We start from the raw sequence: 111,196 nt of genomic DNA, 5'->3' as shown, positions 1-111,196 counted from the left end.
CTCGCCCGGTTGCTCCGCCCAACGCCTCCGGAGCCCCGTCCGGCGACAGCGCTCCGCGCCGCCCGGCGCCCCCGCAGACCGCTCCGGCCCAGCCGCCCGCGGCCGCACCCTCGTCGCCGGCAGTGCCACCTCGCCCCGCGCCTGGTCAGGCCGCCCCTGGCGGCAGCGCGCAACCTCAACCCGGCCAGCCCGGTGCAGGCCGGCCGCCGGGAGCGTCGCCGCAGCCCGGAACGGCTCCGTCGCAAACTGCGCCGGGGGCGCCCCGTCCGCCCGGCCAGGCAGCCCCGGGTCAGCCCGCACCCGGACAGACGGCTCCCGCCCCGGGCACCGCGCCGCGGGCCGGCCAGCCTCAGCCGGGACAACCTTCAACCGTGCCGCCGGCCGGGCGCGCGCCCACAGCCCCGGCACAGCCCGGTGCCACGCCGGCGCAACCCGGCACTGCTGCGCCCGCGCCGACAGCTCCATCCCAGCCGTCAGCCGGGCCCGGCCGCCAGCCCGGCCAGCCGGCGCCGATTCAGCCCGCTCCCGGACAGGCCGCTCCTGGCCAGCCGCCGGCAGCCCCGAATGCCGGCCGTCCGCCTGGCGCTCCGGCCCAGCCGGGAGCGGCGCCGTCGCAAGCGGCACCCGGCGTCGGCCAGCAACCCGGCGCCCCGCTTCGGCCGGGCGTTGCGCCCGGACAGGCGCAGCCGCCGCAAACCTTGCCGCCGGCCGGCCAGCCCGCGCCTGACCGGCAGGGCCGGCGCGGCGGCATCGGCCTTGGCGGCGCGGCTGCGATCGGCCTCGGCGCCGCTGCGATCGGCGGCATCATGGCGACGCAGGGCGCGAGCCGCCTCGATGACATCCGCAGCCGGCGCGAGGAGCGCCGCGAGGGCGACGTCACCGTCATCCGAGAGCCCGGCCGCACCATCATCCGCGGCGACGACGACCGCGTCATCATCCGCCGCGACGAGACGCAGCGCTTCCGCGATCTCGGCCTCGACACCCGCAGCGAACGCCGCGGCGAGGAGACGGTGACGGTCTATGACCGTCCGGACGGCACGCAGATCGTCACGGTGACCGACGCCGACGGCCGCTTGATCCGCCGCTCGCGGCGCGAGCGCGACGGCGGCGAATTCGTCATCATCGACAATGTCCGCCGCGACGGGCCGCAGGCCCGCTTCGCTGAGGAGGTCGTCGAACTGCCGCCGCCGCCGCTGCGCATCCCGCGCGAACGCTATGTCGTCGATGCCGAACGCGCCGACGAGCGGCTGATCTACGAGACGATCACCGCCCCGCCGGTCGCGCCGGTGCCGCGTCGCTACACGCTCGACGAGGTCCGCTACTCGCCCGATCTGCGCGCCCATATGCGCAGCGTCGACATCGACACGATCAACTTCGACTCCGGCTCCTGGACGGTCACGCCCGACCAGGCCGGGCGCCTGAGGGTGATCGCGCAGGCGGTGCGCCAGGCGGTCGAGCGCGCTCCGAACGAGGTCTTCATGGTCGAGGGCCACACCGACGCGGTCGGCTCGGATGTCGACAATATCTCGTTGTCGGACCGGCGGGCGCAGTCGGTCGCCGAGATCCTGACCCGCGACTTCGGCATACCGGCTGAGAATCTGACCACGCAGGGCTATGGCGAGCAGTATCCGAAGGTCCAGACGCAGGGCGACTCGCGCGAGAACCGGCGCGTGACGCTGCGCCGGATCACCCCGCTGCTCACCGGCCAGAACCAGCAGTGACGTCGGTGCGGAGCGGCTTGCGGCCGCTCCGTGCAATTCTTGATAGGCGGTCCGGAACAATCGCCGGCCGCCCTTTGTTCCTCTAGCGGGCAGGCTCGTCTTGCGCCTGCCTGACTGGAGGAGTGCCATGCGCAAGAACTCGTGGGTCCTGCTCGGACTGCTCGCCGCAGGGTTGCTGGCGGCGGAAGCCGCTGCTGCACAGTCCCCTTCCCCGCAGACGCAGCGCCAGCGCGCGCCGGGCGTGCCGATGACCCCGAATGCCGGCGAGGTGCAAAAGCTGGAGCCGCGCTCCGATCGCATCGAGGCGACGCGGGAACGTGAGCAACTGGCGCGCGACCGCTCTGGCCCGCCGGAACCCAACCGTCCGATCCCGATGCCGAAGCCGGTGCCATCGATCATCGCGCCATAGTCGTTACGTTTCGCGACTGCGCATTCAGAGTCAGGTAACGCTCGCCGCCTATGGTCGCCGCGAGGAGCCATGTCATGAGTGAGATGTCGGTCGCGATCGCGCAGAGCCTGATCAGCATGAAGTCGGCTGCGACGCAGCAGGCCCTGCAGATCGAGATGGTCAAGCAGAATGCCGATTCCGACCAGGCTCTGGTCGCCATGCTCCAGCAGGCGGCCGAGCAGCAGCAGGCGTTGCTCCCCGAAGGCCAGGGCGTCAATCTCGACATCACCGCCTGACCTCCCGCCCACATCCGATGTAATGCCTCCCGTGCATGGCCGCGCCGCGTATAGTCGCGGCTCTTTGCCCGTTGCGTGGAGATCACGACAGTTCTAACCTCCGCCTCGTTCCGAGGGGTGCTCGACAAGAGCTGAGATGGCCTGACGGCCGAACCCATCGAACCTGATCCGGGTCATACCGGCGGAGGGACTGGAACGCGGCTGCGCCACATATGCATCCGCAGACAGCGACTGGACCGTCAGACGCCCCGGATCTCCTGAACCTGAGAGGGAGGAGATCCTGACATGAACGCCCATACCAAGCCCCAGAAGAACAGCGTCAAGGCCGCCCCGCAAAGCGTGACGACCGGCCCGATCATCGGTTCGCGCAAGATCTACGTCGCCGCGCCCGAGCATCCCGACATGCGCGTGCCGTTCCGCGAGGTCGTGCTGACGACCGATGCCGAGCCGCCGGTGCGCATCTACGATCCGTCCGGCCCCTATACCGAGACCGATGCCAAGATCGACCTCAATGCCGGGCTGCTGCAGCCGCGGCGCCGCTGGCTCGACGCCCGCGGCTTCGAGGTGGTCGGGGGCCGCGCCGTCACCGCTGCCGACAACGGCAACATCTCCGTCGAGCAGCTCGTGCCGGCCTGTCCCGCGCAGCGCCCGATCCTGCAGGCGAAGCCCGGCCAGATGACGACGCAATACGAGTTCGCCCGGGCCGGCATCGTCACCCCCGAGATGATCTACGTCGCCCATCGCGAGAACCTCGGCCGCGCAGCGATGCTGGAGGGCGCGAGGGAGCGCCATGCCGATGGCGAGAGCTTCGGCGCCTCGGTTCCTGAGTTCGTCACGCCGGAATTCGTCCGCGACGAGATCGCCCGCGGCCGCGCCATCATCCCCGCCAATATCAACCACCCCGAACTGGAGCCGATGGCGATCGGCCGCAATTTCCTGGTCAAGATCAACGCCAATATCGGCAATTCGGCCGTGACCTCCGGCGCGGCCGAGGAGGTCGAGAAGCTGGTCTGGGCGATCCGTTGGGGCGCCGACACGGTCATGGACCTCTCGACCGGCCGCAACATCCACAACATCCGCTCCTGGATTCTGCGCAATTCGCCGGTGCCGATCGGTACCGTGCCGATCTACCAGGCGCTGGAGAAGGTCGGCGGCGACCCGATCAAGCTCGACTGGGAGGTCTTCAAGGACACCCTCATCGAGCAGGCCGAGCAGGGCGTCGACTATTTCACCATCCATGCCGGCGTCAGGCTTCCCTATGTCCCGCTCACTGCATCGCGGGTCACCGGCATCGTCTCGCGCGGCGGCTCGATCATGGCGCGCTGGTGCCTGGCGCATCACAAGGAGAGCTTCCTCTACGAGCGCTTCGACGAGATCTGCGAGATCATGCGGCGCTATGACGTCTCGTTCTCGCTCGGCGACGGCCTGCGCCCGGGCTCGATCGCCGATGCCAATGACCGCGCCCAGTTCGCCGAGCTGGAGACGCTGGGCGAGCTCACCAAGATCGCCTGGAACAAGGGTTGCCAGGTGATGATCGAGGGCCCCGGCCATGTGCCGATGCACAAGATCAAGGAGAACATGGACAAGCAGCTGCGCGAATGCGGCGAAGCCCCGTTCTACACATTGGGACCGCTGACCACCGACATCGCGCCGGGCTACGACCACATCACCTCCGGCATCGGCGCGGCAATGATCGGCTGGTTCGGCTGCGCCATGCTCTGCTATGTCACGCCGAAGGAGCATCTCGGCCTGCCCGATCGCGACGACGTCAAGACCGGCGTCATCACCTACCGCATCGCCGCCCATGCCGCCGACCTCGCCAAGGGCCACCCGGCGGCAAAGCTCAGGGACGATGCGCTCTCCCGCGCCCGCTTCGACTTCCGCTGGGAGGACCAGTTCAACCTGGCGCTCGATCCGGACACGGCCCGTGCCTTCCATGACGAGACGCTGCCGAAGGACGCCCACAAGGTCGCGCATTTCTGCTCGATGTGCGGGCCCAAATTCTGCTCGATGAAGATCACCCAGGACCTGCGCGCCGAAGTGCAGGCGATGGGCGACAATGAGCGGGCGGCGCTCGAAGCAATGGCCCTCGATCAAGCGGCAGCGAAGATCGAGCAACAAAGAATCCAGGGCATGGCGGAGAAGTCGCAGGAGTTCCTCAAGAAGGGCGGCAATCTCTATCTGCCGGCAGCCGAATGAGCGAAATTTTGACCATGGACCAGCTCGATGCGACGCGCGTCGCCGCCGTTCTTGCGCGCGTGGCGGAGGTTCGCCCGCGGGTGCAATGCCTGACCAACACGGTGGCGCAGAACATCACCGCCAACATGCTGCTCGCCTTCGGCGCGGTCCCCTCCATGGCGATCCATGTCGACGAGGTCGCGGCGATGGCGGAGGGCGCCGGCGCGATCCTGATCAATATCGGCACGATCAACGCCGAGAGCGAGCTCGCCATCCCCAAGCTGCTGGAGGTGGCGCGCGATCGCGGCAAGCCGGTCGTCTTCGATCCGGTCTTCGTCGAGCTTTCGCCCTTGCGCCGGCATATCGCCGGGCAGGTGCTGCGCCTGCCCGATATCCTGGTGCGCGGCAACGCCACCGAGATGGCGGCGCTCTCCTTCGATCTTGCCGCGGCTGAGGGTGTCACCCGCGTCACCACCGGCAAGGTCGACCGGATTGCGAGCGGGTCGGCGAGCTTCGCTGTCGCGCACGGCCATCCGCTGATGACGAGGGTCACCGGCATCGGCTGCGCCGCCGGCGCGCTGATCGCGGCCTGCTGCGCCGTCGAGGCCGACAAGGCGGTCGCGGCGGCGGCGGCCTTGACCGCCTATGGCATTGCCGGCGAAATCGCGGCCGAGCGGTGCCGCGGCCCGGGCAGTTTCGAAGTCGAGCTGATCGACGCGGTCGCGGCGATGGATGCGGCGACGCTCGCCGCCAGAATGGAAGCGCGCAAGTGACCGTCGACATCACCCTTTACGGCATCGTCGATCCGCAGATCGCCAATGGCCGCTCCATGGCCGACATGGCGCGCGCCGCGGTCGAGGGCGGCGCGACGCTGATCCAACTCAGGGCCAAGACCGAGACGACGCGCGAGATGGTGCGCGAAGCCCGCGCCATCCGCTCGGCTCTGCACGGCACCAATGTGCCGCTCTTGATCAACGATCGCGTCGACGTCGCGCTCGCTTCCGGCGCCGACGGCGTCCATCTCGGCGCCGACGACATGAAGCTCGTCGATGCACGCCGCCTGCTCGGCCCGCGCGCCATCATCGGCGCGACGCTGAAGCATGAGAGCGAATTGCCAGAGCTGGCCTCCACGAAGATCGACTATGCCTGCATCGGTGGCGTCTTCCCGACCGCGCACAAGGACAATGCCGGCGCGGCGCTCGGCGTCGACGGGTTCGCCGCCTTGCGCCAGGCGGCGGCACGCGCACTCGGCGCTCTGCCGGTCGGCGCCATCGCCGGCATCACCGCTGCCAATGCCGGCCAGGTCATCGCGGCCGGCGCCGACGGCATCGCGGTGATCGGTGCGCTCTTCGGCAGCGACGATATCCGCGAAGCGGCGCGTGACCTTCGGCTCGCGCTTGAGACCGCGCTGTCGCGGCGCGGTGCCGAGAGCGCCTGATCAGGGCTTAAGATACATGTCCCAGCAGGGCGCCAGCACGACCTTGCTGCGGTTCTCCAATGCCTTGGCGAAGTGCTGGAAAATCGCCGCGCGGATCGAGGTCAGCGGACATTTCGGTGCCAGGATCGCATCGGTCTGGCGCAGGCTCTCGAGCATCTGGGTCTCCAGCCTCGGGTTGCTGCGCGTCGGGTCGATGCCGATCGGAACGTGACGAGGCGGCCGGCGGTCGAGCAGGCGGTTCATGATGTCGACGAAGTCGAGCGTGAAGACGCCGTTGAGCTCACGCCTGTTGGCCTGCTCCCAGGCCCTGATCGCCAGGATGCCCTGCTCGACCTCGAGCAGCCAGATCGCGTGGTGGTCGATCTCCGAATAGAGCATCAGCGAGGGCTGCTGCCCCGTAGCGGCGAGATCGGCATAGGCCGGCTGATGCCGGGCGTAATGCTGCAGCATGATCGGGGCGCGCTCGGCGATCTCGTCCTTGACGCTCACCCGTCCGAGCTTGCCGACATCGTCGACGTCGAGCTGAAAATAGGTCGGCGCTCCGAATGCGGCGCGGGCGCTGCGCTCGATAAAGTTCACGGCCGAGGGGGCCGCGACGATACAGATCAGCAGCAATACGGCTGGCCGCAGGCTGTCGTCGCGCCGGCGCCAGGCGAGCAGCAGCGCGAGCAGGATCGGCCAGAGCCCGATGAATTCGAGACTGCCGGTGTTCTGGGTCTCGAAGAAGGTCAGCGCCACCAAGGCAACGGTGAGCCAGCCGCCCGGCGAGACGGCGAATGCCGCCAGACTGGACAGCGTGCCGGCCGGCCTTGTCTGCCAGGCCACATAGGCGAGCAGTCCTACGAGGGCGAGCGTCGGCGCGATCACCTCGAACTTGAACGAGGCAACCGTGAGGAAGCGTGGCAGCAGCGCACCCGTGTTGAGCTTGAGCAGGATCAGGATGTCGTCGAGATAGGCCCGCGCCAGCCCGCCGGTCGCAAGATCGATGACGGCGAGCGTGCCGACCGCAGCGGCGGCGGCGAGGCAGGCGTCGCGCAGACGCATCCGGCCGGTGAGCACGGCATAGCCGACCAGCATCGCACCGGCGACAGCCCCGGTGACCTTGACCAGGAACAGCGTCAGCATCAGCGCCGCGACGAGCCAGGTCATCAGCGCCCGTTCCCGCGCGAACATGAGCGTGGCGATCAGCACATAGAGCAGCAGTGCGACATGCCGGTTGTAGTGGCCATAGCCGTCGAAGCCCGGCAGCGGATAGACCTCGTGCAGGTTGATCGGCAGCGAGGCGAAGAGCAGGAAGGGCAGCAGCAGCGCCAGCGCGAGCCCGCGCGAATGCCGTCCGACATGAAAGACGAGGATCGCCAGCAGCGGCAGCGCGATCGGCAGCAGGCCCCAGTTCGCGGTCAGCAGCGGATGAGCGGTCGGGAACAGCCGGTCGAGGCCGGCGACGAGATAATAGCCGAGCGGGCCAACCGGCGCGAAGAAGTCGATGTTCGGGACCTGGCCCTCGCGGATGCGCTGGGCGGCGTCCAGATAGACCGCCGTGTCCCAGTAGTACGAGCCGAGCGGCAGGCGCAACGGCAGCAGCAGGCCGGCGAGGACGAAGGCGAGGAAGGCTGCGAGCCAGATCACCGGGCTGGCCCAGGGCCGCGCGATGGCGAGCATCTTCGCGGATCCCGCAGCGGCCGGCTGGTCCGTGCTCACGCTCATGGTCCGTTCCGTCCTCACGTGCGGCGAGATAGCAGAAGAATCTTACCGCGCCCCTTCCCGACAAGATGAAAAGCGGGTTTACCCCGATTGGACCGCCCAGTTTCCGGTGCCTTGTGAGATCATTCCAATGGCGAGTTGGCCCACTCAACCTCTGACCGCCTTGCTGCTAGGAGCGGCCCTTGCTGCGACCGCGGGCGCTTCTGCGCAGGCACGGGAGCGCGGCCTGGCCGATGCCGTTGGCTATGTGCACGGCAAGATCGTCACGTGCTGGACCGTGCCGCCCGCTGCGGCCAAGCTCGACGCTGTCGTGCGCGTGCAAGTCCGGCTGAAGCGCGATGGCAGGCTGGCTGACGATCCGGTCGTGCTGAATCCCCGCCCTGGGGAACCGGCGTTTGCGCTACTGGCCGAAAGTGCTCGCCGGGCGGTCATCCGCTGTGCCCCCTATGACGGGCTGAAGCGCCATGACGCGCTCTATCGGCGCTGGCGCGAGATCACCGTGAATTTTCGGCTACCCTTCACGCGATGAAGGCGTTCACCCTTCGATCTCGGCGAAGCGCCTCGGCAGGGCGAAGCCGTGACCGAGCGGGTCATCCGCCTCGATGACGAAGCTGCCTTCGCCGGCGAGATAGCCGCGTCCGCCGACCTCGACCGTGACCGCGTCCGCAGCCGGAAAGTCGACCGGTGCGATCACCTTGCCGGTGAAGGTGCCGCCGGTGATGCTGCGGATCCTGCGGCTCTGGCCGACGGGGATCAGCCCCTTCGCATGGTCGAGCGCCATCCGGGCGGTGACGCCCGAGCCGGTCGGCGAGCGGTCGATCTGGCGCTCGGCGAAGACGCAGAGATTGAAGCTGTCCTCGCCCGGACCCGCCTCGTCGGTGACGATCGTGCCATAGAGGAAGCCGAGATCGGGCTCGGTGGGATGCTTGATCGTGACGCCCGCCCGGACCTTGTCGGTCAGCGCGCCCGCCGCCGCGACGATCTCCTCGACCGGCGTCTGCATCAGGTCGAGACCGAAGCGGGATGCCGGCAGGATGCAGTAATAGGCGCCGCCATAGGCGATGTCGGTGATCACCTGGCCATGACCAGGCACCTCCACGGAAAGGTCGCGTGCCTCGACGAAGGCCGGCACGCTCTCGAAGCTGACATTGCCGACCTTGTTGCCCTCGACTTCGCAGGCGAGGCGCACCAGCCCGCAGGGCGCCTCGATGGCGAAAAGGGTGACCGGTGCGGTCGCCTCGACCAGCCCCTGCTCGATCGCATAGCGACCGAGCGCGATGGTCGCGTGGCCGCACATGGTCGAGTAGCCCTCATTGTGCGTGAACAGCACGCCGAAGGCCGCCTCGGGATGGCTCGCCGCCACCGGGATGACGCCATACATGCCGTCATGCCCGCGCGGCTCCAGCATCATCGCGCGACGTAGGTGATCGTGCTGTTCCCGAGCCTGCCGGCGCTTGCCGAGGATGCCGGCGCCAGTCAACTCCGGGTACCCCCCGGTGACGATGCGCACCGGTTCGCCGCAGGTGTGGTAGTCGATATAGCTCAGGCGCATGGGTCGTCGTCCGTCAGTCATGGGCTGAAGGCGGCTCGAGCCGGGGTGGATTGCAGCCCCTTTGGGCGCAGTTTTCAGCCGCCACCACGACGGCAAAGCTGAGAGCAGCAGCGCAGAGTTCGTTCGGCAGGTTCCTCAGCACTTCGCCGAGACCGCCATTTCGCCAGAGCGACGCGAGGAAGGCCCCCATGAAGCTGTCGCCTGCACCGATCGTATCGACGACGTCCTGCGCGAGGGCAGGGAATACCATGGGTTCACGGCGGAACGGCAGGAGATAGCCGCCTTTTTCGCCGTCGGTGACCAGCAGCAACCGGTCCCCATGGGCAAGCCAGCGCGCAAAGGCGTAGCCGAACTCTGCGCCGTGAAGAACTTGCGCATCATCCGCGCTGCATTTCAGCAGATCGCACAGGGCGGCCCGCTCCTCGACGGCGCGGCGCGCCTCCGGAAGCGCCGGCAGCACGGCCGGCCTGATATTGAAATCATAGCTGACGCTGAGCCCGGCCTCGCGTGCACGCCGCATCAGCACCAGCGCCGCCTCGCCGGACGCGCCGAGCGTCGCGCCGAAGGAGGTGACGTGCAGATGCGCGAAATCGTCGAGATCCGCCGGCGCGGGGGGCGCCGTATCGAACGCCGTGCCGTTCAATGAGAAACGGTAGGTCGCGACACCGTCTGCGTCGAGAGAGGCCGTGGCGGAGGGTGTCGGTGCATAGCAGACTCCGACGAAGCGTTGGTCGATGCCCTCCTCTGCCAAGCGCTGCAGGAAAGATTGGCCGAGCGTGTCTCGCGAGAGGCTGACATTATAGGCCACCGGCGCGCCGCAGCGAGCCAGCGCCAGTGCAGTGTTGAAGCCGGAGCCGCCGAGCACTGCCTCGCGCTCGTGCCCGGCAGCGCCGGGCACGATATCGACGAGCGCCTCGCCATAGACGAGGACGCCCTTGCCTGTCACAGCAGCCCGCGCTTGGCGAGGTTGCGCATCAGATGCGAGGCGCCGAAGCGCCAGGGCTCGCATTCGTCGGTGCGGCGCATACGGTTGACCAGCGCTCCGAGTTCGGGCGCCGAGATGGTGACGATGTCGCCGTATTTGTGGGTGAAGCCGCCGCCTGGCGCGTCGCGATCCTTGATCGGCGCGAACATGGTGCCGAGATAGAGCACCGCCCCGTCGGGATACTGGTGGTGCGGACCGATCATCTGCGCGGCGAGATCGGCCGGGTCGCGGCTGATCCTGGCGATCGAGGACGAGCCTTCGAGCGTGAAGCCGTCCTCACCTGCGACGGTCAGGCTCACCGTCGTCTTGCGAACATGGTCGAGCGAGAAATCGCCGTCGAAGAAGCGGATGAACGGGCCGATCGCGGCGGCGGCATTGTTGTCCTTGGCCTTGCCGAGCAGCAGCGCCGAGCGCCCCTCGACATCGCGCAGATTGACGTCGTTGCCGAGGCTGGCGCCGACGATGCGTCCGTCCGAGGCGACGACCAGCACGATCTCCGGCTCGGGATTGTTCCAGCTCGAGGCCGGGTGCAGGCCGGCATCGGCGCCGGTGCCGACCGCCGACATCGGCGGCGCCTTGGTGAAAATCTCGGCGTCCGGCCCGATGCCGACCTCGAGATACTGGCTCCAGCTGTTCTGGGCGATCAGCACCTCCTTCAGCTTCATCGCTTCGGGCGAGCCCGGCTTCAGCTTGGAAAGGTCGTCGCCGATGAGCTTGCCGATCTCGGTACGGATCGCGGCAGCCGCCGCCGGGTTGCCGCGCGCCTTCTCCTCGATGACGCGCTCCAGCATCGAGACGGCAAAGGTGACTCCGGCTGCCTTGACCGCCTGCAGGTCGACCGGGGCGAGCAGCCAGGGCTTGCCGTCATTGCGGCTGGCGGCCGAGCTGTTGGCGAGGAGGTCGGCAAGCGAACCCAGATTCTCGCCATTCGCGGCGCGCAACGCTGCCGCCGGATCGGCGGTCTCGCAGAGGTCGCGCATCGTCGGGAAGGTCGCGGTGACGTCGATCACCGTATCGCCCTGCAGCTTGACCACTGACGGCCCGGCAAGGTCCGGCCGCCAGACGCGCCCGGCCAGCGCGGCGCGGTCGGCATCGGCCGGCAGGGTGTTGGCGGGCGTGAGCGAGAGCGAGGGCATGGCTGATCCGGGCTGTGTGCAGTGTACAAGATGGTCGCGAAGAACAGCCGCTTCTGCGGGAAATCGCAAGTGCGCCGATGCGCGTCCACAGCGGGACGGAAATGTCATCGTTTTGTCATTGAACTGTCGCCCCGGCTTCATGCTAGCTTGCGCACCAACGACAAGAACGCCCGCGCATACCGGGGGCTTAGAGGGAGCTGATCATGACCTTCAAATTGAAGACCCTGACCGCCGTCGGCGCGTTTGCGCTGGCCGCCGCTTCGCCGGCTCTGGCGCAGACTGAAATCCAGTGGTGGCACGCCATGACCGGCGCCAACAACGACGTCGTCGTCAAACTGGCCGAGGAGTTCAACGCCTCGCAGAAGGACTACAAGGTCGTCGTCGCCTATAAGGGGTCCTATCCCGACACGCTGAACGCCGGTATCGCCGCCTTCCGCGCCGGCAATGCCCCGCACATCATGCAGGTCTTCGAGGTCGGCACCGCGACCATGATGTCGGCCAAGGGTGCGATCAAGCCGGTCGCCGACGTGATGAAGGATGCCGGCGAGAAGTTCGACCCGAAGAGCTATCTGCCGGCGATCACCGGCTACTATTCGACGACGAAGGGCGAGATGCTGTCCTTCCCGTTCAACTCGTCCTCGATGGTGATGTGGTACAACAAGGACGCGCTGAAGAAGGCCGGCCTGCCGGAAGCGCCGCCGAAGACCTGGCCGGACGTGTTCGAAGCCGCCAAGAAGCTGAAGGCAGCCGGCTGGGACAAGTGCGGCTTCTCGACCGCCTGGACCACCTGGGCGAACATCGAGCAGCTTGGCGCCTGGCATAACGTGCCCGTCGGCACCAAGGCCAACGGCTTCGACGGCTTCGATACCGAGTTCCGCATCAACAGCGATCTCTTCGTCAAGCACCTGACCAACCTCGCCAACCTGCAGAAGGAGGGCGTGTTCTCCTATTCCGGCCGCACCAACACCGGCGAGGGCCGCTTCACCTCGGGCGAATGCCCGCTGTTCCTGACCTCCTCGGCCTTCTTCGGCAACGTCAAGGCCAACGCCAAGTTCGACTGGTCGAACGCGCCGATGCCGTATTATCCGGATGTCGCCGGCGCACCGCAGAACTCGATCATCGGTGGCGCCTCGCTCTGGGTCATGGGCGGCAAGAAGGCCGACGAGTACAAGGGCGTCGCCAAGTTCTTCACCTTCCTCTCCGACGTCGACCGGCAGGTGAAGCTGCACACCGAGTCCGGCTATCTGCCGATCACCAAGGCGGCCTATGAGAAGGTCAAGGCCTCGGGCTTCTACAAGCAGAACCCCTATCTCGAGACGCCGCTGCTCGAGCTCAACAACAAGGAGCCGACCGACAACTCCCGCGGCGTCCGCTTCGGCGGCCTGGTCCAGATCCGCGACATCTGGTCGGAGGAGATCGAGGCGGCCCTGAACGGCCAGAAGACGCCGAAGGCGGCGCTCGACGCGGCCAATGACCGTGGCAACCAGGCGCTGCGCCAGTTCGAGCGCACCGCGGCCCGCTGATCGACCACCATGTGCATGTCATCCCGGACGTAGCGAAGCGGAGATCCGGGATCCATTCCTGAACCGTTCCGGAATGGATCCCGGGTCTCCCTTCGGTCGCCCGGGACGACCAGCGCGAACCAGGTTGCCGGATGCAGAAATACGCTCACTTCAAGGGGCTGACGATCCCGCTGCTGCTGCTCCTGCCGCAGCTCACGATCACGGTCGTCTTCTTCTACTGGCCAGCGAGCCAGGCGGTCTGGCAGAGCTTCCTGCTGCAGGACGCTTTCGGCATCTCGACCGAGTTCGTCTGGTTCGAGAACTATCGCGACCTGTTCGCCAAGCCCGAATATTACAAGGCGCTGATCAACACCGGCATCTTCTCGGTCTTCGTCGCGCTGCTATCGCTCTCGCTGGCGCTGCTCTTCGCGGTCATGGCGGATCGGGCCATCCGCGGCGCCGAGATCTACAAGACCCTGCTGATCTGGCCCTATGCCGTCGCGCCCGCCATTGCCGGCGTGCTCTGGATCTTCATGTTCGATCCTTCCCTCGGCATGCTCGCCCGCGGTTTGCAGTCGCTGGGCGTCGCTTGGAATCCGCGCCTCAACGGCAATGACGCGATGACGCTGGTCATCCTCGCCGCGACCTGGAAGCAGATCTCCTACAACTTCCTGTTCTTCCTCGCCGGCCTGCAGTCGATCCCCAAGAGCGTGATCGAGGCGGCGGTGATCGACGGCGCCCGGCCGATGCGGCGCTTCTGGACCATCGTCTTTCCGCTGCTCTCGCCGACCACCTTCTTCCTGCTCGTCGTCAACCTCGTCTACGTCTTCTTCGACACTTTCGGCATCATCGATACCGTCAGCGGCGGCGGCCCCTCGGGCGCGACCGAGACGCTGGTCTACAAGGTCTATTCGGACGGCAAGGGCGGCACCAATCTCGGCGGCTCGGCGGCCCAGTCGGTGATCCTGCTCGCCATGGTCATCGCCATGACCGCCTTCCAGTTCCGCTTCATCGAGCGGAAGGTGAACTACTGATGCGGTGGAGCCGTCGCCTTGGCGTCGCGGCGCTCGCGGGCTTCTGCCTCGTGCCAACCCTGGCGTCGGCGCAGGGCCGGATGATCGATGCCTGGAAGGGCGTGGTGCTGAATTGCGGCCCGGGTACGGAGCTGGCCTGGGCCGATCGCATCTGCAAGCTGCTGATCGGCGAGATGCGCAAGCAGGCCGAGGCCGCGAAGATCGCCTTCGTCGCGGTGCCGACCCCCTCCGACGATGTGACGCTCGACCGTCGCGCCTCCGAGGAGGGGCTCGACATCTTCAGCATCATCCATGTCCGCTTCGGCATCTCGCAGCCGACGGGCAGCCTGAAGAACCGCGATCTCACTCTCGTCCTGCGGTCCTTGAGCGCCGGCTCGCTGTTCGAGATGCGCAAGGACGGGCCCTACAAGGTACTGAGCTATACGCCGATGATCTCGATCAACGAGGGCGAAGCCGCCGCGCGGGCGCCCTGGGTGGCGCAGACGCTTGCCGAGCTCTTCTTTCTCCCGATGCTGAAGGCGCGGCAATGACCTCGGTGCTCTGGCAGGATCTCACCGCCGAGGAATTGCGCGAGAAGGCGGCCCGCGATGCCGTCGTCGTGCTGCCGGTTGCCTCGATGGAGCAGCACGGCCCGCATCTGCCCGTCGGCGTGGATACCATCTTGTGCGGCGGCGTCTGCAGGCTCGCCGCAGAGCGCACTGAGGGCGTCGAGGTCGTCGTCGCGCCGACGCTGTGGTGCGGCATGGCCGAGCATCACATGGCCTTCGGCGGCACCTTCACCTTCGACATCCCGACCTATCGCGCCGTGCTGCTGGCGCTGCTGAAAAGCCTGGAGCGCCACGGCTTCCACCGTGTCCTCATCGTCAACGGCCATGGCGGCAACATCGCCGCGCTCGCCGCCTTGCTGCCGGACTTCGCCCGCGAGACTTCGCTCCAGATCCGCGCCACCACCTATTTCCTGCTGGCGCAGGAGGCGATGGCGCCCTTCATGGACGACCAGGTCAGCGTGCTGCACGCCTGCGAGGTCGAGACCTCTATGATGATGGTGCTGGCGCCGGAGACAGTCAGGCAGGATCGCTTGCCGGAAGCGTTCGGCATGCTGGGAGCCGATCTCACCGCCCTGACCCGCCCGACCGTCGGCCAGTACAAGCCCTTCCGCGAGATGACGCAGACCGGCGTGATCGGCGACGCCCGCAATGCGACGGCGGAGAAGGGCCAGGCCTTCCTCGATGCGGCGGCGGATGCGCTGGCGAAGCTTCTGAGCGACCGCGGAGGACAGGGCTGATGGCGAGCGTGCTCTGGCAGGAACTGACGGCGGAAGAGCTGCGCGCCCGCGCCGCGGCCGACGCCATCGTCATCCTGCCTGTCGGCTCGATGGAGCAGCACGGCCCGCATCTCCCAACCGGGGTCGACACGATCCTGTGCGGCGCAGTCTGCAAGGCGGCGGCTGAGCGGGTGGGCGGGGAAGCGGTCGTGGTCGCGCCCACCGTCTGGTGCGGCATGGCCGAGCATCACATGGCCTTCGGCGGCACCTTCACCCTCGATATTCCGACCTATCGGGCGGTGCTGCTCGCTTTGCTGAAGAGCTTTGAGCGTCAAGGCTTCCATCGTGTCGTCATCGTCAACGGTCATGGCGGCAATATCGCAGCGCTCAATGCCTTCTTGCCGGATTTCGCCCGCGAAACCAGTTTGCGGGTTCTTGCCGTCAGTTATCCCGACTTCGCCAAGAGGACGGTCGCGGCGCTGCTCCAGGACCAGCCGGGGATGTTGCATGCCTGTGAGGTTGAGACCTCGATGATGATGGCGGTGGCGCCGGACCTCGTCCGCACCGACCGGCTGAGCGAGGCGCATGACGGCGAAACGGCCGAGACGCGCCGGCAGGGCCGCAGGACGATCGCGCGCTACCGGTCGTTCAAGGAAAAGTGCCCGGGCGGTGTCTGGGGTGATGCTCGGCGAGCGACCGGTGAAAAGGGCGAGGCGATCGTCGAAGCCATCGTCGTGGCCATGGCGTTGCGGCTGGCGGATCGAGATGCGGAGATCTGGCACTGATGGTCGAGGACCGCCGCCTGGGCGATGCGATCGCCTATATCATCCTGACGATCGGGGTGCTCATCTGCGCCTTTCCCGTCTGGCTGACCTTCGTCGCCTCGACCTGGGACAATGCCACCATCATCAACGGGCAGTTGCCGCTCTATCCCGGGCCGCACTTCCTGGACAATTACTACCGCATCCTCTTCGTCGGCACCTCCGGCTCGACCCGCGAGCCGGTGGCGAGCATGATGCTGAACTCCTTCGTGATGGCGATGACGATTGCTATCGGAAAGATCTTCATCTCGGTGCTCTCGGCCTACGCCATCGTCTACTATCGCTTCCCGTTCCGGATGGCGGCGTTCTGGATCATCTTCGTCACGCTGATGCTGCCGGTCGAGGTCCGCATCTTCCCGACCTTCAAGATCGTCTCCGACCTCGGCATGCTCGACAGCTATCAGGGCCTGGCCGTGCCGCTGATCGCCTCGGCCACCGGCACGCTGCTGTTCCGGCAGTTCTTCATGACCATTCCGGACGAACTGCTGGAGGCGTCGAAGATCGACGGCGCCGGCCCGTTCAAGTTCTTCAAGGACACGGTGCTGCCGCTCTCGCTGACGACGATCGCGGCGCTGTTCGTCATCCAGTTCATCTATGGCTGGAACCAGTATCTCTGGCCGCTGCTGATCACGACCAAGGACTCGATGCAGACCATCGTGATCGGCATCCGCAAGATGATCACCACCTCCGACGCCTTGACCGAATGGCAGCTCGCCATGGCCACCGCCATGCTCGCCATGCTGCCCCCGGTCTTCGTCGTCATCGCCATGCAGAGGCTCTTCGTGAAGGGCCTCGTCGAGACAGAGAAGTAGCCCGCCAATGGCTCAGGTCACGCTCAACAACGTCAAGAAGATCTATGCCGGCGGCGTCGAGGCGGTGAAGGGCGTCTCCTTCGACATCCCCGATGGCGGCTTCTGCGTCCTCGTCGGCCCCTCCGGCTGCGGCAAGTCGACCCTGCTGCGCATGGTCGCCGGGCTCGAGACGATCTCGGGCGGCGAGGTCGCGATCGGCAGCCGCGTCGTCAACCAGGTCGAGCCGGCCGACCGCGACATCGCCATGGTCTTCCAGAACTACGCGCTCTATCCGCATATGAGCGTCTACGACAACATGGCCTATGGCCTGCGCAATCGCGGCACGCCCAAGGACGAGATCGAGAAGCGCGTCGCCGAGGCCGCGCGCATCCTCGCCATCGAGCCCTTCCTGCAGCGCCGCCCACGCCAGCTCTCCGGCGGCCAGCGCCAGCGCGTCGCCATGGGCCGCGCCATCGTGCGCAAGCCCCAGGTCTTCCTGTTCGACGAGCCCCTCTCCAATCTCGACGCCAAACTGCGCGTGCAGATGCGCGTCGAGATCAAGAAGCTGCAGCGAGCCCTCGGCGTCACCGCGATCTACGTCACCCACGACCAGGTCGAGGCGATGACGCTCTCCGACAAGCTGGTGGTGATGAATGGCGGTCAGGTCGAGCAGATCGGCGTGCCGGCCGAGGTCTATCGCAAGCCGGCGAGCCGCTTCGTCGCGACCTTCATCGGCTCGCCGCCGATGAACCTGCTGCCGGCCAAGGTCGACGGACACGGCATCATCGCGCTCGGCGAGGCCCTGCTGCAGGCGCGCGATCTGCGCGAGGATCTGCCCGCTGGCACGGCGGTCGAGGTCGGCCTTAGGCCCGAGGATATCGAGGTCGCCTCGGAAGGCGCGGCCGGCTCGCTGCCCTTCGACGTCGAGTTCATCGAGGAACTCGGCGCGACCCAGCTCTTCCACGGCCAGCTCGCGGCTAAGCCCTTCGTCATGCAGGCGGCGACGGGAGAAGTCGCGGCGCAGCCCGGCCGGCTCTGGATCTCGGTCGATCCCGACAAGGTCCACGTCTTCGACGCGGAGAGCGGGGTTCGGCTGGGGAAGGTTTGAGCGCGGGAGCCGCAACGTAGAACCCCTCTCCTGGAAGGAGAGGGGCAGGGGTGAGGTGTTCGGACTGGAAACGTTGGCCTGAACCCAACCGCGCGGTCGGGCCTCGCGGAACTGGTCACAGGGCCTACACCTCACCCTACCCTCTCCTTACCGGAGAGGGTTCCCCGCGTTCATCTCGTCAATGACGGCAGCCTGACTCAGCTCACCGGCGCGTATTTCACCACGCAGCCATAGGCCTTGGTCGCCGGCTCCGAGACCGCCTTGCCGGCCTTGAGCTCGGCCACCGCCTGGCGGACATAGCTCTTGGCGCCGGTCAGGCTCGAGGCGCTCGACGAGGGCTTGTCGTCGATCGCCCCGGCATAGGCGAGCGTGCCCTTGGGATCGATGATGTACATATGCGGCGTCGTCTGGGCACCATAGGCGCGGGCGAGCTGGCTCTTCGGGTCGAGCAGGATCGAGGCCGGCGCGGCGTCGCGCGTCTTGCTCAGCTCCTTGGCCTTGGCCGCGTCGACATGGCCCTGCTCGCCGACGGGCGAGGAGATCACCGAGAGCCAGACGATGCCGTCCCTGGCCATGTCCTTCTGCAGGGTCTGCATCGTCGCGCTGTTGTAGTGCTTCCGGACATAGGGGCAGTCATGGTTGGTCCATTCGAGGACCACCGTCTTGCCGGCATAATCCGAGAGCTTCTGCAGCTTGCCGTCGACATCGACGACGGAAAAATCGGGGGCTTTCGCGCCGGGCTTCGCCGCGCTCTGGGCGAAGGCGGCACCGGAGGCGAGCGCCAGTGCGGTGGCGGCGAGGCCGGCGATGAAAAGCTGTCTGGTCACGTCTGTCATATCTGTCTCCATTGGTCGGTGGCAGAGGGGTGGCGTGGGCAGTGCTCAGTTATCGTGCGGTAGCGGTCTTCACCTCTTTGCCGGCGGCGCGCTGTGCGGCGCTGACCACCGTCTCGGGCGTCAGCAATTGCGGCAGCACCTCGGCCTGCGCGCCCTTCGTACCCGGATAGAACAAATAGAGCGGCACGCCGGCGCGGCCGTATTCGGCCAGCGTCGCGGCGATCACCGCATCGCGATTGGTCCAGTCGGCCTTGAGATAGGCGACGCCGAGCTTGGCGAAGGCGTCCTTCACCTCCTGCCGCGACAGCGCGACCCGGTCATTGGCGAGGCAGGTGATGCACCAGGCGGCAGTGAAGTTGACGAAGACCGGCTTGCCCTGCGCCTGCAGTTCCGCGACCCGCGCCGGCGACCACACGCCCGGCGCATCCGTGCCGGCCTGCGCGGTCGGCTGCGGCGACGGCGTCGCGCTCTCGATCACGAAGGCCGACGCAGCGCCGACGAGCAGGACGGCGGCCGCAGCCGCGACGGCACGCAGGCCCCGGCCGCTGCCGCGCGTGACACCGATCAGCCAGAGCGCGAAGCCGGCGATCAGGATAGCGACCAGCGCGGCGAGCGCACCGTCGGCCCCGGCCTGCATGGTCGCGACCCAGATCAGCCAGATCGCGGTGGCGAACATCGGGAAGGCGAAGGCCTGCTTCAGCACGAGCATCCAGCGGCCGGGCTTGGGCAGCAGCCGCAGCAGCCCCGGCGCGAAGGAGAGCGCGACCACGGGCGCGGCGAAGCCGAGCGCCAGCGCCATGAAGATCGATAGCGCCGCGGCCGGCGGCTGCGTCAGCGCGTAGCCCATCGCCGCGCCCATGAACGGAGCGGTGCAGGGTGTCGCGACGACGACGGCGAGCGCGCCGGTCATGAAGGCGCCGACCGGGCCGCTGCGGCTGGCGAGCCCGTCGCCGACCCCCTGCAGCTTGCCGCCAATCTCGAAGGCGCCGATCAGGTTGAAGCCGATCAGCGTCATCAGCACGGCGAGCAGGATGACCAGCGGCGGCGATTGCAATTGGAAGCCCCAACCGGCGCCGAGTGCGATCACAGCTGCGGCCAGCACGAAGAAGGTCGCGAGCACGCCGGCGAGGAAGAGCAGGCCCTGCTGGCGGACCTCGCTCCGGCTCGCCTGCGCCACCTGGGCGAAACCGAGCGCCTTGATGAACAGCACCGGCAGCACGCAGGGCATCAGATTGAGGATCAAACCGCCGGCAAAGGCGAAGGCCAGCGCCAGAAGGAGCGTCAGATCCTCGGCCGGGGGCGGCGGCAAAGTCACCTTCGCAGGCGCCTGCGCCGGGGCAGCCGCAGCCTGCAGCAGGGCGGGCTCGACCTCGGCGCTGAGCGCGAGCGCGCGCTTGTTGCCGCCTTCCTCGAAGGTGATGACTCCGTCGGTCGTCGGCGTGCCCACCTTGAAGGCGGTCGAGCGGGTGAGGGTGAGCTCGCCGTTCGCGACCGGCTGCTCGGCCGCGTGCTCGATCAGCGTGTCCAGCACAGGGAAGAAGTGAATATTGCTGGCGCCGGCCGGCAGGCCGGGCAAGGTGAGCGCGAGCTTGTCGTCGCCCTTCGCCGTCAGCTTGGCGGTGAAGCCCGCGGGCTTCGGCAGGGCGGCGCGGGCCTCATCGATGCGCGCCTCCGCAGCAGTGTCGACAGTGCCGGCCGCCGCGACCGGCAGATCGAGCGTGAAGGCGCCCTCTTCGGGGATGCAGATCTTTTCGCAGACGAGCCAGGTCGCCTTGGCCGAGAGCGTCAGCGTCTCGCCCGGCTTGGCATTGGCCGGGACCGAGATCTCGACCGGCAGAACGACATTGTCCTCGAAGCCGAAATTGACGAGCGGTTCGACCCGGATCGCCTTCGGCGCGGGCCACTGGATCGCGCCGGCACTGACGCCCTCCGGCAGCGTCCAGTCGATCTTCGTCGCCTCGCCGGAATCGCCGGGGTTCTGCCAGTAGCTGTGCCAGCCCGGCGCGAGCTTCTGGGTCAGGGCGACATGGAAGCGCTCGCCTGGCGCGACGGCATCGCGGCTCGACAGCAAGGTGGCGGTGACGCGCGGCGAGGTCACGGCGACGGATTCCGCCGCGAGCAGCGGCGCGGGCGCCAGCAGGGCCAGCGCCAATGAGGCACGCTGCAACAGCCGGTGTGTGGTCCGGCGCGAAAGGCTTGTCGCGGTCATGTCGATCAGATGCCTGCTTCCGCCGCGAAAAGCCAATGACAAGCGGGTGAGGGCGGCGCGAGGTCGCAGGTCAGGTGGTGCGGCCGACCTCGCGCGCGACGTCCGAGAACGGCCGCATCCCGCTGTCAGCGCGGGTGGCGATCGACAGGAAGCGGGCCGAGAAGGCGAGAGAGTCACGCTGGCTCGGGCTGAGCTGCTCGCAGCGCTGCCTGTCGGAGAGCCCGGTCCGCTCAGCCTCTGCCAGCGCAGCCTTTAGCTGCGCCTCGCTGAGGGCGCCCGATTCCACCAGTGAGCGCAGTACTGCGGTGAAGGCCAGCAGCATGCCTTCGAGTTGGAGATTGGCGACATTCATCTCGTCCTCCCGACGCTGATCGATCGGGCAGTCGGACGGCCACCGGACAAGCCGCGCCGGGGGCCGCATTTCGGCGCCCGGCACATCTTGGCATGGTCTGCCGGCCGCGGCGACCGGCTTGTCGGATCAGGCCGCCTGCGGCTGCTCGGCCGGCGGCAGATAGGCGCCCTGGAAGGTCGTCATCACATGCGCGACCATCTCGCGGGCAATGTGGAGCTGGTCGTCCTCGAAGGCGATCGCCCGCGGCGAGTTGAGCACGATCTCGTAGCTCGGGAAGTAGTCGACATAGTCGAAGCGGCGGAACAATTCCTCGGCCACGGCGCGCAACAGCGATTTCGAAGCGCTATTGGCGACGATCACGTCGGCATCCTTGAAGGTCGCGCCGAACGGCACCGGCGAGACCGTGACGACGAAGCGCATCTCTGGATTGCAGTGCTCGCGGATCAACCCGATGATGTCGAGCATGTCGGCCAGCGTCGCGTCATAGCCGTAGTCGACGAAGCGGAAGCGCTCCGGCATGCGCTGCAGCCAGCTCGGCCCGGGATGGGCGTTCATGGCGATGCCGGTTTCCGCATCGAGCCAGGTCTCCGTCAGGCCGAGCGTGAAAAAGCAGATCTTCGCCTGCTTGATCGTCGCCGTCGCCTCGGTGAGCCGCTTGCGATTGGCGAAGGCGGTGTCGCGGTCCAGCAGCTTGAGGCCGCTGGCATGCGGGTCGAACCATTGCCCGGGCGCGAGCTCGATCAGCCCGTCATTGGGGTAGCTCTCGCCGCGCAGCACGCGTTTCAGCTCATGCGTCATCGAGCGGACCGAGTACTTGTTCAGCGCGCCGCGGGAGAGCTGGCCGCGATCGGCGCCGCCGCCACGGCCGGTCTCCTCGTCCCAGCTCTCGAAATGCTCGGCCGGCACGCCATGGCCGCGCAGCAGCAGCGGCAGGCCGCGCATCATCAGGAGGTTCTCGACCTCGCGCGCGAAGCAGGAGCCCATGGTGAAGATCGGCCAGGTCGGGTCGATCTTGAATTTCGGCTTGTGCTGGACGGCGAGATAGTCGCCGGTCGTCAGCCGCTCCTTGGCCATCTTCTCGGGCTTGCCCGAGATCCAGCCACGCACGGGATTGCCGCGCATGATGGAAAGGGCCGTGCCTGCATCGTATTCGATCTTCATCGATCGTCTCCTGGTTCGTGCAAACCTCTCGGGCTCGACGCTGCGGACTTTAAAAAGCCGTATGGGTTCGCCGGGCGCTTACAGATGGCCCGGGGACCTCCGAGCGTTTCCTCCAACCGGCGCGATCTTTGCCGCGCCGGGTCTGTTCACATGCGGTGGGGAATGCCGTTGCGGTCGAGGAAGCCGCGCATCCGGTCGTAGGAGGCGGCATAGCTCTTCGCGAGGTTGTTCAGCGCCGCCTCCTGATAGACGGCGCGCCAGCCGCCTTCGGCCAGCGCCGCCTCCGGCACGACCGGGATCTTCAGCGTCTCCGCCAATTCCTGGCTACGGGTGTCATAGGCGACGAGTACGCCGGGCACGCCATGCGCGACAGCCGGCAGAACGCCGTGGACGCGGTAGCCGACGGCAAGATCGATCGACCTCGCGAACTCGTCATAGCGCTCGACGTCGAAGAAGGAGAACAGCTGCTTCTCGTAGATGCGCCGCATCGGCGCATCGTCCGGGCCGTCCCACCACTTGGTCCTGACGAACTCGGCGACCGCCTTCTCCTTGGCGGCGCCGTCGCGCAGGAAGAACGCCTTCTCCTCCTGCTCGCCATGCGAGGACATCACCATTTCGCTCTGGGCGTCGACCTTGAGCAGCGCGGCCTTCTGGTTGCGCAGATAGGCTTCGGGGTCGGCGGTGTAGCTCTTGTCGGCCTCGCGGCGCAGGCTGAAGGCGACCTTGCGGATCTCGCGCTGATCGGGAATGCGGATTTTGAGGTCGCGGTTGCGGGTCCGGAAGATCGAGGGGCAGCCGACCACCTCGACATTGCGGATGCCGTTCTGGCGCAGGGTCTCGGCGCTGAAGGCGCCGCGCACGCCGATCGAGGCGCAGCGCTCGGCGACGATCGACCAGAAGCGCCTGGACGGCTCGGGCAGCTCGATCTTGCGGTTCTGGCTCGCCTGGGCGCCGACGCCGATGGCGTAGACCGGCAGCTTGACCCGCTCCAGCACCTCGACGGCGCGGAACCACTCCATGTTCTCATGGATGAAGTTCGAGCCGCGCACGAAGACGAAGTCGAACTCGCTGGCATAGCGCTCGATGTCGGCCTCGGTCGGCGACATGATCTTCATCGGCTCCAGATGCGCATAGCGCAGGAGCTTCAGCGTCGAATCGTAGACGATCATGTCGCCGATGTTGAAGTAGTCGGAGAGCAGCTTCTCCATCGGTGCGCGGTACCAGCGCACCTTGTCGTGCTCATGCACCTCGCCGGCCGGATAGATCACCAGCGCCCGTAATTTGGTCTCGGTCGCGACCGGACGCAGATTCGAGCCCGGGGCGAGCGTGCCCGTGGCTGCGTCGGCGATCGCGACCGAGTGGGGGCGCCCATTGGGCAGACCGGGCAGCGGGATCGTCAGCTCGGCGACATCGGCCTCGCCAGTGACGATCGCGCCGGGATGGATGGTGGCGTAGTCCTGCCCGTCGAGCATCAGCTTGAGCGCCGGCCAGCTGCGGTCGGGCCGGCGGCCGATGGCGACGACGACCTCGCCGGTGGTGGCGCGCAGGATCTTGATGGCGTTCTCGGCCGAGACGACGGAGCCGAGATTGAGCACGGGCGCGTTCATGGCCCCTCCTTGACGAACTGAACCTTGAGACGGACCAGATCGCGATCGGGTCCGAGCTTGCAGTCGGCGACCTTCATCCTGGTCATGAAGAGATAGGCCTCGTCGCCGGTGGTCTCGAAATTGCGCGAACGCGAGGCGGGGTCGGCGAGGGCGCCATAGCCGTAGCGCAGCCGGTCGCTGCAGTTCTTGCTCCACATCGTCGGCTGCACCATCAGGGTCTGCAGCGGCGACCAGCGGATCAGGTCGTCGGACCAGCTATAGGCGACGCGGCCACCGGCGATGTTCTGGCTGGGGTCGGGCCCGAGATGCAGGAGCGCCAGCCATTTCCCGCTCGGCTCGTGGCGGGTCAGCGATCCCACATTGGTCGGCAGAGGCTTGAGCGTCTGGCAGGGCCGCGCCTGGCTGAGATCGTCGCGATAGGGATCGACCGCGCGGATGGTGAAGTCCTGCCCGTCATAGGCGCGCCAGGAGGTCGGGTCCTTGATGTCGGTCGAGCGGAACAGGCAGACGCCGTTCTTCTGGCCCTCGCCGCCGGTGGTCATGATCAGCGCGTACCAGGCGCCGTCCTTCTGGACGATGTTGGACGGGTTGAAGAAGCCGCGATGCCGGCCCTGGCCGACATCCTGAGGGAAGCCGGGGGCGGCCACCAGCGGGCGCGGCTCGTCGGTCTTGAAGCTCAGGCCGCCATCAACGGAATGGGCAGCGGTGACGACATTGTACCAGCAGCTCATCGCATCCTTGAAGCGGCAGGCGCCGGGATGCTTGTCGGCGTGATATTCGGCATGGACCAGCGCCTCGACATTGCGGCCATCGCCCGTCCAGGTCGCGGCGATCCAGCTCTTGTCGCTGAACTGGCTGGGATCGGCGCTGCTCTTCGCCTCGAACGAGACCGCGCAGCTCTTGCGGATCGCGCCGAGATTGCCGCCGATCAGCGGCCGGCTGCGGTAATGGCTGGCGAAGGCGACGACCTCGCCCTTGTTGTCGCGAAAGGCGCGCAGGGGCGCGTCGGGCAGGTCCCATTCCTCGCAGCGCTCGCGCGCCCAGGAGACGACCGTCTCCTCCTTCGCGTCGGGCGCGATGACCAGCCGGTAGTCCGGCGCCTGCCGGCCCGGCGCTTGCGCGAAGCCGGCGACCGGAATTCCGATCGCCAGCAAGGCTGCCGGCAGACAGGCGAGGGCCGTGCGGGCGCTCCTCATGCCACCTTCCTTTCCGGCTCGGGCGCCGGTTGGGTGGACGGGGCAACCGCAGCCGGCCTTGCCATCTTGTGGTCGACCTTGTTCTCGCTGAGGAAGGCGCTCATCGCGCCATAGGTCCGGGCATAGGCCGCGTTGAAGCGGTCGAAGCGCGCCTGGTCCCAGTACTCTTCCAGCCTGAACGGCTTGTCGCCGAAGACGTCGACGCTCGGGATCTGGAAGGTCTCGGCGAATTCGACAGTGCGGCTGTCATAGGTGAAGTAGATCGAGGGCGTGCCATTGGCGAGCGCCATCAGATTGCCGTGCAGCCGGTAGCCGAGGACGAGATCGAGCTTGCGGACGAGTTGCTCGTATTCGGCGACGACGTCCGAATAGAACATCCGGTCGCGGTAGAGCCCTTCCATCTGCTCGTCGAGATACCAGGACATCGCCCAGCCATTCTCGCGCAGGGCGGCCATGCCTTCCTGCTTCTGCTCGGGCGTGCCCAAAGCGAGCTTCTTCTCCTCGACCTCGCCCTGGGACATGAGGGTGACCTCGAAGCGGTCCGCCATCGCCTTCACCAGGTCGCGGTGGAAGGTGAGGTAGCGCTTGATGTCCTTGGCGTAGTGCTTGGAGACCTCTCGGCGCAGGGTGACGCCGACCTGCTTGATGGCGTCGAGCGCCGGCAGGCGGATGGCGAGGTCGGGCCGGTTGTTGCGGAAGGCGGTCGGGCAACCGATGATCCGCGCGTTCTTGATGCCGAGCTCGTTCATCACCTCGGCCGAATAGGTGCCGCGCACCCCGACGGAGGCGGTGGAATCGGCGATCAGCTTGAGAACGGTCTTGCTGTCCTCGCTGAGCTCCAGCTTGCCGCTGACCGGGGCCTGCGCGCCGATGCCGAAGGCGAGCACCGGCAGCTTCAGCCGGCGCAGCACCTCGGCGGTGCGGCTCCAGTTCATCCCAGCATGGACATAGTTCGAGCCGCGCAGGAAGACATAGTCGAACTCGGCGTTGAACCTGTCGATCTGGGCTGGATCGATGCTGGTGATCGGTAATTCCTCGAGCTTCTCGAAGTTGAGCAGCTTCAGCGAGGAATCGAAGACGAAGGCGTCGCCGATATTGTGGTAGTGATTGATGTGGCTTTGCAGGTCGGCGTGGCGGTACCAGCGGACATTGTCGTGGTCGTAGACCTCACCGGACGGGCTGATCACGAGGATGCGGGCCATGGTTGCGTTCTCCCTTCTTGTGTCCGCGCAGCTCACGCGATCATCGGCGCGGCGGCGCGGTTGGCCGGAGCCGGCATGCCTCGCTCGGCGATCAGGCGCTGGTAGAGCGCAAGATGCTGGTCGGCGCAGTCGACATGGCTGAGCGGCTTCTTGATGCCTGCGCGCAGGCGCTCCCATAGCCCGGGCTCGCTCAGCGCCCGGGTCATGCAGTCGGCGAGATCCTCCGGGCTGCCGGAGCGGAAATGCAGCCCGTCGACCTCGTCGGTGATCTTCTCGGCCATGCCGCCGAGATTGCTGGCGAGGATCGGGCGGCCATGGAAGAAGGCCTCCTGGATCACGACCGGCGAGTTCTCCCACCAGACCGAAGGCATCACCATCCAGTCGACCGAACGCATCAGGTTCGGCATCTCGTGGTTCTGGAAGGCGCCGCAGAAGCGCACGCGCCGCCCAGCCGCCTCGACCAGGTCGGCGAACTTCTTCTTGTAGGCCTCCGGCTGCCGGTCGAGATTGCCGCCATAGACGAGGAGCAGGCTGTCCTCGCCCCAGACCTCCTCCGGGATGCGGGTGACGGCGTCGATCAGCACATCGGCGCCCTTGTAGGGCGTGAGCTGGCCGAAATAGGCAAAGCGCGAGCGCCGGCCGTTCGCTTCGGGCCCTGGCCGCGGCGGCGCGACTTCGGCGACGTCGATGCCGTTCTCGATCACCGAGAAGCGCTCGGCCGACAAGCCCCATTGCTGGTAGCGCTCGGCCAGGAACCGGCTCGGCGAGATGAAGTGGTCGGCGAGGTTGAGGATGCCCTTGATGAAGGTCTCGCGCGCCAGGAAGCGCGATGGCGAGATATCCGGGAAGCAGGCGTTGCAGTCGCTCGGCGAGGCCCGGTAGCAGAGCTTGAAGGCGCCGGTCTTCACCATCTGGCCGTGGTGGTGGCAGATCGAGAGATACTCGTGGAAGGTCACCACGATCAGCGCATCCGGCAACGTGTCACGCACCGCGAAGATGCATTCGAGGCCGAGGCCGATGAAGTGGTGGAAATGCACCACGTCCGGCTTCAGGTCGCGCAGCACGCGGACGAAATCGCGCTCGATCTCGTCGGTGGCGCGGTTCGACAGCAGGAAGTGGTCGTATTCCTCAGCGTAGTAAAGCAATTCGCCGCCACGCTGGCGCAGGCTCATCAGCGCCGTGCCAGCATGGCGCGGCGTCGGCGCGCCGACGCGAGCGAGGTAATGCGTGTCCACCTCGCTATTGGCCTGGAAGCCCTTGTGCAGGTTGTAGGAGGCGACTTCGGCGCCACCGAGCGAGAAGGAAGGGTGGCCGTGCGAGACGACGAGGATACGCATGCTCATCCTCTCATGTTGGAAATGGCCAGCGCCCAGCGCCGGTCGAAACTGGTGCGGTCGGCGAGGTTGATCAGCGCCCCGACATGCGGGCGGGTCTCGCCGTCCTCGACGACATAGACCTCGACCTCGGGGACCCAGAGCGACGGGACCCCGTTCATCCGGAGCTTCAGGCAGAGATCGAGACCCTTCTCGCCGGTGGTGAAATAGCTGCGCGAGAAGCCGTCCGCCTCGAGGAAGGCGTTGCGCGACATCACGCAGCATTCGGTCGCGCCGGCGGCGACCTCCATCGGGCCGAGGCTGCCGATCGCATCGAGGGGATAACCGACGAAGCGGTTGTAGACGCGCCGGTTCGGGCCTTCGCCTTCGAGCCAGGCACCGGCCCAGCGGATCGAATTGTCCTCGAACAGCAGGGTCGGGCTCGCCACGCATTGGCCGCCGCGGCCACGATAGGCCCGCTCCAGCCGCCCGAGCCAGCCGGGCATCCGGATCTGGGCCGCGCCGGAAAGCAGAGCCACGGTCTGGAAGCGGCAGGCGCGGACGCCCGCTTCGAGCGCATCGCAACTGTCCTCGACGCCATCGACCAGGACGAGCCTGATCTGGAGCCCGTAGAACTTTGCCAGCCGGCGCGCCTCGGCGCCGAGCCGGTCGAAGCTCTCGCCGGGAGCGGCGACGACGATCGGCAGTGGCCTGATCTCGGGATCGATCGCCAGCAAGGCGAAAAGGCTGGAAAGCTCGCGCTGGCGCTGGTCGAGTCCGATCACCAGGCCGAGCGCCGCATCGGCGTTGAAGCGGCCGATGTCATGCGTCTCGATCGCCTTGGGCGGCGGGATCTCGGCGGCCTGCAGGGCTGGCGCGATCTGTTTCTCGACCACGGAGGTCGCGGTCGAGGAGCGCGGATCGAGCAGGCCGAAGACCCGCTCCAGCGCGCGCCGCGCCGGATTGCGGCCGGGTGCGAGCGGCAGGAATGCCGGGCCGTGCCCTTCGATCTCGAATTCGAGATAGAGTGGCTGGCCGGGCTCCGGCAGCAGCTTCGGCGCGAAGACGATGAAGCCGTGGCTGTTGCGCCGGCTCGCCATGGCCGGGCCGAAGCGTGGGTCCTCCGCGAAGGCGGCGGTGACGTCCGGCCTGACGGCACGCGTCCAGATCGCGTCGATGGCGCAGGACTGCGTGCCGCTACGCAGCATGACGTTGCCGACTTGCCGTTCGGGATCGAACAGCCAGCCGATGATCAGGACGCCACTGCCCTCGACAATGGTGGCGTCGTCGATGCCGGCACGTACCGGCTGCTCGAGGAAGGAAATGGTGTCGCGCCCGTCGAAGCGCTGCGATGCATGCTTCAGCTTCTCGGCCGTCGCTGGCGGCGCGCTGCCGCGCTGCAGCCCGTCGCGCAGATGGCCGGGCACGGTGATCTGCTCGAGCAGGACGTGGCGGTCGTAGACCTCGAGCGCGCGCCAGCCGTCATTGGCGCGGAAGAACAGGCGCTCGATCTCGCTGGGATGGCGGATCGCGCACTCCTCCAGCAGGCCGAAGAAGCCGCAGGCGCCCTCGCCGAGATCGTCACGCTCGAAGGTGCCGGCCTCCAGTACGGCTGGCGTGAGCCCGCCATGCGCGATCAGCAGCTTGGTCCGCCCCGCAGCGAAATTCGAGGTCCAGCCCTGCAGGAAGATGCCCTCGTCGAGCGGGCCCATCACCTCGACGAAACCGCCGGGCTTGGCGACCGATTGCAGCAGCATGCCGACGGCGCGCAGGCGTCGCGGGTTCGACTTGCCGGAGAGCAGCACCTCCAGCAATCCGTCGACCACGGTCGGGAAAGCCTGGCCGGCTTCGTCGGCGAGCGCCGCGAGGAAAGCCTGCAATGGCATCGGCTTCGGCGCCAGGATCAGCCGCAAGGGCCGGCCGGGCCGGCCGAGCAGGATCGCGCCGGAGCCGGCACGATCCGGCGATGGCGCGGGGGCGAGACAGAGGAAACCGGTGGCGTGCGCGGCGTCGGCCTGTGGCCGGCGCCAGGTCAGCGCCATCGTCTCGACCCGGTTGCGCGGATTGCCGTCGACCGCGACCGGTACCTTGCCGGGCAGCGCGTCGCAGGCGCTCATCACCAGGATCGCGTTCTCGCCGAGCGGGGTCCAGGCGACGGTCGGCGCCGGGCTGATCATGGTCCGCTCGGGAATGATGACCTCGTTCATGCTCACCTGCCCATCAGCATGACGGTGAGGGTGACGAAGGAGAGCACGGCCGACAGGCCCGACAGGAAGCCAAGCACGACGGTGACCTGCCGGAGCGGCGCCTTGGCTTCCTTGCGGATCGAGACGAGCCGGTCGTCGAAGGCGCGCAGCGTCTGGTCGAAGCGCATCTGGAAGACGTCGATCTCGGCAAGGCGCGAGGCGATCGAGCCATTGCCTTCGGCCTCCTCGGACTGCTTCGTTTCGGCCTCGCGCTGGCGGTGCTGCGCCAACTGCACGCCGAGCTCGCCGACCTTGTCGAGCAACTCCTTCTGGGTGAGCTGCGAGCGCCGCTGCAGCGCGATCAGCGCCTCGACCCGGTCGAAGAAGCGGGCGAGCGGCACGGCGATCGCCGCTTCCGCCGCGAGCTCCGCCGGCGGCGGCAGACGCAGTTCGAGCTCGGCTCCTGTGCTCGGCGAGATGCCGACGATGGTCAGCGCTTCGCGCGCCGCTGCGGTCCGCTCGTCGAGCTCCATGGCGAAGGCGTGCCGGCCATCGCCGATGCCGTTGCGGCGCAGGTCGATGCGGCCCTGGTCGGCCACGGCCTCCTGAACCTTGAGACCATGGCGCATCAGGCGCACGGTCAGCCGCTCCTCGGGACGGGCCTCGTCCCAGATCCAGCCATGCAGCCGGTTGCCGTCGAGCGCGTCGACGCGCCCGTTGAGCTTTGCCGGGGTCTCGCTCGCTTCGCTCACGGTACCGCCCGGACTGTGCATCGTCGTCATGCTGGTCATGCCGCCTCCGCCAGTTTGAGTTGATCGAACAGGGCAAGGTGCGCCTGCGCGCAATCGTCCATGCCGGGTGGAGGCTCGATGCCGTCGACGAGGCGGCGCCAGAGCCCGTCCTCGCTCGCGGCGCGGGCCATCACCTGCGCAAGCTGGCGCGGGTCGCCGGGGCGGGCGTGCAACCCGTCGACGCCGTCGCGCACCATCTCGGCCATGCCGCCGATATTGCTGGCGATCACCGGCCGCAGATGCTGAAAGGCTTCCTGAATGACGAGAGGCGCGTTCTCGTACCAGATGGACGGCATCACCACCCAGTCGATCTCGGCCATCAGCGCTGGCATTTCGTCTCGGCGATAGGACCCGCAATGCACGACTTCGGCGCCGGCTTCCGCCAGAGCCTTGTCGAGCGCTGTGGTGAAAGCCTCGCTCTGGAACGGCGCGCCGCCATGGATACGCAGTTCGAAGCCTTCAGCGCCCTGCTCCCGCATGAGCTTCGCCGCCTGCAGCAGCGGCAGCACGCCCTTCCAGGGATTGAGGTTGCCGAAATAGCCGAAGCGGTTGCGGGCGCCATGGGTGTGCCGGTGTGGCACCGGCATCTGTGCCGGACGCGCATTGGCGACGACCTCGATCTTCTCGCCCGGCAGGCCCCAGTCGACATAGCGCTGGCGCAGGAAATGGCTCGGCGACACGAAGCGGTCGACGGCGGCAAGATGCGTCTTCAGGAACCGTTCACGCAGCAGGAAGCGGTCGGGACCGATCTCAGGGAAGCAGCCATGGCATTTGCCGGGCGAAGCACCGGTGCAGCGCTGCTTGTCGCTGGCGCGCACCATCAGCCCGTCATGGTGGCAGATCGAATAGTAGTCGTGCAGCGTCATCACGATCGACGCCTGCGGCAGCAGCCGCCGCGCCAGCGCCAGGAACTCGGCGCCGATCAGCACGAGATGATGGATATGGATCACGTCCGGCCGGAACTCGGTCAATAGCGAGCCGAGATCCTGCAGGGTGCCGTAATGGTCGATCTGGCTGAGGTGGAAGCGGTCGAAATGGCCGCTCCACAGCAAGAGGTCGCCATCCGGCCCCGTCGACTGGAAGGCGGTGCCGGGATGTGGCTGGCGGTGGATCGCATTGGTCGCGCCGAGGAAGAGCACCTCGCAGCCCTCGCCGCGATAAGCGCTCGCCAGGTCATGCGCGAAGATCTCGGTGCCACCCGGATGCAGGTCCGGGTGGTTATGGGCGACGACGAGGATTCGCCGGCTCATCGCTGGGCCCCCGGTTTCACCGCGAGCAGCAGGTCCTGGTAGTGGGCCGAGCTCTGGCCGCGCCAATGGCCGGGGTCGAGCCGCTCGACCGCAAGTCCGGCCTGGGTCGCGTGCTCCAGCAGGAAGCCGGCATCGACCCCGGCGGCCGCCAGCGGCGCTTCCTCGATCGCATACCAGCCCGGGCCTTCGCCCCAGCGCCGGAACTTCAGCCGCTCCTGGCCAGTGCTCTGGCCATCGAGCGCGAAGGCGGTGAGGAAGAGCCGCCCGCCGGGGGCGAGCAGGCGCGCCGCCTCGTTGAGGTAGACCACCAGTTCGTCCGGTGGCAGATGGGTCGCCACCGAGGTCATGGTGATGAAATCGAAGCTCTGGTTGGCGAAGCCGAAACGCACCTCATTGCCGGGCAGAGAGCCCTGCGGGTTGTAGAGCGGGTGGGCGATGTCGAGGCGCTGGAAGCGGAAGCGCGGATACGCCGGCGTGATCGTCTGGGCGCACCAGAGGATGCCTTCCATGACAGGATCGACGCCGTCATAGCTGCCTCGTTCGGGGTCGAGATACTGGGTCAGCGGCACCGCCATGCGGCCGATGCCGCAGCCGATGTCGAAGACGCGCTCATGCGGCTGCAACCGGCCGATCCGGACGAAATGGCCCAAAAACTCGGCGCCGATTGCGCGATAGTCACCGTCGCCGACGAAGATCGAATCCGGCGGCGGATGCGGCAGGAAGCGGTTGGTCTGGACATGGGCCATCAGCCAGGCGAGATCGGGCGTCATCGGTCCGATCGCGGGCGCTGCTTCCGAAGTGGTCTGTCGCAGGGCGAGGGTCGCCGTCATGCCGCTGTCGCCCTTCTGAGATTGGCGCGGGAGAGGAGGAATTCGGGATCGAGGCGTGAGGCCGGCGGGGGCGCAGGCTGCTGCGCCGCGGGCTTGTCGACCGCCGCCATCAGCGCCTCGATCTGGCTGTCCCAACGCCTGGTCTGGAGCCAGGAATTGTGCTGCGAGGCGACGCCGCGCGTGTAGTCGAGGCTCTTCGAGATCGACTGACGCTCGAGATGATAGAGCGACACGCTCGGGACATAGACGATGCCAAGCCCCGCCCGGGCGATCTTGAGACAGAGATCGCTGTCCTCGTAGTCGCCGATGACATAGCTGTCGTCGAAGCCGCCGACTTCCATGAACAGCGCGCGCGGCATGACGATGCAGGCGCCGGTGACGCCGGGCACAGGGCGCTCGACATTGGCCGGCGCGTACCCGCTCGGCATGCCCTTGAAGTAATGATGGTTAAGCCAGGTGCCTTTACTGTCGCGCTTGAAGTAGAGGCCGGCATGCTGCAGCGAGCCATCGTCATACAGCAGCTTGGGACCGACCGCGCCGGTACGCCGGTGCGGCTCGATGCGCTGCAGCAGCCCCGGCAGCCAGCCATCGCTGTTCGGAATGACGTCGGAATTGACCAGGGCCAGTGCCTGACTGCGCGAGGCAGCTGCGCCGGCATTGCAGGCGGCTGAGAAGCCGCCATTACGGCCCATCACCACGAGCTGCATCGGCAGCCCGTAGGCGAGAAAGAGGCCGCCAAGCAGATGGGCGACCTCGCCCTCATGCTCGGGCGAATCGAGCACGTAGATCAGCTCGGCCTTCTCGGCGAACCAGCGATCGGCCGCAAAGGCCGAGACCTGGACGCGCAGGAAATCGTAGACGCGGTAGAGCGGGATCACGACCGAGACGGCCGGGCTCGCCGGCCCCTTGCCGAAGCTCTTGATCCGCGGCTCCGGCAGGTTCTCGCGCAGCGCCTTCTGGCAGTCGGCGAGCACCGGCGCGATCGTTCGCTCCAGCATCTGCGCGGTCAGGTGTTGCGGCGGGATCGCAGCCAGCGCGCGGGCACGGATGGCGATGGCGTCGGCCGGCTGCACATTCGGACGCAGCGACAGAACGGTGCCGGATTTCAGCTTGAGCTCGACCCGCGGCTGCAGCACCGGCGCTCCCGCTGCATAGCCGGGGATCAGCGCGGCGAAGCCATTGGCGCGCACGACGTCTCCCGTCCTGCCCTCGCCCTTGGAGCCGGCGGGCAGCAGCGCCGGGAAGCGCTCCAGCCGCTCGAGCACCGGCATCGGCTCGCCCTCGGAGCGATGCAGCAGCATCTCGTCGAGCAGGCCATCGGCGTCGCGGTACCAGCCGCCGAGCAGGAGCCCAGCCGGCGTCGTGACGGCGAGGTCGAGCTCGGCCGAGGGCAGGTCATCATTGCGGCGCACGCTCTGGGCGGCGAGCGGCAGGCGCCGTTGCATCTCGATCGCCAGCAGGCGCCCTTGTTCGGACAGGCCGGAGAGCTGCTCGACCAGCCAGCTGCGCAAACCGTCGCGCTGGCTCGCCTTGCCGGCCCACCAGCGACCCAGCGACGGAATATCCTGCCTGGCGGCGACAGCGCGGACGATCAGGCCGGATTCGGCCTGGAGGACCAGTAGTCCGCCGGCCTGCGGCGGGAATGCGTCGATGATCAGATGCAAAGGCCGGTTGCCGGTGCGATCGGAGCGGCCGAGCCGCGGCCGTCCGGGAAGGCGGGAAAGGCCGCTCGCATCGAGCCGATAGGCAGTGCGGATGCCGGAGAGTCGGCCGGGAACGGCCGATTCCAGCAGAAGCTTGCCCTCGGTCAGCTTGGCGACCGGTGTCGCGGCCGAGGGCTTGCGGGCGAGGATCAGCAGAAACTGGCGCAGGAAGCCGAGATAGCTCGCGGCCTGGCTCAGACCGAACAGAGTGGGCCAATGGCCGACGAGCGCGTTGGCGAGCATGCGGCGCGCATCCGGCGTGGCATCGCGAACCAGATCCTCCGCATCGGCCATGCCGTGGACGAGATCGGGATCGAAGCGCGCGGTGGTGTCGCCGCCCGGGCTGTCGCCGGACAGAGTCGCGACAACCTCGCCGGGGCCGCCATGGCGAAAGGCGACGATAGCGCGCATGCGCCCATCGCCGAGCGGTAGCACGACCGAAGCCGAAACGAGGCGCTTCTCCTGCGCCGCGAGCGAAATGCGCGGCCGTGAGAGCACGGGGGCTTCGATGGTCCAGCTCAGCAGGAAAACCGAGCCGCTCAGCCGGGAGAGATGAAGCTGCGGGCTCAGGCCGTCCGTGGCAGGCGCGGGCGCGAGAGAGAGCATGAAGAACCTGTTCCGAAAGGGCAGGGATGAGACGCCGGCCGGACCGAAGACCGGCCGGCGTCCCGTGCCATCAGGCGACCGAGAAGTAGGAGTTCGGATCAGCCTGGAGGTCTTCGGCGGTGACGCCGACAATGGTCACGGTGTCGCCGTTGCCGAGATCGACGACAGCATTGCCGCCGACGGTGGTGGCACGCGCCGCCACGTCCTCGGCCGAGCCGATATCGGTGCCGTTGATGCCGCTGGATATCTGCAGCAGATCGTGGCCCGCGTCGAAATCGAGCACGACGTCGTTGCCGCCGCCGCCGTTGAAGATGAAGACATCGTCGCCGGAACCGCCGGACAGGATGTCGTCACCGGCACCAGCGAAGAGCAGGTCGTCGCCCGCGCCGCCCTGGAGGACGTCGTTGCCGGCGCCGCCTTCGAGCACGTCGTTGCCAGCGCCGCCCTGAAGGACGTCATTGCCGGTGCCACCGAGCAGGATGTCGTCGCCCGGCCCGCCCTGGAGCAGGTCGTCGCCGTCACCGCCGCGCAGCACGTCGTCGCCGGCATTGCCGCGCAGGATGTCGTCGCCGGCGCCACCGTCGAGAACGTCCTCGCCCTCGCCGCCGAACAGGCTGTCATTGCCTTCGCCGCCGGTGAGCACATCGTCACCCTGACCGCCAAAGAGGGCGTCATTGCCCTCGCCGCCGGACAGGAAGTCGTTGCCTTCGCCACCATAGATCAGGTCGTCACCCTCTTCGCCGAAGAGGGAATCCACCTGGTTGCCGCCATGGACGATATCGTCCCCGGCGCCTGCGAGGATCACGTCACTGAAGCGTGTCCCAATCAAGAAATCATCGAATGCACTGCCTTCGATCGTGGCCATTCGTCACCTCCTCGGTGATCTGAGAGCACCACCAGATGTGCGGAGAACGTCCGCCGCTCGTTCTGGGTCACGGTGCGATTTCGACGGCGAACAAACAGGATCGCCATCGCACGACGCTCAGGAGAGTAGCCAAGAACTATGTCGTATCAAGCAATCTATTATGACTTTTTTGCGATGCAACAAAGGTTATGTCATTTTATATTTTGTTATATCGGGAATTGAACTTACAAGTTGCTTTGGTTTTCGAACTATCTTGTTGGCATGTTCGTCACACCGGCGATGCTCGGCATCTTTCGCAGGTGAAGCCGCCGCCTCAGTCCTCCCTGAAGGCGCGGTTGAAGCTGTCCTTGATGGGCGAAAGCAGGTAGTCGGCTGCGAAGCGCCGGCCGTTGACGATCAGCACCTCGGCGGCCATGCCGGCGTGCAGCGTCACCTTGTTCTCCTTCAGGCTTTCCGGCGTGATCTCGGCGCGGACAATGAAGAAGGCATTGCCGGTCTTGTCGTCGATCAGCTGGTCGGCGGCGACATAAGAGACCTTCGCCAGGAGCGGGGGCATGAGCCGGGCATTGAAAGCGGTCAGCCGGACCTGGGTGTCGGCGCCGACGCGGACCGAATCGATGTCGCGCGGATCGACCTTGGCCTCGACGACCAGCGGCTCCTGCTCGGGCACGATATCGAGGATCGCCTCGCCCGCGGCGACGACGCTGCCGGCGGTGCGCATGCGGATATTGGCGACGATGCCCTCCTGCGGCGAAGTCACCACGAGCCGGCGCAGCACGTCCTGCGCCTGGACGATGCGCTCGACCACTTCGGAAAGCTGCAGCTGGCTGTCCTGCAATTCCTTGGCGATCTCGCTCTGGCGCTCCAGGCTGATCGACTTGATCTCGAGCTCGGCGCCGGCGACGGCCTGCTCGGCCTTGGCCTTGCGCGCCGCCATCTCGCCGGCACGGCCGGTGAGCTCGCTCTGGCGGGTCTGCAACTCGACGAGCTGCGAGCGCTTGGCGTAGCGCTTCTCGTAGAGCTCCGCGATCGTCTTCACTTCCTCGTCAATCAGCGTGCGCTGGTTGCGCACCGCATCGATCTGCGCCTGCAACGCCTCCGACTCGGCCTGATGCTGCTCGATCACGCGCTGCTGGATCCGGGTCTTGCCGTCATAGACCTGGGCCCGGGCGCGGAAGAGCGTCTGCTCGGCCCTGATCACCTCGCGAGCGATCGGCGTGCGCGCCTTCTCGATGTCGTCGGGGAAATCGATCTCGGCCGCGTTGCCCTGCTCGGCCCGCAAGCGGGCGAGCCGGGCGTCCAGGCCGACGCGCTTGGCTTCGAGCTGCTGCAGTTCGGCGCGGGCGCGGGCGTCCTCCAGCCTGAGCAGGGGTTCGTCCTGGGTGACGCGCTCGCCCTCGGCCTTGAGCAGGGTCTTGAGGATGCCGCCTTCGAGATGGCTCACCGTCTTGCGCCGGCTGTCGACGATCACCGTCGCCTGCGCGACGGCGGCATTGTCGAGCCGCGCCGTCACCGCCCAGGCGCCGAAGCCGCCGAAGCCGATCGCCACGGCGCAGACGCCGGCGAGGACGAGATTGCGCAGCGAGGGCATGCGCTCCTCGGGTTCGGTCTCGGTCTTCAGCGGCACGAGTGCGCGGTCGGGCCGGCGCAGGATCGGAAGCTCGCTCATGCGCTCACCTCACGCGGGGCAGAGGGCTGCTTCGCCGGCTCGAGCTCGACGACGCCACCGGGGGTGATGATGCCGGCGACGGCCGAGCGCGGACCGAACTGGGCGACGCGGCCCTCGCGCAGCACCAGGATCTTGTCGACGGTCTGCATCACCGAGGGGCGGTGCGCGATCAGGATCACGATCGCGCCGCTGTCGCGGGCCGCGTTGATCGCCCGGATCAGGCTCTGCTCGCCCTCGGCGTCGAGATTGGCATTGGGCTCGTCGAGCACGATCAGGCGCGGCAGACCGTAGAGCGCCCGCGCCAGACCGATGCGCTGGCGCTGGCCGCCCGAGAGCTTGAAGTCGCTGTCGGCGACATTGGTGTCGTAGCCGAGCGGCAGGCGGCCGATCAGCTCGTGCACGCCGGCGATGCGCGCCGCCTCCAGGATGGCGTGCGGATCGGGCTTGCGCATCCGGGCGATGTTCTCGGCGATGGTGCCGTCGAGCAGCGAGACCGATTGCGGGAGATAGCCGACCATGTCGCCGAAGGAGCCGCGCTCCCACAGATAGGTGTTGTGACCGTCGAGATAGACGCCGCCGACATTCGGCCTGAGCACGCCGACGATCATGCGCGCCAGCGTCGATTTGCCCGCTCCGGACGGGCCGACCAGGCCAAGCACCTCGCCAGGCTGCAGCGAGAAGGAGACGCCCTTGATCACGGTCTGCTCGCCACCCTTGGGGGCGTAGACCAGCCGGTCGATGACCAGATCGCCCTCCGTCGCCGGAGTCGGCACGCTCTGGCGCTGGGAGCTCTGCGACTGCAGCAGGTCGCGCACACGCTTCCAGGCGGCAGCGGCGAGCACCCATTGCCGCCAGTCGGTGATCATCGAATCGAATGGCGCCAGCAGGCGGCCGAGCAGGATGCTGCCTGCCATCAACGTGCCGGCGGTGACCTCGTGCCGGATGATCAGCACGGCGCCGGTCGCATAGATGGCAAGCTGCATGGTCATGCGGCTGGCGCGGGTGATGGCGGCGATAAATTTGCCGCGGCGGGTGCCGAGGTCGAGATGCTCCAGCATGGCGATCTGCTTGGACCGCCAGCGGCTCGACAGTGCCGGCAGCATACCCATCGCCTCGATCGTCTCGGCATGGCGCAGGCTCGCGCTGATCTCGTTGATCGAGGCGACGCCCTCCTCGTTCGCTTCCTTCAGAGCGCGCCGGGTCAGCATGTCCGAGACCACGCCGAGCAGCAGCAGGATCAGCAGCGAGGCCAGGCCGACAAGGCCGTAGATCCAGTGGAAGGCGAACAGCACGGCGAGGAAGACCGGCGTCCACATCGCCTCCAGCGGCGTCGCGATCGCCGAGCTCGCGATGAAGTAGCGGAGCTCGTTGAGATCGCGGATCGCCTGCGTCGCCTGGCCGGAGCCCTTCTCCAGCGAAGTCGAGACGGCGGCCTGCAGGGCCGGCAGGTTGAGGCGCCGCGCGAGGATGCTCGCCATCGCCTGGAAGGTGAGCGAGCGGATGAACTCGATCGTGCCGTAGAGCGCCAACGCCCCGACCGCGATCACCAGCAGCATGGTCAGCGTGTCGTAGCTGCGGCTGACGATGACGCGATCCTGAACCTGCAGCATGAACATCGGCACGGTCAGCAGCAGGACGTTGATGCACAAGCTGAGGAAGGCGGCATAGGCCAGCCCCCCGGCAAAACCGCGCTGCAGACTTCGAATCAGGACGTCGGCAGGCTGGATCGCAACCTTCATGCAGTTCTCCGAAAGGGGGCGGCCATCAGCGGGCGGTTATGCGCTGGAGCGGATGATAACGAGCGATGAGCGTTGTATAAAGCGTCTCACATAAGTCGTGTCCATATTATGACAGATGAGACCTTGTGAAATAAAGACAATTGCTAAGAATATGGCAGAATGGTGCTTTATTTCAAAATTTGAAACAGTTCATGACTATGTCGATTCCGATAAAATCTTAATTCCATTCCGTCCGGGGTGGCATGTGCTTTGCGTATAGGCTATTCGTCAGCCGAAGGGGCCCGGAGGGCTGACTGCTCATTTCGAGATCAGGCGGAGTAGGGAATGCACTTGAAACCCCATGACGGCGCTCGATTCCTAGGCAATGGCTTCAATGGAGATCCGCCCGACGGCATCCGTCGCCTCGAGTCCGAATCAGTGCCGACGCGGGCACCGGTGTCGCAGCTCGACCTCGCCCGCATGGTCGAGCGGGTCAGCCGGCGCTTCCTCGACTATCTCAGGCTCGAGTTGACCAAGCTCGGCGTCGACGACATCTCGCCCTCGCAGGTGATGGTGCTGTTCACCATCGGCTCCGGCGAGATCGCGGTACGCGACCTGCTCGATCGCGGCCACTATGTCGGCTCGAACGCCTCCTATAATCTCAAACAGCTCGTCGAGAGCGGCTATCTCGAGCGCGGCGCCTCGCCACGCGACCGCCGTCTCGCCCGGATCTCGCTCTCGCCGAAGGGCCAGCTCCTGATCGAGCGCCTGAAGCTGCTCGACGAGACCAGCCAATTCGGCCAGGGCCTCGGCGATCTCGACGCCGACCTCCAGACCACCCACGACACGCTGCGCCGCCTCGAACAATGGTGGGGCGACGCGCTGCGCTATGGCGGAATCCTGCTGGCTTCATGCACGTCCTATTCGTTCATCGTTCAGGATCTGGTCAGTTCGCTCACCTGATCCAGCGCCTCGTCGCCGAGGGCGGCGAGGTCACGCTGGTGACGGAGAGGCCCGAGCCGGATCGCCCGGGAATCAGGCAGATCGCCTATTCCGTCGGCGAGCCCGCGACCGCACACGCGACGCTGGCCGCGACCGATTATCATGTCCGCACCGGCGAGGCGGTTGCCGCTGAATTGAGCAGTCTGCATCGGCATGACCGGCCGGACGCGATTCTAGGCCATGTCGGCTGGGGCGGCATGCTCTTCGCCAAGGATGCGATGCCGGGCGTGCCGCTGATCGGCTATTGCGAGTATTTCTACAATGCCGCCGGCTCGGACCTCGACTTCGATCCGGCCTTCGCCGTGCCGGAGGCCGAGCGGCGGCGCATCCGCATGCGCAACGCCGCCCAGCTGGTGACCCTGCAGACGCTCGATTTCGCCTATGCGCCGACGCGCTGGCAGCAGCAACAATATCCGCGCGCTTTGCAGCAGCGCATCGCCGTCTGCCATGACGGCATCGATGTCCATGCTTGCCGGCCGGATGCACAGGCCGCTTTCACCCTGCCGGATGGTCGCGTGCTGCGCGCCGGCGACCCGGTCGTCACCTTCGCAGCCCGCGATCTCGACCCCTATCGCGGCTACCGGCAGTTCATGCGGGCGGCGGCGCGGATCGCGCAGGAGCGGCCCGATATGATCTTCGTCGCGGTCGGCGGCGACGGTCCGGGCTATGGCCGGCCGCGCCCGGACGGCCGCCTCTGGCGCGAGGTGATGCTGGAGGAGACCGGTCTCGGCGACCGCATCGTCCATATCCCCTGGCTCGCCCATGCCGATCTGGTCAGGCTGTTCCAGGTCTCGGCCGCCCATGTCTATCTGAGCGTTCCCTTCGTGCTGTCCTGGTCGATGCTGGAGGCGATGGCCTGTGGTGCGCTGGTCGTCGGCTCGGCGACGCCGCCGGTGCAGGAGGTGATCCGCCATGGCGTCAACGGCCTGCTCGCCCCCTTTTTCGACGATGCGCGGCTGGCAAAGACCGTGATTGCTGCGATCGACAGGCGAACAGAGGTCGCACCGCTGCGCGCGGCTGCGCGCCAGACCGTCATCGCGCGCTATGAGCGCGAGGCCTGCGTCGATCGCCAGCTCGGCTTCATCGGCCGGCTCGTCGCCGAGGACGACCTGCTCGCGGCGCAGTGACCGCACATCGATGCGGGGCTCGCGCGCTCGATCTCAGGCTGCGGCCCGATAGGTCCAGCTGCCCTGCGTCTCGATCGCCGAACGCACCGAATTGGCCAGGAAGCAGTTTGCATGGGCGTCATGGTGCAGGGCTTCGACCGCGGCCTCATCGGGCGCCTTCGGGCCGCTGAAGACGATATGCGGCTTGAGCGTCACCGTCGCGACCCACTCCTTGCCGTCGGCATTTTTCTGCATCACGCCTTCGGCGGCATCGGCATAGCTGTCGATCCGGAAACCGCGCAGCGCCGCCAGGTTGAGGAACGTAAGCATGTGGCAGCTCGACAAGCCCGCGACATAGGCCTCCTCCGGATCGACATTGGCCGGGTTTGAGAAGGGCACGCGCACCACATGCGGCGAGCTCGAGGCCGGTACCTCCAATCCGCCGTCGAAGCGCCAGAGATGGGCGCGGCTGTAGCGGTTGTCGAGGAAGGCCTCCTCGCCACGCTGCCAGGTGATCGTCGCGCCATGCGTCGCCATCAGCCATCTCCCTGTTCCGAGCAGGCCGCGAGCACCACTGCCCGCGTCGCCTGCAGATGTTGTTCGAGAACGGCTTGGGCCGTTGTCGCGTCGCCGTCCGCGACCGCGGCGATCAGCCGGCGATGCTCGTCGGCCCAGCCCTGCTTTCGCGCCCCGGGGCCGAGCGCCTGCACGCTGAACCGGTCGATCGGCGCGCGCAGCTGGCGGTAGAGCGCAAGGCTGCGCGGCCGCTCCGCCGGCCGGTAGAGCGCCTCGTGGAAGGCAATGTCGCCGGAAATCCAGCCGAGCCGGTCATCGGCATCGTCCAGCGTATCCTGCAATCGCTCGAGTTCGCGCAACGAGCGCTGGTCGTGCCGGCCGAGCGCCCGCACCAGCAGGTCCGTCTCGACCATCAGCCTGAGATCGAAGAGCTCGTCGATCTCCCCAGCCTGCGGCCGGCTCACGCGCGCGCCGCGGTAATGCGCGACATCGAGCAGGCCTTCGCTCTGCAGCTGGGCGAGGGCCTCGCGGACCGGGATGCGGCTGACGCCGTATTCGGCCGCGATCTGCTCCTGGCGCAACAAGTCGCCCGGTTTCCAATGCCCGGCGTCGATCGCCTCCCGCAGGCGCTGGGCGAGGGCGGACGCGGTCGTGGCGGCGGCGAGGCGCGTGGCGGTCATGGGATAATTGTATCCAATATTTGACTGACTGCAAGCAGGCCGATGCAACGCTGTTGTCAGGGGCTCGCCGGCCCAGCTACAAGCACCCCGAACGAGAGGATCGTTCGCGCATGACATTCGAGATCGCCGCCACGCCGCAGGAGGCCGTCGATCGGCTGGAGCTGCTCTACGAGCAGGCGCGGACAGCGCTGCGCAACGATTTGCAGCGCTTCTTCCAGACGGCGCAGCCGCCGACGCTGGAGGAGCGGGCGCTCTATCGCTACCCGATGCTGCGCGTCAGCTACGAACCGTCGAAGCTGCCGGCGGCTACGCGGCGCGGCTACGCGAAATTCTCCATGCCGGGCATCTATTCGACCACCGTGACGCAGCCGGCCGAGTTCCGCGCCTATCTGCTCGACCAGCTCCAGCCGCTGGTCGAGGAATACGGCGCGACGATCGAGACCGGGATCAGCAACCAGGAAATCCCCTACCCCTACGCGCTCGACGGCGGCGACGAGCTCGGCCGTGGCACCGTCACGGCGGCCGAGCTCGCCCGCTACTTTCCGACGCCGCTGCTGGCGCTGGTGGGCGACGAGGTCGCGGACGGCACCTTCGAGATCGTCGAGGGCGAGCCGCGCCCGCTCTCGCTCTTCGACGCAGTCCGCGTCGACTACTCGCTGCGGCGCCTCGTCCACTACACCGGCACCGACTGGCGCGCCGTGCAGCCCTGGGTGCTGCTGACCAACTACCACCGCTATGTCGACCAGTTCGTCCGGCTGGCCCTGGCGGAGATCGAGGCCGGCACGGCGCAGGCGCTGGTCGCGCCGGGCGGCATCCGCATCGACCGCGACGGCATCGACGTCAGCGCCGCCGAACGGGTGATGTCGGCGCCCTGGCACCGCTTCCAGATGCCCGCCTATCACCTGATCCGCGAAAGCGGCGAGGGCGTCACCCTGGTCAATATCGGCGTCGGCCCCTCCAACGCCAAGAACATCACCGACCATCTCGCGGTGCTCAGGCCCAATTGCTGGCTGATGGTCGGCCATTGCGGCGGCCTGCGCCAGACGCAGATCATCGGCGACTATGTCCTCGCCCACGCCTATCTCCGCCAGGACGGCATTCTGGACGAGCTGGTGCCCCCGGACATTCCGATCCCGGCTTTGGCCGAGGTCCAGGTCGCGCTGCAGCAGGCGGCGGCCGAGGTCACCGGCGAGAAGGGCGACCGGCTGAAGCAGCGCCTGCGCACCGGCACTGTCGTCACCCAGGACGATCGCAATTGGGAATTGCGTTGGAGCAAGGAGCGCAAGCGGATCAACCTGTCGCGCGCCATCGCGATCGACATGGAATCGGGCACGATCGCGGCGCAGGGCTACCGGTTGCGCGTGCCCTATGGCACCTTGCTCTGCGTCTCCGACAAGCCGCTCCATGGCGAGATCAAGCTGCCGGGCGCCGCCAATGCCTTCTATGAGCGCGCCGTCGGCGAGCACCTCAAGATCGGCCTCGCCGCGCTGGAGAAGCTCAAGGAAGCCGGCTCGTCGATCCATTCGCGCAAGCTCCGGAGCTTCGACGAGCCGCCGTTCCGCTGATGCCGCCAGGCTCGTTCCGCCCCTCGCCGATCCGGAGAGGGGCTCCGCGCGCCCAGGCATCGTCCCCGCCCGCAGGCGCATCCTGCGGGCGTTGTCGCATGTGAGGGGCAGCGGAGCGCCGCGAGGCGCTGGTTTGGTGATCCGCTTCCATTGAGCCAGGAAGCGGCGCGGATGGATTGAGCCACCATCCGCACGCCCCGTGGCGCTCCGCCAGCGGCGATTTGAAAGCTCCGGGCCGCGCTTCTGTCGCGCCTGCTTGTAAAGCCGGCGCGGTCTAGCGAGCTCCTCGCGCAGAGGTCGTAGTGCCCCCAGGTCGGTTCCCGAAGCCTCCCGGGAGCGAGGCGCAACCCTCGCCCGCAGGCGCCGCACCCACCCCGCCAAACGACATGCCTCCGGTTGGCCGCCCCTCGGGGATGAGATGCGCGGCATTATACGGGAGGTTGGGAGGGCGGGGATAAGTTTGCGGTCTATTCCCGCAAGGCGCCGGAACCTCGACGTAGAACCCCTCTCCCGGATGGGAGAGGGGCAGGGGTGAGGGACCGCCGCTGATTATTAGGACGAGACGCGCCGCTGCGCCTTTATCGGCGAGCGCAGGCCCTCATCCCTGCCCTCCTCCACTGATCTCGGGCTTGCCCGAGATCAGCACTCAGAGTGGGCGAAGTCGGGTAGACCCGACTTCGCCGCGGGAGAAGGGTTCCCCGCGGTTCACCCGCCTAAATCCGCAACGCCGCCCGGATCGCCTCGACCACCGCATCGCGATCGCCCAGCACCTGCGGGTTGGCGAAGCGCAGCACGGTGAAGCCGTGCCGCTCGATCTCTTGCGTCCGCGCCGCATCGTAGTCCTGCTCGTGATCATGCTGCACGCCATCCAGCTCGACGATCAGCCGGCGCTCGATGCAGATGAAGTCAACGGTGTAGCCGAGCAGCGGCACCTGCCGCCGGAAGCGGAGGCCGTCGAGCCGGCGATTGCGCAGCAGCTCCCACGCGACCTCCTCGGCCGGCGTCGCGCGCCGGCGCAGCCTGCGGGCGAAGCTGCGTTGCTCGGTGGTCATCAGGCGAGGATGCCTCGGCGAGCGCCGGAACCGCAACGGGCTCGTCGGAACCTCGACCTTCCCTTCTCCCGGATGGGAGAAGGTGGCGCGGAGCGCCGGGTGAGGGCTTGCCGTCACCGATTGAGGCCGCAGCGGCTCCGTCGCGTTTCGATGATGAGCGGCGGGCCCTCACCCCTGCCCCTCTCCCATCCGGGAGAGGGGTTCCCCGCGCTCTTCGCCGCTGGGGTTCGTCTGGTACGAATGGCGAGGCTGCATCGAGGCGCCGGAACCTCGTCCCAACCTTCTCCCGGATGGGAGAAGGTGGCGCGGAGCGCCGGATGAGGGCCTGCCCTCGCCGATTGAGGTGGCAGCGGCGCCGTTGCGTTCAGATGATCGGCGGCGGGCCCTCACCCCTGCCCCTCTCCCATCCGGGAGAGGGGTTTCCCGCGCGCTTCGCGGCCGAGGCTCGGCTGATCTGAATGGCGAGACTGCATCGAGGCACCGGAACCTCGACCCTCCCTTCTCCCGGATGGGAGAAGGTGGCGCGGAGCGCCGGATGAGGGCCTGCCGTTGCCGTAGAAGGCCGCAGCGGCTCCGTTGTGCTCGGATAATCAGCGGCAGGCCCTCACCCCCGCCCCTCTCCCATCCGGGAGAGGGGTTCCCCGCGCTCTCCGTCGCCGGGGTTCGTCTGATGCGAACGGCGAGACTGCATAGAGGCACCGGAACCTCGACCCTCCCTTCTCCCGGATGGGAGAAGGTGGCGCGGAGCGCCGGATGAGGGCCTGCCCTCGCCGATTCAGGTAGCAGCGGCGCCGTTGCGCTCCGATGATCAGCGGCGCCCCTCACCCCTGCCCCTCTCCCATCCGGGAGAGGGGTTCGTCGCGCTCTTCGCGGCCGGGGTTCGTCTGATGCGAACGGCGAGACTGCATCGAGGTGCCGGAACCTCGCACCTTCCTTCTCCCGGATGGGAGAAGGTGGCGCGGAGCGCCGGATGAGGGCCTGCCGTCTCTGGTTTAGGTAGCAGCAGCTCCGTCGTGTTCCGATGATCAGCGGCGGGCCCTCACCCCTGCCCCTCTCCCATTCGGGAGAGGGGTTCCTTGCACCTCACTTCGCCGCGCAGCGAGCTTACGATCTACGACAATTAGAGATACGATTGTATTTCCGCTTTCTTCTTTATATTCAAAGAAATTGGCGAGTCGGATTTGTTAATTAAATCCTTGTCTCTTAAAGTTTTTAGTGACGAATCTATAGTTAGGTGGTCTTTAAGGTAGTGATTCTTTAGCGTGTCAATGGAAACTGCTTTTTTTCCCCAGTACTTTCTTCTTTGTAATAATCCAAGTATCTGCCTCGCTCCGACGTCAATATCCATTCTTGTTTGGAATCCATAAATTGCCTGATCTAAATTTTCAAGAATATCATCAAATTTTTCGATACCAAAGTAGTGACTATGAGTCTGTCGAACCGTAGCAATATCAGAAGACCCAATCATGACAACCTCATAATTCTTATCGCTAGTGAATTGATTCTCATACTCAATGTATTTTCTAACAGCCTCATCTGTATTTCTTCCAACAGATTCCCAAGTAACAAAATCACCTGAATTCCAATCAAATACAATTATCCAATTATTTAATGATTCAGATAAACCTTGAGTCGATGTCAATGTTTTTACAATACCTTCGTTAACAAAACTATCGAATACCTTGTTTTTATCAGCAATTTCTATTATACGCTGAGCGCTCGTCCGCCTTCTATCCAGCGATATCTTGGATTGAACGCTGGGAACACGTCCGCTTTCGATCTCGTAAAAGACATCAGAAAGCTCCTTAAAGTACGAGATAACCTCCGGATCTCCGTCCTGTTCTTTCAGGTGTCGACCATAAATTACAGAGGTTCTTTCAATAGATTCAGCCCAATAATGCTGAATTCTACTCCTTATTTGAAGCTCAAGAACTCTCTTGTCGGCCTCTATCATCATGTGAACAGAGCGATAACCTGTTACGTCCCGCCCTCTCTCACGGTAGTCTGTCACTCTAAGTTTTTTTAAATTTGATTGGCTTGATATTTTTCCATCAACAAAATTTATTAGATCATTTACATCTTTGTTCGAATTGACAATAATCCTGCATCCGCCAATATCTTGAAGTTGCGTCAACCTAACGCTCAATCTTTTTAGTTTTCTCAAAATTTGCGGCTTTCGCTTCAATCTTTGTGCAATATAATACCCATTTCCATATTCATGCAGCCACCTCTGCAAATCTATTGTCAAATGGGAAAGTGGCTCAAGATTCTGAGCTCTATAAGAATCAAAAACATCTTCAAGCTCTAGATACTCTTCGTCAATCTCACCAGCCGAAGAGAGAACACGTCCAGAGCGATCGATCTTTGATTTAGAAAACTCCAAATATGCCTCCCTCAGAACTGCCAAAAGAATGCAAATCTTTCACGGTTCGGTGGCTTGGACAATCACCTCCGCCTCCCCCGCCTCTCCCCCGCCCCCTTAGGCCGCGCCTCCGGCACAGGCCCCATCTCGTCGAGCGTCGGCTTGCGCGGCCGCGCCACGCTCGCCTTCGGCCGCCCCTCACCCCCACCCCAGTTGTGCGGGCCCATATCGGCGTCGGTCGGCTTGCGGGCGCGGGTCGGCAGGTTGGCCGAGGCGCCGTAACTGCGCTCGCCCTGGTATTTGCCGGCGCTGCCCTCGACATCGCTTTGGCGGGCGAGCGGGTCGTCGGCGATGGCGAGCTCGGTCGCCTGCAGGCGCTTGATCTCGTCGCGCAGGCGGGCGGCGGTCTCGAATTCGAGGTCGGCGGCAGCCTCGCGCATGCGCTTTTCGAGATCGGCGATCGCGGCCTTGAGGTTGTGGCCGGCGACCGGCCCCTCGACCAGGCCCTTGTCGACGGTGACATGGTCGCGCTCATAGACCGAGCCGAGGATGTCGCCGATGTTCTTCTTCACCGTCTGCGGCGTGATGCCGTTGGCGGCGTTGTAGGCCTCCTGCTTCTCGCGCCGGCGATTGGTCTCGGCCATCGCCCGCTCCATCGAGCCGGTGACGTGGTCGGCATAGAGCACGACCTTGCCGTCGACATTGCGGGCGGCGCGGCCGATGGTCTGGATCAGCGAGGTCTCGGAGCGCAGAAAACCCTCCTTGTCGGCATCGAGAATGGCGACGAAGCCGCATTCGGGGATGTCGAGGCCCTCGCGCAGCAGGTTGATGCCGACCAGCACGTCGAAGGCGCCGAGGCGCAGGTCGCGCAGGATCTCGATGCGCTCGATCGTGTCGATGTCGGAGTGCATGTAGCGCACGCGCACGCCGTTCTCGTGCAGGTATTCGGTCAGATCCTCGGCCATGCGCTTGGTCAGCACGGTGACCAGGGTGCGGTAGCCCTTGTCGGTGACTTCCTTGACCTCGTCGAGGAGGTCGGCGACCTGGTGCTTGGCCGGGCGAATCTCGACCGGCGGGTCGATCAGCCCGGTCGGGCGGATGACCTGCTCGGTGAAGACGCCGCCGGTCTGGTCCATCTCCCAGCCGCCGGGCGTGGCCGAGACATGGATCGAGGACGGGCGCATCGCGTCCCATTCCTCGAAGCGCAGCGGCCGGTTGTCCATGCAGGAGGGCAGGCGGAAGCCGTATTCCGCCAATGTCGCCTTGCGGCGGAAGTCGCCTTTGTACATCGCGCCGATCTGCGGCACGGTGACATGGCTCTCATCGGTGAAGACGAGGGCGTTGTCGGGCAGGTACTCGAACAGGGTCGGCGGCGGCTCGCCCGGCTTGCGGCCGGTGAGATAGCGCGAATAGTTCTCGATGCCGTTGCAGGAGCCGGTCGCCTCGATCATCTCGATATCGAAGGTGCAGCGCTGGTCGAGCCGCTGCGCTTCCAGATAGCGGCCCATGCGGTTGAGCTCGTCGAGGCGGGCCTTGAGCTCCTCCTTGATCGACTTGACCGCCTGGTTCAGCGTCGGGCGCGGCGTGGTGTAGTGCGAATTGCCGTAGACCTTGATGAATTCGAGCTCGCCGGTCTTCTGGCCGGTGAGCGGATCGAACTCGGAGATGCTCTCGACCTCGTCGCCGAACAGGCCGATGCGCCAGGCGCGGTCCTCATAGTGGGCCGGGAAGAGCTCGACCGTGTCGCCGCGCACGCGGAAGGTGCCGCGCGCAAAATCGTGCTGGACGCGCTTGTATTGCAGCGCGACGAGATCGGCGATGAGCTGGCGCTGCTCGATGCGCTCGCCGAGCTTCAGCGAGAAGGTCATCGCCGTATAGGTCTCGACCGAGCCGATACCGTAGATGCAGGAGACCGAGGCGACGATGATGACGTCGTCGCGCTCCAGCAGCGAGCGCGTCGCCGAATGGCGCATGCGGTCGATCTGCTCGTTGATCGAGGATTCCTTCTCGATATAGGTGTCCGAGCGCGGGACATAGGCCTCCGGCTGGTAATAGTCGTAATAGGAGACGAAGTACTCGACCGCGTTGTCGGGGAAGAAGCTCTTGAACTCGCCGTAGAGCTGCGCCGCCAGCGTCTTGTTCGGGGCGAGGATCAGCGCCGGGCGCTGCGTCTCCTCGATCACCTTGGCCATAGTGAAGGTCTTGCCGGAGCCGGTGACGCCGAGCAGGACCTGGTCGCGCTCCTGCCGGCGGACGCCGTCGACGAGATCGCCGATCGCGGTCGGCTGGTCGCCCGACGGCGAGAAGTCCGACTTCATCTGAAAGCGCACGCCGCCTTCCGATTTCTCGGGGCGCTCGGGCCGGTGCGGCGTCCAGGGTTTGCCGGGTTCGATGAACGGGCTGCCGGTCTCCAACAGGGCCTGCAGCGACTTCGCCGTCAGCGATGCCGCGCTGTCGCTGTCGGGGTCGAAGGCCGAATCCGCCTTCTTCGAGAGCTTGCGCGGCTTCTTCTCATCGGCGTCGCCCGGCCGCGCCTCGTAGCCGGCCTGCGGCGCGTCGCTGAAGCCGGCCGCGCCACCCGGCACCGCCTTGCCGCGATTGATCGCCGGGTTGAGCAGGTCGGCGAGATAGCCGTCGAGCGGCTTGAGCTCGGGCTTGCTCGCCTTGGAGTTCGGCGTGCGGGTGGCGGTTGACTTCTTCGCGGCGGCTTTGGGCTTGGCGGAGGTCGTCTCGGGCGTCTTGTCGGTGCTCTTGGGCATGGCCGGAATATGGGCGCGATTTGCCGGGGATGCGAGAGGGGGCGAGCCCCGAGCGAGCGCATTGGTGACAGGAGTTGACAGGAAGCGGAATATCAACTTTTACTTGCATGGATTACTAAATACAATCGGGAGCGGCGACCATGTCGGGGGGCAAGGTCGCGCCGGATGCGGTGGAGGTGGAAGCCTTCATCGCACGCTGGCGTGCGTCTGAAGGGGCCGAACGGGCGTCGTTCCCGTCCTTCATCGGCGAGCTCTGCGAGCTGCTGCGGATCGAACGCCCGCAGCCACCAACCAGTGATCCTGAGGCGGTGACCTATCGCTTCGAGTATCCCGTCCGGCAGTTCGGGCCGGACGGCTCAGCGACCACCGGCTGGATCGATCTCTACCGGAAGCGCTGCTTCGTGGCTGAGGCCAAGCAGCTACGGCTGAAAGGCCAGCCCAAGGAAATCCTGCCGGCAGGCAGCGGAGATGACGAGCCAACCCGCGCACCGCGCGGGCGACGCGGCGCCGATCGCGGTCTCGACGTGATGATGCTGAACGCCAAGCGCCAGGCGGAACAATATTGCCGCGCCTTGCCGGCATCGCATGGCTGGCCGCCCTTCATCATCCTATGCGACGTCGGCCACTGCTTCGAGTTCTATGCCGACTTCTCCGGGCAGGGGAAGAACTACGCCCAGTTCCCGGACAGACACCGCTTCCGGGTCTATCTCGAAGACCTGCGCGATCCCGCCACCCGCGAGCGGATCGCCCGCATCTGGAGCGATCCGCTCGCGCTCGATCCGGCCCGCCAGGCGGCGCTGGCGACGCGCAGGATCACCGGCTGCCGAACACCACAATGCAGAACGCGAAGTTCGCGACTATGTCTCAAGCGAGAGCATCGGTAACTGCCGCGCGGGACAAAGTGCGGGTCGCATCATGATCGCACGTTCGCAATTACGCACTTTGCGATTGCCCGGTTCCTTCACGCGTCCGGTGGAGCGCTTCGCCCGAAGACGGAGACAACCGCTGCCAAGGTCCTCGCACGGCTCAAGCTGAAGAAGGACTAATCTCCATCACTTGGCCTTGCCGGTACTGGTCCGGTCCTTCCGAGCCTTCGCCTCGCACTCGGCGAGCCACGCATCAAGGGTCGTCTTGCGGGCCCATACTCGGCGCCCGCTTTTGACCAGGGGAATGCCTTCCGCCTTCGCGCGGTACATGGCAGCTTCCGCCCCGGCCCCAAGACGCGCGGCAATGGCTTCATAGCCGTGCTCGTTTTCGCTTTTTAAGTCGCGTCCTTGCTGCTTCCGCCTGCCGACGCTGTGGAGCATTCATCAACGAAATCAGCGAGTTGCTCAACGCTACCCGATGGCTAAGCAGCTAAATAAAAGCCACCTCAAAGGCATTTTTTACTAGTATTATCAATTACTCAAGGAAGACGCATATCTCCCGCTTCGCCCAGTCGCAGCCTTCGTCGCCGCCCCAGAGCAGCCAGGCGATGTAGCCGGCCGACGGCTCCCTGCTGTCGCCGAAGCCCTTGGCCTGCTTGTCGACGGCGTGGCGGGCGGAATAGCTGACCATGCGCTTCATCGTCTTGGTGTCGAGCCGGCAGCGGTCGAGGTGGCGGGCGCGGTTGATCGCCGCACCGAGCAGCTCGGCGCAAACAGACGCTTGCTCGCAGCGATTCAAATGTGGCCGAATTGTGCTCGGTGACCGGGGGGCCACCATCGGGCGGGGTATCACCATGACACTGATCGAGCTTGGACACCATCAAGGCTGGAACGACGAACTGGAACAGAGCCAGGAGATCTTGGGGCCGTCGCGGGTTCTCGGCTCCTGGCTATGGGCGATCGATATGGGAACGCTGACGGCGAGCCGCGCCATTGCTGATGCGTTCTGCATCGACCCCCAGCGTGCGCGGCTCGGCGCGCCGATCGTGGACTATTTTCCCGCCGTCCACCCTGACGATCGCGCGCGTTTCGATGCGGATGTCACCCGTTCCGTGGAGACAGGCAGCGAGTTTTTCTGCGAGTATCGCGTGGTGGATCGGAATGGCGCGACGCGTTGGCTGTGGGATCGCGGTCAATGCATCGAGATGCGGGACGGCCAGCCGCTGCGCTATCTTGGAGTGGTCGTCGATGTGACCCGCAGCAATACCGCTCTGGATTCGATCGCCGGGCATTTGATGGCGGCGAGGGCGATCACGCAGAGAACCGGTGAATCGATGCTGCGTTATTTCATCGATATGGCCTTGCACGAACTGGCCAGCCGAATGGCGGCGAAACAGAAGCGCGCCGCGCGGCTTCAGCACGACCGTTCATGAGCCTGGGCATCGCGGCGACTAAGGAAGCGATCCGGATAGGGGAGATTTGAGGGGAGATGGCGGTGCAAGCTTCGCGCGCCGCCTGCTGGCGACCGGCTGAGCCTCACGCCCGCTTGCCCTCGTCCTGCCCGGCGATCTCCGACATCTTGCGTTCGCCCAGTTGCAGCCTTCGTCGCCGCCCCAGAGCAGCCAGGCGATGTAGCCGGCCGACGGCTCCTTGCTGTCGCCGAAGCCCTTCGCCTGCTTGTCGAGGGCGTGGCGGGCGAAATAGCTGACCATGCGCTCGACCGTCTCGGTGCTGAGCTTGCGGCGGTTGCTGAGATCGCGGGCGCAGGCGACGCCGATCACCGTGCCGCCACGGTTAAACTCGCGGCGCAAACGCAGGCCCTTGCCGGCGTTCTCGGCGACGCGCAGAGGCGGGGTCAGGTCGACATGGGCGATGCTCATCTGTCTTCCTCAAGTTCGCTGTGCGACTTCAGCGCGTAGCCGCCGCGCGGCTGGGTCACCAGATAGGCCGGGTTGTCCGGCGAAGCGTTGCGTCTGACTTCCGTGCCCTTGATCGTGCGGGTCACCGGTTCGGTGAAGACCTGCTCGACGCGGCCCCTGGCGGTATGGGCGCCCCAACGCCAGGTCACCCTGGTGTCCTTGTCGAATGTCGTCGTCACGTCGCGGCTCCGTGCTCTCCTGCTGGTGGAAACGCCGCGGCCGTGATTTGGTTTCGGCCGGGTGGACGGCCCGTCATGCAAGCGTCACGGCGCTGTCGCGCGACTGCAAACTCCGGACGCGAAGCGGGGCCGTCCCGCTCTTCCGCAATCGGAGTGTCCCATGCGTCTGCGCCTCGCCGCCGCCCTGCTTCTGTCGTCCACCATGCTCGCCGGCGCGCAGGATGCGCCCCAAGGAGCGCCGAAGGAGTTCCCGGCCAAGCTGGTCGGCCATGCCCTGCTGCCGGCCAACACCATCATCCCGGCCCCGGCCGATGCGCCGGCCGATCTCAAGGTCTCCGGCAAGTTCGTCACACCGGGCAAGCGCGTCGAGCAGGCCGGCACGGTGATGGGTCTGTCGGGCGGCCGCCCGACGGGTCTTTCCACCCCCTTCGCCGGCCAGCCGGTGCAGGGCTTCTCCGGCATCCGTTCGCTCGGCAATGGCGAGTTCCTGGTGCTGACCGACAACGGCTTCGGCGCCAAGGCGAACTCGCCGGACGCGATGCTGTTCTTCCACCGCCTCAAGGCCGATTTCGAGGGCGGCAAGATCGAGCGGACCGCGACCACCTTCCTGCACGACCCCGACAAGAAGGTGCCGTTCCGCATCGCCAATGAAGGCACCGAGAAGCGCTATCTGACCGGCGCCGATTTCGACCCCGAGTCGATCCAGCCGATCGGCGGCAAGTACTGGATCGGCGAGGAGTTCGGCCCCTATCTGATCCGCGTCGATGCGACCGGCAAGGTCGAGGCCGTGTTCGAGACCACGGTCGACGGCAAGCCGGCTCGCTCGCCCGACCATTACGCCGTGACCACGCCGGGCGCACCGAACCTGCCGGTCGAGTTCAATGTCCGCCGCTCCAAGGGCTATGAGGGCATGGCGCAGTCGCCGGACGGCCGCTTCCTCTACCCGCTGCTGGAAGGCCCGCTCTGGAACGCCGAGACCAAGGGCAATGAAGAGGTCGACGGCAAGGAAGTGCTGCGCATCCTCGAATTCGACGTGCAGAACGAGAAGTGGACCGGCCGCTCCTGGTTCTTCCCGCTCGAGCAGAAGGGCCTCGCCATCGGCGACTTCAACATGATCGACGCCACGACCGCGCTGATCATCGAGCGCGACAATGGCGAAGGCACCGCCGACCGCGCCTGCGCGCCCAGTCAGAAGGGCCCGGACTGCTTCCACGACCTCGCCAAGTTCAAGCGCATCGTGAAGATCGAGATGACCGACGCCAATGTCGGCAAGCCCGTGCGCAAAGTCGGCTATATCGACCTGATGAAGATCGCCGATCCCGACAAGAAGGCGAAGCAGGGCGCGATCGACGGCGTGCTGCCCTTCCCGTTCTTCACCATCGAGAACGTCGACGTGGTCGATCTCGCCAACGGCATCATCGTCGTCGGCAACGACAACAACCTGCCGTTCTCGTCGTCGCGCGACCCGAAGAAGGCGGATGACAACGAGCTGGTGCTGCTGCAGGTGAAGGAACTGCTCGCGGCGAAGTGAGCCGGGCAAATCGCCAAGTCACGGCGAAGTCGAATCCCGCCTGCGCAAAGTCGTCAGGCATCGTCATGGCCGGCTCACGCCGGCCATGTCCATTTAATCGTCAGTCCTTGAGCTGTTTCTGCTTCAGGTGTATAATATGTTCGACCAAGCGCCCCGTGCGCGAGGCGCCGTGGTTGGATGATCTTCACCAATGGAGGTGATCATGTTGACCGCGAATATGAGTGGAAAACGGCCGCAGGACTGGCTCAACCTGATCCTCGGCGCACTCCTGTTCATCTCGCCCTGGATGATGGGCTTCCTGGCCGACACCATGCCGACCCGCAATGCCTGGCTCGTCGGCGCCGTGCTGGCCGTGATCGCGATCGCGGCGCTCTCGGCCTTCGCCGAATGGGAGGAATGGGTGAACCTGGCGCTCGGCCTCTGGCTGATCGCCGCGCCCTGGGTGCTCGGCTTCACCGGCAACACCAGCGCCTTCCGGACGCATCTGGTGCTCGGCCTGCTGACGGCGTTCGTCTCGGCCTGGGCCGTCTGGAACTACCGGCACGAACCGCACGCCACAGCCTGAACGACTGGCCGGGTCTGTCCGCTGGGCGGACCCGGTTTCTCCTGCCGGAAGCCGCACAGGCAACAGGCGCTCAGTGCGCCGCCTGGCGCGCCCTCGCGATCGCCGCCTCGATACCGCCCCAGGCCGGCTTCTCCGGCGCGAAGCGGCCGCGCAGATAGGCGGCTAGCTCGATAAGCTGGCGATCGTCGAGCACGGTCGCGAAGGAGGGCATCGAGCCGATACCGTGCTGGCCGCCTTCGAGCAGCATGTTGACGAGATTGGTCGGCGTCTCGGCATGGAGCTTGGACGAGAGGCCGAGCGCCGGCCCGGCATTGACCAGCGGCGCAGCGCGGCCGGTCTCGTGGCAGGCGGCGCAGGCTCCCTCATAGAGCCGAGCAGTCTGCGAGGTCGCGGGGTTTGCAACGGAAGCCGTCATCGCCTCGATGCGCTTGACGCGCTCCATGGCTTCCGCTTCCGGCAGGGGCTCGCTCAGCGAGGCCAGATAGGTCGCCATCGCCCGGACATCGGCATCGGGCAATTCCCTGAGTTCGGCGATCACCGGCGCCATCGGGCCAGCGGCCGCGCCATGCTGCCGAGAAGTGCCGGTCTTCAGATAGGCGTAGAGCTCGGCCTCGCTCCACGGAATCGGCCCGGCCGAGAGCCTGGTCAGTGCCGGCGCCGTCCAGCCTTCCACCTCGCCTCCCGCAAGATAGGCGCTGCCGCCCTTCTCGGCGCCGAGCGCGTTGCGCGGCGTGTGGCAGGCGCCGCAATGGCCGAGCCCATCGACGAGATAGCGCCCGCGATTCCACTCGGCCGAACGGGCGGAATCGGGCTTCAGCTCGCCGCCACGGTTGAACAGCAGGTTCCAGCCTGCCAGCAGCGGGCGCAGGTTGAACGGGAAGGTGAGCTTGCTCGGCTCGTTCTCCTGCCGCACCGCTGGCTGCGACATCAGGAAGGCGTAGAGCGCCTGCAGATCGGCCTCGCTCGTCTTGGCGAAGCTCGGATAGGGGAAGGCCGGGTAGAGCTGGCGGCCGTCGCGGTGCAAGCCGGCCCGCATCGCCCGCTCGAAGGCGGCATAGGACCAGCTGCCGATGCCGGTCTCGACATCGGGCGTGATGTTGGTGGTCAGCACCGTGCCGAACGGTGTCGGCAGAGCGAGCCCGCCGGCATAAGGCACGCCGTCCTTGCCGGTATGGCAGACCGCGCAGGCGCCGAGCGCCGCGAGCTGGCGGCCGCGCTCGATCGTCGCCAACGACCAGGTCAATGGGTCCGGCCGCGCGATCGGCGCGATCGAGGGCACGAAGGCGAGCGAGACCGCGGCGAAGGTCGCGGCGCCCGCCACGGCGGCGCCGAGCTTGCTCCACCAGGGCAGGCGTTTTGCCAGCTCGCCTGGCGGGGCCTTGAGCAGCTTCGAGCCGTTGAGGCCGGCGAGCACGCGCTCCGGCGTCAGCGGCAATTCGCGGAAGCGCACCCCGGTCGCGTCATAGACGGCGTTGACGATCGCTGCCGCGCTCGGGACCGAGGCCGACTCGCCCGCGCCCATCGGCGGCAGATGCTGGCGATCCATCAGCATGACGTCGATCGCCGGCAGTTCCGGGAAGGTCAGCACCGGGTAGGAGCCCCAGTCGCGGCTGGCGACGGCTGTCGTCTGCGAAAACGTCACCTCCTCGCGCAGCACCCGGCTGGTCGATTGCAGGACATTGCCGTGGACCTGATGCGTCACCCCGGCCGGATTGACCATCATGCCGGTGTCCTGGCCGACGGTGACGCGATTGACGGTGACCTCGCCGGTCGCGCGGTTGACAGCGACATCGGCGACCCAGGCGGCCCAGGCTGCGCCGACACCCGGCCAGCTGCCATGGACATAACGTGCCTGGGCGAAGCCGCGGCCGCGCAGCACCTCGCCATCGGCCTCCATACGCGGGCCGACATGCGGCTGCCAGTTCGCCCGCTCGGCCGTCGCCCGCGTCAGCTCGGCGGCGCGCTCGTCATTGATGTGGCGCAGGCGGAATTCGACCGGGTCGACGCCGGCCTCATGCGCGAGCTCGTCGATATAGCTCTCATGGGCGAAGACGTTCGGCATGGCCGAGACGCCGCGCAGCCAGGACGCCCGGATGATCGGCGGCATGTCATAGGCTGTCAGCCGCATGTTTTCGTAGTCATACGAGGGCACGGCGGTGCGATCGCCCATGCGCAGCGTCGCCGGCTGGTTCGGGATGCGCCCGGTCAGCAGCAGCGCCAGGGTCGGGGCGGCATTGGACGGGTACCAGGTGTGGAAGTCGTAGGCTTTCAGCGACCCACCGGGGCCGAGCCCGCCCTTGATGTCGATCAGCTGGGCCGCGCCCTTCGGCTCCCAGAGATGTTCCTGCTCGCGGGTGAGCTGGACCCGCACCGGCGCGCCGACCGCCCGCGAGAGCAGCACCGCGTCGGCGACGACATCGTCGGCGCAGTTGCGGCCATAGCAGCCGGCAGCCTCGAAGCGGATGACGTCGATCCGCTCCTTCGGCACGCCGGTCAGCACGGCCAGGTCGTTCTGCAGCGGATAGGGATTCTGGCTGCCCGTCCAGACGGTGATGCCGTCCGCGCGCACATCGGCGACGGCGCAGGACGGGCCGATCGAGCCATGCATGTGGTAGGGCCAGACATAGGTACGGTCGAGCCGGGCCTCCAGGCTCTCCAGCGCCGTGTCGACATCGCCCTCCTCGGCGAGGAGGCGCGGCGTCGAGGGGTGGGTGCGCAACGCCTGGCCGAGGTCGGAAAGATCAGGCGGCGTGAACTCGCGCCAGTGCGTCCTGAGCTTGAGCGCCGCTTCCGCCGCCTGCTCCTCGCGCTCGGCGACGATGCCGATGAAGTCGCCTTCGACCACCAGCGCACGGATGCCGGGGACATCGGCGATCGAGTCGCGATCGACCGAAATCAGGCTCCTGCCGACGAAGTCACCTGCATCCATGCCGGCATAGGGCGGGCGCACCACCCGGCCATGCAGCATGCCGGCGACGCGGACATCGTGGACGTAAGTGAAGCTACCGGTGACCTTGGCCGGGATATCGACGCGGGCGACCGAGCGCCCGACGAGCCTGTGCTGGTCGACCTGCTTGAACTCGGCGCTCTCGGCCAGCGGCAGCAGAATGCGTTCATTGGCGAGCAGCGTGTCGAGCGCGATGGCGGGCACCGTCTCGCCCTTGCGCGAGATCACGCCGTCGCTGAGCGTGATCTCGTCTTCGCTGCAGCTGAGCGCGGCGGCTGCGAGCGTGATCAATCTCACCCTGATCTGCGTCGCCGCGATCCTGATCGCGACCGAGGTGACCTGAACCGTCTCGCTGGCGATGGTCGGGCCCTGATCGGGCGTCTCGGCGGTGTCGCCGAGCACCATCTCGACGGCGTCGAAGGGAAAATCGAGCTCCTCCGCCACCATCTGGGCGAGCGCGGTGCGGATGCCGGTGCCGAGATCGACATGGCCGTTGAAGGCGAGGACGCGGCCCTCAGCCGTCAGACAGACATGCAGATCGAGCCCGTCCTCAGGCGCTGCATCGGCGGCGGCGCCCTTGCGCGGCGCGACCACGCCGATCACGCCGGCACGCTTCAGCAGCGCCTTGCGGGAGAGTGGCTCGCTCATGGCGCCGCCGCGTCCTGCAGGCCGCGCTCGGCGGCGAGCAGCACCGCCCTGACGATCTCGACATGGGTGCCGCAGCGGCAAAGATTATGGCGCAGCGCCTCGCGCACCTCGGCCTCGCTCGGGTCGGGGCGAACATCGAGGAAAGCCTTCGCCGTCATCACCATGCCGGAGATGCAGTAGCCGCATTGCGCCGCCTGCGCGTCGATGAAGGCCTGCTGCAGTGGATGCGGCGCCTCGACGCTGCCGAGCCCTTCGAGCGTGACGATCTCGCGTCCCTCGGCCAGCCTGACCGGCAGCGCGCAGGCGCGCGCCGCCTGGCCGTCGATCAGCACGGTACAGGCGCCGCATTCGCCGAGGCCGCAGCCGAATTTCGGGCTGTTGAGCGTAAGGTCGTTGCGCAGGAAGAACAGCAGCGGCGTCTGGGCTTCGCCCTCGATCTCATGGCTCGCGCCGTTGACGCGAAGCGTGAAGCGCTTCGTCGTCCTCATGACTCGCCCGGGCGGGGCGAGGCGCGCCTGATCGTCCTGATCGTCACGGCCACCAAGATCATTCGTATACGAATGAGAATAATGACAAATCGGAGCGCGCCGCAAGCGGGATTTGAGCAGGAAGGCACGCCGTGCCACAGCGACGCGATCTGAACGCGAAATGCGCGGGGAACCCTCTCCTGTAAGGAGAGGGCAGGGTGAGGTGTAGGCCGCTGGACCAATGACGCGAGCGCTCAACGCGCGATCAGGTTACGGCCAACGTTTGCAGTCTGAACACCTCACCCCTACCCCTCTCCTTCCAGGAGAGGGGTTCCCGCGGATGTCACATCTGCCAACCGTTCAATGCCCGACCGACGGGATCTTCTCCGCCGGCGGGGTGTTGCGGCTGATGCCGCTGCGGACGATGCCGTCGATCACGATCATGCCGATGCCCGGCAGGTCGCCGAGCTGGATCGAATCGAGGAAGGTCTTGCCGGCGGAGTGCTGGGCCTTGTCCATGAAGACGAAATCGGCGGTGCGGCCGACTTCGATCAGGCCGCAATCGAGGCTGCGCATCCGGGCAGTGTTGCCGGTCGCGAAGCAGAACGCGACCTCAGCCGGGACATCGCCGAGCGAGGACAGCATCGAGACCATCCTGATGATGCCGAGCGGCTGCACGCCCGAGCCAGCCGGCCCGTCTGTGCCGAGGATGACACGCTTCAATTCGTCCATCTCGCGGGCGACGCGCAGCGTATAGAGCGCGGCGCGCTCATTGCCGTTGTGGACCAGTTCGAGGCCGCGCTTGCAGCCCTCGCAGATGCAGCGGATCTCCTTGTCCGGCAAAGCGGTATGGCCGCCATTGATGTGGCCGACCACGTCGGTATCGGCTTCCAGCACCACGTCGGCGCCGATCAGCCCGGAGCCGGGGATCGAGGGGCCGCCGGTATGGATGGTCGACTGGATCCCGTATTTGCGGGCCCAGGCCACCATCTCCCTGGCACGCGCGCCGTCCTTGACGCCACCGAGACCGACCTCGCCGAGCAGCTTCACGCCGGCATCGGCCAGATCCTTGAAGTCCTGCTCGACCATGCCGGGCTCGATCACCGGCGCACCGGCATGGACCTTGACGCCGCCGGGGCGGAAGGCAGTGAAGGCGCGCTGGGCATAGATCGCCATCGCCTTCAGGCCGACAATGTCCTTGGGTCGACCGGGGGTATGGACCTCGCCGGCGGAGATCATAGTGGTGACGCCGCCATGCATGGTCGAGTCGATCCAGCCGAGCTGGTTCTGGCGCGGCGTCCAGTCGCCGGCGACCGGGTGGACATGGCTGTCGATCAGCCCGGGCGAGAGCACCGTGCCGTTGGCGTCGATGACGGTGTCGGCCCCTTCTGTATCGAGGTCCTTGAAGCGGCCGACCGCGGCGATCCGGCCACCGATCGCGACGAGCGTATCGGCCTCCAGGATCGGGCGCTCGATGTCGCCGGAGAGCATCAGGCCGATATTCTTCACCACCAGCTTGTGGGTGCTGCTGACCGTCGTCGCCTGCTGTTCAGCCATCGTATCCGCCCTGTCGTCGTTATCAGAAATCCGCCGCCATCCTCATCGCCACAAGCCCGATTGACAAGCATGACGGGATGCGAGATATTGTTTGTATACGAATGAATTTCTGCCCCGTCCGGACCCGGCTGTCAAGCAGCAAGGATCGCGCATGCCTTACGCCGTCACCAGCGCCTGCATCCGTTGCAAGTACATGGATTGCGTCGAGGTCTGTCCGGTCGACTGTTTCTACGAGGGCGAGAACATGCTCGTCATCCATCCGGACGAATGCATCGACTGCGGCGTCTGCGAACCGGAATGCCCGGCCGAGGCGATCGTCGCCGACAGCGCGGACGGGGCCGAGCAGTGGCTGGCCTTGAACGCAAGGCTGGCGCCGCTCTGGCCGAACATCACCCAGAAGAGCGAGCCGCCGGCCGATGCCGACGACTGGAAGGGAATACCGGACAAGATCGACCTGCTTTCCGAACGCCCGGCAATGTGATACTGGGTGGGCTGCATCCGATAATCTGCTAAATCGCTAGACTATCTAAGGATCGACGAGATGAGCAATTTCTACGAGGAGCGCGTCCTCTCCGTCCATCACTGGACCGATACGCTCTTCAGCTTCACGACGACCCGCGACACGACCTTCCGCTTCAAGAACGGCCAGTTCACGATGATCGGGCTCAAGGTCGGCGAGAAGCCGCTGCTGCGCGCCTACAGCGTCGCCAGCACCAATTACGACGAGAACCTCGAGTTCTTCTCGATCAAGGTGCCGGATGGCCCGCTGACCTCGCGCCTGCAGAACCTGCAGGTCGGCGATCCCATCATCATCGGCAAGAAGGCGACCGGCACGCTGGTGCTCGACAACCTCAAGGACGGCAAGCGCCTGTTCCTGCTCGGCACCGGCACGGGCCTCGCGCCCTTCCTGTCGCTGATCCGCGATCCCGAGACCTATGAGCGCTACGAGAAGGTCGTGCTCGTGCATGGCTGCCGCCAGGTCTCCGAGCTGGCCTATGGCGAGCGCATCCAGCAGGAACTGCCGAACGACGAGTTCCTGGGCGAGATGATCCGCGAGCAGCTGATCTATTACCCGACCGTGACGCGCGAGCCCTTCCGCAATCGCGGCCGCATCACTGACCTCCTGACCTCCGGCCAGCTCTTCAGCGACACCGGCCTGGGGCCGTTCGATGCCGAAGGCGACCGTTTCATGCTCTGCGGCAGCCCGCAGATGCTAGTCGACCTCAAGCAGATCTTCGACGAACGCGGCCTCGAGGAAGGCAATCACGGCGAGGCCGGCGACTACGTCATCGAGAAGGCCTTCGCCGAGCGCTGAGATCCGGCGCATATCGTTCAGAACGGCCGGCCTGTTCCCGCAGGCCGGCCGTTCTGCATTCACGGTCCGCCCTGCGCTTTTGCCGAATGCGCCATGGCCTGCTACCTGTCCGGCAAATCACCGCAACCGACGAGTAGCGCCATGACCGACACCCTGCCCGATCGCCTGTCCTCCAATCCCAACAGCCCCTTCTACAATGAGGAGCTGCTGGCACGGGACATCGGTGTCCGCTTCAAGGGCGTCGAGAAGACCAATGTCGAGGAATACTGCATCAGCGAGGGCTGGGTCCGCCTCACTGCCGGCAATGCCAAGGATCGCCACGGCAATCCGATGACGGTGAAGCTCAAGGGCGCCGTCGAGCCCTATTTCCGCAACGCCGAGTAGACGCTGGGGCGCCGTCATTCCGGGCGGCCCATAGGGCTGGGCCCGGAATCGAGAGCCGGTGCGCTTGGCCGCGCGGCACCGGGCTAGCGCAACATTTTGTAGAAAAAGGTCGAGCCGCAATCGCGGCCGTCGGGCATCAGCGCATAGCGCGGGATGGTGCCGAGCTCGGTCCAGCCGAGGCGGTTGTAGAGCCGGCGTGCAGCGCCGGCCTCGTCGGTATCGAGCACCAGGAGGTCGCGTCCCAGCGCCAGCGCGGCCGCCTCCGCCGCCCGCATCAGCGCTTCGCCGATGCCGCGGCGGCGGGCCTGCGAATGCACCAGCACTTTGGCGACCTCGGCGCGGTGCGGCTGGTTTGGCTTTCCGATTGGGTGGAGCTGCGCCGTGCCGACGATGCCGCTGCCGTCGCGCGCGACGAAAAGCAGGATACGCCCGGCGGCGACCTCGCCCGCAATGCCGCGCCAGAAGCTCTCGAACTCGGCCGGTGTGCTCCAGTCCATGAAACCGACCGAGGCGCCGTTCGCCACGGAATCGCGCAGGATCTCCGCCAAGGCCGGCACGGCTGCCCGCGCTCCATCCCCGTCGAGCTGCTCGATGGTCATATTGTCCGACACCGTCATGACCCATCTCCTCGCGCCACCAATCGGCGATGCATTCTACTATGCAAGATTAATTCCAACATAGTGGATAATACGGAGCAAGAGCGCCCAGGCCCGTCGTCAACCCGGATTTTACGACGTTCGGCGAATCCCGGTCTCTCCGACGCAAACCCGGCAGGTGATTTCCAAAAAAGTCACGGGCTCGCGTTTGACTGAGAGCCGGAAGACGCCAGGGACGGCGCCGGCGCAACGGGAGGCGTCGATGAACAGGGGCTTGGACTTCATCGGTCGCTCGGTGGTCCGCTTCATCACGCGCGGCAAGCCGCAGAGCGGGCCGGTCGATCGCAAAGCTCTGGCGCGGCTACAGGCTGCACTCCGGCCCGGCGACGTACTGCTTGTCGAAGGCCACATGAAGGTCTCGGCCGCGATCAAATACCTGACCCAGTCGACCTGGTCACATGCCGCGCTCTATGTCGGCGAGACCGGTCAGTTCAGCCCCGAAGGCGAGCCGCTGGTGCTGGCCGAGGTCGAGATGGATGTCGGCTGCGTGCTGTCTCCCCTCTCGAAATACGGCGCCTTCGGTACTCGCATCTGCCGGCCGCAGGCGCTCGACCGCGAGGGCCGCCAGATCGCGGTCGACTATGTGCTGGAGCGGCTCGGAAACCAGTACGACCTCAAGAACATCCTCGATCTGGCGCACTGGCTGATCCCGATTCCGTGGGCGCCAGCAAGCTGGCGCCGGCGCATGATCGCGCTCGGCTCCGGCGACCCGACGCGGGCGATCTGCTCGACTTTGATCGCCCAGGCCTTCGAGGCGGCGCGCTATCCCGTCCTGCCGACGGTCGAATACGCGCAGGCGATGGGCGAAGACGAATTCCGGGAAATCCTGCACATCCGGCATCACTCGCTCTACATGCCGCGCGATTTCGATATCTCGCCCTATTTCTCGGTGGTGAAGCCGACGCTGGAGGCCGGTTTCGACTATCGGGCGCTGAATTGGGCCCGCGAACAAATGCTCGCGGCGGAGTGAAGCCGCCTTCGTCTGCCGCAAACCAGTGGCGCGACCCTTGGCGCAACGGGCGCGCACTGCTATGGCGCGCGCATGAGCACCCGCAGCTTCGACAATATCCGCAACTTCTCGATCGTGGCCCATATCGACCACGGCAAGTCGACCCTCGCCGACCGGCTGATCCAGCAGACCGGCACGGTAGCGGCGCGCGACATGAGCGAGCAGATCCTCGACTCGATGGACATCGAGAAGGAGCGCGGCATCACCATCAAGGCGCAGACCGTCCGGCTGGATTACCAGGCCAAGGACGGCAAGACCTACATCCTCAACCTGATGGACACGCCCGGGCACGTCGACTTCGCCTATGAGGTCTCGCGCTCGCTGGCCGCCTGCGAAGGCTCGCTCCTCGTCGTCGACGCCTCGCAGGGCGTCGAGGCGCAGACGCTCGCCAATGTCTATCAGGCGCTCGACGCCAATCATGAGATCGTCACCGTTCTCAACAAGATCGACCTGCCCGCGGCCGAGCCGGAGCGGATCAAGCAGCAGATCGAGGATGTGATCGGCCTCGACGCCTCCGAGGCCGTGCCGATCTCGGCCAAGACCGGCCTCAACATCGAGGGCGTGCTGGAAGCCATCGTCGAGAAGCTGCCGGCGCCGAAGGGCGATGCCGAAGCCCCGCTCAAGGCCCTGCTGGTCGATTCCTGGTACGACGCCTATCTCGGCGTCGTCGTGCTCGTGCGCATCATCGACGGCGTGCTGAAGAAGGGCATGACCATAAGGATGATGCGCGCCAACGCCAGCTATGGCGTCGACCGCGTCGGCGTGTTCAAGCCGAAGATGCTGGAGGTCAAGGAGCTCGGACCCGGCGAGGTCGGCTTCTTCACCGCCTCGATCAAGGAAGTCGCCGACACCGCCGTCGGCGACACCATCACCGATGACAAGAAGCCGATCGCCGAGCCGCTGCCGGGCTTCAAACCGGTGCAGCCCGTGGTGTTCTGCGGCATTTTCCCGGTCGATGCCGCCGATTTCGAGGTGCTGCGCGGCGCCATGGCCAAGCTGCGTCTGAACGACGCCTCGTTCTCCTATGAGATGGAGACTTCGGCGGCGCTCGGCTTCGGCTTCCGCTGCGGCTTCCTCGGGCTGCTGCATCTGGAGATCATCCAGGAGCGGCTCGAGCGCGAGTTCAACCTCAACCTGATCTCGACCGCCCCCTCGGTGGTCTACCGTCTCAAACTGCGCGACGGCACGACCCTCGAACTGCATAACCCGGCCGACATGCCAGACGTGATGAAGATCGAGTTCATCGAGGAGCCCTGGATCCGCGCCACGATCTTCACCCCGGACGAGTATCTCGGCTCGGTGCTGAAGCTCTGCCAGGACCGCCGTGGCCTGCAGATCGACCTCAACTATGTCGGCTCGCGCGCCAAGGTCGTCTACGACCTGCCGCTGAACGAAGTCGTGTTCGACTTCTACGACCGGCTGAAGTCGATCTCGAAGGGCTATGCCTCCTTCGACTACAACATCACCGACTATCGCGAGGGCGACCTCGTGCGCATGTCGATCCTGGTCAATGCCGAGCCGGTCGACGCGCTCTCGATGCTGGTCCATCGCTCGCGCGCCGATGCCCGCGGCCGGGCCATGTGCGAGAAGCTCAAGGAGCTGATCCCGCCGCATATGTTCCAGATTCCTGTCCAGGCTGCCATCGGGGGCAAGATCATCGCCCGCGAGACGATCCGGGCGCTGCGCAAGGACGTGACCGCCAAGTGCTATGGCGGCGACGCCTCGCGCAAGCGCAAGCTCCTGGACAAGCAGAAGGAAGGCAAGAAGAAGATGCGGCAGTTCGGCCGCGTCGAGATCCCGCAGGAAGCCTTCATCGCCGCGCTGAAGATGGACGACTGAACGGGCCCGCGCTCAGCGGAAGAAGTCTTTCGGCAGGTCCGAATCCCAATCGCTCCTGAAAGTCTGCAGCGACGAACTTCCGGTGGGAAAGGCGAGTTGCAGAGCAGCAGGTACTTGGTCGTTGAAGAGCTTGCTATTGGGATTATCGAAGATTTTGCGCTCGGCCCCACTCAAACTGGGATCGCCGGCCTTTGGCGTGTCGAAATGGATGCCCGACATATTGGTGACCTTCGGTTTTCCTCTATGATACTTCACCTTGAATCTCCACTGCACGGTCCAGCGGAAAAACTGTATTGGCTCCATAGTGTGGGTTGTAGTGCTTCTGGCACATAAAATCGCTATAAGAGAAATAGAATAATTGACAAAATAAAGATAATTTACAATCGAATTACTACTGTTGAAAGAGGGATGTTTGTTAAAAATCTTATTCGGGAAAACGATGTTGGGATGATCTTGCATCGGGCAGACAATCGTGTTCCCCGAGAGCTGTTGGCGTTGCATGGCGTCCGGCGCCACCCAAGGCCGGTTTCCCGAGTCCCAGTCTCCGAACGTCTGCCCATCCAGGCCCAGCTTGACATCGGTCTGCCCCATCTGGGGTCTCTGCCCACGATAAGTCGCCTCGAAGCGGCCGACGGTCGCGATTTGGGTATAACCGTAATCGGCATTGGCCGACGCTGGCGTGACGGGCGGGAGTAGGTTGAATTCACTGGTTCCGCTCCAGGCGGAGCCCGTAATGACGTCAGATATTTTGCGGCTCAAAAGGAATGCCGGGATGCCGTCCGAGCTGAATCCCTTGGTCAGGTGCAGGAACACCGAGTTGGGCGAGAAGAACGGCGCCGGTTTTGCGTTGGCCGTTATGATGATATTCATCATCGAAGTGGGGTCGACGTTCGTTACCATCTCGAAATCCTTGCGCCGGTTTTCAGTGCCGTTCGGACTTGACTGGTAAGCTCCGACAGTTTCCACCCGCTTGTAAGCTATTGGCAGTGAACGCGTTATCCGAGCCGATCACAGGGCGATCCGCTCGGCGCACGCGCTAGCGCCATGCGCTTTTTCGGGCGACGCCCGGCCGGTCGCGAATTGTGAAGCCGTTGAACTTTTCGATCGCCGCGATCTCCAGATCGAGCGCGCGAATCGTCATGATGCCGACGATGTTGTCGGGCTTCGTCTGATAGGACAGGTTGATGATGTTCCGCTTGGCCTTGTAGCCGAGCACGGCGTCCGCCGTGCTCGGGCCGTAGGACGAGGCCGCCATTTCGCCGTCCGCGATGTCGGCATTCTCAATGATGACGAGCGCATACTGAACAAGTGCGACATACTCGCCCTTGTCGCCGCGCTGGACATGTTTCTCGTGGACCTGCGCGCAGGCGCATAGCCGGGCATTGGCCGAGAAAAGGCGGCTGATCAGCATATCCTTCTCCTTCGCCACTACACCACCGCGGCATTGCACTGTTCCAGCTATGACGCGGGCTGATCACAGTCGCATCATCCGTTTGAAGGAGCTTCCGCGGCCTGGCAGCAGTGATCATTCCAAGGAGTCGCAATGCAGCTCTGCAGGGAACCATCCCGCCTGCCACGATGTTGATCCATGACCCTCAACCGAAGGGAGGATGGCATCGTGGACAGACGTACTTTCCTCGCGAGCCTGATCGGCGGCCTGGCCGCGGCCGGCAGTCTCGGCACTGCGGCACTCGCGGCGCCGCAGCCGAAGCCAGCAGTAGCAGAGCCCCCTCTGCCTGAACCTGCACCGCAGGTCGATGCGGAAGCGCTCGACAAGGCCGACGCCGACTATTCGCAGTACTATTACTACCGCCGCAGGCCGCGCTGGCGCAGGCGCTACTGGCGCCGCCGCTATTATTACCGACCCCGCTATTACTACCGCCGCCGCTATTACCGGCCGCGCTACTATTACCGCCGTCGCTACTGGTAGCATCTGGTCATGACCCCGCCCTGCGCAGGCCTGTGCCTGTGCAGGGCGTAAGCGCGGTCAGAGATTGGCGCCGAGGCCGCGCAATTCTGCGCGCAGATCGATCGGCTCGACGAAATGCACCACCTGCATCCCGACCGAGCGGGCGGCATCGACATTCTTGGCGCTGTCGTCGACGAAGATGCACTCGCCGGCGCTCAGCCCGTAGCGCTCCAGCAGGACGTTGTAGATCGCCGGGTCGGGCTTGATCAGCCGCTCATGCGCCGAGACGATCACGCCGTCGAAGCTCTGCAGGAAGGGGAAGCGGATCAGGCATTCCGCCCATTTCTCGCGCGAGAAATTGGTGATGGCGTAGACCGCTTCGCCTTTCGCCTTCAGCTCCGCCAGCGTCGCGACGCTGTCCTCGATCGTCGCCGGCACCGTCTCGTGCCAGCGCTCGTCATAGGCCTTGATTTCGGCTTCCCATTCGGGATGCTCGGCGACCAGCAGCGCCACCGCCTCGGACCAGGGCCGGCCGCGATCCTGCTCGATGTTCCAGGCGGCAGTGCAGACATTCCTGAGGAACCAGTCGCGCTTGGCATCGTCCGGAATCAGGCTGCGGTAGAGGTGGAACGGATCCCAGCGCAGCAGGACATTGCCGACATCGAAGACGACCTTGCGATTCTCAGGCACGACAGGCTTCTCCATTCCAGCTGCGGCTATGCGGCCGCGACGACTCACGTCCTTGTGCACGGACGGGCGTAACCTTCACACCGATTCTGGCGTATTCGCGTTAGGAACCGACAACAAGGCACAGTTCATGGCTTCGATGGGAACAGCCAGCTATTGGCCGTGGAACGACAGGCAGGGGCGCTTCTCCGCCTTGCGGGCCAGCTGCTTCGCGCTCGTGCTCGTCCCCGCCCTGATCCTCGTCTGGCAGGCCTGGAGTCATCAACTCGGCTCGAAGCCGTGGACACAGGCCGTGCACGACACCGGCACCTGGGCCCTGCGCATCCTGGTCATCACGCTGGCGGTGACACCGCTGCGACGAATCCTCGACTGGAACAAGCTGATCGGCATCCGCCGCATGCTCGGCCTCTCGGCCATGGCTTATGCGCTCGGCCATCTCGCGCTCTACTGCATCGACCTCGCTTTCGACTGGGGGCTGATCCTCTCCGAGATCGTCAAGCGCTTCTACCTCGTCGTCGGCATCACCGCGCTGATCGGCCTCGTCGTACTCGGCGTCACCTCGACCGACGGCATGATCCGCCGGCTCGGCTCCGGCCGCTGGCAGCGCCTGCACAATGTCGTCTATGTGATCGCCTGCCTCGGCCTGTTCCACTTCGCGCTGCAGTCGAAGATCGACGTCACCCAGCCAGTGCTGCTGAGCGGCCTGTTCGCGCTATTGCTGGCCTATCGCGGACTGAACCGGTTGAAAATTCCGCTGAGCTTCAGCTCGCTTGCACTCACTGCGCTCGGCGTGGGTCTCGCTACCGCGCTTGCCGAGACCGCTTGGTACGCCTTCGCAACCGGCGCCTCGGCCTGGCTGATCTTCCAGGCCAATGCCGATATCGTCGTCTACCAGGACTGGACAGCGCTCCGCCCCGGCCATTGGGTCGCCCTCGTCGGGCTTGCGCTCGCGGTGCTGCACCTCTTCCGCAAGCCGGCGCCGAGGCCGGAAGCAGCCCGCCGCCATGCTCGGGCTTGACCCGAGCATCTCGTAAACCAGCACAAACTGGTCCTGAGATTCTCGGGGCAAGCCCGAGAATGACGCCCTGTCAGCCCTCGCGCCGCGCCAGCTCCAGGATGGTCTCGATCAGCACGCGGATCGCGATGCCGGCGTCGAGCTCGGTCATGTTCTCCAGCGGCGAATGGCTGATGCCCTTCTCGCAACGCACGAACAGCATGGCGGAGGGGCAGAGCTTCGCCATCGCCATGGCGTCATGGCCTGCGCCGGAGGGGAGCCGCCGCGCTGAAAGATTGGAGCCGGTGCGGGCGATGCCGGTGGCGAGCGCCTCCTGCAGCTCGGCCGCCATCGGCGTCGCATCGTCGCGCGAATAGGGCGTAATGATCAGTCCGACGCCGCGCCGCGCCGCGATCTCGCCGAAGCGTTGCTGAATCCCGTGCTCCATGCTGGCGACGGTCTCGCCCCGTGGCGCACGATAATCGATGGTGAAGTCGACCGCACCAGGCACGACATTGGTGGCGCCGGGATCGGGCCGGAAGACGCCGACCGTGCCGACCGCCTGATCATGCGCCGCGGCGATCTCCTCCAGCGCCAGCGCCATTTCGGCGGCGGCGGTCAGCGCATCCCTGCGCAGCTTCATCGGCACGGTGCCGGCATGGCCGGCCTCGCCGGTGACACGCACCGTGGCGCGGCTCTGGGCGTTGATCGCGGTGACGATGCCGACCGCCTCGTTCTCGACCTCGAGCACCGGGCCCTGCTCGATATGGACCTCGAGATAGGCCTTGACCGAACCGGGCTTGCGAGCGAGCGCCGCGATCCCGGCGGGATCGCCGCCGAAGGCGACGAGCGCGTCGCGCAAGCTCACGCCGTCGGCATCGCGTGAATCGAGCCAGGCCGGGTCGTACCGGCCGACCAGCGCCGAAGAGGTCGAGACCGAGGTCGGGAAGCGCACCGTCTCCTCGTCGCCGAAAGCGATGACCTCAAGCGCGAAGGGCAAGGTGATGCCGGCGTCGCGAATCGCCTGCGCCGCCAGGATGCCGGCGACGACACCGAGATTGCCGTCGAAGCGGCCGCCATCGCGGACCGTGTCGATATGCGAGCCGATCAGCACCGCCGGAAGCCCAGGGCTCGCGCCCTCGCGCCGCCCCTGCACCGAGCCGGCCGCGTCGATGAAGGCGGTCAGCCCCGCGACTTCCATCGCGCCCCTGACGTATTCCGCCGCCTGCCGGTGCGACGGCGAGAGATAGAGCCGGGTCAGCTTGCCCGGCTCGTCGCTGAAGCGGTTGATGCCGGCGAGGGTGGCGAAGGCGCGGGCGCCGAGAACGGCGGGAGAAGGCAGGGTCGTGGTCATGGCTTCTATTTAGCGGGCCGGCCGTGGACGTGGCCAGCCCGCTTTAACGTGATGGGATCGATTTGCGTGTCAGTAGGTCGCACGCCCACCGGACAGGTCGAAGACCGAGCCGGTGGTGAAGCTGTTCTCGGCCGAGGCCAGGAAGGCGACCATCGAGGCCACCTCCTCCGGCAGCAGGAAGCGCCCGCGCGGGATCTTGGCCAGCATGTAGCCGATATGCTCTTCGCTCATCTGGTCGAAGATGCGGGTGCGCGCGGCGGCCGGAGTGATGCAATTCACCGCGATGTCCTGCTGCGCCAGCTCCTTGCCGAGCGACTTGGTCAGGGCGATCACCGCCGCCTTCGAGGCCGAATAGGCCGAAGCGTTGGGGTTGCCCTCCTTGCCGGCGATCGAGGCGACCAGCACGAGCCGCCCGTAATTGCGCTTGATCATGCCGGGGATCACCGCCTGGCAGCAATGCAAGGTGCCGTCGACATTGAGGCGCATGATCTTCGCCCATTCGTCGAGCGGATATTCCCAGGTCTTCAGGTTCGGCCCGGCGATGCCGGCGCTGGTGACGAGGATGTCGACGCTGCCATGGCGCTGTTCCAGCTCGGCAGCGGCGGCATTCACGGCCTTGGCGTCGGTCACGTCGATGGACAGGCCGCTCGCGGCCGGACCGATCGCGGTTGCCGCCTCGTTGGCGAGCTTGCCGTCGAGGTCCCAGATCGCGACCTTGGCGCCGCTGGCGGCGAGACGGTCGGCAACGGCGCGGCCGATCCCCTGCGCCCCGCCGGTAATGATGGCGACCCGGCCCTTTAAATCGATTTGGTTCATTGAAACAGAATCCCTCCCTGGAACTTGTGCTCGAACTCTAGCGCAAAGCCGGCCATCGCAAAGCCGCGATGGCTTGAGGGGAGGGTTGCGTCAGATATCTTTATCCTAGCGCGAATTCCTATCGTTCGGCCGAATCCGGCCGAACGGAAAGCGCGCTGGCGCTCAGCGCGCATTGCGGAAGGCGCGCGGGCTGAACACGGTGCGTAGCAGGATGCCGATGTCGAGCCAGAACGACCAGTTGTCGATGTACCAGTGGTCATAGGCGATGCGACGGGCCATCTTGTCGTCGGTGTCGGTCTCGCCGCGCAGGCCGTTGACCTGGGCCCAGCCGGTAATGCCGGGCTTGACGTTGTGGCGCCGGGCATAGAGCGCGATCTTGCGCTGGAACTCGCGGTCATGAGCGAGCGCGTGCGGGCGCGGGCCGACCAGCGACATCTGGCCGGCGATGACGTTGAGCAGCTGCGGCAGCTCGTCGAGATTGTAGCGCCGCAGGAAGCCGCCGATCCTGGTGATGCGCGGATCGTTGCGTGTCGCCTGCTTGACCACCTCGCCATCGTCCGTCGTCGTCATGGTGCGGAACTTGAAGATGCGGAACGGCTCCTGGTTGAAGCCGTAGCGGCGCTGCAGGAACAGCACCGGCCCCTTCGAATCGAGCTTGATCGCCAGCGCGACCAGCAACAGCAGCGGCAGGCTCGCGACAAGAATCGCACTCGCGGCGAGAGCGTCGAAGACGCGCTTGAACATGATCTGCGCGAAGGACAGGGCCGGGCGCGTCAAACGCAGCGAAGCGAGCGAGCCGATGCGCACGATATGGGGATTGTCGAAACGGTCCATGACCCGCTCCGGCGTCAGATGGATCGCGACCGGCAAGTTCATGAAAGCGTCGATGCAGGCGTCGATCGTCTCCTGGTCCGACCAGGGCAGGGCGATGAAGACGGCGTCGGGCTTGAGGTCGCGGGCGCGGGCGGAGGCCGTGGCGAGATCGGCGGCAAGCGCCGCCTGCGGGTCGTTGATCCGACGGGGATCATTGCTGCGTAGGAAGGCGACGTCGACGATCGAGAAGCCGATGTTCCAGGGCTGGTGGCGCGCGACGAAGGACATCACCTCGCTCTCGCGACCGATCAGGAAGACGCGCTCGGAGGTGATCCGCCCGGTCTTCGAGGCCATCGAGATGGTGCGCACGATCGCCGAACGGGCGAGCGCGATCAGCGGCACGCCGGCGACATAGGTAGCGAGGACGACGGCGCGCGAATACTGGTCGTTGACCTTGGCCATGAAGACGATCGCGACGAAGGCGATCATCGTCAGGTTCCAGACCGCGAGGGCCGAGGCGATCTGGCCCTTGGTCGAGAGATAGTTCTCGAGGCGATAGCGGCCGCGCATCAGATTGGTGAAGACGAAGATCGCGGCGATCATCGAGGCAAGCTCGACGGTGACCTTGTCGTTGCCGAGATGGCGATAGGCGACGAAGTGATAGGCGATCGACGTACCGGCGACCACGGTCGCCACCGTCACCGCATCGACCAGCGCCGTGATCAGCCCGATCCAGTGCCGCAGCGCATTGGCGCGCTGGTCGGCCGCCGTGGCGACTTCGTAGTTCAGGTTGTTGACGCTCATCATGCCGCGCTCGCTCGGTCGCAGGCGGTCCGGTTTCGGCACAGGTGATGCGCCGGAGGCCGCCTCCCCCGTCGAGGTGGCAAGGGCGGTGCCGTGGCGGCATGCGCGCGATTTGGCGCGAAATGTGGGGAAATCGACCCCGTCGGGCCGACATGGAATGCCGTCCAGAAGAAGGCGTCCCAGAACGGGACAATCGCCGAGACAGAGAGCCGCCAAACCGGCAAGACAGACTATCGGATCAGGGAAAGGCGGCGTTCATCCTATGGCGGGGTTCCGCTTGACCCCTGGTAGAAACCCAACGAAGACAATGGCCTACGCCGTCAGCATGGCGATGCGTGCGCCAGCAGCGATCGAAATGAACGTCGTTCTCTTCAAACCCTCGCAGCGACCGGCTGCCGTCGTCGCTCCGCTCGAACCGCCGCGCCGCGACATTGCCGGCGTCCCGGTCGCGGCTTTGACGCGCGACGAGGCGCTCGCGCTGATCGATCACGCCTTCGACGGCGGCAACCATCTGCATCTGGCGTACTGCAACGCCAATCTCGTCAACATCGCCGCGCGCGATGCGGGCCTGCGCGAGCGACTTGCCCGCTTCCTGGTCCTGCCCGACGGGATCGGCGTCGACATCGCCTCGCGCCTGCTCTACGGCACGGCCTTCCCCGCCAATCTCAACGGCACCGACTTCACGCCGGCGATCCTCGCCGCTCGCGAGCACCCGCTCTCGGTGATGCTGCTGGGCGGCCGGCCTGATGTCGCCGAGCGCGCCGCGGCGAAGCTGCGCGCCGACTACCCGCAGCATCACTTTTCGGTGCTGAGCCATGGCTATTTCGGGCCGGACGAGGAAGCGGCCCTGCTGGCGCGGCTCGCGCATGAGCGGCCCGATCTCTTGCTGGTCGCCTTCGGCAATCCCCGGCAGGAGAAATGGATCGCCGACCGGATCGATTCACGCCACTGCGCCGTCGCGGCCGGCATCGGCGCGCTGTTCGACTTCCTCGCCGGCGAGGTGGCGCGGGCGCCGGAAAGCTTCCGCACCCTGCGGCTGGAATGGGTCTACCGGCTCTGGCTCGAGCCGCGCCGGCTCTGGCGGCGCTATGTCGTCGGCAACCCGGCCTTCCTACTGCGCGTGCTTCGCCAGAAGCTGGCAGGGCACAGCGCCTGACGACGCCTACGGTTTCTTTCCGACGATGAAGCCGAAGAGCGGCCCGGCGCCGATCATCACCAGGAAGACCCGGATGATGTGATGGGCAGCGACGAAGGCGACCTCGGTGTGCAGCGCCAGCGCGATCAGGCTCATCTCGGCGAGGCCGCCCGGCGAATAGGCCAGGATCAACGGCACCGGCTTGTAGCTCGATATATGCGCCACCGCGAAGGCGAAGACCAGCGTCAGCGCCACCAGGATCACGGTCGAGCCCAGCGAGATCAGCAGGATGCGCAGGATCGCTTGCGGCGGCGTACCGACGAAGCGGCAGCCGATGGTGACGCCGAGGATGAGCTGGGCGACATTGACGATCTCGTAGGGCGGCACGGAATCGCTGAAGCCGACGAGATGCACGATGGCCGAGACCAGCATCGGTCCGAGCAATTGCTTCGCCGGCATGCGCAGCGCATGGGCGAGCATCACCCCTGCGACCGCACTGGCGGCCAGCCAGAACCAGCCCAATGCCGATGTCTGGAACATCGACGGACCCTGATTGCGGTTGATGCCGAGCGAGACCCCTTCGAGCCATTGCACGATGAAGGGCAGCGTCATCACCACCAGAAGGATGCGGGCGGAGTGGATCAGCGCGATGGTACGGGCATCGCCGCCCTTCTCCTCGCCGGTGATCACCATCTCAACGAGGCCGCCCGGCATGCCGGAGAAGAAGGCCGTCACGGGGTCGTAGCCGGCGACGCGGCGGAAATAGGTGACGCAGCACAGCCCGCAGGCGACCATGAACAGGACGAGCCCGCCAATGGTCGGCAGCCAGTTCGGCATCTGCGCGACGATCTCCGGCTTGAAGCCGGAGCCGAGCATCACACCGATCACCGCCGACATGGGCGGGCGGATCACCGGGGGAGCGGCCACCGGCGCACGGGCGATGGCGGCGGCGGTGCAGAACACCATCGAGCCGAGCATCCAGGGCAATGGCAGGCGGTAATAGGCGAAGAGCCAGCCGCCGAGCGTGCCGAGCGCGAGGGCGAACAGGAAACGGCGCCAGGGAAAGCGTCGCGGCGACAATTCCCTGATGCCGTTGACCGCGTCCCTCAGCAGATCCCGCATCGCCCACTCACCTCCCTGGACGCATGTCGATGGCAGCGCCACGGCGCTGCTATACGCCATCCGCATGACGATGACAGGGCTTTGTCGGCATGCCGCCCTTGCCCCCGCGGCGGAGCGAGGGGACATGGCGGCAGCACCGCCAGGCAACCCTGCCATGTCCGCAAGTCACTGACGAACGGGCGGAAAATCGGCCACAGTCGAATCCTGCAGGATATCTGATAGGCCGTCGGCGTTATCCGCCCGGCTCGGGGCAGCCATGAGCGAAGACCGCCTTTCGGAAGCGACGGGTCGCGGCAGCGAGGCCATGGGCTTGGCCGAAGCGCTACCTGTTTCAGCCGAAGAGGACGGCAGTCCGGGAGAGCCTCCCGAACCCTCCGATTCGGACCTCGTAGCTGTTCCTCTCCCGCCGATCCTGTCCGCCCCGTCCGGCGAAAGCTGGTTCGCCGCGCGCCGCAATCGCTCCCGCCTGTGGTGGCGCGGAGCGAGCCCGAACCTGCGCGGCACCGTCTACATGATCACTGCGCTGCTGGTTTATGCGGTGATGGTCGGCGCCTTCAAATATCTGGGCACGGCGATCCCGCTGATCGAGACGCTGATGATCCGGCAGGTCATCATGAGCACGGTGGTCTTCGTCATCGCCGGCCGCAGCCTACCACTCGCCTTCAAGACCGACCGGCCGGGCCTGCAGATCTTCCGCGGGCTGATCACGCTCGCTTCGATGCTGTGCGGCTTCAGCGCCCTGCTCTACATCCCGCTCGCCCAGGCGACGGCGATCAGCTTCAGCCAGGTGCTGTTCGTCACCGTCGCCGCCGTGCTGATCCTGAAGGAGCGCGTCGACGCCGCCCGCTGGATCGCAACCGGCCTCGGCTTCGTCGGCGTGCTGATCATGCTGAACCCCTCGGGCGAGGGACTGAACGTCTGGGCGCTGATGTCGGTCGGCGGGGCGCTGTTCGGCGCCGGCATCACCGTCAGCGTGCGCATCCTCGGCACCAGCGAGCGCACCGAGACGATCCTGATCTATCAGGGCCTGGTGCTGATGGTCGTCCTCGCCTGGCCGGCCTGGGCGCTCTGGGTCTGGCCGACGTCAGAGCAATGGTTCTGGCTGGTGGTGCTCAGCCTGTTCGGCACCGCCGGGCAATGGCTGATCACCAAGGCCTATCAGGTCGGAGAAGCATCGGCGCTGGCGCCGCTCGATTTCAGCCGGCTGATCCTGGCTGGATTCACCGGCTTCGTCTTCTTTGCGGAGATCCCGACGCTGACGACGCTCGTCGGCGCAGCCATCGTCATCGGCGCGACGCTCTACACCATGCGCCGCAATGCCCGCAGCCGCGTCGGCTCCGACCTGTCCTCCCCGCCCTGACGACCCACGGATAGACCATGGCGCATCACCAGCTCGACGCTTCCCTCGCCACCTGCCATTGGGGCTATTTCGACGCCGGGCTGAAGCCGGTGCTCGAGATCGAGAGCGGCGACAGCGTCACCATCCGCACCGTCACCGGCGGCCCGGCCCATCTGCCGGAAGGCAATGCGACGATCCCGCCGGAAATCCATGAGATCCATGAGAAGGCCGAACGCATGCTGCCCGGCCATATCCTCACCGGGCCGATCGCGGTGAAGGGCGCCAGGCCCGGCCAGGTGCTGGAGGTGCAGATCAGGAGCGTGAAGCCGCGCACCGATTTCGGCTACACCATGTTCCGCCCTCTCGGTGGGACGCTGCCGGACGAGTTCGATTATCACGCCCTCCGCTACATCCATCTCGACCGCGAGCGGAACATCGCCAACCTGCCCTGGGGCATGGAACTGCCGCTTTCGCCCTTCTTCGGAGTGATGGGCACGGCCCCACCGGCCCGTTGGGGCCGGGTGACCTCGCTGATCCCGCGCGCCTTCGGCGGCAATATCGACAACAAGGAACTCGGCGCCGGCGCCACGCTCTATCTGCCGGTTTTCGTCGAGGGCGCGCTGTTCTCCTGTGGCGACGGCCATGGCGCCCAGGGCGATGGCGAGGTCTGCATCACCGCGATCGAGACGGCGCTGGAGGGCACCTTCGAATTCCACCTGCGCGAAGATCTGTCCCATGCGATGCCGCGCGCCGAGACGAAGAGCCACCACATCACCATGGGGATCGATCCCGATCTCGATATCTGCGCGAAAGACGCCCTGCGCGAGATGATCGGCCTGATCACCTCCAGGACCAAGCTGACGCGGGACGAGGCCTATATGCTCTGCAGCCTCGCCGCCGACCTCAGGGTCACCCAGACGGTCAACGGCTCCAAGGGCATCCACTGCATGCTGCCGAAGAGCCTGGTGGCGTAGCCCCCGTCAGCCGTGCTGCTGCAACGCATCCGCGAGGAGCGGATGCAGCGGCTCGGCGAACGGATTGGCGACCGTCACGCCGCGATGCACGAAACCATCCTGCATGTCTTCGGACAGCAGCAGGGCGCAGCCGGCCTCCGCGGCGGTGACGAGGATCAACGCGTCCCAGAACTGCAGGCCGTGGGTGGCGGCGAGTGCGAGCGCGCCATCCCAGCAAGCTGCGTCGACCAGCCGGAAGCTGGTCGTGCCGCGCCATTCCAGGCAGATGTCCCGAGCGCGGCCCCGTGGAATGCCGAGCTTGCGTGTCAGGGCATTGAAGAGTTCGCCGATGACTTGCGATGGCAGTACGATGCGGTCTTCGCCAAGAACTCCTCTGATCTGTCGTGCTCGCGCCACGCGCGGCTGATCGTTGAAACCCTCGGCATAGATCAGGATATTGGTGTCGAAGCCGACGCGCATCGCCTCAGTCGTAGAAGTCGTCGCGCGTCAGACGTGGCAGGTTCTGGGCAGGCTGGGAATTCAGCCGCTCGGTCAACCTGGCGAACGCCTCGCGCCGGCGCGCCTTTTCGGCGTCGTCTTCCTCGATGCGGGTGATCTGCACCTTCGGCTGGCCGCGTGAGGTCACGACGACGCGCTCGCCGCTCTCGGCGAGCTTCATCAGCTTCGAGAATTCGCGATTGGCCTCAGCAGCCGAAACCGTCTTCACCATGACGGCCTCCCGATGTAGTGATATCACTACCTTTATGGATATCGCGCCGCAGGAATGCAAGCGACCAGTGAAAAGGCGAGCCCATGAGCGTCCGCATCGTCCGCCTCGGCAGTGAGCGCGAACCGACTGAAGGCACGCGCATCGGCACGGTCCGGCGTGTGCCGCGCGGCGTGCCGAAGGAGCGCTATGCCAGCGAGAACTGGTTCGATGTCTGGTTCCCGGTGCTCTCGCCGACGCCGGAGCTGATGGCGCAGGCCAAGGCGGCAGAGAGCGAGAAGGACTGGGCCGGCTTCACCCGTGCCTTCAAGGCCGAGATGGCGGAGCCGGCGCCGCGCCACGCGCTCGACCTGCTGGCGACGCTCTCCCATGGCAGTGACTTCTCCGTCGGCTGCTATTGCGAGAACGAGGCGCGTTGCCACCGCTCGGTGCTGCGGACGCTGCTGACCGAGCGCGGCGCCAGGCTCGCCTGACCCTGCGAGCAGCCGGGCCCTCTCGCCAGCCGGGCGCGGCCATGCTAACCGCTCCGGCATGACCGAGACTGGACAAGCCCGCATCGAAGCCCGCTTTGCCGCCTGCGCCGCGGCGGGCCGTGCCGCGCTGGTGACCTATGTCACCGCCGGCGACCCCGATTTCGACACAGGCAGCGCGATCCTGAACGCCCTGCCGGAGGCCGGCGCCGACATCATCGAGCTCGGCGTGCCTTTCACCGACCCGATGGCCGACGGTGTGCCCGTCCAGCTCGCCGGCCAGCGCGCCCTCAAGGCCGGGCAGACCTTGCGCAAGACGCTCGCCATGGTCACCGCCTTCCGCAAGGCCGGACATGATACGCCGATCGTGCTGATGGGCTATTACAACCCGATCTGGGCCTATGGCGTCGACGCCTTCCTCAAGGACGCGCGCATCGCCGGGATCGACGGGCTGATCGTCGTCGACTTGCCGCCGGAGGAGGACGCCGAGCTCTGCCTGCCGGCGCTGGCCGCGGGCGTCAGCTTCATCCGCCTGGCGACGCCGACCACCGACGACAAGCGCCTGCCGCGCGTGCTGCAGAACACGTCCGGCTTCGTCTACTATGTCTCGATGACCGGTGTGACCGGCGGCGCGATCGCGAATTACGATGCGGTTGGCGCGGCGGTCGCCCGGATCAAGCAGCACACCAAGCTCCCCGTCGCGGTCGGCTTCGGCGTCAAGACGCCGGCCGATGCGATCGCGATCGCCAAGGGCGCCGACGGTGTCGTCGTCGGCTCGGCCCTGGTCGAGCGCGTCCGTCTCTCGCTCGATGCCGACGGCAAGGCCACGGAAAAGACGGTTTCGGCTGTCACCTCGCTGGTCGCCGAACTCGCGGCCGGCGTCCGCTCGGTCGCGAGAGCCGGATCGCCTCAGGCTATTTCAGCCTGAGGCGTGAATCCGTCTCTCCAACTTTGGTGAGAGCATGATGTCGTCCGAAAACCGCTTCGCACTTTTCGGCATCATGCTCGGCTGCGGCCTGAGCCGTTCGCGGCTCCGCAATTCAAGGATGATCCGATGAACTGGATTTCCGAAGTCGTCCGTCCGCGCATCAAGACGCTGTTCAAGCGCGAGACCCCGGAGAATCTCTGGATCAAGTGCCCGGATTCCGGGCAGATGGTCTTCCACAAGGACGTCGAGGCCAATGGCTTCGTCATCCCCGGCTCCGACCACCATATGCGTGTCACCGCGCAGGATCGGCTGCGGCTGACCTTCGACGAAGGCAAATGGGTCGACGTGCCCTTGCCGGAGGCGGTGGCCGATCCGCTGAAGTTCCGCGACGAGAAGCGCTACACCGACCGGATCAAGGACGCCCGCGCCAAGACCGGCGCCGCCGACGCCTTCAAGGTCGGCTATGGCCGCGTCCAGGGCCTGCCGATGACGATCGCCGTGCAGGATTTCCATTTCATGGGCGGCTCGCTCGGCATGGCAGCCGGCGAAGCCTTCATCAAGGGCGCCGAGACGGCGCTGGAGAAGAAGACCCCCTATGTCGTCTTTGCCGCCTCGGGTGGGGCGCGCATGCAGGAAGGCATCCTCTCGCTGATGCAGCTGCCGCGCACCACGGTCGCGACCCGGATGCTGCGCAAGGCCGGCCTGCCCTATTTCGTCGTGCTGACCAACCCGACCACCGGCGGCGTCACCGCCTCCTACGCCATGCTGGGTGATGTCCACATCGCCGAGCCGGGCGCCCTCATCGGCTTCGCCGGGCCGCGCGTGATCGAGCAGACGATCCGCGAGAAGCTGCCCGAAGGCTTCCAGCGCTCGGAATATCTTAGGGATCACGGCATGGTCGACATGGTCGTGCATCGCCACCAGATCCCGGCGACTTTGGCGCGGCTCGGCCGGCTCCTGACCAAGCAGCCCTTGCCGGCCGTCAACGACCCGGCGCCGGAACCGCTGCCGGCCCCGGCGGTCTGACCATTTCCACCCCGGCCGGGAGGCCGGTGTCCGCATGAGCACATCCGACCTGTTGCTGGCGCGCTTCCTCGCGCTGCATCCCAAGCTGATCGACCTCTCGCTCGGGCGCATCCTGCGCCTGCTCGAGCGGCTGGGCGACCCGCAGAAGAACCTGCCGCCGGTGATCCATGTCGCCGGCACCAACGGCAAGGGCTCGACCATCGCCTTCATGCGGGCGATCCTCGAAGCAGCCGGCCTCTGCGTCCATGTCTACACCTCGCCGCATCTGGTGCGCTTCCACGAGCGCATCCGGCTGGGTCGGCCGGGCGGCGGGCGCTTCGTCGACGAGGCCTTGCTGGTCGATGCGCTGGAGCGCTGCGAGAAGGCCAATGCCGGCGATCCCATCACCTTCTTCGAGATCACCAACGCCGCCGCCTTCCTGCTCTTTTCCGAGCACAAGGCCGATGTCGTGCTGCTCGAGGTCGGGCTTGGCGGGCGCTTCGACGCGACTAATGTGGTCGATCACCCGGCCTGCACGGTGGTGACCCCGGTCTCGCTCGACCATTCCGAATATCTCGGCGACACCGTCACCAAGATCGCCGGCGAGAAGGCCGGCATCTTCAAGCGCGGCGCCCCGGCAGTGATCGCACCGCAGGAGCCGGAGCCGACTGCCGTGCTCGAAGCTGCGGCCGAGCGCATCGGTGCCTCGAAGATCCTGGTCGGAACGCAGGACTTCAACGTCCACGAGGATGGCGGCCGGCTGGTCTACGAGGATGGCGATGGCCTGCTCGACCTGCCCTTGCCGCGCCTGGCCGGGCGCCACCAGCACACCAATGCCGGCACCGCGATCGCAGCCCTGCGCGCCGCCGGCTATGGCGGCCTGCCGGCTATAGCCTTCGAGCGCGGCATGACCGAGGCCGAATGGCCGGCCCGCCTGCAGAGGCTGGCGCGGGGCAAACTCGCCGAACTCGCGCCCGCCGGCGCCGAACTCTGGCTCGACGGCGGCCACAATCCCGATGGCGGGCGCGTCCTCGCCCAGGCGATGGCCGATCTCGAGGAGAAGAACCCGGCGCCGCTGGTGATGATCGCTGGCCTGCTCGCGACCAAGGATGCCCGCGCCACGCTCGGCCATTTCAAGGGGCTGGCGCAGGTGCTGTTCGCCGTCTCGATGCAGAACCAGCTAGCGGCACGCACGGCCGAAGAGGTCGCCACACTGGCGCGGGAAGCCGGCCTCAAGGCCGAAATCGCCGGCTCGGTGGAGCAGGCGCTGCGGGAGATCGCGTCACGGAACTGGCCGGCGCCGCCGCGCATCCTGATCTGCGGCTCGCTCTACCTCGCAGGCGAGGTGCTGGCTGCCAACGGTACGCCGCCGGTGTGACCGGCCATCTGCAGCAAGGAGCGCCATGCCAATCCCCGGACTGACGACGCTCGGCCTGATCCTGCTCTGCGGCGCGCTAGGCGGCTGCGTGACTTCCGGCGGCAGCGATACCGCCGCTGATGGCATCGACCGCGCCATCGCCGGCGAGCCGACCTTCATGCAGCAGACCTATATGACCATGGACAAGCGTTGCCGGCAGGTGAAGCGGCCGACAGCAGTGCTGACGCAGAAGCCGCAGCACGGCAGCGTCCGGATGCTGACGCGCAAGGCGAAGGCGGTCTACGGACCCGGCCCCTATGAGCATTGCGACGGCAAGGTCGGCAACGCGCTCGCCTTCGAATACACCTCCGTACCCGACTATCGCGGCCGTGACAGCTTCGAGGTGCGGGTGCGCTATTCCGATGGCGAGATCCGCCATGGCCGCTACGAGGTCGAAGTCCGCTGAACGACGGAGCGAGCGCTATGACACTGGCATTCGGCAAGGGCGGCCCGGCGGTCTCGCGGATCGGCCAGGGCACCTGGAACATCGAGCGGGCGCCGCGCAACGAGGCTATCGCAGCGCTGCGACGCGGTCTCGACCTCGGCCTCTCCCACGTCGATACGGCAGAGATGTACGGCGATGGCCGCGCCGAGGAGATCACCGGCGAGGCGCTCGCCGGGCGGCGCGACGAGGTCTTCCTGGTCTCGAAGGTGCTGCCGCACAACGCCTCGAAGGCCGGCACGCGCAAGGCCTGCGAGCAGTCGCTGCGCCGGCTCGGCACCGACCGGCTCGACTGCTACCTGCTGCATTGGCGCGGCTCATATCCCTTGGCGGAGACCTTCGTCGCCTTCGAGGAGCTCCGGGCCGAGGGCAAGATCCTGTCCTGGGGCGTCAGCAATTTCGACGTCGCCGATCTCGACGAGGCGCTGCGCGTCGCCGGTCCCGGCCAGATCGCCTGCAACCAGGTGCTCTACCACCTCCGCGAGCGGGCGATCGAGCATGCGGTGATCCCCTGGTGTGAGCGTAGCGGCGTCGCCGTCACCGCCTATAGCCCGTTCGGACAGGATGACTTCCCGGAAGAGCATTCGGCGCAGGGCAAGGTGCTGGCCGAGATCGCTGCGGCCCATGGCGCGAGCCCGAGACAGATCGCGCTGGCGTTCCTGACCCGCACGCCATCCGTCTTCGCGATCCCGAAGGCGGCCAAGGCAGGCCATGCGCAGGACAATGCGGGCGCGCTGAAGCTTGCACTTGGCGATGCGGACATCGCCAAGCTCGACGCAGCCTTCCCGCGCGGTCCGAAGCCGCGCGGGCTGCCGATGCTGTAGCTGTTACTTCTCGATCCGCCAGACCGTGCGCAGCGCGGCACTGACGGTGACCTCGCCCGGCTCGACCGAGACCGGCGCGCCAGCGGCGGCCATGCGGTAGGCCCTGACATCGCCCATCGGCCGCGCCGGTGGTTCGGCTTCCGCCTCGACGATCGAGACGAGCTCGCCGACCTTGACGCCGAGGCGCTTGGCATAGATTTCGGCCCGCGCGCGCGCCGCTTCCGCCGCCTTGTCGCGGGCCTGGTCCTTGGCCTTGTCTTCGTCGGCGAGGCCGAAGCTGATGCCGGACATGTCATTGGCGCCGGCGGCGACCAGCGCATCGATCAGCGGGCCGGCCTTGGCGAGATCACGCACGATCACGGTGATGCCGGTGCGGGCCTCGTAACCATCGATCTTCGGTGCGCGCGCCTGCGGCGAGGATGAGGCCGAAGGCTGCGTCATCCGCGGCGTCAGCGCGATCTGCGAGGTCGAGAGGTCGCCCTGGGCGACGCCGGCGGCCTTGACCGCCTCGATCAGCTTGGCCAGCGCAGGAGTGTTCTTGGACAGCGCCTCAGCCGCGGTCTTGCCTTCGCTGACCACGCCGGCGTGGACGGTAGCGAGGTCGGGCTTCACCCGGACTTCACCCGTGGTCTGGATCACGATGCCTTCCGCCGGTGCGAGCGGGCCCGGTGTCTGGGCCTGGACCGGGGCGGAGAGGGCCGCGAGCGCGGCAATGATGAGGGCCTTCTTGGTCTTCGACATGATCGTCCTTCGCTGAGGAATAGTCCGCAGAAGCGGCAACGCTCCTGCGGCGCGACCATGCGCAACCTATTGGGGCAGCATCAGGACGTTCCGGAGCATCTCCGCGATTCGGAGAAACGCGGACATGCTCTGGGTCTTTGTTTTATCGCATTTTCTTCACGCGAACCGGTGTCCACTTCGCTTGAAAATGCTCAGGTCACCGCCCCGCCAGAATCTCGGCCACCTGCGGGATGTCCTTGTCGCCGCGGCCGGAGAGGTTGACGACCATCAGATGGTCCTTCGGCTTCTTCGGAGCGAGCTCGGCGACGCGCGCCAGCGCATGCGCCGATTCCAGCGCCGGGATGATGCCTTCGAGCTTCGAGATCAGCTGGAAGGCTTCGAGCGCCTCCTCGTCCGTGGCCGAGAGATAGGTGGCGCGGCCGATATCGTGCAGCCAGGAATGCTCCGGGCCGATGCCGGGATAATCGAGCCCGGCGGAGATCGAATGGGCGTCGTTGATCTGCCCGTCCTCGTTCATCAGGAGGTAGGTGCGGTTGCCGTGCAGCACGCCGGGACGCCCGCCGGTCAGCGAGGCTGCGTGCAGGCCCGACGGAATGCCGTGGCCCGCAGCCTCGACGCCGTAGATCTCGACGCTCTTGTCGTCGAGGAAGGGGTGGAACAGGCCCATCGCGTTCGAGCCGCCGCCGATGCAGGCGATCAGAGAATCCGGCAGGCGGCCTTCCATCTCCTGCATCTGCTCGCGCGTCTCCTTGCCGATGATCGACTGGAAGTCGCGCACCATCGCCGGATAGGGGTGAGGGCCGGCGACCGTGCCGATGCAGTAGAAGGTCGTCGCGACATTGGTCACCCAGTCGCGCAGCGCCTCGTTCATCGCATCCTTCAGCGTCTTGGTGCCGGATTCGACGGGAATGACGGTCGCGCCCAGCATCTGCATGCGGAAGACGTTCGGCGCCTGCCGGGCGACGTCGACCGCGCCCATGTAGACGATGCATTCGAGGCCGTAGCGGGCGCAGAGGGTGGCGGTGGCGACGCCGTGCTGGCCGGCACCGGTCTCGGCGATGATCCTTTTCTTGCCCATGCGCCGGGCGAGCAGGATCTGGCCGAGCACATTGTTCACCTTGTGCGAGCCGGTGTGGTTCAGCTCCTCGCGCTTCAGGTAGACCTTGGCGCCGCCGAAATGCTCCGTGAGACGCTCGGCGAGATAGAGCGGCGAGGGTCGGCCGACATAGTGCTTCAGCCCGCTCGTCATCTCGGCGTGATAGGCCGGATCGGCCTTGGCGGCGTTGTAGGCCTGCTCCAGCTCGAGGATCAGCGGCATCAGCGTCTCGGCGACGAAGCGGCCGCCGAACTGGCCGAAGCGGCCATTCTCGTCCGGGCCGTTCCGGAAGCTGTTCGGTGCGTGCGGCGCGTTCATGCCTGGCCTGCCTTCTTCAACTGTGCAGCCGCCGAGCGGGCGGCCCTGACGAATTCCGCGATTTTCTCGACATCCTTGATGCCGGGCGCGCTTTCGACCCCTGAGGAGACGTCGACGCCGTCCGGCCTCGCGATGCGAATGGCCTCCGCGACATTCGCCGGATCGAGCCCGCCCGATAGCATGAAGCGGAAAGCCGGGTCGAGGCCGGCGAGCAGGCCCCAGTCGAACGGCCTTCCGTGTCCGCCGGGATAGGCGGCGTCCTTGGGTGGCTTGGCGTCGAGCAGGACGCGGTCGGCGACGCCGTGATAGCGAGCGACCTGCTCCAGATCGGCGGCATCGGCGACGCCGAGCGCCTTCATCACCGGCAGGCCGGTCGCGGCCTTGATCGCGGCGACCTGCTCCGGCGTTTCCTTGCCGTGCAACTGCATCCAGTCCGGCTGCACGACTCCCGCCAGCTCGGCTGCCTGTTCCGGGTCGTAATCGACGACCAGCGCGACGATCTGCGTTCTGCCGCGCGCCTGCGCAGCAAGCTCGGCAGCGCGCTGCGGCGTGACATAGCGCGGGCTCTTCGGATGGAAGTTGAGGCCGATCATCTCGGCGCCGGCGGCGAGCGCCGCCTCCAGCGTCTCCGGAGTCGAGAGGCCGCAGATCTTGATCGGGCAAGTCTTGATCGGGAAGGCGTCGTCGCTTGTCATGCCGTTCCTGTAGAGCAATGAGCTCCTTACGAAAACTCCTGGTCGTCGCCGGTCGCGCTTCCCGCCGCACTTGTGACATGATGCCAAGGAACAGGCTGCGGTAGCGGGGGCGAAAGCGGGCGAAGCATGGGGCGGCGTTTCTTTGCAGGTCTGGCGGCATTTCTGCTGATGGCCGGCCTCGTCGCGCTCGGCGTCTACCTGTGGAGCCAGCCGAGGACGCTGAAGCTCGCGGTGGGTCCGCTCGGCTCGGACGACGCCAGGCTCGCCGCCGCCCTCGTCCAGGGTCTCAGCCGCGAGAAGAAGCCGGTGCGCCTACGCCTTGTCCTGACCGAGGGCTCGGCCGAGAGCGCCAGGAAGATCGACGCCGGCAAGGTCGATCTCGCCATCGTCCGGCCCGACATCGCCCTGCCGGCCAAGGCCGACACCGCGCTGATCACCCGGCGCTCCTTTCCCTTCTTCATCGGCTCCAAGGATCTGGGCACCGACCGTATCTCCGGCCTGCGCGGCAAGCGCGTCGGCGTGGTGCGCGCACCATCAGGCAATCTCGACCTGCTGAAACTCGTGCTCTCGCAATACGAGGTGAAGCCGGAGGAGGTGACGATCGTCCCGCTCGGGCCGGAGGACGTCTCTGCGGCGATCTCCGAGGGCCATATCGATGTGCTCTTCGCCGTCAACGCGCTGAATGCCCGCGTCGTCACCGAAGCGAGCTCGCGCCTGCACCGGGCCTTCGGAGCGGATCCGACGATCATCCCGATCCGCGAGGCCGATGCGCTCGCGACCCGCAACCATGCGATCGAGAGCGGCGAGATCGTCCGCGGGGCGCTCGGCGGCGATCCGCCGATTCCGGCCGAGAACCTGCCGAGCATCTCGATCACCTCACGGCTGATGGCGGCGCAGTCCCTCGACGACGCCAGGGTCGGCGAGCTGGTCAGCGCGATCCTGTCGCTGCGCGTCACGCTCGCGACCGACCTGCCGGCGATCCAGGGTCTGGAGACTCCCGAGACCGACAAGGACGCGCCGCTCGCCGTGCATTCCGGCGCGGCCGCCTTCATCGACGGCGAGCAGGAAACCTTCTTCGAGCGCTATGGCGACTGGTTCTATCTCGGTGTGATGGCGCTCTCGCTGGTCGGCTCCGGCGCGGCAGGCCTGTTCGGCGTCGAGAGTGCGACGCGACGCAAGCGGGCAATGGCGGACCTCAGTCGCCTCGTCGTGCTGCTCGGCGCGATGCGGACCGCGACGGACGAGCCAGCGCTCGCGGCGATGGAACGCGAGGCCGATGCCATCCTCGCCGGCGTGCTGGCGAATTATGCGCGCGGCGACATCGATTCCGGCGGGATAGGCGCCTATCGCTTCGCCATGGACCAGCTCGGCCGCGCGGCGGCGGAGCGGCGCATCGCGCTGCTGGAGGCTGCGGCGGAGTGACCGGCTTTATTCCTGCCGCAAAGCCCGGTCATGCGGATTGCGCGGCCGCTCCGACAGCTTCGAGACCCCTTCATGACCTCCGCCTTCGCTTCGCTCGCCCTCGGGACGCTGCTCGCGGTCTCCGCCGCCGGACCACTCCAGGCCCAGGCTCCCGAGAACTGGCCGCAGGTGAAATGCGAGCGCTGGCGCAGCGCCTATGACGAGGCGCTCAAGCGCATCGGCAGGAAGGGGCTCGGCCAGGAGTTCATTGCCGGCAACGAGGCCTTCATCGCCTCGGGCTGCCAGAACCCGCCCGATGTCTGCCCGCGCAGCGCCGAGGAGCTCAACTTCGCCAATGTCATGGTGATGGCGGGCATGAACGCCGGGGTCTCCTCGACCTTCATGCCCTACGCCTGCCGGAAGTCGTGACCTAGAGCAGCGACATGTGCAGGCCAGTGCCGGCCAGGACACCATCAGCGACCGCGAGCGCGACGCTGTGCCGGGCGGTCGCGGCATCGCCCGCCGCGTAGACGCCGGGAATGCTGGTCTGCTTCATCCCGTCTACGCGCAGCAGAGGGCCGAACGGGCCATCATCAAAGGTACAGCCGAGCTCGTCCGCAAGCGGGCTCGCCGGGCAGATGCCGGCGGCGACGAACAGCGCCTTGACCGGCGCCAGCCGGCCATCGGCAAGACGCAGGCCTGCCATCGCCGTTCCGTCACCCTCGGCCGCAACGACCGGTACCCGCTCGACCGTGACGCCGCGTCGCTCAAGCAAGGCGCTCGCCTCGGCATCGGGCTCGGCCTCGCCATTGAGGAACAGCGTGACCTCGCCCCAATCGGCGACGAGCGCCGCCTTCAGGGCTGAGAAGGAACCGCTCGCCAGCACGCCAAGCTTGCCGCCACCAAGCTCATAGCCGTCACAATAAGGGCAATGCAGCACGCTCTTGCCCCAACGCTCCCGGAGACCGGGGATCGCCGGCAGTTCGTCGCGCACGCCGGTCGCCAGCAACAGGCGTTTTGCCCGGTGCTGTTCGCCGTGAGTATCGGCGATGCTGAAACCGTCGTCTTCGGCTTTCGCCTCGCTGGCCCTGGCATCGCGCCAGGCAACGGTCGGATAGGCGAGAAGCTGTGCTTTCGCCTCGGCAACGATCTCCGCCGGCTCGCGCCCATCCTGGCCGAGGAAGCCATGCGAATGGCTGGAGAAGCGGTTGCGACGCTGGCCCTCGTCGATCACCAGGATGCTGCGGCGCGCCCGCGCCAGCTGCAGTCCGGCCGAGAGGCCGGCGAAACTGCCGCCGACGATGATGGCGTCATAAGGCTTAGTGCTTGGCATGGGCCTGTCTCCGTTCGTCGAAGCGGCGGCTGAAATCCGCCGCGAGATCGGACAGCCGCACCCGGTCGAAATGGCCGGCGAGCAGCGCTTCGGCCTCGGCGAAAGCCTCGCCGAGGGCCGCATTCACCGCCTGCTCGACCAGGCATTGCGGGTTCTCGCTGCGATGGCCGAGCGCGATCAAAGCGGGTTCGCCGAGAGCGCGATGGACGTCGCCGAGCGTGATCGCGTCGAGCGCACGCGCCAGCGTCCAGCCACCGCCATGGCCCTTCTCGGAATGCACCAGCCCGGTTTCCCTGAGACCCGCCATGGTGCGGCGGATCACGACCGGATTGGTGCCGAGGCAGGCGGCGAGCTCCTCCGAGGTCATCGGGGCGCCGCGATCGGCCATGTGCAGCAGCACGTGCAGGGTGGCTGAGAGGCGGCTGTCCTGTTTCATGTAACTTTTAATGTTACATGATTGAACGCCTGTCAAGCGCTCGGCGAAGGGCGGGCATCGCCCGGTTTCGGTTGCCCAAACGGCCTCAAGCGTTTATGTGCAGCGCAACGAATTCCAGATTCACGCAACGCACAGGCTGCGCCGGCCGGGTTTTCCCTGCCGGCTCGCGGTCTTGAACCAAGGCCGTTTCCCGCATGTCCATGCGCAATATCGCCATCATCGCCCACGTCGACCACGGCAAGACCACGCTGGTCGACAAGCTGCTGCAGCAGTCCGGCGCCTTCCGCGAGAACCAGCGCGTCGCCGAGCGTGTGATGGATTCGAACGATCTCGAGAAGGAGCGCGGCATCACCATCCTCGCCAAGGCCACCTCGGTGGTCTGGAAGGACACGCGCATCAACATCGTCGACACCCCCGGCCACGCCGATTTCGGCGGCGAGGTCGAGCGCATCCTCAACATGGTCGACAGCGCGATCGTGCTGGTCGACGCGGCCGAAGGCCCGATGCCGCAGACCAAGTTCGTGGTCTCCAAGGCGCTGAAGCTCGGCCTTCGCCCGATCGTCGCGATCAATAAGGTCGACAAGCCCGACGCCCGCGTCACCGAGGTGATCAACGAGGTCTTCGACCTCTTCGCCGCGCTCGACGCCACCGACGAGCAGCTCGACTTCCCGATCCTCTACGGTTCGGGCAAGCAGGGCTGGATGGCGCCCTCGCCGGAAGGCCCGCAGGACCAGGGCCTTGCCCCGATGTACGACCTGATCCTGAAGCATGTGCCGGCGCCGACCGTCGAGGACGGCCCGTTCCGGATGATCGGTACGCTGCTCGAGGCCAATCCCTATCTCGGCCGCATCATCACCGGCCGTGTCACCTCCGGCAGCGCCAAGCCGAACCAGACCGTCAAGGTGCTGTCGGGCGACGGCTCGACCGTCGAGACCGGCCGCATCACCAAGATCCTCGCCTTCCGCGGCCTCGAGCGCCAGCCGATCGAGGAAGCGATCGCCGGCGACATCGTCTCGATTGCCGGCCTGGTGAAAGGCACCGTCGCCGACACCTTCTGCGACCCCTCGGTCGAGACCCCGATCAAGGCGCAGCCGATCGACCCGCCGACGGTGTCGATGACCTTCACCGTCAACGACTCCCCGCTCGCCGGCACCGAGGGCGACAAGGTCACCAGCCGCGTCATCCGCGACCGCCTGTTCAAGGAAGCCGAGGGCAATGTCGCGCTGAAGATCGAGGAATCCGGCGACAAGGATTCGTTCGTCGTCGCAGGCCGCGGTGAGCTCCAGCTCGCCATCCTGATCGAGACGATGCGCCGGGAGGGCTTCGAGCTCGGCGTCTCGCGTCCGCAGGTCGTCTTCACCCGCGACGAGGCCGGCCAGCTGCTGGAGCCGGTTGAGGAAGTCGTCATCGACGTCGACGAGGAGCATTCCGGCGTCGTCGTGCAGAAGATGAGCGAGCGCAAGGCCGACATGCTGGAGATGCGCCCGTCGGGCGGCAATCGCCTGCGCCTGGTCTTCCATGCTCCTACCCGCGGCCTGATCGGCTACCAGGGCGAGCTGCTCACCGATACGCGCGGCACCGCGATCATGAACCGGCTCTTCCACGCCTACCTGCCCTACAAGGGCGAGATCGCCGGCCGCCGCAACGGCGTGCTGATCGCGATGGAGACCGGCGAGGCGGTGGCCTATGCGCTGTGGAACCTCGAAGATCGCGGTCCGATGATGATCGAGCCGGGCTGGAAGGTCTATCAGGGCATGATCGTCGGCGAGCACACCCGCGAGAACGATCTCGAGGTGAACGTGCTGAAGGGCAAGAAGCTCACCAACATCCGCACGACCTCGAAGGACGAGGCGGTCCGCCTCACCCCGCCGATCCGGATGACGCTGGAGCGCTCGCTCGCCTGGATCGACGATGACGAGCTCGTCGAGGTCACCCCGAAGTCGATCCGCCTGCGCAAGGCGATCCTCGACCCGAACGACCGCAAGCGCTCGCAGAAGCAGAAGGCGGAAGTGGCCTGAGTTTGGCCACCGCCGACATTTCCGTCGAGATCCTGCTGATCACCGGCCCGGCCGGGATCGGCAAGTCGACCCTGTGCTGGGAAATGAGCGCGGTGCTGGCTGAAGCCGGCATCGCCCATGCCGCGATCGAGAGCGACGAGCTCGACCGCGTCTTCCCCAAGCCCGGCGCGGAGGAGCTGGCTCCGCTCGCGCCCGGCGCCCGCGATATCAGCCAGCTCAACCTCGCCGCGCTCTGGTCGACCTATCGCGCCCTCGGCCACAGCCGCCTGATCATGTCCGGCGTGATGCTGCATGTCGCTTTCGACAAGCGCTGGATCCTCGCCGCGATCCCCGAGGCCCGCATCACGGTGGTGCGCCTGCGCGGAAGCGAAGCGAGCCTGCGCGAGCGCCTCGCTCGTCGCGAGATCGGCGCGGGCCGCGACGCCCAGATCGAGCGCTCCCTGCGACAGGCGCAGCGCATTGCCGGCGAGGACGCCATGGATTTCCTCGTCGTCGAGACCGATGGCAGGCCGCCGCAAGAGCTGGCGCGCGAGATCGTCGACGCGGTTGGCTGGGCGAAAACCGGCTGAAGCCAAGCCCCGCATCGGCTTCCGCGACCTGGTACTCAGCGCAATTTCGCCAGTCCCGCCTGGAGCACCTGCTCCATGGCACGCCGCGCCGCGGACTCGGCGCCGCCACTCTGCCTGGCCGGCCCGTGCGGCTTTATGCCGGCTCGCCGGGCCGGGCGTTGGCTCGCCAGCATCTCGGCGTCGAGCGCCGCGATCGTCATCTTGCCGACGATGTCGTCTGCGGACTTCTGATAGGCGCGATTGACGATGCCGCGCTTCGTCTTGAAGGCGAGAACGGCGCCGACAGTCGAGGGGCCGTAGTGGCCGCGCTTCAGCTCCGCTGCGGCGATGACGGCGCCGTCGAGATGGCCGAGCGCCACCTGGACCAGCCTGACATGCTCGCCCTGAGCGCCCCGCGTCAGATGGGCCGCATTGTCGACGAGGCAGGCCTCGAGGCGAGCATCGCCGGCGAACAGGAAGGAACGAAGCGGCATCGTCAGCTCCGGTGGCCTTGTCGATCCGTGGTGCGAAGGAGGCTCACGGCAGTAACCTCCCGACCCTACGGATCATCTCGATTTGAAAGCCGTCGAAGCCGATGAATTTCCTCATCGACCTCGTCGGCTGCATGATCGTCACATCGCCCTTTGGGCGGTCAGGCAGGCCGATGAGGTGCCCGAACTCATGGACGGTGACCATGGCGGGATTGCCCCAATCGATGAAAGCGACGTTGCCGCCTGCCAGTCCGGAGGACAGGTCCGACGCATTTTGCGGCTTCGGCTTCGTTTCGAAGTCCCAGCCATAGACGAGATTCTTCAGATGTCCGCGGCCGGCAGCCGTGATGTGGTCGCGGATCGCCTCGCCCTGCGGTCCGTCGGTGATGATTTGCGGGCCGAGCGACATCCCCCTGAATTCCAGCTTGTGGATCGGCCCGACGCGCACCAGCCGAATATTCGCCTGTCTGGCATAGATCGACTCAACCTCGCTCAGGAGATTCAGCAGTGCCCCTTCCGAGTAGATCAATGACAGCGAGCAGTCGCGCAGGACGACGCTGACGGAATAATGGATCGTGATGACCCCGCCCCCGTCGACATAGAACGTCGGCCGCTCGGCCGAACCCGGTGTGGACAGAACGAAGATTCGCGTCGCCTCCGCTGCGGCGCGCAGCGCGAAAGCGGTCGTGCTCATCGGCTTGAGCGTGAAGACGTCGAACAGCCCGCCGACCGTCCGAGCCGCCTCGGTTTCGATCGCGATACCGCCGAAGGTATTGGCAGGGTCCACTACGCTCAGCGTGCACTCCCTGTCGGGAGGGGTTGCAATCCAGACCGTCCGCGACTGGCCGAGCGGTATGAACTGATAGGCGTGGCTCTCCGGAAAGGACCCTTTCGGGAAGTAAGAGAAGCCGTTCGGCGGGCCGCTCCAGGTACCGTCGGATTCGCAGTCATATGAGCTGAACGGGCTTGACACGCGGGCGCTGCCTCTTGGCGGTATATGGACAGGCTAGTCCGCTCCCGACAACGCCCGCATCCTTCATTCAGCGGATGTCCTTCGGCCCGGGCGCAGCCGTCCTGCGTCTGTTGCGCTTGCCGTCAAGGCACGGCTCTGGTCCGGTGCGAGCGACCGAAGGAAGGATCATCGCCCATGCAGTTCCGCAATCTCGGCCGCTCCGGCCTGCGCGTCTCGCTCGTCGGCCTCGGCTGCAATAATTTCGGCGGCCGGATCGACCTGGAGGCGGCGCGCAAGGTCGTCGACGCCGCGATCGAGCACGGCATCACGCTGTTCGACACCGCCGACATCTACGGCAATCGCGGCGGCTCGGAGCTGGCCCTCGGCGAACTGCTCGGCGCCCGCCGCAAGGACATCGTGCTCGCCAGCAAATTCGGCATGAACATGGACGAGGAGGGCGTCAAGAAGGGCGGCTCGCGGCGCTACATCATCGAGGCGGTCGAGGCCTCGCTGAAGCGCATGAAGACCGACTGGATCGATCTCTACCAGATCCACAGGCCCGATCCGCTGACCCCGATCGCCGAGACGATGCGTGCCCTGGAGGACCTGATCCGCCAGGGCAAGATCCGCTATATCGGCTGCTCGAACCTGCCATCCTGGCAGGTCGCCGACGCCCAGTGGACGGCCAGGACACTCGGGATCGAGGGCTTCGCCTCGGCGCAGGACGAGTACAGCCTGCTGGTGCGCGGCGCCGAGAAGGAGCTGATTCCGGCCCTCAACCATTTCGGCATGGGGCTCCTGCCCTATTTCCCGCTCGCCAACGGCCTGCTCACCGGCAAATACCAGCGCAACGCCCCGATGCCGGAGGGTGCACGCATGACCCGCGAGGCCCAACGCGCCGGTGAGGTGCTGACCGAGGCGAACTGGAGCAAGACCGAAAAGCTCGCCGCCTTCTGCGAGGCGCGCGGCAAGACGCTGCTGGAACTCGCCTTCTCCTGGCTCGCCGCCCAACCGGTCGTCTCCAGCGTCATCGCCGGTGCGACGAAGCCCGAGCAGATCGCCGCCAATGTCAAGGCCGCGGACTGGGCGCTGACGCCAGAGGAGCTCAGCGAGATCGACGCGATCACGCGCTGAAATCCGCCGCGAGAGCGCCTCAAAGACGCCCAACGGCACAGCGAAAGCATTAACCTTGCCTCCCTGCCCGAGCGACGGGGTGGGGAAGCTGTTGTCAAATCCCCGCGCCTGGGGTTCCCTTGCGCAACTGCAGCCGAGACCGCTGACCTCGTGATCCGCATCGCCCGTCTCCTGGCGTTCGCCCTGTCCCTGAGCGCCCTGCCCGCCGCGGCGCAGGATAAGCCTGCTGCTGCGCCGCAGCCGGAGCCGATGCGTATCGTGCTGACCCGTAGCGCCGAGCCTTGCGAACCCGATTGCCGCGAGTGGCTCGCCGCCCAGGGCGCCATCACCAAGGATACGCCCGCCGAGCTGCGCCGCGCCATCGGCGAGCTGAACGGGCGCAAGCTGCCGCTGCTGGTCTACTCGACCGGCGGCACGGTCGAGGCCGCGATCGCCATGGGCGAGCTCGTTCGCAAGAGCGGCCTCGACATCGCCGTCGCCCGCACCGTCTTCAGCCAGCGCGATGCGGCCGGCGGCACCATCGACGAGCGCAGCCCGCTCTGCGCCTCGGCCTGCACGCTCCTCCTTGCGGGGGGGCAACGCCGGATCATCCCGCCGCAATCGCGTATCGGCGTGCACCAGCAGACCATCGTCGAGACCGAGACGACGACGGTGCGCGACTACAAGATCGTGCGCGGACGCAGGGAACTGGTCGACGAGAGAACGGAGACGCGGACGGTCAAGCAGGAGCAGGCGACCGGCGAAATCGACGCCAAGATGCGACGCTATCTCGACGCCATGGGGCTCGACCGCTCCTTCATCGAGGTGACGGTGTCGACGCCGGCCGACACGATGCGCTACCTCAAGCCCGACGAGATGCTGGCGACCACGATCGCGACGGAGATCGGCTCGGCCACGCTCGCCTTCTCGGGGCTGCGATCCTCCCAGGCGCCCGGAAGGCCGGCCAACCTCAACGCAGCCGCGGTGCTTCCGGCGACATTGGTCGCGCCGGCGACGCCGATCGGCTCGGTTGAACTCGGCCCACATCGTGGCGGCAAGCTGCGGCTGGCCCTGTCGGTCGGCGAAGGGCGATACCAGCAGACGACCGCCCTGCAGATGCGGCTCCTGTTCGGCGACGCACCGGTCCCGACACGGCTGCGCACGGTGACGCTGACGCTGCCGGGCAGCCCGCCGATCGTCGCGCGCAACGAGGACGGCAGCGACCCCGAGGGCGCGATGACCGTCGACGTTCTGCGCGAGACCTTGTGCAGCTTGACCGACCGGACGGCGGTGTCGCTGAAGATCGATCCGCCGGCGGAAGACGGCACGCCCTCGACCTGGCAGCGCAGCGGCACGGCCGCCGAACTCCTGCGCCTGCCGACATTGCGCACGACGATCTGCCGCTGAAACGCACCGCGACGAAGAAATCCCATCCGGAACCAACCGCTTCCCCGCAAGCGCAATCGATTACATGCACGTACAGCGTGCAGTCGACGTTGCCTTCAATGTGAGCTTGACGGGCCCGGGGCGATCAGATCACCTTCCCTCCAATCCGACGCGCCGCACGAAAGCGCGCGGTCGCAAACGAGGGAGAAACGCCGTGTTGAGACGCCATTTTCTCGCCGCGGGCCTCGCGCTCGCGGCTTTTGGCAGCACATTCCCCGCCTTCGCCCAGAGCAAGGGCCCGGTGATCGGGGTCAGTTGGTCGAACTTCCAGGAGGAGCGCTGGAAGACCGACGAGGCCGCGATCAAGGCAGCGATCGAGAAGGTCGGCGGCACCTACCTCTCGGCCGACGCGCAATCCTCGCCCGCCAAGCAGCTCACCGATGTCGAGAGCCTGATCGCGCGCGGCGCCAAGGCGATCATCGTATTGGCGCAGGATGCGCAGGCGATCCGCCCGGCGGTGCAGAAGGCGGTCGACGAGGGCATCGCCGTCGTCGGCTATGATCGCCTGATCGAGATCCCGCAGGCCTTCTACCTGACTTTCGACAATGTCGAGGTCGGCCGGATGATGGCGCGCGAGATCGTCAAGGCCAAGCCCGAAGGCAACTACGTCTTCATCAAGGGCTCGAGCGCCGATCCGAACGCCAACTTCCTGTTCCAGGGCTCGATCGAGGTGCTCAAAACCGCGATCGACGCCGGCAAGATCAAGAATGTTGGCGAGGCCTATACCGATGGCTGGCTGCCGGCCAACGCCCAGCGCAACATGGAGCAGATGCTGACGCGCAACGCCAACAAGGTCGACGCCGTCGTCGCCGCCAATGACGGCACGGCCGGCGGCGCCATCGCCGCCATGGCCGCCCAGGGCCTCGCCGGCTCGGTGCCGGTTTCCGGCCAGGACGCCGACCGTGCCGCCCTCAACCGCGTCGCGCTCGGCACCCAGACGGTGACGATCTGGAAGGATGCGCGCGAGCTCGGGCGCAATGCCGCCGAGATCGCGATCAAGCTCGCCGGCGGCGCCAAGCTGACCGAGGTCGCAGGCGCCACCGCCTGGGACCAGGGCCCGAGCAAGGCCAAGATGACCGCGCTCTTCCTGAAGCCCGTCCCGGTGACCAAGGACAACCTTAACGTCGTCATCGAAGCCGGCTGGGCGCCGAAGGCCGCCGTCTGCCAGGGCGTCGCCGCCGGCAAGGTCAAGGTCTGTGACTGAGGCTGCTCCCGCGCCGGCAGCGCCGTCGCAGGACGCGAAGACCCTCGCCGATCATCTGCGCGCCATCGAGTTCGACGCGCGAATGATCGGCATGATCGCCGCACTGGCGGTGATCTGGCTCGGCTTCAACTGGCTCTCGGGCGGCGCCTTCCTGACGCCGCGCAATCTCTGGAACCTCTCAGTCCAGACCGCTTCGGTCGCGGTCATGGCCTGCGGCATGGTCCTGGTCATCGTCACCCGCAACATCGACCTTTCGGTCGGCTCCATGCTCGGCTTCGTCGGCATGGTCACCGGCCTCGTCCAGGCGCAACTGCTCCCCGGCCTGCTCTGCTTCGAGCATCCCGCCACCTGGCTGCTCTCGATCCTTGCAGCGATCGTGCTCGGCGGGCTGATCGGCCTGTTCCAGGGCGCGCTGATCGCCTATCTCGCCATCCCCTCCTTCATCGTCACGCTTGGCGGCCTCCTGGTCTGGCGCGGCGGTGCCTGGTGGGTCACGCAGGGCCAGACCATCGCGCCGATGGATTCGCGCTTCCGCCCGCTCGGCGGCGGCATCGAGGGCGCGATCGGTACCACCGCCTCCTGGGCGATCGGCCTCGGCATCTGCGCGCTGATCGTCGGAGGCATCGCCTTCGTCCGGCGCCGGCGCAAGCGCTATGGCTTTGCCCTACGCCCGCTCTGGGCCGAGATCGTGCTGGCTGCGCTCGCCTGCGGAACGGTGATCGCCGCGGTCGCGATCGCCAATGCCTATGCCCTGCCGGCCGGGATCGCACGCCGCCTCACTGAGGCGAAGGGTGGCGTCTGGCCGGAGGGCGGCCTCACCATCGGCCATGGCCTTGCCGTGCCGGTGCTGCTGGCGCTCGCGGTCGGCGTTGCCGTGAGCTTCCTGGCGCGGCGCCTGCGCTTCGGGCGCTATGTCTTCTCGATCGGTGGCAATCCCGAGGCCGCCCAGCTCTCCGGCGTCAACACGCGAAAAGTGCTGATGCTGGTCTACGGGCTGATGGGCGTCCTGGTCGGCATCGCCGCCTGTATATCGACCGCGCGCCTCAACGCCGCGACCAACTCGGCCGGGCAACTCGACGAGCTCTACGTCATCGCCGCGGCGGTGATCGGCGGCACCTCGCTCGGCGGCGGCGTCGGCACCATCGCCGGCGCGATGCTGGGGGCGCTGGTGATGCAGTCGCTGCAATCAGGCATGGTGCTGATCGGCGTCGACACGCCCTTGCAGAACATCGTCGTCGGCATCGTGCTCGTCCTCGCCGTCTGGCTCGACGGGCTCTATCGCAAGCGGCTGGGATGATGGAGGGCGCCATGGACATGACCACGCCCCTCGTCGAGATGCGCGAGATCTCGATCGCCTTCGGCGGCATCAAGGCGGTCGACCGGGCGAGCGTCGACCTGCATGCCGGCGAGGTCGTCGGCCTGCTCGGCCATAACGGCGCCGGCAAGTCGACGCTGATCAAGATCCTGTCGGGAGCCTATCGCGCCGATGCCGGCGAGATCAGGATCGCTGGCGAGCCTGTTGCGATCTCCTCGCCGCGCGACGCCAAGCGCCACGGCATCGAGACGATCTACCAGACGCTCGCTCTCGCCGACAATGTCGACGCCGCCGCCAACATCTTCCTCGGCCGCGAGCTCCTGACCGCCTGGGGCACGCTCGACGACAGTGCGATGGAAGCCGAGACGCGCCAGGTGATGGGCCGGCTCAACCCGCATTTCCGTCGATTCAAGGAGCCGGTGAAGGCGCTCTCCGGCGGCCAGCGCCAGTCGGTCGCGATCGCTCGCGCGATCTATTTCAACGCCCGCGTGCTGATCATGGACGAGCCGACCGCGGCGCTCGGGCCGGCCGAGACCAAGCAGGTCGCCGACCTCATCCTCGAATTGAAGAAGCAGGGCATCGGCATCTTCCTGATCAGCCACGATTTGCACGATGTCTTCGACCTCGCCGACCGCGTCAGCGTGATGAAGAACGGCAAGGTGGTCGGCACCGCCCACGTCCGCGACGTCACCCAGGACGAGGTACTGGGGATGATCATCTCGGGCAAATGCCCGCCCGGCGCGGTGGCCGGGCCGGGCGCTCTGCGGAGCTAGCAGCGCTGGCGAACGGACGGGACGCGCCTCAGCGCAAACCGTCCTCGCCCTTGGCCTCGGCATGGGTGAGCCCGCCGACGCGCGGCAGCGGCCGGCCGCCGCTGGTCAGGGCGACGGCGACAACGATCTCGCCGGCGCGCGGGGCGTCGGGGATGCGGACTTCCATGCCGTCGAAATGGCTGCGGACATAGGCGGCCGCCTTGTGGCCGAGCGGCACGTCGAGGACGACGCCGAGCGAGCTGCGCTTCTTCGAGGACGGAATCAGCGCCGGTGCCTTGCCCAGCAGCTTGCGCAGCGGCGCACCGAGCTTGGGATGCAGGATCGCGGCGGCGTGCTCCAGCTCGCCATCCTCGCCGACGGCAGCGGCCTTGCCATAGCCCTGGACCGCCTCGCCCTCGATGCCGAGCGCGGCGAGCGCATGGCGGCCGAGCAGGTCGCCGAGCTCCTCGCCGATGTCGATCAGCTCGGAGAGATCGTCCTGATATTTGCCGGCGAAGGGATTGGCGATGACGGCGACGGCAGCGGCGCGCTTGATCGGCGGCGATACGGGCCGGCCGAGCTCGCTATGGGTCTCGTCGAGGATGGTGACGATCTTGCGGACCTTCGCTTTCATCGCAGGCCGTCCTCGCCCTTGATCTCGCTCGCCTTGAGGCCGCCGACACGGGCATGGATGCGCGGCCCGGTCGTCATCACCAGCGCGAACAGCAGTTCGTCGGCCTTGGGCGCATCGGTGATGCCGATCTCGAAGGCGTCGAAATGGCTGCGGACATAAGACGCGTTGACATGGGTGACGGGGATGTCGAGGCGCGTGCCGGGGCCACCGACCTTCTTGGTCGAGGGCACGATCGCCTTGGCGTCGCCCAGCAGTTCGCGCATCGCGTAGCCGCCCGGCACATGCCAGAGCGCGCCGTGCTCCAATTCGCCGGCAGCGCCGACGATGGCGCCCTTGCCATAACCCTGGATCGCCCTGGCATCGCCGCCCATCGCCGCGAGCAGGCGCTGCGCCATGGCGAGGCCGAAGGGCTTGAGATCGTCCATGAAGCCCTGGATGTCCTCGACATAGCGGCCGGCATAGGGGTTGGCGATCACTGCCAGCGCTGCACCGCGCTTCAGCGGCACCGCGGCGGCCGGGCCGCCCTCGTGATGGATTTCCTCGACGGTCACGGCGTATTTTCGCACAGCGATCTCAGGCACGGGCCAGTCTCCTCTCAGGCTTTTCTTGAACGATCATAGGGCTGGCGAGCGTGCGGCTCACGCCCTGAAGATGCATGGCGGCCGAGACGATCAGGCCTGCGGCGCGCAGACGCTCAGCCTCGGCGAGGCCGCCAGCGACCGCGATTTCGATTTCGTCCGTAGCAAGCGGGCCGACATCGCGGGTCACCAGCCGCTCGCCGAGATCACTGTCGCTCTGGATGGTATTGGCTGGCAGGCGCTCGACCGCGGGATGACCGGGCAGGTCGATCGCATTGGCGATCACGGTCGCGGCGGCGTCGGCCATCGCCGCAGTGGGCGCCAGCACCGTCACCGCTTCGGCGATGCCCAGCGAGAAGCTGCGGCCGGGATAGCCAGATGTCGCGATGCCGGCGACGCCGTCCTCAGGCCGGATCGTCGCGGTGGCGAAGAACTCCGGCCGGTCGGGCCGCTTCACCAGCCCGATGCGGAACTGCTCGCCAGCAGACAGATGCAGGGCGATGTCGCCGCCATTATTGACATAGGCGCGCTGCAGCGGCGCGGCCTGGCACATCACGCCCAGGATCTCCTGCGCCACCGAGCCGGCGACGGCGGCCATCGGCGTGATGAAGCTGCTGGCAGCAAAGGGCGCCACAGCAGCATGCATGCGCCGGGCGACGGGACCGAGCGGCGGCGGGCTCGTCCGGCTCACCGCCGTGCGCAGCAGGTTGAGCTCGTCGCAGAGCTCGGCGAGCAACCCGTCGAAACGCAGAACCGCTGCCTCATGCGCGGCCTTGATCGCGCTTTGCTCGCCAACGGCCTCGATGACGAGATCGATCGGCCCCTGCTGCAGGAGCAGGCGCCTGCCATCCGGCAGAATCCGCGCGGAGGGCTTCTCCCACATCGTCCTAGCCGAGCGAGCGGCGCGGCTGCTCCGGCGCCAGCGGCCAGGGATTGTCCGGGCGCTGCGGCAGGCGCAGGCGGCTGCCGCCCTTGAGCGAAGCCAGCGGCTGGATCGCGTCCATATGGCCGCCAAGCGCCTCGTAGTCGCTCAGGCTCATGGTGAATTCGAGCGGCGCGACCAGAGCCGGCGTCGGCACATAGCCGAAGGCGTTCTCGGGCAGGCGGGTGACGTCGACCATGAAGGTGATGCCGCCGCCCGGCCAGATATACACAGGGGCTCCCCCACAAGTGACATAAGTCAGCGCGTCCTTGACCGAGCGGGTCAGGCGGACCGGGTTCTCGGTGACGCCGGCGCGCAGCGAGCCGCCGGCGCCGCCGATGAAGAGGACTGTCGAGAGCGCCGGCTCGCAATTCTCGGCGATGCGCTCGACCGGCTCGACCAGCGGCTGCGGCATCTGCATCTCGACCGGGGCGAGGTTCTCGTCGAGCTCGTAATAGGCGGCGTGCTCGCCGGTGGTCGAGACCATCAGCAGGCGCAGGCCGGGATAGGCGACCTTGGGATCGAAGGGTCCGAGAATGGTGAGGGGGTCGCTGATATTGGTGCCGCCCCAGCCGGTGCCGGGCTGCGCGACCTGGAAATAGCGGCCGGGCGTCGAGCGCCGGCCCTTCATCTTGATGCCGGTGCCGGCCATGCCGAGCAACTTGCCCGCCTGGTGCTCGGAGAGCACGCCGGTGATGTGGTCGTCGACGACCACGACCTCGTCGACCTTGCCGTGCCATTGCTTGGCGAAGATGCCGATCGTCGCCGAGCCGCAGCCGACGCGCATCCGGCTTTCCTGGATGCCATTGACGATCGGCGGCTTGCCGGCCTGGACGATCACCGTCTCGCCCTCGTCGATGGTGAGCTCGACCGCCTTGCCGTTGCTGAGCTGCAGCAGCGCGTCGCAGGTGACACGGCCCTCCTTCTTCGAGCCGCCGGTGAGATGGTGGACGCCGCCGAGCGAGAGCATCTGCGAGCCGTATTCGCCGGTGGTGACGTGGCCGATCGCCTCGCCCTCGACACGCACGGTCGCCTGCTCCGGCCCGAGGAAGCGGTCGGTGTCGATCTTCACCTTGACGCCGCAATAGCTGAAGATGCCCTCGGTCACGACGGTGACCATGTCGACGCCGTCGACTTCAGAGGAGACGATGAACGGGGCGGGCTTGTAGTCGGGATAGGTGGTCCCGGCGCCGATCGCGGTGATGAAGGTGCCCTGCTGGTGGACGATCTCGCCGTCCCACTCGCGGCTACCGGCAAAGGGAACAACCTCGCCGCCATGCTCCAGCGTGCGTTCGAGAACGATATGCGGTTCCATCCGCACCAGCTCGCCGTCGACATTGCCGTAGCGATCGCAGGCGCCGACGGCGCCCGGCTTGATGAAGCACATCACCGGGCAGGCATCGCAGCGGATCTTGTCGTCCGCGACCGGGCTCGCTTCGTCCAGCGCCATGCTTGATCCTCCCGCAGAGCGGGTCTTAAGGATTTTGTTTGTGTACAAACGATACTGGCGCGCCTCTTAGAGCAAGTCAAGACAGCGGCGCGGCGCGGAATGGCGGGCCATCCTACGCCGGAGTTCAGGATTGGCCCACGGCCTCAGCCGTCATGGCCGAGCTCACGCGGATTTGTCGCTGAAAAGGAGATGCAGCCACCCAATCTTGCATACAAGATTATTTATGGTGCTTCTGAGCCGGATATATACCCAGCGGAGATGACCTCCAGATGACGCGATCGATGGTTGCAAGCACGGCTTCGATGGCGCATTGACAGCCAAATTTTCCCGCTGCTATTGTTTGTATACAAATGTGTTTGAAGCGGCAGCGCCGCGGGAGAGAGGGCCCTTCCATGTATGACGTCTTCGCCACGGACCGCCTGATCGACCACTGGCTTGTCGAGGACATCGGCGCTTGCGACCTTACCGTCCAGGTGATGATCGAACCGGGCGAGACCGGCAAGTTCCACATGAACGCCCGCGAGCCGATGATCGTCGCCGGCGTCGAGGTCGCCGCCCGCGTATTCAAGCGCTACGATCCCGACCTCAAGGTGACCCTGCGCGTCAAGGACGGCGACAAGGTCGAGAAGGGCGCGATCCTGGTCGAGATCGAGGGCTCGGCCCGCAGCGTGCTCACCGCCGAGCGCACCGCGCTCAACATCGCCCAGCGCCTCTCCGGCATCGCCAACGAGACCGCCCGCTACGCCGCGGCCATGGCCGGCAGCAAGGCGCGCCTGATCGACACTCGCAAGACTACGCCCGGCCTGCGCATGATGGAAAAGCACGCCGTGACCTGCGGCGGCGGCCTCAACCACCGCCTCGGCCTCGATAACGGCGTGATGATCAAGGACAACCACATCGCCGTCTGCGGCAGCATCACCGCCGCCGTCGAGCGCGCCCGCAAGAAGCTGCCGGTGCTGACCAAGCTCGAGGTCGAATGCGACCGGCTCGAGCAGGTCGAGGAGGCCGCCCAGGCCGGCGCCGACGTGATCATGCTCGACAACATGTCGGTCGCCGATATGACCAAGGCTGTCGAACTAATCGCCGGCCGCGCCAAGGTCGAGGCCTCCGGCGGCATCAACATCGACACGATCGGCCCGATCTCCCGGACCGGCGTCGACTACATCTCGACCAGCAAGATCACCCAGTCGGCGCCGGCGGTGGATATCGGCCTCGACGAAGCCTGAGCAATCAATGCGGCAAGGTACCTTCTTCCTCGTCGTCGGCCCGAGCGGGGCCGGCAAGGACTCGCTGATCGACGGCGCCCGCACCTTGCTGGAGCCGACGGGACGCTATGTCTTCGCGCGGCGCGTCGTCACCCGCCCCTCCGGCTCGCCGGGCGAGGACCATGAGGCGGCGACGGACGAGGCCTTCGACGCACGCGAGGCCAAAGGCGATTTCCTGATCACCTGGGGCGCCCACGGCCTGCGCTACGGCCTGCCGGCCGAACTGAAGCGCCTGGTCGAGGCCGGGCGCAACGTCATCGCCAATGGCTCGCGCGCCACGATCGCGGCGCTCGCCGCCCGCCTGCCGCGCTTCGTCGTGGTCGAGGTCACGGCGCCGCCCGAGGTGCTCGCCGCCCGTATCGCCGGGCGCGGGCGCGAGAGCGGCGAAGCGATCGAGAAGCGCCTGTCGCGCACGGTCGAGCCGCGCCCGGAAGGGGTCAGGGCGGCGACGATCTGCAACGACCAGAGCGTCGAGATCGGCATCGAACGCTTCGTCGCCGCGGTCGAGGCCGCCGCCAACACGATGCGCCTGCGCCGGCTGCCGCTGTTCGCGGGACGAGCGCATTGCGCCTATCTCCCGGCCAAGGGCGAGATCGTCAACGGCTTCGACTATCTCGGACCGGGACGGCTCGAGATTTCCGGGGTCGGTGCCAGCATCCGCTCGAACGTACAGGTCGTCGATTCACCTGCGCTGCTCGGCGGCGACGAAATCGGCCTCTCGGCCGAGGCCTTCGACGAGCTCGGCCTAGTCGAGGGCAGCGAGGTCACGATCAGGCGCACACCCTCGCCGGAAAGCCGGGCGGCGCTGACCCGCAAGATCCAAGGCGGCGAGCTCACCGAAGAGCAGTACCACACGCTGATCCGCGACATCGTCGAAGCGCGCTATCCCGATGGCGAGGTCGCGGCCTTCCTGGTCGCGGCGACGCAGAAGCTCTCCGACGACGAGGTCATCGCGCTGGCGCGGGTGCGGACTCGCTTCGCGCAGAAGATCACCTGGCCCGACAAGATCGTCGTCGACAAGCATTCGATGGGCGGCATCCCCGGCAGCCGGATCACGCTGATCGTCGTGCCGATCGTCGCGGCACATGGCGCCTTCCTGATGCCGAAGACCTCATCGCGCGCGATCACCTCGGCGGCGGGCACGGCCGATGCGATGGAGGCGCTCGCCCGCGTCGAGCTCAACCCGGCCGAGCTGCGCGCCTGCGTGGAAAAGGCGCGTGGCTCGATCGCCTGGAACGGGAGGCTCAACCATTCCGTCGTCGACGACGTGATGAACGCGATCACGCGGCCGCTCGGCATCGATTCAAACCGCTGGTCGGTCGCCTCGATCCTGTCGAAGAAGCTCACGGCCGGCTCGACCCATGTCATCGTCGACCTGCCCTATGGCCCGCGCGCCAAACTGAGGAGCGAGGCGGAAGCCGCCGAGCTGGCGCAATTGTTCGAGACGGTCGGCGCCGGGCTCGGCCTCGTCGTCAACGCCTTCCCGACCGATGGCAGCCGGCCGATCGGGCGCGGCATCGGCCCGGCGCTGGAATGCCGCGATGTCGACTGGGTTCTCGACAACGACCCGCAGGCGCCGGCCGACCTGGTCGAGAAGGCGCTGTTCTTCGCCAGCCGCATCCTGGCCTGGGACCCGGCGCTCGGCTCGGTCGCGGCCGGGCGAGAGCGGGCTGAAGGATTGCTGCGCTCCGGCGCGGCGCGCGCGGCCTTCGAGCGGATCATCGATGCGCAGGGGCGGCGCGAGCCGCCGGTGGCGCCGGGCTTGCTGGTCCATACCGTGCGCTCGCCCAAGGCCGGCACGGTCAGCGAGATCGATGGCTGGGCGGTCGCCGGAATCGCAAGGCGGGCCGGCGCGCCGTTCGACAAGGCTGCGGGCATAGATCTGCGCCGCCATGTCGGCGACAGCGTCGCGGTCGGTGATCCGCTCTTCGCCATCCACGCCAGCGCCTCGAGCGATCTCGACGAGGCCAGGGCGATGGCGGACAGCTGCGATTGCTATGTGATCGGGTAGCGGCGACGCCTCAGCGCAGCTGCTTCAGCAGCGCGATCAGCGTCGCCCGCTGGTTGGTCGCGAGCGGGGCCAGCGTCACCTTGGTCACTGTCTCCGCCTTGGGCAGGAGCTCGCGGGTGTAGTCGACGCCGGCCGGGCTGAGCTCGACGATGAGGCGGCGACCATCCTCCGGATCGGGCTTGGTCTGGACCAGCTTGCGCTTGAGCAGGCGGTCGACCACGCCCTTGATCGTGGCGGCGTCCATGGCGGTCTGGCGTCCCAGCAGGTTCTGCGAGGAACCGCCATCCTGATAGAGCCGCGCCAGCACCGCCCATTGCGTCGGCGTCAAGTCGTTGCCCATGATCTCGTTGAAGATCGAGACGTGGCGCTGCGCTGCCTGGCGCATGATGAAGCCGACCTGCTCGGTGAGGTCATAAGCCTCTTCAGCAGGCTCGGGCGTCTCCGCCGCAGTGCTCGGTCGCGCCATCGCTGATCCTCGTTCGTATACGAACGATATTCCTAGCGCGCTTTCCTGGCGATCGGAACCGGCTAGACCGCCGAGAATCACGCTTCGTCCACCATGTTAGCGAAGCAGGTCCTCAGACTGTCGTCCAGCATCCCTCGCGGAAACTTCGGGCGGAAGCCTCGACCGTGCGTTCGATGCGCAGGCCGGCTTCGAAGTCGAGGAGATGTGCCGGCTCGCCGGCAATCGCGCGCAGCAGTTCGCGGCATTCGATGATCTTGAGCTCGTTGAAGCCGAGGCCATGGCCGGGCGCCGGGATGAAGCGGCCATAGGGCTCATGCGCCGGCGCAGTCAGGATGCGGCGGAAGCCCTGGACGTCGCCGGCGCCCTCGGCGGTGTAGAGCTCGATCTCGTTCATCCGCTCCTGGTCATAGGCGATCGTGCCCTTCGCACCGAAGACCTGCAGCGCGATGCGCCCCTTGCGACCCCAGGCCGAGCGGTTGAGGGCGACGAGCCCGGACGCGCCGGACGACAGGCGCAGCAGCAGCGTGGCGATGTCGTGGGTCTCGACCGCACGCGTACCGCCGCTCGCGAGCGGGCGCTCGGCATAGGGCTTCGCCATATCGGCCATAACGGCTTCGACCTCGCCGATCAGCACCTTGATCAGCGAGAAAGCGTGCACGCCGAAATCGTCGAGCGCGCCATGGCCAGACGCCGCCTCGCTCTTCCAGGAGAACAGCGCGCCGGCATCGGCCATGAAGTCCTCGTCCATCTCGACGCGGACATGATTGACCGGCCCGATCGTGCCCTCCGCGCTCAGGCGCTGCGCCAGCCGGATCGCCGGGTTCTGGATGTAGTTGTAGCCGAGGGCCGCAACCGTGCCGGCCGCCTTCGCCGCGGCCAGCATCGCCTGCGCATCGCCGAAGCTGGTCGCCATCGGCTTCTCGCACCAGACATGCTTGCCGGCCTTCAGCGCCGCGATCGCCATCTCGGCATGGAAGGCGTTCGGCGTGGTGATCGAGACGACGTCGACATCGGGATGGGCGATGAGCGCCTGCCAGTCGGCGGTCCACTCGGTAAAGCCGAATTCGCCGGCCCGCTGCGCCGCCAGGGCCTCGTCGACCTCGCAGAGCATGGCGAGCTTGGGACGGGGCACATCGCCAAAGACCGGTGCGACGGCGTTCCAGGCCAAGGCGTGGCATTTGCCCATATAGCCGGTGCCGATCAGGCCGACGCCGAGCGCGCGCATGAGCAATCTCCGTAACGAGGACGAGGGAGTGGATGTGCTTCGGGCGTCAGACCGTGCCGCCGAGTTCCTCGGAGACCGCCTGCAATTCCTTGCCGCCGGCCATCAGGTTCTGCAGCTCGTCCATGGCGATGCCGGACTTGGCGTAGGTGCCGAGCGTCTTGCCGCGATTGAGCACGGTGAAGCGATCGCCGACGGCATAGGCGTGGCGGACGTTGTGGGTGATGAAGATCACGCCGAGGCCCTTGGCGCGCACGAGATTGATGTATTTCAGCACCATCGAGGTCTGGGCGACGCCGAGCGCCGAGGTCGGCTCGTCGAGGATCAGCACCTTGGCGCCGAAATAGACGGCGCGGGCGATGGCGACGCATTGCCGCTCGCCGCCCGACAGCGTCCCGACCGCCTGATGCGGATCGCGGATGTCGATGCCGATCCTGTGCATCTCGTCGCGGGTCACCGCATGGGCGAGGTCGAAATCGATCCATTTCAGCGGGCCGAAGCCGCGGATCGGCTCGCGGCCCATGAAGAAGTTCCGCGTGATCGACATCAGCGGGATCATCGCCAGATCCTGGTAGACGGTGGCAATGCCGGCATCGAGCGCGTCGCGTGGGCTGGAGAAGGCGACCGGCCGGCCCTCGACCAGGAACTCGCCCGAGCTCGGCTTGTGGCAGCCCGAGAGCGTCTTGATCAGCGTCGACTTGCCGGCACCATTGTCGCCGAGCAGGCAGAGCACCTCACCGGCGGAGACCTTGAGCGAGACGCCCGAGAGCGCGATCACCGAGCCGAAATGCTTGACGATGTCGCGGACCTCGATGAGCGGGGCCTGTTCCGGAGCTGTCGTCATCTCAGCGCTCCCCTGTCGCCTTGCGGCGGATGAAATTGTTGAAGAGAACGGCGAGCAGCAGCATCCCGCCGAGGAAGACCTGGAACCAGTCGCTGTCGAAGCTGGTGTAGGTCAGGCCGATCGAGACCATGCCGAAGATGATCGCGCCGAAGAAGGCGCCGATCGCCGAGCCATAGCCGCCGGTGAGCAGGCAGCCGCCTATCACGGCGGCGATGATCGCCTCGAACTCCTTCTGGAAGCCGCGGCGCGCATCGGTCGAGCCGGCATCGAGCACGGTCAGGATGGCGACGAGGGTGGCGGCGCAGGCGGTCAGCACGAACAAAGTCGTCTTGACCATGTTCACAGGCACGCCGGAATTGCGGGCCGCGTTGGGATCGCCGCCGGCGGCGAAGATCCAATTGCCGAAGCGGGTGCGCAAGAGGACATAGGTCGCGAGCGCGGCGATGGCGAGGAACCAGAGCACCCCGACGGGGACGCCGGTCACGGTCGGCGTGCCGTTCGGGAACTTGGCGATCAGGTTGGCCTGCGCCAGCCAGGCGAACAGCCCCTCCAGCGCCTGGCCGGAAAAGAGCTCGCGCACCACGCCTGCGCCTGCCTTGTCGCCGATCCCGCGCAACTGCGTCGAGCCGCCCGTCGCCCATTTCAGCCCGACCAGCGAGAGCCCGCGCAGGATGAAGAGGAAAGCGAGGGTGACGATGAAGGAGGGCAGGCGCGTCCTGATGACGATCTGGCCGTTCACCGCGCCCATCAGCCCGGCGAAGACGAAGGTCGCGACGATCGCCGCCAGCAGGGGCAGGTCGCCGACGACAACCAGCGCGCCGAAGACGAGGCCGGAAAAGGCGATCATCGAACCGATCGAGAGGTCGAACTCGCCGCCGATCATCAAAAGCGCCGCCGCGATGGCGAGGATGCCGAGCTGCGAGGCCGGCGAGAGCACGGTCATGACCCCGGCGAGGGTGAACATCGCCGGATTGGCGGTGAGGCCAAAGAAGACGGTGACCAAGACGAGGCCGGCGACCGCGCCAAGCTCGGGCCGACGCATCAGCCGGGCGATCAGCGAGACACGGCGCAGGCGCTCGTCGCGGGCCTCTGCGGCCGGGTCAGTGGGACGGGACGCACCCGCGGCGAGATCGGCGGTCGACGTCGTCATGGCGCGCACCTTCAGCTTCTGAACCGTCCGGGGAGGAAGCGGCGACGCTGGAGGCGTCGCCGCAGAGCGCTCAGCGGATGCCCTTGGCCGAGAGGTCGACGACCTGGGCCGCCTTCTCCTTGGTAACGAGGTTCGGGCCGGAGGGGACGTTGCCGCCGGGCACGAGGCCGTATTCGGCGTTGAGCGCCAGGAAGGCGACCGGCAGATAGCCCTGCAGGAACTGCTGCTGGTCGATGCCGAAGGCCGCTTCACCCGCGACGATCGCCTTGAGGAAGTTGGCGGAGAGATCGAAGGTCGCGACGCGGACGCTGGCGATCTTGCCGGCTTCCTTGACGCCCGCCAGGGTGGGCTCGCCGCCGAGCGAGGCGCTCAGCGCCATCACCGTGTCGACGCTGGCATCGGACAGCGCCGCCTTGACCTTGGAGCGGATCTCGGACGGGTCATTCGAGACCGGCAGCACGGTGACCTTGCCCTTGAAGCCCTCGGCAAAACCCTTGCAGCGCAGGTCAAGCGCGACATTGCCGACCTCGTGATTGACGCAGACGCCGACCTTGCCGCCCATGCTGGCGAGCTTCTCGCCGGCGGCCTTGCCGGCATCGAACTCGTCCTGGCCGACATGCAGGAGGGCGCCGAGCTTCTTCGAGACGTCGGAGCCCGAGTTCATCGAGATCACCGGGATGCCGGCGGCGACCGCCTTCTGAATCGACGGGCCGAGCGCCG

The 111,196-nt window shown here is 66.6% G+C and carries 106 protein-coding genes and 1 riboswitch (1 of these 107 only partly in view); of the genes, 48 read left to right on the top strand and 58 right to left on the bottom strand.

Features of this window, described 5'->3' with window-relative positions:
* Window positions 1–698 precede the first annotated feature (698 nt).
* From ACQKLX_RS05960 to thiE, 6 genes are all read left to right on the top strand, one after another.
* The gene (locus ACQKLX_RS05960) at window positions 699–1,721 is read left to right on the top strand and encodes an OmpA family protein (protein ID WP_427360362.1); all 1,023 of its coding nucleotides are present in this window, start codon (window positions 699–701) and stop codon (window positions 1,719–1,721) included.
* 127 nt (window positions 1,722–1,848) lie between these two features.
* Window positions 1,849–2,130, top strand: coding sequence for a hypothetical protein (locus ACQKLX_RS05955; RefSeq protein WP_427360360.1), 282 nt, complete (start codon window positions 1,849–1,851; stop codon window positions 2,128–2,130).
* Window positions 2,131–2,204: 74 nt separating this feature from the next.
* The gene (locus ACQKLX_RS05950) at window positions 2,205–2,405 is read left to right on the top strand and encodes a hypothetical protein (RefSeq protein WP_427360359.1); all 201 of its coding nucleotides are present in this window, start codon (window positions 2,205–2,207) and stop codon (window positions 2,403–2,405) included.
* A 103-nt stretch (window positions 2,406–2,508) separates the two neighbouring features.
* Window positions 2,509–2,613: riboswitch (TPP riboswitch) on the top strand.
* A 77-nt stretch (window positions 2,614–2,690) separates the two neighbouring features.
* Entirely contained in the window at window positions 2,691–4,604 is a 1,914-nt protein-coding gene (gene thiC / locus ACQKLX_RS05945) for a phosphomethylpyrimidine synthase ThiC (protein WP_427360357.1), read from the top strand.
* The gene (locus ACQKLX_RS05940) at window positions 4,601–5,356 is read left to right on the top strand and encodes a hydroxyethylthiazole kinase (RefSeq protein ID WP_427360355.1); all 756 of its coding nucleotides are present in this window, start codon (window positions 4,601–4,603) and stop codon (window positions 5,354–5,356) included. Before thiC ends, ACQKLX_RS05940 begins: the two co-directional genes overlap by 4 nt.
* Window positions 5,353–6,021: a thiamine phosphate synthase gene (thiE, locus tag ACQKLX_RS05935; RefSeq protein WP_427360353.1), complete on the top strand. Its 669-nt coding sequence runs from the start codon at window positions 5,353–5,355 to the stop codon at window positions 6,019–6,021. Before ACQKLX_RS05940 ends, thiE begins: the two co-directional genes overlap by 4 nt.
* Here the strand turns inward: thiE and ACQKLX_RS05930 are convergent, their stop codons facing one another.
* Entirely contained in the window at window positions 6,022–7,683 is a 1,662-nt protein-coding gene (locus ACQKLX_RS05930) for a hypothetical protein (RefSeq protein ID WP_427360351.1), read from the bottom strand. It abuts the gene before it with no gap.
* On the opposite strand from ACQKLX_RS05930, the gene ACQKLX_RS05925 reads away from it, so the two are divergent.
* Window positions 7,673–8,254: a cell envelope integrity TolA family protein gene (locus ACQKLX_RS05925; protein WP_427360349.1), complete on the top strand. Its 582-nt coding sequence runs from the start codon at window positions 7,673–7,675 to the stop codon at window positions 8,252–8,254. The genes ACQKLX_RS05930 and ACQKLX_RS05925 overlap by 11 nt on opposite strands.
* Window positions 8,255–8,260: 6 nt before the next feature.
* On the opposite strand, the gene ACQKLX_RS05920 is transcribed toward ACQKLX_RS05925, so the two are convergent.
* Genes ACQKLX_RS05920 through ACQKLX_RS05910 form a run of 3 tightly spaced genes read right to left on the bottom strand, consistent with a single transcriptional unit; the run spans window position 8,261 to window position 11,398 of the window.
* On the bottom strand, window positions 8,261–9,277 hold the full coding sequence (locus ACQKLX_RS05920) for a proline racemase family protein (protein WP_427360347.1): 1,017 nt from the start codon (window positions 9,275–9,277) through the stop codon (window positions 8,261–8,263).
* Between the two features lie 13 nt (window positions 9,278–9,290).
* Window positions 9,291–10,223, bottom strand: coding sequence for a PfkB family carbohydrate kinase (locus ACQKLX_RS05915; protein ID WP_427360345.1), 933 nt, complete (start codon window positions 10,221–10,223; stop codon window positions 9,291–9,293).
* The gene (locus ACQKLX_RS05910; protein WP_427360344.1) at window positions 10,220–11,398 is read right to left on the bottom strand and encodes a fumarylacetoacetate hydrolase family protein; all 1,179 of its coding nucleotides are present in this window, start codon (window positions 11,396–11,398) and stop codon (window positions 10,220–10,222) included. Before ACQKLX_RS05910 ends, ACQKLX_RS05915 begins: the two co-directional genes overlap by 4 nt.
* A 203-nt stretch (window positions 11,399–11,601) precedes the next feature.
* On the opposite strand from ACQKLX_RS05910, the gene ugpB reads away from it, so the two are divergent.
* The 7 genes from ugpB to ACQKLX_RS05875 all read left to right on the top strand — a co-directional run bounded on the left by ugpB (window position 11,602) and on the right by ACQKLX_RS05875 (window position 17,918).
* Window positions 11,602–12,921, top strand: a complete 1,320-nt coding sequence (gene ugpB, locus ACQKLX_RS05905; protein ID WP_427360342.1) for a sn-glycerol-3-phosphate ABC transporter substrate-binding protein UgpB — start codon at window positions 11,602–11,604, stop codon at window positions 12,919–12,921.
* Between the two features lie 131 nt (window positions 12,922–13,052).
* Window positions 13,053–13,934 carry a sn-glycerol-3-phosphate ABC transporter permease UgpA gene (gene ugpA / locus ACQKLX_RS05900; protein ID WP_291678593.1) on the top strand — a complete coding sequence of 294 codons (882 nt, stop codon included), beginning with the start codon at window positions 13,053–13,055 and terminating at the stop codon, window positions 13,932–13,934.
* The gene (locus ACQKLX_RS05895) at window positions 13,934–14,464 is read left to right on the top strand and encodes a hypothetical protein (protein WP_427360340.1); all 531 of its coding nucleotides are present in this window, start codon (window positions 13,934–13,936) and stop codon (window positions 14,462–14,464) included. Before ugpA ends, ACQKLX_RS05895 begins: the two co-directional genes overlap by 1 nt.
* Window positions 14,461–15,219 carry a creatininase family protein gene (locus ACQKLX_RS05890; protein ID WP_427360339.1) on the top strand — a complete coding sequence of 253 codons (759 nt, stop codon included), beginning with the start codon at window positions 14,461–14,463 and terminating at the stop codon, window positions 15,217–15,219. The genes ACQKLX_RS05895 and ACQKLX_RS05890 overlap by 4 nt, the downstream gene beginning before the upstream one ends.
* Window positions 15,219–15,983, top strand: coding sequence for a creatininase family protein (locus tag ACQKLX_RS05885; RefSeq protein WP_427360338.1), 765 nt, complete (start codon window positions 15,219–15,221; stop codon window positions 15,981–15,983). The genes ACQKLX_RS05890 and ACQKLX_RS05885 overlap by 1 nt, the downstream gene beginning before the upstream one ends.
* A complete protein-coding gene (gene ugpE / locus ACQKLX_RS05880; RefSeq protein ID WP_092158190.1) occupies window positions 15,983–16,831 on the top strand; it encodes a sn-glycerol-3-phosphate ABC transporter permease UgpE in 849 nt (282 codons plus the stop codon). The genes ACQKLX_RS05885 and ugpE overlap by 1 nt, the downstream gene beginning before the upstream one ends.
* A 7-nt stretch (window positions 16,832–16,838) precedes the next feature.
* Window positions 16,839–17,918: a sn-glycerol-3-phosphate import ATP-binding protein UgpC gene (locus ACQKLX_RS05875; RefSeq protein ID WP_427360337.1), complete on the top strand. Its 1,080-nt coding sequence runs from the start codon at window positions 16,839–16,841 to the stop codon at window positions 17,916–17,918.
* Window positions 17,919–18,115: 197 nt separating this feature from the next.
* Here ACQKLX_RS05875 and ACQKLX_RS05870 read toward each other — a convergent pair whose 3' ends face one another.
* From ACQKLX_RS05870 to ACQKLX_RS05795, 16 genes are all read right to left on the bottom strand, one after another.
* Window positions 18,116–18,754, bottom strand: a complete 639-nt coding sequence (locus tag ACQKLX_RS05870) for a thioredoxin family protein (protein ID WP_427360336.1) — start codon at window positions 18,752–18,754, stop codon at window positions 18,116–18,118.
* Window positions 18,755–18,803: 49 nt separating this feature from the next.
* Complete coding sequence (locus ACQKLX_RS05865) at window positions 18,804–20,963, bottom strand: protein-disulfide reductase DsbD family protein (protein ID WP_427360335.1); 2,160 nt, start codon at window positions 20,961–20,963, stop codon at window positions 18,804–18,806.
* 70 nt (window positions 20,964–21,033) lie between these two features.
* On the bottom strand, window positions 21,034–21,315 hold the full coding sequence (locus tag ACQKLX_RS05860) for a hypothetical protein (protein WP_427360334.1): 282 nt from the start codon (window positions 21,313–21,315) through the stop codon (window positions 21,034–21,036).
* 126 nt (window positions 21,316–21,441) lie between these two features.
* On the bottom strand, window positions 21,442–22,476 hold the full coding sequence (locus ACQKLX_RS05855) for a GSCFA domain-containing protein (RefSeq protein WP_427360333.1): 1,035 nt from the start codon (window positions 22,474–22,476) through the stop codon (window positions 21,442–21,444).
* Between the two features lie 146 nt (window positions 22,477–22,622).
* Window positions 22,623–24,083, bottom strand: coding sequence for a polysaccharide pyruvyl transferase family protein (locus ACQKLX_RS05850; protein WP_427360332.1), 1,461 nt, complete (start codon window positions 24,081–24,083; stop codon window positions 22,623–22,625).
* Window positions 24,080–25,279: a hypothetical protein gene (locus ACQKLX_RS05845; RefSeq protein ID WP_427360330.1), complete on the bottom strand. Its 1,200-nt coding sequence runs from the start codon at window positions 25,277–25,279 to the stop codon at window positions 24,080–24,082. The genes ACQKLX_RS05850 and ACQKLX_RS05845 overlap by 4 nt, the downstream gene beginning before the upstream one ends.
* Complete coding sequence (locus tag ACQKLX_RS05840) at window positions 25,276–26,481, bottom strand: polysaccharide pyruvyl transferase family protein (protein WP_427360329.1); 1,206 nt, start codon at window positions 26,479–26,481, stop codon at window positions 25,276–25,278. The genes ACQKLX_RS05845 and ACQKLX_RS05840 overlap by 4 nt, the downstream gene beginning before the upstream one ends.
* 32 nt (window positions 26,482–26,513) lie before the next feature.
* Window positions 26,514–27,818, bottom strand: coding sequence for a glycosyltransferase family 4 protein (locus ACQKLX_RS05835; RefSeq protein ID WP_427360327.1), 1,305 nt, complete (start codon window positions 27,816–27,818; stop codon window positions 26,514–26,516).
* A 2-nt stretch (window positions 27,819–27,820) separates the two neighbouring features.
* Window positions 27,821–30,001: a glycosyltransferase family 2 protein gene (locus ACQKLX_RS05830; protein WP_427360325.1), complete on the bottom strand. Its 2,181-nt coding sequence runs from the start codon at window positions 29,999–30,001 to the stop codon at window positions 27,821–27,823.
* Window positions 30,002–30,003: 2 nt separating this feature from the next.
* Window positions 30,004–30,771 (bottom strand): hypothetical protein, encoded by a 768-nt coding sequence (locus ACQKLX_RS05825; protein ID WP_427360324.1) that lies wholly within the window; start codon window positions 30,769–30,771, stop codon window positions 30,004–30,006.
* Window positions 30,768–32,021: a glycosyltransferase family 4 protein gene (locus ACQKLX_RS05820; protein WP_427360323.1), complete on the bottom strand. Its 1,254-nt coding sequence runs from the start codon at window positions 32,019–32,021 to the stop codon at window positions 30,768–30,770. The genes ACQKLX_RS05825 and ACQKLX_RS05820 overlap by 4 nt, the downstream gene beginning before the upstream one ends.
* Entirely contained in the window at window positions 32,018–32,851 is an 834-nt protein-coding gene (locus ACQKLX_RS05815) for a class I SAM-dependent methyltransferase (protein ID WP_427360322.1), read from the bottom strand. The genes ACQKLX_RS05820 and ACQKLX_RS05815 overlap by 4 nt, the downstream gene beginning before the upstream one ends.
* Window positions 32,848–35,160 (bottom strand): glycosyltransferase, encoded by a 2,313-nt coding sequence (locus ACQKLX_RS05810; RefSeq protein ID WP_427360321.1) that lies wholly within the window; start codon window positions 35,158–35,160, stop codon window positions 32,848–32,850. Before ACQKLX_RS05810 ends, ACQKLX_RS05815 begins: the two co-directional genes overlap by 4 nt.
* Window positions 35,161–35,230: 70 nt before the next feature.
* Window positions 35,231–36,025 (bottom strand): calcium-binding protein, encoded by a 795-nt coding sequence (locus ACQKLX_RS05805; protein WP_427360319.1) that lies wholly within the window; start codon window positions 36,023–36,025, stop codon window positions 35,231–35,233.
* Window positions 36,026–36,338: 313 nt separating this feature from the next.
* The gene (locus ACQKLX_RS05800; protein WP_427360318.1) at window positions 36,339–37,694 is read right to left on the bottom strand and encodes an HlyD family type I secretion periplasmic adaptor subunit; all 1,356 of its coding nucleotides are present in this window, start codon (window positions 37,692–37,694) and stop codon (window positions 36,339–36,341) included.
* A complete protein-coding gene (locus tag ACQKLX_RS05795) occupies window positions 37,691–39,433 on the bottom strand; it encodes a type I secretion system permease/ATPase (protein WP_427360317.1) in 1,743 nt (580 codons plus the stop codon). The genes ACQKLX_RS05800 and ACQKLX_RS05795 overlap by 4 nt, the downstream gene beginning before the upstream one ends.
* Before the next feature lie 435 nt (window positions 39,434–39,868).
* Here ACQKLX_RS05795 and ACQKLX_RS05790 point away from each other — a divergent pair, with 435 nt between their 5' ends.
* Together ACQKLX_RS05790 and ACQKLX_RS05785 are read left to right on the top strand one after the other, a co-directional pair.
* Complete coding sequence (locus ACQKLX_RS05790; RefSeq protein WP_427360316.1) at window positions 39,869–40,375, top strand: MarR family winged helix-turn-helix transcriptional regulator; 507 nt, start codon at window positions 39,869–39,871, stop codon at window positions 40,373–40,375.
* Window positions 40,324–41,541: a glycosyltransferase gene (locus ACQKLX_RS05785; protein WP_427360315.1), complete on the top strand. Its 1,218-nt coding sequence runs from the start codon at window positions 40,324–40,326 to the stop codon at window positions 41,539–41,541. The genes ACQKLX_RS05790 and ACQKLX_RS05785 overlap by 52 nt, the downstream gene beginning before the upstream one ends.
* A 33-nt stretch (window positions 41,542–41,574) precedes the next feature.
* Here the strand turns inward: ACQKLX_RS05785 and ACQKLX_RS05780 are convergent, their stop codons facing one another.
* Both ACQKLX_RS05780 and ACQKLX_RS05775 read right to left on the bottom strand, forming a co-directional pair.
* Complete coding sequence (locus tag ACQKLX_RS05780) at window positions 41,575–42,057, bottom strand: OsmC family protein (protein ID WP_427360314.1); 483 nt, start codon at window positions 42,055–42,057, stop codon at window positions 41,575–41,577.
* Entirely contained in the window at window positions 42,057–42,716 is a 660-nt protein-coding gene (locus ACQKLX_RS05775) for a GntR family transcriptional regulator (RefSeq protein WP_427360312.1), read from the bottom strand. Before ACQKLX_RS05775 ends, ACQKLX_RS05780 begins: the two co-directional genes overlap by 1 nt.
* A gap of 110 nt (window positions 42,717–42,826) precedes the next feature.
* On the opposite strand from ACQKLX_RS05775, the gene ACQKLX_RS05770 reads away from it, so the two are divergent.
* Window positions 42,827–44,281: an AMP nucleosidase gene (locus ACQKLX_RS05770; RefSeq protein WP_427360310.1), complete on the top strand. Its 1,455-nt coding sequence runs from the start codon at window positions 42,827–42,829 to the stop codon at window positions 44,279–44,281.
* Window positions 44,282–44,994: 713 nt separating this feature from the next.
* Here the strand turns inward: ACQKLX_RS05770 and ACQKLX_RS05765 are convergent.
* From ACQKLX_RS05765 to uvrB, 3 genes are all read right to left on the bottom strand, one after another.
* Window positions 44,995–45,333: an endonuclease domain-containing protein gene (locus ACQKLX_RS05765; RefSeq protein WP_427360309.1), complete on the bottom strand. Its 339-nt coding sequence runs from the start codon at window positions 45,331–45,333 to the stop codon at window positions 44,995–44,997.
* Window positions 45,334–46,453: 1,120 nt separating this feature from the next.
* Window positions 46,454–47,740 (bottom strand): RelA/SpoT domain-containing protein, encoded by a 1,287-nt coding sequence (locus ACQKLX_RS05760; RefSeq protein ID WP_427360307.1) that lies wholly within the window; start codon window positions 47,738–47,740, stop codon window positions 46,454–46,456.
* Between the two features lie 38 nt (window positions 47,741–47,778).
* Window positions 47,779–50,454 carry an excinuclease ABC subunit UvrB gene (gene uvrB / locus ACQKLX_RS05755; protein ID WP_427360306.1) on the bottom strand — a complete coding sequence of 892 codons (2,676 nt, stop codon included), beginning with the start codon at window positions 50,452–50,454 and terminating at the stop codon, window positions 47,779–47,781.
* A 140-nt stretch (window positions 50,455–50,594) separates the two neighbouring features.
* Between uvrB and ACQKLX_RS05750 the strand changes: the two genes are divergently transcribed.
* Window positions 50,595–51,338, top strand: coding sequence for a type IIL restriction-modification enzyme MmeI (locus ACQKLX_RS05750; protein ID WP_427360304.1), 744 nt, complete (start codon window positions 50,595–50,597; stop codon window positions 51,336–51,338).
* 168 nt (window positions 51,339–51,506) lie between these two features.
* On the opposite strand, the gene ACQKLX_RS05745 is transcribed toward ACQKLX_RS05750, so the two are convergent.
* Both ACQKLX_RS05745 and ACQKLX_RS05740 read right to left on the bottom strand, forming a co-directional pair.
* Window positions 51,507–51,761, bottom strand: coding sequence for a hypothetical protein (locus ACQKLX_RS05745; protein WP_427360302.1), 255 nt, complete (start codon window positions 51,759–51,761; stop codon window positions 51,507–51,509).
* Window positions 51,762–51,855: 94 nt separating this feature from the next.
* Window positions 51,856–52,119: a hypothetical protein gene (locus tag ACQKLX_RS05740; RefSeq protein ID WP_427360300.1), complete on the bottom strand. Its 264-nt coding sequence runs from the start codon at window positions 52,117–52,119 to the stop codon at window positions 51,856–51,858.
* Window positions 52,120–52,174: 55 nt separating this feature from the next.
* Between ACQKLX_RS05740 and ACQKLX_RS05735 the strand changes: the two genes are divergently transcribed.
* Window positions 52,175–52,753, top strand: coding sequence for a PAS domain-containing protein (locus ACQKLX_RS05735; protein WP_427360298.1), 579 nt, complete (start codon window positions 52,175–52,177; stop codon window positions 52,751–52,753).
* Between the two features lie 18 nt (window positions 52,754–52,771).
* On the opposite strand, the gene ACQKLX_RS05730 is transcribed toward ACQKLX_RS05735, so the two are convergent.
* Both ACQKLX_RS05730 and ACQKLX_RS05725 read right to left on the bottom strand, forming a co-directional pair.
* Entirely contained in the window at window positions 52,772–53,200 is a 429-nt protein-coding gene (locus ACQKLX_RS05730; protein WP_427360296.1) for a hypothetical protein, read from the bottom strand.
* Window positions 53,197–53,418, bottom strand: a complete 222-nt coding sequence (locus ACQKLX_RS05725) for a hypervirulence associated TUDOR domain-containing protein (RefSeq protein WP_427360294.1) — start codon at window positions 53,416–53,418, stop codon at window positions 53,197–53,199. The genes ACQKLX_RS05730 and ACQKLX_RS05725 overlap by 4 nt, the downstream gene beginning before the upstream one ends.
* Before the next feature lie 160 nt (window positions 53,419–53,578).
* Here ACQKLX_RS05725 and ACQKLX_RS05720 point away from each other — a divergent pair, with 160 nt between their 5' ends.
* Together ACQKLX_RS05720 and ACQKLX_RS05715 are read left to right on the top strand one after the other, a co-directional pair.
* Window positions 53,579–54,949, top strand: a complete 1,371-nt coding sequence (locus tag ACQKLX_RS05720; protein ID WP_427360292.1) for an esterase-like activity of phytase family protein — start codon at window positions 53,579–53,581, stop codon at window positions 54,947–54,949.
* 202 nt (window positions 54,950–55,151) lie between these two features.
* The gene (locus tag ACQKLX_RS05715) at window positions 55,152–55,514 is read left to right on the top strand and encodes an SPW repeat protein (RefSeq protein WP_427360290.1); all 363 of its coding nucleotides are present in this window, start codon (window positions 55,152–55,154) and stop codon (window positions 55,512–55,514) included.
* 70 nt (window positions 55,515–55,584) lie between these two features.
* Here the strand turns inward: ACQKLX_RS05715 and ACQKLX_RS05710 are convergent, their stop codons facing one another.
* The 3 genes from ACQKLX_RS05710 to ACQKLX_RS05700 all read right to left on the bottom strand — a co-directional run bounded on the left by ACQKLX_RS05710 (window position 55,585) and on the right by ACQKLX_RS05700 (window position 61,133).
* Entirely contained in the window at window positions 55,585–59,109 is a 3,525-nt protein-coding gene (locus ACQKLX_RS05710; RefSeq protein ID WP_427360289.1) for a molybdopterin cofactor-binding domain-containing protein, read from the bottom strand.
* Window positions 59,106–59,597: a (2Fe-2S)-binding protein gene (locus ACQKLX_RS05705; protein ID WP_427360287.1), complete on the bottom strand. Its 492-nt coding sequence runs from the start codon at window positions 59,595–59,597 to the stop codon at window positions 59,106–59,108. Before ACQKLX_RS05705 ends, ACQKLX_RS05710 begins: the two co-directional genes overlap by 4 nt.
* Window positions 59,598–59,936: 339 nt before the next feature.
* The gene (locus ACQKLX_RS05700; RefSeq protein WP_427360285.1) at window positions 59,937–61,133 is read right to left on the bottom strand and encodes an amidohydrolase family protein; all 1,197 of its coding nucleotides are present in this window, start codon (window positions 61,131–61,133) and stop codon (window positions 59,937–59,939) included.
* Between the two features lie 151 nt (window positions 61,134–61,284).
* Here ACQKLX_RS05700 and fdxA point away from each other — a divergent pair, with 151 nt between their 5' ends.
* The 3 genes from fdxA (at window position 61,285) to ACQKLX_RS05685 (ending at window position 62,832) form a co-directional block, all read left to right on the top strand.
* On the top strand, window positions 61,285–61,614 hold the full coding sequence (gene fdxA / locus ACQKLX_RS05695) for a ferredoxin FdxA (protein ID WP_091835349.1): 330 nt from the start codon (window positions 61,285–61,287) through the stop codon (window positions 61,612–61,614).
* A 60-nt stretch (window positions 61,615–61,674) separates the two neighbouring features.
* A complete protein-coding gene (locus ACQKLX_RS05690) occupies window positions 61,675–62,448 on the top strand; it encodes a ferredoxin--NADP reductase (protein ID WP_427360283.1) in 774 nt (257 codons plus the stop codon).
* Between the two features lie 141 nt (window positions 62,449–62,589).
* Window positions 62,590–62,832: a DUF3297 family protein gene (locus ACQKLX_RS05685; RefSeq protein ID WP_427360281.1), complete on the top strand. Its 243-nt coding sequence runs from the start codon at window positions 62,590–62,592 to the stop codon at window positions 62,830–62,832.
* A gap of 83 nt (window positions 62,833–62,915) precedes the next feature.
* Here ACQKLX_RS05685 and ACQKLX_RS05680 read toward each other — a convergent pair whose 3' ends face one another.
* Complete coding sequence (locus ACQKLX_RS05680; RefSeq protein ID WP_427360279.1) at window positions 62,916–63,449, bottom strand: GNAT family N-acetyltransferase; 534 nt, start codon at window positions 63,447–63,449, stop codon at window positions 62,916–62,918.
* Window positions 63,450–63,690: 241 nt separating this feature from the next.
* On the opposite strand from ACQKLX_RS05680, the gene ACQKLX_RS05675 reads away from it, so the two are divergent.
* Window positions 63,691–64,458, top strand: coding sequence for a YiiX/YebB-like N1pC/P60 family cysteine hydrolase (locus ACQKLX_RS05675; RefSeq protein WP_427360277.1), 768 nt, complete (start codon window positions 63,691–63,693; stop codon window positions 64,456–64,458).
* A 72-nt stretch (window positions 64,459–64,530) separates the two neighbouring features.
* Window positions 64,531–66,336, top strand: coding sequence for a translation elongation factor 4 (lepA, locus tag ACQKLX_RS05670; protein WP_427360275.1), 1,806 nt, complete (start codon window positions 64,531–64,533; stop codon window positions 66,334–66,336).
* A 12-nt stretch (window positions 66,337–66,348) separates the two neighbouring features.
* Here lepA and ACQKLX_RS05665 read toward each other — a convergent pair whose 3' ends face one another.
* Together ACQKLX_RS05665 and ACQKLX_RS05660 are read right to left on the bottom strand one after the other, a co-directional pair.
* Window positions 66,349–67,236: a hypothetical protein gene (locus tag ACQKLX_RS05665; protein ID WP_427360273.1), complete on the bottom strand. Its 888-nt coding sequence runs from the start codon at window positions 67,234–67,236 to the stop codon at window positions 66,349–66,351.
* A 136-nt stretch (window positions 67,237–67,372) separates the two neighbouring features.
* The gene (locus tag ACQKLX_RS05660; protein WP_427360272.1) at window positions 67,373–67,747 is read right to left on the bottom strand and encodes a hypothetical protein; all 375 of its coding nucleotides are present in this window, start codon (window positions 67,745–67,747) and stop codon (window positions 67,373–67,375) included.
* Window positions 67,748–67,954: 207 nt separating this feature from the next.
* On the opposite strand from ACQKLX_RS05660, the gene ACQKLX_RS05655 reads away from it, so the two are divergent.
* Complete coding sequence (locus tag ACQKLX_RS05655) at window positions 67,955–68,266, top strand: hypothetical protein (protein WP_427360270.1); 312 nt, start codon at window positions 67,955–67,957, stop codon at window positions 68,264–68,266.
* Between the two features lie 57 nt (window positions 68,267–68,323).
* Here the strand turns inward: ACQKLX_RS05655 and ACQKLX_RS05650 are convergent, their stop codons facing one another.
* A complete protein-coding gene (locus tag ACQKLX_RS05650; RefSeq protein WP_427360268.1) occupies window positions 68,324–68,935 on the bottom strand; it encodes an HAD family hydrolase in 612 nt (203 codons plus the stop codon).
* 127 nt (window positions 68,936–69,062) lie between these two features.
* Here ACQKLX_RS05650 and ACQKLX_RS05645 point away from each other — a divergent pair, with 127 nt between their 5' ends.
* Complete coding sequence (locus tag ACQKLX_RS05645; protein WP_427360266.1) at window positions 69,063–69,950, top strand: protein-methionine-sulfoxide reductase heme-binding subunit MsrQ; 888 nt, start codon at window positions 69,063–69,065, stop codon at window positions 69,948–69,950.
* Between the two features lie 70 nt (window positions 69,951–70,020).
* On the opposite strand, the gene ACQKLX_RS05640 is transcribed toward ACQKLX_RS05645, so the two are convergent.
* The 3 genes from ACQKLX_RS05640 to ACQKLX_RS05630 all read right to left on the bottom strand — a co-directional run bounded on the left by ACQKLX_RS05640 (window position 70,021) and on the right by ACQKLX_RS05630 (window position 73,713).
* Window positions 70,021–71,280: an allantoate amidohydrolase gene (locus ACQKLX_RS05640; RefSeq protein WP_427360264.1), complete on the bottom strand. Its 1,260-nt coding sequence runs from the start codon at window positions 71,278–71,280 to the stop codon at window positions 70,021–70,023.
* Window positions 71,281–71,349: 69 nt separating this feature from the next.
* The gene (locus ACQKLX_RS05635) at window positions 71,350–72,096 is read right to left on the bottom strand and encodes an SDR family NAD(P)-dependent oxidoreductase (protein WP_427360262.1); all 747 of its coding nucleotides are present in this window, start codon (window positions 72,094–72,096) and stop codon (window positions 71,350–71,352) included.
* Between the two features lie 162 nt (window positions 72,097–72,258).
* Window positions 72,259–73,713: an undecaprenyl-phosphate glucose phosphotransferase gene (locus ACQKLX_RS05630; protein WP_427360260.1), complete on the bottom strand. Its 1,455-nt coding sequence runs from the start codon at window positions 73,711–73,713 to the stop codon at window positions 72,259–72,261.
* 355 nt (window positions 73,714–74,068) lie between these two features.
* On the opposite strand from ACQKLX_RS05630, the gene ACQKLX_RS05625 reads away from it, so the two are divergent.
* Window positions 74,069–74,869, top strand: coding sequence for a WecB/TagA/CpsF family glycosyltransferase (locus tag ACQKLX_RS05625; RefSeq protein WP_427360258.1), 801 nt, complete (start codon window positions 74,069–74,071; stop codon window positions 74,867–74,869).
* A gap of 6 nt (window positions 74,870–74,875) precedes the next feature.
* Here the strand turns inward: ACQKLX_RS05625 and ACQKLX_RS05620 are convergent, their stop codons facing one another.
* Complete coding sequence (locus tag ACQKLX_RS05620) at window positions 74,876–75,970, bottom strand: AbrB family transcriptional regulator (RefSeq protein WP_427360256.1); 1,095 nt, start codon at window positions 75,968–75,970, stop codon at window positions 74,876–74,878.
* 256 nt (window positions 75,971–76,226) lie between these two features.
* On the opposite strand from ACQKLX_RS05620, the gene ACQKLX_RS05615 reads away from it, so the two are divergent.
* Both ACQKLX_RS05615 and ACQKLX_RS05610 read left to right on the top strand, forming a co-directional pair.
* Entirely contained in the window at window positions 76,227–77,330 is a 1,104-nt protein-coding gene (locus ACQKLX_RS05615) for a DMT family transporter (protein ID WP_427360254.1), read from the top strand.
* Between the two features lie 17 nt (window positions 77,331–77,347).
* On the top strand, window positions 77,348–78,283 hold the full coding sequence (locus ACQKLX_RS05610; RefSeq protein ID WP_427360252.1) for an acetamidase/formamidase family protein: 936 nt from the start codon (window positions 77,348–77,350) through the stop codon (window positions 78,281–78,283).
* Between the two features lie 6 nt (window positions 78,284–78,289).
* Here ACQKLX_RS05610 and ACQKLX_RS05605 read toward each other — a convergent pair whose 3' ends face one another.
* Both ACQKLX_RS05605 and ACQKLX_RS05600 read right to left on the bottom strand, forming a co-directional pair.
* A complete protein-coding gene (locus tag ACQKLX_RS05605; protein ID WP_427360250.1) occupies window positions 78,290–78,742 on the bottom strand; it encodes a PIN domain-containing protein in 453 nt (150 codons plus the stop codon).
* Window positions 78,743–78,746: 4 nt separating this feature from the next.
* Window positions 78,747–78,992: a type II toxin-antitoxin system Phd/YefM family antitoxin gene (locus tag ACQKLX_RS05600; protein ID WP_427360249.1), complete on the bottom strand. Its 246-nt coding sequence runs from the start codon at window positions 78,990–78,992 to the stop codon at window positions 78,747–78,749.
* 83 nt (window positions 78,993–79,075) lie between these two features.
* On the opposite strand from ACQKLX_RS05600, the gene ACQKLX_RS05595 reads away from it, so the two are divergent.
* The 6 genes from ACQKLX_RS05595 (at window position 79,076) to ACQKLX_RS05570 (ending at window position 84,075) form a co-directional block, all read left to right on the top strand.
* On the top strand, window positions 79,076–79,462 hold the full coding sequence (locus ACQKLX_RS05595) for a DUF488 domain-containing protein (RefSeq protein WP_427360247.1): 387 nt from the start codon (window positions 79,076–79,078) through the stop codon (window positions 79,460–79,462).
* Between the two features lie 58 nt (window positions 79,463–79,520).
* Window positions 79,521–80,387, top strand: coding sequence for a tryptophan synthase subunit alpha (gene trpA / locus ACQKLX_RS05590; protein ID WP_427360246.1), 867 nt, complete (start codon window positions 79,521–79,523; stop codon window positions 80,385–80,387).
* A 126-nt stretch (window positions 80,388–80,513) separates the two neighbouring features.
* Window positions 80,514–81,413 (top strand): acetyl-CoA carboxylase, carboxyltransferase subunit beta, encoded by a 900-nt coding sequence (accD, locus tag ACQKLX_RS05585; RefSeq protein ID WP_427360244.1) that lies wholly within the window; start codon window positions 80,514–80,516, stop codon window positions 81,411–81,413.
* A 34-nt stretch (window positions 81,414–81,447) separates the two neighbouring features.
* Window positions 81,448–82,770 carry a bifunctional folylpolyglutamate synthase/dihydrofolate synthase gene (locus tag ACQKLX_RS05580; protein WP_427360243.1) on the top strand — a complete coding sequence of 441 codons (1,323 nt, stop codon included), beginning with the start codon at window positions 81,448–81,450 and terminating at the stop codon, window positions 82,768–82,770.
* A gap of 25 nt (window positions 82,771–82,795) precedes the next feature.
* A complete protein-coding gene (locus tag ACQKLX_RS05575) occupies window positions 82,796–83,215 on the top strand; it encodes a hypothetical protein (protein WP_427360241.1) in 420 nt (139 codons plus the stop codon).
* Window positions 83,216–83,232: 17 nt separating this feature from the next.
* Window positions 83,233–84,075, top strand: a complete 843-nt coding sequence (locus tag ACQKLX_RS05570) for an aldo/keto reductase (protein WP_427360239.1) — start codon at window positions 83,233–83,235, stop codon at window positions 84,073–84,075.
* Between the two features lie 3 nt (window positions 84,076–84,078).
* On the opposite strand, the gene ACQKLX_RS05565 is transcribed toward ACQKLX_RS05570, so the two are convergent.
* The 3 genes from ACQKLX_RS05565 to ACQKLX_RS05555 all read right to left on the bottom strand — a co-directional run bounded on the left by ACQKLX_RS05565 (window position 84,079) and on the right by ACQKLX_RS05555 (window position 86,925).
* Window positions 84,079–84,816: an SIMPL domain-containing protein gene (locus ACQKLX_RS05565; protein ID WP_427360237.1), complete on the bottom strand. Its 738-nt coding sequence runs from the start codon at window positions 84,814–84,816 to the stop codon at window positions 84,079–84,081.
* A gap of 196 nt (window positions 84,817–85,012) precedes the next feature.
* Window positions 85,013–86,230: a tryptophan synthase subunit beta gene (gene trpB / locus ACQKLX_RS05560; protein WP_427360235.1), complete on the bottom strand. Its 1,218-nt coding sequence runs from the start codon at window positions 86,228–86,230 to the stop codon at window positions 85,013–85,015.
* Entirely contained in the window at window positions 86,227–86,925 is a 699-nt protein-coding gene (locus ACQKLX_RS05555) for a phosphoribosylanthranilate isomerase (protein WP_427360233.1), read from the bottom strand. The genes trpB and ACQKLX_RS05555 overlap by 4 nt, the downstream gene beginning before the upstream one ends.
* Window positions 86,926–87,051: 126 nt before the next feature.
* On the opposite strand from ACQKLX_RS05555, the gene ACQKLX_RS05550 reads away from it, so the two are divergent.
* Together ACQKLX_RS05550 and ACQKLX_RS05545 are read left to right on the top strand one after the other, a co-directional pair.
* On the top strand, window positions 87,052–88,347 hold the full coding sequence (locus tag ACQKLX_RS05550; RefSeq protein ID WP_427360232.1) for a TAXI family TRAP transporter solute-binding subunit: 1,296 nt from the start codon (window positions 87,052–87,054) through the stop codon (window positions 88,345–88,347).
* A 72-nt stretch (window positions 88,348–88,419) separates the two neighbouring features.
* Window positions 88,420–88,755, top strand: coding sequence for a hypothetical protein (locus ACQKLX_RS05545; protein ID WP_427360230.1), 336 nt, complete (start codon window positions 88,420–88,422; stop codon window positions 88,753–88,755).
* Window position 88,756: 1 nt separating this feature from the next.
* On the opposite strand, the gene ACQKLX_RS05540 is transcribed toward ACQKLX_RS05545, so the two are convergent.
* Both ACQKLX_RS05540 and ACQKLX_RS05535 read right to left on the bottom strand, forming a co-directional pair.
* A complete protein-coding gene (locus ACQKLX_RS05540; RefSeq protein WP_427360228.1) occupies window positions 88,757–89,659 on the bottom strand; it encodes an NAD(P)/FAD-dependent oxidoreductase in 903 nt (300 codons plus the stop codon).
* Window positions 89,646–90,095: an Rrf2 family transcriptional regulator gene (locus ACQKLX_RS05535; RefSeq protein WP_427360226.1), complete on the bottom strand. Its 450-nt coding sequence runs from the start codon at window positions 90,093–90,095 to the stop codon at window positions 89,646–89,648. The genes ACQKLX_RS05540 and ACQKLX_RS05535 overlap by 14 nt, the downstream gene beginning before the upstream one ends.
* Window positions 90,096–90,289: 194 nt before the next feature.
* Here ACQKLX_RS05535 and typA point away from each other — a divergent pair, with 194 nt between their 5' ends.
* Both typA and ACQKLX_RS05525 read left to right on the top strand, forming a co-directional pair.
* Window positions 90,290–92,113 (top strand): translational GTPase TypA, encoded by a 1,824-nt coding sequence (gene typA / locus ACQKLX_RS05530; protein WP_427360225.1) that lies wholly within the window; start codon window positions 90,290–90,292, stop codon window positions 92,111–92,113.
* 2 nt (window positions 92,114–92,115) lie between these two features.
* Window positions 92,116–92,682 (top strand): nucleoside/nucleotide kinase family protein, encoded by a 567-nt coding sequence (locus ACQKLX_RS05525; protein ID WP_427360223.1) that lies wholly within the window; start codon window positions 92,116–92,118, stop codon window positions 92,680–92,682.
* Window positions 92,683–92,717: 35 nt separating this feature from the next.
* Here the strand turns inward: ACQKLX_RS05525 and ACQKLX_RS05520 are convergent, their stop codons facing one another.
* Together ACQKLX_RS05520 and ACQKLX_RS05515 are read right to left on the bottom strand one after the other, a co-directional pair.
* Window positions 92,718–93,155 (bottom strand): hypothetical protein, encoded by a 438-nt coding sequence (locus ACQKLX_RS05520; protein WP_427360222.1) that lies wholly within the window; start codon window positions 93,153–93,155, stop codon window positions 92,718–92,720.
* A 43-nt stretch (window positions 93,156–93,198) separates the two neighbouring features.
* Complete coding sequence (locus ACQKLX_RS05515; protein WP_427360220.1) at window positions 93,199–94,125, bottom strand: hypothetical protein; 927 nt, start codon at window positions 94,123–94,125, stop codon at window positions 93,199–93,201.
* Window positions 94,126–94,299: 174 nt separating this feature from the next.
* Here ACQKLX_RS05515 and ACQKLX_RS05510 point away from each other — a divergent pair, with 174 nt between their 5' ends.
* The 5 genes from ACQKLX_RS05510 (at window position 94,300) to ACQKLX_RS05490 (ending at window position 99,955) form a co-directional block, all read left to right on the top strand.
* On the top strand, window positions 94,300–95,238 hold the full coding sequence (locus ACQKLX_RS05510; protein ID WP_427360218.1) for an aldo/keto reductase: 939 nt from the start codon (window positions 94,300–94,302) through the stop codon (window positions 95,236–95,238).
* A gap of 150 nt (window positions 95,239–95,388) precedes the next feature.
* Entirely contained in the window at window positions 95,389–96,624 is a 1,236-nt protein-coding gene (locus tag ACQKLX_RS05505; RefSeq protein WP_427360216.1) for a COG3904 family protein, read from the top strand.
* 193 nt (window positions 96,625–96,817) lie between these two features.
* A complete protein-coding gene (gene xylF / locus ACQKLX_RS05500; protein ID WP_427360214.1) occupies window positions 96,818–97,867 on the top strand; it encodes a D-xylose ABC transporter substrate-binding protein in 1,050 nt (349 codons plus the stop codon).
* A complete protein-coding gene (locus ACQKLX_RS05495; protein WP_427360212.1) occupies window positions 97,860–99,164 on the top strand; it encodes a sugar ABC transporter permease in 1,305 nt (434 codons plus the stop codon). The genes xylF and ACQKLX_RS05495 overlap by 8 nt, the downstream gene beginning before the upstream one ends.
* 17 nt (window positions 99,165–99,181) lie before the next feature.
* On the top strand, window positions 99,182–99,955 hold the full coding sequence (locus ACQKLX_RS05490; RefSeq protein WP_427360210.1) for an ATP-binding cassette domain-containing protein: 774 nt from the start codon (window positions 99,182–99,184) through the stop codon (window positions 99,953–99,955).
* A gap of 28 nt (window positions 99,956–99,983) precedes the next feature.
* Here ACQKLX_RS05490 and ACQKLX_RS05485 read toward each other — a convergent pair whose 3' ends face one another.
* Genes ACQKLX_RS05485 through ACQKLX_RS05470 form a run of 4 tightly spaced genes read right to left on the bottom strand, consistent with a single transcriptional unit; the run spans window position 99,984 to window position 103,518 of the window.
* Entirely contained in the window at window positions 99,984–100,568 is a 585-nt protein-coding gene (locus ACQKLX_RS05485) for an amino acid synthesis family protein (protein WP_427360208.1), read from the bottom strand.
* Window positions 100,565–101,149 (bottom strand): amino acid synthesis family protein, encoded by a 585-nt coding sequence (locus ACQKLX_RS05480; protein WP_427360207.1) that lies wholly within the window; start codon window positions 101,147–101,149, stop codon window positions 100,565–100,567. The genes ACQKLX_RS05485 and ACQKLX_RS05480 overlap by 4 nt, the downstream gene beginning before the upstream one ends.
* Window positions 101,142–102,029, bottom strand: a complete 888-nt coding sequence (locus ACQKLX_RS05475) for a UPF0280 family protein (RefSeq protein ID WP_427360205.1) — start codon at window positions 102,027–102,029, stop codon at window positions 101,142–101,144. The genes ACQKLX_RS05480 and ACQKLX_RS05475 overlap by 8 nt, the downstream gene beginning before the upstream one ends.
* 4 nt (window positions 102,030–102,033) lie before the next feature.
* A complete protein-coding gene (locus ACQKLX_RS05470) occupies window positions 102,034–103,518 on the bottom strand; it encodes a 6-hydroxynicotinate reductase (protein WP_427360203.1) in 1,485 nt (494 codons plus the stop codon).
* A 392-nt stretch (window positions 103,519–103,910) separates the two neighbouring features.
* Here ACQKLX_RS05470 and nadC point away from each other — a divergent pair, with 392 nt between their 5' ends.
* Entirely contained in the window at window positions 103,911–104,744 is an 834-nt protein-coding gene (nadC, locus tag ACQKLX_RS05465; RefSeq protein ID WP_427360202.1) for a carboxylating nicotinate-nucleotide diphosphorylase, read from the top strand.
* 7 nt (window positions 104,745–104,751) lie between these two features.
* On the top strand, window positions 104,752–106,794 hold the full coding sequence (gene phnN, locus ACQKLX_RS05460) for a phosphonate metabolism protein/1,5-bisphosphokinase (PRPP-forming) PhnN (RefSeq protein ID WP_427360201.1): 2,043 nt from the start codon (window positions 104,752–104,754) through the stop codon (window positions 106,792–106,794).
* Between the two features lie 10 nt (window positions 106,795–106,804).
* On the opposite strand, the gene ACQKLX_RS05455 is transcribed toward phnN, so the two are convergent.
* The 5 genes from ACQKLX_RS05455 to ACQKLX_RS05435 all read right to left on the bottom strand — a co-directional run.
* Window positions 106,805–107,260, bottom strand: a complete 456-nt coding sequence (locus tag ACQKLX_RS05455) for a MarR family winged helix-turn-helix transcriptional regulator (RefSeq protein WP_427360199.1) — start codon at window positions 107,258–107,260, stop codon at window positions 106,805–106,807.
* A gap of 112 nt (window positions 107,261–107,372) precedes the next feature.
* Entirely contained in the window at window positions 107,373–108,485 is a 1,113-nt protein-coding gene (locus ACQKLX_RS05450; protein WP_427360197.1) for a Gfo/Idh/MocA family protein, read from the bottom strand.
* 46 nt (window positions 108,486–108,531) lie between these two features.
* Window positions 108,532–109,326 (bottom strand): ATP-binding cassette domain-containing protein, encoded by a 795-nt coding sequence (locus ACQKLX_RS05445; RefSeq protein ID WP_110491983.1) that lies wholly within the window; start codon window positions 109,324–109,326, stop codon window positions 108,532–108,534.
* Window position 109,327: 1 nt separating this feature from the next.
* Window positions 109,328–110,476 carry an ABC transporter permease gene (locus ACQKLX_RS05440; protein ID WP_427360195.1) on the bottom strand — a complete coding sequence of 383 codons (1,149 nt, stop codon included), beginning with the start codon at window positions 110,474–110,476 and terminating at the stop codon, window positions 109,328–109,330.
* A gap of 70 nt (window positions 110,477–110,546) precedes the next feature.
* A protein-coding gene (locus tag ACQKLX_RS05435; RefSeq protein WP_427360194.1) for a sugar ABC transporter substrate-binding protein crosses the window boundary here: on the bottom strand, window positions 110,547–111,196 show its 3' portion. 286 nt of this gene lie beyond the right edge of the window; 650 of the gene's 936 nt are visible here — the last part of the coding sequence; the start codon falls outside the window, past its right edge; its stop codon occupies window positions 110,547–110,549.

Source organism: Allobosea sp. NPDC003192 (assembly GCF_050275675.1).
GTDB lineage: Bacteria > Pseudomonadota > Alphaproteobacteria > Rhizobiales > Beijerinckiaceae > Allobosea.
Note: the sequence above shows the minus strand (reverse complement) of the source record. Positions and strands in the feature narration are given on the sequence as shown.

Bases quoted from the DNA above. Each gene is read 5' to 3' on its own strand.
- ACQKLX_RS05805 (WP_427360319.1), bottom strand. From the start codon at position 36,025: ATGGCCACGATCGAAGGCAGTGCATTCGATGATTTCTTGATTGGGACA.
- ACQKLX_RS05870 (WP_427360336.1), bottom strand. From the start codon at position 18,754: ATGACAGACGTGACCAGACAGCTTTTCATCGCCGGCCTCGCCGCCACC.
- ACQKLX_RS05765 (WP_427360309.1), bottom strand. From the start codon at position 45,333: ATGACCACCGAGCAACGCAGCTTCGCCCGCAGGCTGCGCCGGCGCGCG.
- ACQKLX_RS05640 (WP_427360264.1), bottom strand. From the start codon at position 71,280: ATGACCACGACCCTGCCTTCTCCCGCCGTTCTCGGCGCCCGCGCCTTC.
- ACQKLX_RS05685 (WP_427360281.1), top strand. From the start codon at position 62,590: ATGACCGACACCCTGCCCGATCGCCTGTCCTCCAATCCCAACAGCCCC.
- ACQKLX_RS05940 (WP_427360355.1), top strand. From the start codon at position 4,601: ATGAGCGAAATTTTGACCATGGACCAGCTCGATGCGACGCGCGTCGCC.
- ACQKLX_RS05565 (WP_427360237.1), bottom strand. From the start codon at position 84,816: ATGTCGAAGACCAAGAAGGCCCTCATCATTGCCGCGCTCGCGGCCCTC.
- ACQKLX_RS05660 (WP_427360272.1), bottom strand. From the start codon at position 67,747: ATGCTGATCAGCCGCCTTTTCTCGGCCAATGCCCGGCTATGCGCCTGC.
- ugpE (WP_092158190.1), top strand. From the start codon at position 15,983: ATGGTCGAGGACCGCCGCCTGGGCGATGCGATCGCCTATATCATCCTG.
- ACQKLX_RS05750 (WP_427360304.1), top strand. From the start codon at position 50,595: ATGTCGGGGGGCAAGGTCGCGCCGGATGCGGTGGAGGTGGAAGCCTTC.
- lepA (WP_427360275.1), top strand. From the start codon at position 64,531: ATGAGCACCCGCAGCTTCGACAATATCCGCAACTTCTCGATCGTGGCC.
- ugpB (WP_427360342.1), top strand. From the start codon at position 11,602: ATGACCTTCAAATTGAAGACCCTGACCGCCGTCGGCGCGTTTGCGCTG.
- ACQKLX_RS05720 (WP_427360292.1), top strand. From the start codon at position 53,579: ATGCGTCTGCGCCTCGCCGCCGCCCTGCTTCTGTCGTCCACCATGCTC.
- ACQKLX_RS05470 (WP_427360203.1), bottom strand. From the start codon at position 103,518: ATGGCGCTGGACGAAGCGAGCCCGGTCGCGGACGACAAGATCCGCTGC.
- ACQKLX_RS05605 (WP_427360250.1), bottom strand. From the start codon at position 78,742: ATGCGCGTCGGCTTCGACACCAATATCCTGATCTATGCCGAGGGTTTC.
- ACQKLX_RS05545 (WP_427360230.1), top strand. From the start codon at position 88,420: ATGACCTCCGCCTTCGCTTCGCTCGCCCTCGGGACGCTGCTCGCGGTC.
- fdxA (WP_091835349.1), top strand. From the start codon at position 61,285: ATGCCTTACGCCGTCACCAGCGCCTGCATCCGTTGCAAGTACATGGAT.
- uvrB (WP_427360306.1), bottom strand. From the start codon at position 50,454: ATGCCCAAGAGCACCGACAAGACGCCCGAGACGACCTCCGCCAAGCCC.
- ACQKLX_RS05920 (WP_427360347.1), bottom strand. From the start codon at position 9,277: ATGCGCCTGAGCTATATCGACTACCACACCTGCGGCGAACCGGTGCGC.
- ACQKLX_RS05860 (WP_427360334.1), bottom strand. From the start codon at position 21,315: ATGAATGTCGCCAATCTCCAACTCGAAGGCATGCTGCTGGCCTTCACC.
- nadC (WP_427360202.1), top strand. From the start codon at position 103,911: ATGTATGACGTCTTCGCCACGGACCGCCTGATCGACCACTGGCTTGTC.
- ugpA (WP_291678593.1), top strand. From the start codon at position 13,053: ATGCAGAAATACGCTCACTTCAAGGGGCTGACGATCCCGCTGCTGCTG.
- ACQKLX_RS05730 (WP_427360296.1), bottom strand. From the start codon at position 53,200: ATGAGCATCGCCCATGTCGACCTGACCCCGCCTCTGCGCGTCGCCGAG.
- ACQKLX_RS05535 (WP_427360226.1), bottom strand. From the start codon at position 90,095: ATGAAACAGGACAGCCGCCTCTCAGCCACCCTGCACGTGCTGCTGCAC.
- ACQKLX_RS05630 (WP_427360260.1), bottom strand. From the start codon at position 73,713: ATGAGCGTCAACAACCTGAACTACGAAGTCGCCACGGCGGCCGACCAG.
- ACQKLX_RS05810 (WP_427360321.1), bottom strand. From the start codon at position 35,160: ATGCTCTCTCTCGCGCCCGCGCCTGCCACGGACGGCCTGAGCCCGCAG.
- ACQKLX_RS05620 (WP_427360256.1), bottom strand. From the start codon at position 75,970: ATGCGGGATCTGCTGAGGGACGCGGTCAACGGCATCAGGGAATTGTCG.
- ACQKLX_RS05955 (WP_427360360.1), top strand. From the start codon at position 1,849: ATGCGCAAGAACTCGTGGGTCCTGCTCGGACTGCTCGCCGCAGGGTTG.
- ACQKLX_RS05645 (WP_427360266.1), top strand. From the start codon at position 69,063: ATGGCTTCGATGGGAACAGCCAGCTATTGGCCGTGGAACGACAGGCAG.
- ACQKLX_RS05570 (WP_427360239.1), top strand. From the start codon at position 83,233: ATGACACTGGCATTCGGCAAGGGCGGCCCGGCGGTCTCGCGGATCGGC.
- ACQKLX_RS05555 (WP_427360233.1), bottom strand. From the start codon at position 86,925: ATGACAAGCGACGACGCCTTCCCGATCAAGACTTGCCCGATCAAGATC.
- ACQKLX_RS05520 (WP_427360222.1), bottom strand. From the start codon at position 93,155: ATGCCGCTTCGTTCCTTCCTGTTCGCCGGCGATGCTCGCCTCGAGGCC.
- ACQKLX_RS05895 (WP_427360340.1), top strand. From the start codon at position 13,934: ATGCGGTGGAGCCGTCGCCTTGGCGTCGCGGCGCTCGCGGGCTTCTGC.
- ACQKLX_RS05840 (WP_427360329.1), bottom strand. From the start codon at position 26,481: ATGGCCCGCATCCTCGTGATCAGCCCGTCCGGTGAGGTCTACGACCAC.
- ACQKLX_RS05615 (WP_427360254.1), top strand. From the start codon at position 76,227: ATGAGCGAAGACCGCCTTTCGGAAGCGACGGGTCGCGGCAGCGAGGCC.
- ACQKLX_RS05715 (WP_427360290.1), top strand. From the start codon at position 55,152: ATGTTGACCGCGAATATGAGTGGAAAACGGCCGCAGGACTGGCTCAAC.
- phnN (WP_427360201.1), top strand. From the start codon at position 104,752: ATGCGGCAAGGTACCTTCTTCCTCGTCGTCGGCCCGAGCGGGGCCGGC.
- ACQKLX_RS05675 (WP_427360277.1), top strand. From the start codon at position 63,691: ATGAACAGGGGCTTGGACTTCATCGGTCGCTCGGTGGTCCGCTTCATC.
- ACQKLX_RS05450 (WP_427360197.1), bottom strand. From the start codon at position 108,485: ATGCGCGCGCTCGGCGTCGGCCTGATCGGCACCGGCTATATGGGCAAA.
- ACQKLX_RS05665 (WP_427360273.1), bottom strand. From the start codon at position 67,236: ATGGTAACGAACGTCGACCCCACTTCGATGATGAATATCATCATAACG.
- ACQKLX_RS05830 (WP_427360325.1), bottom strand. From the start codon at position 30,001: ATGAACGAGGTCATCATTCCCGAGCGGACCATGATCAGCCCGGCGCCG.
- ACQKLX_RS05540 (WP_427360228.1), bottom strand. From the start codon at position 89,659: ATGCCAAGCACTAAGCCTTATGACGCCATCATCGTCGGCGGCAGTTTC.
- ACQKLX_RS05825 (WP_427360324.1), bottom strand. From the start codon at position 30,771: ATGACCAGCATGACGACGATGCACAGTCCGGGCGGTACCGTGAGCGAA.
- ACQKLX_RS05680 (WP_427360279.1), bottom strand. From the start codon at position 63,449: ATGACGGTGTCGGACAATATGACCATCGAGCAGCTCGACGGGGATGGA.
- ACQKLX_RS05475 (WP_427360205.1), bottom strand. From the start codon at position 102,029: ATGTGGGAGAAGCCCTCCGCGCGGATTCTGCCGGATGGCAGGCGCCTG.
- ACQKLX_RS05440 (WP_427360195.1), bottom strand. From the start codon at position 110,476: ATGACGACGTCGACCGCCGATCTCGCCGCGGGTGCGTCCCGTCCCACT.
- ACQKLX_RS05610 (WP_427360252.1), top strand. From the start codon at position 77,348: ATGGCGCATCACCAGCTCGACGCTTCCCTCGCCACCTGCCATTGGGGC.
- ACQKLX_RS05780 (WP_427360314.1), bottom strand. From the start codon at position 42,057: ATGGCGACGCATGGCGCGACGATCACCTGGCAGCGTGGCGAGGAGGCC.
- ACQKLX_RS05885 (WP_427360338.1), top strand. From the start codon at position 15,219: ATGGCGAGCGTGCTCTGGCAGGAACTGACGGCGGAAGAGCTGCGCGCC.
- ACQKLX_RS05775 (WP_427360312.1), bottom strand. From the start codon at position 42,716: ATGACCGCCACGCGCCTCGCCGCCGCCACGACCGCGTCCGCCCTCGCC.
- ACQKLX_RS05845 (WP_427360330.1), bottom strand. From the start codon at position 25,279: ATGAGGAGCGCCCGCACGGCCCTCGCCTGTCTGCCGGCAGCCTTGCTG.
- ACQKLX_RS05690 (WP_427360283.1), top strand. From the start codon at position 61,675: ATGAGCAATTTCTACGAGGAGCGCGTCCTCTCCGTCCATCACTGGACC.
- ACQKLX_RS05815 (WP_427360322.1), bottom strand. From the start codon at position 32,851: ATGACGGCGACCCTCGCCCTGCGACAGACCACTTCGGAAGCAGCGCCC.
- ACQKLX_RS05485 (WP_427360208.1), bottom strand. From the start codon at position 100,568: ATGAAAGCGAAGGTCCGCAAGATCGTCACCATCCTCGACGAGACCCAT.
- trpB (WP_427360235.1), bottom strand. From the start codon at position 86,230: ATGAACGCGCCGCACGCACCGAACAGCTTCCGGAACGGCCCGGACGAG.
- thiC (WP_427360357.1), top strand. From the start codon at position 2,691: ATGAACGCCCATACCAAGCCCCAGAAGAACAGCGTCAAGGCCGCCCCG.
- ACQKLX_RS05835 (WP_427360327.1), bottom strand. From the start codon at position 27,818: ATGCGTATCCTCGTCGTCTCGCACGGCCACCCTTCCTTCTCGCTCGGT.
- ACQKLX_RS05625 (WP_427360258.1), top strand. From the start codon at position 74,069: ATGAACGTCGTTCTCTTCAAACCCTCGCAGCGACCGGCTGCCGTCGTC.
- ACQKLX_RS05850 (WP_427360332.1), bottom strand. From the start codon at position 24,083: ATGAACGCGCCCGTGCTCAATCTCGGCTCCGTCGTCTCGGCCGAGAAC.
- ACQKLX_RS05855 (WP_427360333.1), bottom strand. From the start codon at position 22,476: ATGAAGATCGAATACGATGCAGGCACGGCCCTTTCCATCATGCGCGGC.
- ACQKLX_RS05445 (WP_110491983.1), bottom strand. From the start codon at position 109,326: ATGACGACAGCTCCGGAACAGGCCCCGCTCATCGAGGTCCGCGACATC.
- ACQKLX_RS05510 (WP_427360218.1), top strand. From the start codon at position 94,300: ATGCAGTTCCGCAATCTCGGCCGCTCCGGCCTGCGCGTCTCGCTCGTC.
- ACQKLX_RS05600 (WP_427360249.1), bottom strand. From the start codon at position 78,992: ATGGTGAAGACGGTTTCGGCTGCTGAGGCCAATCGCGAATTCTCGAAG.
- ACQKLX_RS05785 (WP_427360315.1), top strand. From the start codon at position 40,324: ATGCACGTCCTATTCGTTCATCGTTCAGGATCTGGTCAGTTCGCTCAC.
- ACQKLX_RS05795 (WP_427360317.1), bottom strand. From the start codon at position 39,433: ATGAAGGTTGCGATCCAGCCTGCCGACGTCCTGATTCGAAGTCTGCAG.
- ACQKLX_RS05550 (WP_427360232.1), top strand. From the start codon at position 87,052: ATGGGGCGGCGTTTCTTTGCAGGTCTGGCGGCATTTCTGCTGATGGCC.
- ACQKLX_RS05800 (WP_427360318.1), bottom strand. From the start codon at position 37,694: ATGAGCGAGCTTCCGATCCTGCGCCGGCCCGACCGCGCACTCGTGCCG.
- ACQKLX_RS05700 (WP_427360285.1), bottom strand. From the start codon at position 61,133: ATGGCTGAACAGCAGGCGACGACGGTCAGCAGCACCCACAAGCTGGTG.
- ACQKLX_RS05770 (WP_427360310.1), top strand. From the start codon at position 42,827: ATGACATTCGAGATCGCCGCCACGCCGCAGGAGGCCGTCGATCGGCTG.
- ACQKLX_RS05925 (WP_427360349.1), top strand. From the start codon at position 7,673: ATGGCGAGCATCTTCGCGGATCCCGCAGCGGCCGGCTGGTCCGTGCTC.
- ACQKLX_RS05455 (WP_427360199.1), bottom strand. From the start codon at position 107,260: ATGGCGCGACCGAGCACTGCGGCGGAGACGCCCGAGCCTGCTGAAGAG.
- ACQKLX_RS05575 (WP_427360241.1), top strand. From the start codon at position 82,796: ATGCCAATCCCCGGACTGACGACGCTCGGCCTGATCCTGCTCTGCGGC.
- typA (WP_427360225.1), top strand. From the start codon at position 90,290: ATGTCCATGCGCAATATCGCCATCATCGCCCACGTCGACCACGGCAAG.
- ACQKLX_RS05820 (WP_427360323.1), bottom strand. From the start codon at position 32,021: ATGAGCCGGCGAATCCTCGTCGTCGCCCATAACCACCCGGACCTGCAT.
- ACQKLX_RS05635 (WP_427360262.1), bottom strand. From the start codon at position 72,096: ATGAACCAAATCGATTTAAAGGGCCGGGTCGCCATCATTACCGGCGGG.
- ACQKLX_RS05950 (WP_427360359.1), top strand. From the start codon at position 2,205: ATGAGTGAGATGTCGGTCGCGATCGCGCAGAGCCTGATCAGCATGAAG.
- ACQKLX_RS05595 (WP_427360247.1), top strand. From the start codon at position 79,076: ATGAGCGTCCGCATCGTCCGCCTCGGCAGTGAGCGCGAACCGACTGAA.
- ACQKLX_RS05710 (WP_427360289.1), bottom strand. From the start codon at position 59,109: ATGAGCGAGCCACTCTCCCGCAAGGCGCTGCTGAAGCGTGCCGGCGTG.
- ACQKLX_RS05910 (WP_427360344.1), bottom strand. From the start codon at position 11,398: ATGCCCTCGCTCTCGCTCACGCCCGCCAACACCCTGCCGGCCGATGCC.
- ACQKLX_RS05490 (WP_427360210.1), top strand. From the start codon at position 99,182: ATGACCACGCCCCTCGTCGAGATGCGCGAGATCTCGATCGCCTTCGGC.
- ACQKLX_RS05930 (WP_427360351.1), bottom strand. From the start codon at position 7,683: ATGCTCGCCATCGCGCGGCCCTGGGCCAGCCCGGTGATCTGGCTCGCA.
- accD (WP_427360244.1), top strand. From the start codon at position 80,514: ATGAACTGGATTTCCGAAGTCGTCCGTCCGCGCATCAAGACGCTGTTC.
- ACQKLX_RS05875 (WP_427360337.1), top strand. From the start codon at position 16,839: ATGGCTCAGGTCACGCTCAACAACGTCAAGAAGATCTATGCCGGCGGC.
- ACQKLX_RS05865 (WP_427360335.1), bottom strand. From the start codon at position 20,963: ATGACCGCGACAAGCCTTTCGCGCCGGACCACACACCGGCTGTTGCAG.
- ACQKLX_RS05580 (WP_427360243.1), top strand. From the start codon at position 81,448: ATGAGCACATCCGACCTGTTGCTGGCGCGCTTCCTCGCGCTGCATCCC.
- ACQKLX_RS05745 (WP_427360302.1), bottom strand. From the start codon at position 51,761: ATGCTCCACAGCGTCGGCAGGCGGAAGCAGCAAGGACGCGACTTAAAA.
- ACQKLX_RS05735 (WP_427360298.1), top strand. From the start codon at position 52,175: ATGACACTGATCGAGCTTGGACACCATCAAGGCTGGAACGACGAACTG.
- ACQKLX_RS05705 (WP_427360287.1), bottom strand. From the start codon at position 59,597: ATGAGGACGACGAAGCGCTTCACGCTTCGCGTCAACGGCGCGAGCCAT.
- trpA (WP_427360246.1), top strand. From the start codon at position 79,521: ATGACCGAGACTGGACAAGCCCGCATCGAAGCCCGCTTTGCCGCCTGC.
- ACQKLX_RS05890 (WP_427360339.1), top strand. From the start codon at position 14,461: ATGACCTCGGTGCTCTGGCAGGATCTCACCGCCGAGGAATTGCGCGAG.